110 protein-coding genes and 1 pseudogene (1 of these 111 running past the window's edge) are annotated in these 115,343 nt (G+C 43.4%); 95 read left to right on the top strand and 16 right to left on the bottom strand.

Annotated elements, in window-relative coordinates; all coding sequences use genetic code 11:
• From QZU58_RS01300 to tldD, 14 genes are all read left to right on the top strand, one after another.
• On the top strand, window positions 1-1,077 hold the 3' portion of the coding sequence (locus tag QZU58_RS01300) for a GspE/PulE family protein (protein ID WP_294494060.1). The gene continues 687 nt to the left of window position 1, outside the view; 1,077 of the gene's 1,764 nt are visible here — the last part of the coding sequence; its start codon lies off the left edge, out of view; the stop codon is at window positions 1,075-1,077.
• Complete coding sequence (locus QZU58_RS01295) at window positions 1,077-2,309, top strand: type II secretion system F family protein (RefSeq protein WP_294461614.1); 1,233 nt, start codon at window positions 1,077-1,079, stop codon at window positions 2,307-2,309. The genes QZU58_RS01300 and QZU58_RS01295 overlap by 1 nt, the downstream gene beginning before the upstream one ends.
• Window positions 2,310-2,672: 363 nt before the next feature.
• On the top strand, window positions 2,673-3,383 hold the full coding sequence (locus QZU58_RS01290) for a prepilin-type N-terminal cleavage/methylation domain-containing protein (protein WP_294461613.1): 711 nt from the start codon (window positions 2,673-2,675) through the stop codon (window positions 3,381-3,383).
• Window positions 3,384-3,394: 11 nt separating this feature from the next.
• Window positions 3,395-3,835 carry a prepilin-type N-terminal cleavage/methylation domain-containing protein gene (locus QZU58_RS01285; RefSeq protein ID WP_294461611.1) on the top strand — a complete coding sequence of 147 codons (441 nt, stop codon included), beginning with the start codon at window positions 3,395-3,397 and terminating at the stop codon, window positions 3,833-3,835.
• A complete protein-coding gene (locus tag QZU58_RS01280; RefSeq protein ID WP_294461609.1) occupies window positions 3,826-4,548 on the top strand; it encodes a prepilin-type N-terminal cleavage/methylation domain-containing protein in 723 nt (240 codons plus the stop codon). The genes QZU58_RS01285 and QZU58_RS01280 overlap by 10 nt, the downstream gene beginning before the upstream one ends.
• Window positions 4,548-5,339: a type II secretion system protein gene (locus QZU58_RS01275; RefSeq protein ID WP_294461605.1), complete on the top strand. Its 792-nt coding sequence runs from the start codon at window positions 4,548-4,550 to the stop codon at window positions 5,337-5,339. Before QZU58_RS01280 ends, QZU58_RS01275 begins: the two co-directional genes overlap by 1 nt.
• Window positions 5,340-5,385: 46 nt before the next feature.
• On the top strand, window positions 5,386-5,928 hold the full coding sequence (locus QZU58_RS01270) for a hypothetical protein (RefSeq protein ID WP_294494057.1): 543 nt from the start codon (window positions 5,386-5,388) through the stop codon (window positions 5,926-5,928).
• 299 nt (window positions 5,929-6,227) lie between these two features.
• Complete coding sequence (locus QZU58_RS01265; protein ID WP_294461603.1) at window positions 6,228-7,289, top strand: rod shape-determining protein; 1,062 nt, start codon at window positions 6,228-6,230, stop codon at window positions 7,287-7,289.
• A gap of 22 nt (window positions 7,290-7,311) precedes the next feature.
• Window positions 7,312-8,301, top strand: a complete 990-nt coding sequence (mreC, locus tag QZU58_RS01260; protein ID WP_294461601.1) for a rod shape-determining protein MreC — start codon at window positions 7,312-7,314, stop codon at window positions 8,299-8,301.
• Window positions 8,291-8,791 (top strand): rod shape-determining protein MreD, encoded by a 501-nt coding sequence (gene mreD, locus QZU58_RS01255; RefSeq protein WP_294461598.1) that lies wholly within the window; start codon window positions 8,291-8,293, stop codon window positions 8,789-8,791. The genes mreC and mreD overlap by 11 nt, the downstream gene beginning before the upstream one ends.
• The gene (locus tag QZU58_RS01250; RefSeq protein ID WP_294494054.1) at window positions 8,784-9,350 is read left to right on the top strand and encodes a Maf family protein; all 567 of its coding nucleotides are present in this window, start codon (window positions 8,784-8,786) and stop codon (window positions 9,348-9,350) included. The genes mreD and QZU58_RS01250 overlap by 8 nt, the downstream gene beginning before the upstream one ends.
• Window positions 9,351-9,359: 9 nt before the next feature.
• A complete protein-coding gene (gene rng, locus QZU58_RS01245) occupies window positions 9,360-10,832 on the top strand; it encodes a ribonuclease G (protein WP_363174805.1) in 1,473 nt (490 codons plus the stop codon).
• Window positions 10,832-11,656 (top strand): nitrilase-related carbon-nitrogen hydrolase, encoded by an 825-nt coding sequence (locus QZU58_RS01240; RefSeq protein ID WP_294494048.1) that lies wholly within the window; start codon window positions 10,832-10,834, stop codon window positions 11,654-11,656. The genes rng and QZU58_RS01240 overlap by 1 nt, the downstream gene beginning before the upstream one ends.
• Window positions 11,653-13,167: a metalloprotease TldD gene (tldD, locus tag QZU58_RS01235; RefSeq protein ID WP_294462968.1), complete on the top strand. Its 1,515-nt coding sequence runs from the start codon at window positions 11,653-11,655 to the stop codon at window positions 13,165-13,167. The genes QZU58_RS01240 and tldD overlap by 4 nt, the downstream gene beginning before the upstream one ends.
• A gap of 86 nt (window positions 13,168-13,253) precedes the next feature.
• Here tldD and QZU58_RS01230 read toward each other — a convergent pair whose 3' ends face one another.
• Entirely contained in the window at window positions 13,254-13,592 is a 339-nt protein-coding gene (locus QZU58_RS01230; protein ID WP_294462965.1) for a rhodanese-like domain-containing protein, read from the bottom strand.
• Window positions 13,585-14,148, bottom strand: coding sequence for a ribosome biogenesis factor YjgA (gene yjgA, locus QZU58_RS01225; protein ID WP_294494045.1), 564 nt, complete (start codon window positions 14,146-14,148; stop codon window positions 13,585-13,587). Before yjgA ends, QZU58_RS01230 begins: the two co-directional genes overlap by 8 nt.
• Window positions 14,149-14,215: 67 nt before the next feature.
• Here yjgA and QZU58_RS01220 point away from each other — a divergent pair, with 67 nt between their 5' ends.
• Together QZU58_RS01220 and glpX are read left to right on the top strand one after the other, a co-directional pair.
• Window positions 14,216-15,562: a metallopeptidase TldD-related protein gene (locus tag QZU58_RS01220; RefSeq protein WP_294494042.1), complete on the top strand. Its 1,347-nt coding sequence runs from the start codon at window positions 14,216-14,218 to the stop codon at window positions 15,560-15,562.
• A 70-nt stretch (window positions 15,563-15,632) separates the two neighbouring features.
• Window positions 15,633-16,661, top strand: coding sequence for a class II fructose-bisphosphatase (gene glpX / locus QZU58_RS01215; protein WP_294494040.1), 1,029 nt, complete (start codon window positions 15,633-15,635; stop codon window positions 16,659-16,661).
• Window positions 16,662-16,750: 89 nt separating this feature from the next.
• Here the strand turns inward: glpX and QZU58_RS01210 are convergent, their stop codons facing one another.
• The 3 genes from QZU58_RS01210 to gpmM all read right to left on the bottom strand — a co-directional run bounded on the left by QZU58_RS01210 (window position 16,751) and on the right by gpmM (window position 19,969).
• Entirely contained in the window at window positions 16,751-17,137 is a 387-nt protein-coding gene (locus tag QZU58_RS01210) for an acetyl-CoA sensor PanZ family protein (protein ID WP_294461659.1), read from the bottom strand.
• Between the two features lie 12 nt (window positions 17,138-17,149).
• Complete coding sequence (locus tag QZU58_RS01205) at window positions 17,150-18,343, bottom strand: peptidoglycan DD-metalloendopeptidase family protein (protein WP_294494037.1); 1,194 nt, start codon at window positions 18,341-18,343, stop codon at window positions 17,150-17,152.
• 93 nt (window positions 18,344-18,436) lie between these two features.
• Window positions 18,437-19,969, bottom strand: a complete 1,533-nt coding sequence (gpmM, locus tag QZU58_RS01200; RefSeq protein WP_294494098.1) for a 2,3-bisphosphoglycerate-independent phosphoglycerate mutase — start codon at window positions 19,967-19,969, stop codon at window positions 18,437-18,439.
• A 355-nt stretch (window positions 19,970-20,324) separates the two neighbouring features.
• On the opposite strand from gpmM, the gene QZU58_RS01195 reads away from it, so the two are divergent.
• The 3 genes from QZU58_RS01195 to gpsA all read left to right on the top strand — a co-directional run bounded on the left by QZU58_RS01195 (window position 20,325) and on the right by gpsA (window position 22,391).
• Complete coding sequence (locus QZU58_RS01195) at window positions 20,325-20,774, top strand: rhodanese-like domain-containing protein (RefSeq protein ID WP_294461665.1); 450 nt, start codon at window positions 20,325-20,327, stop codon at window positions 20,772-20,774.
• 58 nt (window positions 20,775-20,832) lie between these two features.
• Complete coding sequence (secB, locus tag QZU58_RS01190; RefSeq protein WP_294461668.1) at window positions 20,833-21,318, top strand: protein-export chaperone SecB; 486 nt, start codon at window positions 20,833-20,835, stop codon at window positions 21,316-21,318.
• Between the two features lie 68 nt (window positions 21,319-21,386).
• The gene (gene gpsA, locus QZU58_RS01185; protein WP_294494096.1) at window positions 21,387-22,391 is read left to right on the top strand and encodes an NAD(P)H-dependent glycerol-3-phosphate dehydrogenase; all 1,005 of its coding nucleotides are present in this window, start codon (window positions 21,387-21,389) and stop codon (window positions 22,389-22,391) included.
• A gap of 102 nt (window positions 22,392-22,493) precedes the next feature.
• Here the strand turns inward: gpsA and QZU58_RS01180 are convergent, their stop codons facing one another.
• Window positions 22,494-23,078, bottom strand: a complete 585-nt coding sequence (locus QZU58_RS01180) for a NifU family protein (protein ID WP_294461671.1) — start codon at window positions 23,076-23,078, stop codon at window positions 22,494-22,496.
• 357 nt (window positions 23,079-23,435) lie between these two features.
• Between QZU58_RS01180 and pckA the strand changes: the two genes are divergently transcribed.
• Window positions 23,436-25,049 (top strand): phosphoenolpyruvate carboxykinase (ATP), encoded by a 1,614-nt coding sequence (pckA, locus tag QZU58_RS01175; protein WP_294461673.1) that lies wholly within the window; start codon window positions 23,436-23,438, stop codon window positions 25,047-25,049.
• An 80-nt stretch (window positions 25,050-25,129) separates the two neighbouring features.
• Window positions 25,130-25,741, top strand: a complete 612-nt coding sequence (gene greB, locus QZU58_RS01170; protein WP_363174804.1) for a transcription elongation factor GreB — start codon at window positions 25,130-25,132, stop codon at window positions 25,739-25,741.
• A 76-nt stretch (window positions 25,742-25,817) separates the two neighbouring features.
• Here greB and QZU58_RS01165 read toward each other — a convergent pair whose 3' ends face one another.
• Window positions 25,818-26,600, bottom strand: coding sequence for an alpha/beta fold hydrolase (locus tag QZU58_RS01165; protein ID WP_294461676.1), 783 nt, complete (start codon window positions 26,598-26,600; stop codon window positions 25,818-25,820).
• Between the two features lie 247 nt (window positions 26,601-26,847).
• Between QZU58_RS01165 and amt the strand changes: the two genes are divergently transcribed.
• Window positions 26,848-28,167, top strand: coding sequence for an ammonium transporter (gene amt / locus QZU58_RS01160; RefSeq protein WP_294461679.1), 1,320 nt, complete (start codon window positions 26,848-26,850; stop codon window positions 28,165-28,167).
• 124 nt (window positions 28,168-28,291) lie between these two features.
• Here amt and QZU58_RS01155 read toward each other — a convergent pair whose 3' ends face one another.
• Both QZU58_RS01155 and hslR read right to left on the bottom strand, forming a co-directional pair.
• Window positions 28,292-29,248 carry an Hsp33 family molecular chaperone HslO gene (locus QZU58_RS01155; RefSeq protein ID WP_294461683.1) on the bottom strand — a complete coding sequence of 319 codons (957 nt, stop codon included), beginning with the start codon at window positions 29,246-29,248 and terminating at the stop codon, window positions 28,292-28,294.
• 34 nt (window positions 29,249-29,282) lie between these two features.
• Window positions 29,283-29,684: a ribosome-associated heat shock protein Hsp15 gene (gene hslR, locus QZU58_RS01150; RefSeq protein ID WP_294494033.1), complete on the bottom strand. Its 402-nt coding sequence runs from the start codon at window positions 29,682-29,684 to the stop codon at window positions 29,283-29,285.
• Between the two features lie 119 nt (window positions 29,685-29,803).
• Here hslR and gspC point away from each other — a divergent pair, with 119 nt between their 5' ends.
• The 53 genes and pseudogenes from gspC to QZU58_RS00885 all read left to right on the top strand — a co-directional run bounded on the left by gspC (window position 29,804) and on the right by QZU58_RS00885 (window position 85,129).
• Window positions 29,804-30,751, top strand: a complete 948-nt coding sequence (gene gspC / locus QZU58_RS01145; RefSeq protein ID WP_294494030.1) for a type II secretion system protein GspC — start codon at window positions 29,804-29,806, stop codon at window positions 30,749-30,751.
• A gap of 7 nt (window positions 30,752-30,758) precedes the next feature.
• The gene (gene gspD / locus QZU58_RS01140; RefSeq protein ID WP_294494094.1) at window positions 30,759-32,702 is read left to right on the top strand and encodes a type II secretion system secretin GspD; all 1,944 of its coding nucleotides are present in this window, start codon (window positions 30,759-30,761) and stop codon (window positions 32,700-32,702) included.
• Window positions 32,703-32,722: 20 nt separating this feature from the next.
• On the top strand, window positions 32,723-34,312 hold the full coding sequence (gene gspE, locus QZU58_RS01135) for a type II secretion system ATPase GspE (protein WP_294494026.1): 1,590 nt from the start codon (window positions 32,723-32,725) through the stop codon (window positions 34,310-34,312).
• 4 nt (window positions 34,313-34,316) lie between these two features.
• A pseudogene (gene gspF / locus QZU58_RS01130) lies at window positions 34,317-35,510 on the top strand (type II secretion system inner membrane protein GspF); the annotation flags it as partial.
• On the top strand, window positions 35,505-35,960 hold the full coding sequence (gspG, locus tag QZU58_RS01125) for a type II secretion system major pseudopilin GspG (protein WP_294461696.1): 456 nt from the start codon (window positions 35,505-35,507) through the stop codon (window positions 35,958-35,960). The pseudogene gspF and the gene gspG, both read left to right, overlap by 6 nt.
• A gap of 52 nt (window positions 35,961-36,012) precedes the next feature.
• A complete protein-coding gene (gene gspH, locus QZU58_RS01120) occupies window positions 36,013-36,636 on the top strand; it encodes a type II secretion system minor pseudopilin GspH (protein WP_294494023.1) in 624 nt (207 codons plus the stop codon).
• Between the two features lies 1 nt (window position 36,637).
• Window positions 36,638-37,006, top strand: a complete 369-nt coding sequence (gspI, locus tag QZU58_RS01115; protein ID WP_294461700.1) for a type II secretion system minor pseudopilin GspI — start codon at window positions 36,638-36,640, stop codon at window positions 37,004-37,006.
• 1 nt (window position 37,007) lies between these two features.
• Window positions 37,008-37,610, top strand: a complete 603-nt coding sequence (gspJ, locus tag QZU58_RS01110) for a type II secretion system minor pseudopilin GspJ (protein ID WP_294494020.1) — start codon at window positions 37,008-37,010, stop codon at window positions 37,608-37,610.
• 11 nt (window positions 37,611-37,621) lie between these two features.
• Complete coding sequence (gene gspK / locus QZU58_RS01105) at window positions 37,622-38,656, top strand: type II secretion system minor pseudopilin GspK (RefSeq protein ID WP_294494017.1); 1,035 nt, start codon at window positions 37,622-37,624, stop codon at window positions 38,654-38,656.
• A complete protein-coding gene (gspL, locus tag QZU58_RS01100) occupies window positions 38,649-39,845 on the top strand; it encodes a type II secretion system protein GspL (RefSeq protein WP_294461705.1) in 1,197 nt (398 codons plus the stop codon). Before gspK ends, gspL begins: the two co-directional genes overlap by 8 nt.
• Window positions 39,845-40,405, top strand: a complete 561-nt coding sequence (gene gspM, locus QZU58_RS01095) for a type II secretion system protein GspM (protein ID WP_294461708.1) — start codon at window positions 39,845-39,847, stop codon at window positions 40,403-40,405. The genes gspL and gspM overlap by 1 nt, the downstream gene beginning before the upstream one ends.
• Window positions 40,398-41,168, top strand: a complete 771-nt coding sequence (gene gspN, locus QZU58_RS01090) for a type II secretion system protein N (RefSeq protein WP_294494014.1) — start codon at window positions 40,398-40,400, stop codon at window positions 41,166-41,168. Before gspM ends, gspN begins: the two co-directional genes overlap by 8 nt.
• 1 nt (window position 41,169) lies before the next feature.
• Complete coding sequence (gene nudE, locus QZU58_RS01085) at window positions 41,170-41,736, top strand: ADP compounds hydrolase NudE (protein ID WP_294494012.1); 567 nt, start codon at window positions 41,170-41,172, stop codon at window positions 41,734-41,736.
• A 358-nt stretch (window positions 41,737-42,094) separates the two neighbouring features.
• Window positions 42,095-46,483 (top strand): alpha-amylase family glycosyl hydrolase, encoded by a 4,389-nt coding sequence (locus QZU58_RS01080; RefSeq protein ID WP_294494009.1) that lies wholly within the window; start codon window positions 42,095-42,097, stop codon window positions 46,481-46,483.
• 54 nt (window positions 46,484-46,537) lie between these two features.
• Window positions 46,538-48,742 carry a PKD domain-containing protein gene (locus tag QZU58_RS01075; protein WP_294494007.1) on the top strand — a complete coding sequence of 735 codons (2,205 nt, stop codon included), beginning with the start codon at window positions 46,538-46,540 and terminating at the stop codon, window positions 48,740-48,742.
• A gap of 273 nt (window positions 48,743-49,015) precedes the next feature.
• A complete protein-coding gene (locus QZU58_RS01070) occupies window positions 49,016-54,244 on the top strand; it encodes a PKD domain-containing protein (RefSeq protein ID WP_294494003.1) in 5,229 nt (1,742 codons plus the stop codon).
• Between the two features lie 285 nt (window positions 54,245-54,529).
• Window positions 54,530-60,412: a PKD domain-containing protein gene (locus QZU58_RS01065; protein WP_294494001.1), complete on the top strand. Its 5,883-nt coding sequence runs from the start codon at window positions 54,530-54,532 to the stop codon at window positions 60,410-60,412.
• Window positions 60,413-60,576: 164 nt separating this feature from the next.
• The gene (gene argE, locus QZU58_RS01060) at window positions 60,577-61,716 is read left to right on the top strand and encodes an acetylornithine deacetylase (protein ID WP_294493998.1); all 1,140 of its coding nucleotides are present in this window, start codon (window positions 60,577-60,579) and stop codon (window positions 61,714-61,716) included.
• 265 nt (window positions 61,717-61,981) lie between these two features.
• Window positions 61,982-62,986: an N-acetyl-gamma-glutamyl-phosphate reductase gene (argC, locus tag QZU58_RS01055; protein WP_294493995.1), complete on the top strand. Its 1,005-nt coding sequence runs from the start codon at window positions 61,982-61,984 to the stop codon at window positions 62,984-62,986.
• 13 nt (window positions 62,987-62,999) lie between these two features.
• A complete protein-coding gene (argB, locus tag QZU58_RS01050) occupies window positions 63,000-63,782 on the top strand; it encodes an acetylglutamate kinase (RefSeq protein WP_294493992.1) in 783 nt (260 codons plus the stop codon).
• A gap of 15 nt (window positions 63,783-63,797) precedes the next feature.
• Complete coding sequence (locus tag QZU58_RS01045) at window positions 63,798-64,709, top strand: ornithine carbamoyltransferase (RefSeq protein WP_294493990.1); 912 nt, start codon at window positions 63,798-63,800, stop codon at window positions 64,707-64,709.
• 7 nt (window positions 64,710-64,716) lie between these two features.
• Entirely contained in the window at window positions 64,717-65,928 is a 1,212-nt protein-coding gene (locus tag QZU58_RS01040) for an argininosuccinate synthase (protein WP_294493987.1), read from the top strand.
• Between the two features lie 206 nt (window positions 65,929-66,134).
• Window positions 66,135-67,514, top strand: coding sequence for an argininosuccinate lyase (gene argH / locus QZU58_RS01035; protein ID WP_294493983.1), 1,380 nt, complete (start codon window positions 66,135-66,137; stop codon window positions 67,512-67,514).
• 279 nt (window positions 67,515-67,793) lie between these two features.
• Window positions 67,794-68,105 (top strand): 30S ribosomal protein S10, encoded by a 312-nt coding sequence (gene rpsJ / locus QZU58_RS01030; protein ID WP_031578249.1) that lies wholly within the window; start codon window positions 67,794-67,796, stop codon window positions 68,103-68,105.
• A 14-nt stretch (window positions 68,106-68,119) separates the two neighbouring features.
• Window positions 68,120-68,758, top strand: a complete 639-nt coding sequence (gene rplC, locus QZU58_RS01025) for a 50S ribosomal protein L3 (protein WP_294493979.1) — start codon at window positions 68,120-68,122, stop codon at window positions 68,756-68,758.
• A 14-nt stretch (window positions 68,759-68,772) separates the two neighbouring features.
• Window positions 68,773-69,381 carry a 50S ribosomal protein L4 gene (gene rplD / locus QZU58_RS01020; protein ID WP_294493976.1) on the top strand — a complete coding sequence of 203 codons (609 nt, stop codon included), beginning with the start codon at window positions 68,773-68,775 and terminating at the stop codon, window positions 69,379-69,381.
• Window positions 69,381-69,683 carry a 50S ribosomal protein L23 gene (rplW, locus tag QZU58_RS01015; protein WP_363174803.1) on the top strand — a complete coding sequence of 101 codons (303 nt, stop codon included), beginning with the start codon at window positions 69,381-69,383 and terminating at the stop codon, window positions 69,681-69,683. Before rplD ends, rplW begins: the two co-directional genes overlap by 1 nt.
• Window positions 69,684-69,695: 12 nt before the next feature.
• Entirely contained in the window at window positions 69,696-70,517 is an 822-nt protein-coding gene (gene rplB / locus QZU58_RS01010; RefSeq protein ID WP_294493973.1) for a 50S ribosomal protein L2, read from the top strand.
• Window positions 70,518-70,538: 21 nt separating this feature from the next.
• Window positions 70,539-70,811: a 30S ribosomal protein S19 gene (gene rpsS, locus QZU58_RS01005; RefSeq protein ID WP_294493969.1), complete on the top strand. Its 273-nt coding sequence runs from the start codon at window positions 70,539-70,541 to the stop codon at window positions 70,809-70,811.
• Between the two features lie 11 nt (window positions 70,812-70,822).
• Entirely contained in the window at window positions 70,823-71,158 is a 336-nt protein-coding gene (gene rplV / locus QZU58_RS01000) for a 50S ribosomal protein L22 (protein WP_031578255.1), read from the top strand.
• Window positions 71,159-71,168: 10 nt separating this feature from the next.
• Window positions 71,169-71,888, top strand: coding sequence for a 30S ribosomal protein S3 (rpsC, locus tag QZU58_RS00995; RefSeq protein WP_294493964.1), 720 nt, complete (start codon window positions 71,169-71,171; stop codon window positions 71,886-71,888).
• An 11-nt stretch (window positions 71,889-71,899) separates the two neighbouring features.
• On the top strand, window positions 71,900-72,313 hold the full coding sequence (gene rplP, locus QZU58_RS00990; RefSeq protein ID WP_031578257.1) for a 50S ribosomal protein L16: 414 nt from the start codon (window positions 71,900-71,902) through the stop codon (window positions 72,311-72,313).
• Entirely contained in the window at window positions 72,313-72,516 is a 204-nt protein-coding gene (gene rpmC / locus QZU58_RS00985) for a 50S ribosomal protein L29 (protein ID WP_294493961.1), read from the top strand. The genes rplP and rpmC overlap by 1 nt, the downstream gene beginning before the upstream one ends.
• Window positions 72,516-72,764, top strand: coding sequence for a 30S ribosomal protein S17 (gene rpsQ / locus QZU58_RS00980; RefSeq protein ID WP_031578259.1), 249 nt, complete (start codon window positions 72,516-72,518; stop codon window positions 72,762-72,764). Before rpmC ends, rpsQ begins: the two co-directional genes overlap by 1 nt.
• A 250-nt stretch (window positions 72,765-73,014) precedes the next feature.
• Window positions 73,015-73,383 (top strand): 50S ribosomal protein L14, encoded by a 369-nt coding sequence (rplN, locus tag QZU58_RS00975; protein ID WP_031578261.1) that lies wholly within the window; start codon window positions 73,015-73,017, stop codon window positions 73,381-73,383.
• A 14-nt stretch (window positions 73,384-73,397) separates the two neighbouring features.
• Complete coding sequence (gene rplX / locus QZU58_RS00970; RefSeq protein WP_294493956.1) at window positions 73,398-73,715, top strand: 50S ribosomal protein L24; 318 nt, start codon at window positions 73,398-73,400, stop codon at window positions 73,713-73,715.
• Between the two features lie 12 nt (window positions 73,716-73,727).
• Window positions 73,728-74,267: a 50S ribosomal protein L5 gene (rplE, locus tag QZU58_RS00965; protein ID WP_031578263.1), complete on the top strand. Its 540-nt coding sequence runs from the start codon at window positions 73,728-73,730 to the stop codon at window positions 74,265-74,267.
• A gap of 12 nt (window positions 74,268-74,279) precedes the next feature.
• Window positions 74,280-74,585, top strand: a complete 306-nt coding sequence (gene rpsN / locus QZU58_RS00960; protein ID WP_294493951.1) for a 30S ribosomal protein S14 — start codon at window positions 74,280-74,282, stop codon at window positions 74,583-74,585.
• Between the two features lie 17 nt (window positions 74,586-74,602).
• Window positions 74,603-74,995, top strand: coding sequence for a 30S ribosomal protein S8 (gene rpsH / locus QZU58_RS00955; protein ID WP_294493948.1), 393 nt, complete (start codon window positions 74,603-74,605; stop codon window positions 74,993-74,995).
• A gap of 10 nt (window positions 74,996-75,005) precedes the next feature.
• Window positions 75,006-75,539: a 50S ribosomal protein L6 gene (gene rplF / locus QZU58_RS00950; RefSeq protein ID WP_294493944.1), complete on the top strand. Its 534-nt coding sequence runs from the start codon at window positions 75,006-75,008 to the stop codon at window positions 75,537-75,539.
• A 9-nt stretch (window positions 75,540-75,548) separates the two neighbouring features.
• Window positions 75,549-75,899: a 50S ribosomal protein L18 gene (gene rplR, locus QZU58_RS00945; RefSeq protein WP_294493940.1), complete on the top strand. Its 351-nt coding sequence runs from the start codon at window positions 75,549-75,551 to the stop codon at window positions 75,897-75,899.
• Between the two features lie 11 nt (window positions 75,900-75,910).
• Entirely contained in the window at window positions 75,911-76,417 is a 507-nt protein-coding gene (gene rpsE / locus QZU58_RS00940) for a 30S ribosomal protein S5 (RefSeq protein WP_294493937.1), read from the top strand.
• Window positions 76,418-76,420: 3 nt separating this feature from the next.
• Window positions 76,421-76,603, top strand: a complete 183-nt coding sequence (rpmD, locus tag QZU58_RS00935) for a 50S ribosomal protein L30 (protein ID WP_031578269.1) — start codon at window positions 76,421-76,423, stop codon at window positions 76,601-76,603.
• A gap of 2 nt (window positions 76,604-76,605) precedes the next feature.
• Window positions 76,606-77,058, top strand: coding sequence for a 50S ribosomal protein L15 (gene rplO, locus QZU58_RS00930; RefSeq protein WP_294493934.1), 453 nt, complete (start codon window positions 76,606-76,608; stop codon window positions 77,056-77,058).
• Between the two features lie 10 nt (window positions 77,059-77,068).
• The gene (gene secY, locus QZU58_RS00925) at window positions 77,069-78,397 is read left to right on the top strand and encodes a preprotein translocase subunit SecY (RefSeq protein WP_294493931.1); all 1,329 of its coding nucleotides are present in this window, start codon (window positions 77,069-77,071) and stop codon (window positions 78,395-78,397) included.
• Window positions 78,398-78,415: 18 nt separating this feature from the next.
• Window positions 78,416-78,529 (top strand): 50S ribosomal protein L36, encoded by a 114-nt coding sequence (gene rpmJ, locus QZU58_RS00920; RefSeq protein ID WP_010457377.1) that lies wholly within the window; start codon window positions 78,416-78,418, stop codon window positions 78,527-78,529.
• 150 nt (window positions 78,530-78,679) lie between these two features.
• Window positions 78,680-79,036, top strand: a complete 357-nt coding sequence (rpsM, locus tag QZU58_RS00915) for a 30S ribosomal protein S13 (RefSeq protein WP_031578272.1) — start codon at window positions 78,680-78,682, stop codon at window positions 79,034-79,036.
• Between the two features lie 14 nt (window positions 79,037-79,050).
• Complete coding sequence (rpsK, locus tag QZU58_RS00910; RefSeq protein ID WP_031578273.1) at window positions 79,051-79,452, top strand: 30S ribosomal protein S11; 402 nt, start codon at window positions 79,051-79,053, stop codon at window positions 79,450-79,452.
• A 28-nt stretch (window positions 79,453-79,480) separates the two neighbouring features.
• Window positions 79,481-80,104 carry a 30S ribosomal protein S4 gene (gene rpsD, locus QZU58_RS00905; protein ID WP_294493919.1) on the top strand — a complete coding sequence of 208 codons (624 nt, stop codon included), beginning with the start codon at window positions 79,481-79,483 and terminating at the stop codon, window positions 80,102-80,104.
• A gap of 23 nt (window positions 80,105-80,127) precedes the next feature.
• Entirely contained in the window at window positions 80,128-81,132 is a 1,005-nt protein-coding gene (rpoA, locus tag QZU58_RS00900) for a DNA-directed RNA polymerase subunit alpha (protein WP_294494090.1), read from the top strand.
• A 27-nt stretch (window positions 81,133-81,159) separates the two neighbouring features.
• Window positions 81,160-81,549 (top strand): 50S ribosomal protein L17, encoded by a 390-nt coding sequence (gene rplQ, locus QZU58_RS00895; RefSeq protein ID WP_031578276.1) that lies wholly within the window; start codon window positions 81,160-81,162, stop codon window positions 81,547-81,549.
• 166 nt (window positions 81,550-81,715) lie between these two features.
• Window positions 81,716-82,780 carry a DNA-directed RNA polymerase subunit alpha gene (locus tag QZU58_RS00890; protein WP_294493912.1) on the top strand — a complete coding sequence of 355 codons (1,065 nt, stop codon included), beginning with the start codon at window positions 81,716-81,718 and terminating at the stop codon, window positions 82,778-82,780.
• A gap of 162 nt (window positions 82,781-82,942) precedes the next feature.
• Window positions 82,943-85,129 (top strand): alpha-amylase, encoded by a 2,187-nt coding sequence (locus QZU58_RS00885; RefSeq protein WP_294493909.1) that lies wholly within the window; start codon window positions 82,943-82,945, stop codon window positions 85,127-85,129.
• A gap of 176 nt (window positions 85,130-85,305) precedes the next feature.
• Here QZU58_RS00885 and ribA read toward each other — a convergent pair whose 3' ends face one another.
• Both ribA and QZU58_RS00875 read right to left on the bottom strand, forming a co-directional pair.
• On the bottom strand, window positions 85,306-85,944 hold the full coding sequence (gene ribA / locus QZU58_RS00880; RefSeq protein WP_294493906.1) for a GTP cyclohydrolase II: 639 nt from the start codon (window positions 85,942-85,944) through the stop codon (window positions 85,306-85,308).
• Window positions 85,945-85,955: 11 nt separating this feature from the next.
• Window positions 85,956-87,563 carry a hypothetical protein gene (locus tag QZU58_RS00875; RefSeq protein WP_294493903.1) on the bottom strand — a complete coding sequence of 536 codons (1,608 nt, stop codon included), beginning with the start codon at window positions 87,561-87,563 and terminating at the stop codon, window positions 85,956-85,958.
• Window positions 87,564-87,916: 353 nt separating this feature from the next.
• Here QZU58_RS00875 and QZU58_RS00870 point away from each other — a divergent pair, with 353 nt between their 5' ends.
• A complete protein-coding gene (locus QZU58_RS00870; protein ID WP_294493900.1) occupies window positions 87,917-88,324 on the top strand; it encodes a hypothetical protein in 408 nt (135 codons plus the stop codon).
• 127 nt (window positions 88,325-88,451) lie between these two features.
• On the opposite strand, the gene QZU58_RS00865 is transcribed toward QZU58_RS00870, so the two are convergent.
• Complete coding sequence (locus tag QZU58_RS00865) at window positions 88,452-89,096, bottom strand: L,D-transpeptidase family protein (protein WP_294493897.1); 645 nt, start codon at window positions 89,094-89,096, stop codon at window positions 88,452-88,454.
• Window positions 89,097-89,283: 187 nt separating this feature from the next.
• Here QZU58_RS00865 and parC point away from each other — a divergent pair, with 187 nt between their 5' ends.
• The 4 genes from parC to QZU58_RS00845 all read left to right on the top strand — a co-directional run bounded on the left by parC (window position 89,284) and on the right by QZU58_RS00845 (window position 93,297).
• Window positions 89,284-91,599, top strand: coding sequence for a DNA topoisomerase IV subunit A (gene parC / locus QZU58_RS00860; protein ID WP_294493894.1), 2,316 nt, complete (start codon window positions 89,284-89,286; stop codon window positions 91,597-91,599).
• A gap of 18 nt (window positions 91,600-91,617) precedes the next feature.
• Entirely contained in the window at window positions 91,618-92,379 is a 762-nt protein-coding gene (locus QZU58_RS00855; RefSeq protein WP_294461423.1) for a 1-acylglycerol-3-phosphate O-acyltransferase, read from the top strand.
• A 63-nt stretch (window positions 92,380-92,442) separates the two neighbouring features.
• A complete protein-coding gene (locus tag QZU58_RS00850) occupies window positions 92,443-92,997 on the top strand; it encodes a YggT family protein (protein WP_294461421.1) in 555 nt (184 codons plus the stop codon).
• A complete protein-coding gene (locus QZU58_RS00845; RefSeq protein ID WP_294493890.1) occupies window positions 92,998-93,297 on the top strand; it encodes a DUF167 family protein in 300 nt (99 codons plus the stop codon).
• Window positions 93,298-93,396: 99 nt separating this feature from the next.
• Here the strand turns inward: QZU58_RS00845 and proC are convergent, their stop codons facing one another.
• Complete coding sequence (gene proC / locus QZU58_RS00840) at window positions 93,397-94,221, bottom strand: pyrroline-5-carboxylate reductase (protein ID WP_294461415.1); 825 nt, start codon at window positions 94,219-94,221, stop codon at window positions 93,397-93,399.
• 149 nt (window positions 94,222-94,370) lie between these two features.
• On the bottom strand, window positions 94,371-95,111 hold the full coding sequence (locus QZU58_RS00835; RefSeq protein WP_294461413.1) for a YggS family pyridoxal phosphate-dependent enzyme: 741 nt from the start codon (window positions 95,109-95,111) through the stop codon (window positions 94,371-94,373).
• A 97-nt stretch (window positions 95,112-95,208) separates the two neighbouring features.
• On the opposite strand from QZU58_RS00835, the gene QZU58_RS00830 reads away from it, so the two are divergent.
• The 5 genes from QZU58_RS00830 to QZU58_RS00810 all read left to right on the top strand — a co-directional run bounded on the left by QZU58_RS00830 (window position 95,209) and on the right by QZU58_RS00810 (window position 99,667).
• Window positions 95,209-96,282, top strand: a complete 1,074-nt coding sequence (locus QZU58_RS00830) for a type IV pilus twitching motility protein PilT (protein ID WP_294461411.1) — start codon at window positions 95,209-95,211, stop codon at window positions 96,280-96,282.
• A gap of 14 nt (window positions 96,283-96,296) precedes the next feature.
• Window positions 96,297-97,421, top strand: a complete 1,125-nt coding sequence (locus QZU58_RS00825) for a PilT/PilU family type 4a pilus ATPase (protein ID WP_294461410.1) — start codon at window positions 96,297-96,299, stop codon at window positions 97,419-97,421.
• Window positions 97,422-97,624: 203 nt separating this feature from the next.
• Complete coding sequence (locus QZU58_RS00820; protein ID WP_294461409.1) at window positions 97,625-97,807, top strand: 4Fe-4S binding protein; 183 nt, start codon at window positions 97,625-97,627, stop codon at window positions 97,805-97,807.
• 114 nt (window positions 97,808-97,921) lie between these two features.
• The gene (locus tag QZU58_RS00815; RefSeq protein ID WP_294461406.1) at window positions 97,922-98,887 is read left to right on the top strand and encodes an iron ABC transporter permease; all 966 of its coding nucleotides are present in this window, start codon (window positions 97,922-97,924) and stop codon (window positions 98,885-98,887) included.
• Between the two features lie 6 nt (window positions 98,888-98,893).
• Window positions 98,894-99,667 (top strand): ABC transporter ATP-binding protein, encoded by a 774-nt coding sequence (locus QZU58_RS00810; protein WP_294493887.1) that lies wholly within the window; start codon window positions 98,894-98,896, stop codon window positions 99,665-99,667.
• Between the two features lie 105 nt (window positions 99,668-99,772).
• Here QZU58_RS00810 and nadB read toward each other — a convergent pair whose 3' ends face one another.
• Window positions 99,773-101,404, bottom strand: coding sequence for an L-aspartate oxidase (nadB, locus tag QZU58_RS00805; protein ID WP_294460078.1), 1,632 nt, complete (start codon window positions 101,402-101,404; stop codon window positions 99,773-99,775).
• Between the two features lie 496 nt (window positions 101,405-101,900).
• Here nadB and rpoE point away from each other — a divergent pair, with 496 nt between their 5' ends.
• The 9 genes from rpoE (at window position 101,901) to recO (ending at window position 110,129) form a co-directional block, all read left to right on the top strand.
• Window positions 101,901-102,485, top strand: a complete 585-nt coding sequence (gene rpoE / locus QZU58_RS00800; protein WP_294460081.1) for an RNA polymerase sigma factor RpoE — start codon at window positions 101,901-101,903, stop codon at window positions 102,483-102,485.
• 9 nt (window positions 102,486-102,494) lie between these two features.
• Window positions 102,495-103,178 carry an RseA family anti-sigma factor gene (locus tag QZU58_RS00795; RefSeq protein WP_294460083.1) on the top strand — a complete coding sequence of 228 codons (684 nt, stop codon included), beginning with the start codon at window positions 102,495-102,497 and terminating at the stop codon, window positions 103,176-103,178.
• A gap of 3 nt (window positions 103,179-103,181) precedes the next feature.
• Window positions 103,182-104,255: a MucB/RseB C-terminal domain-containing protein gene (locus tag QZU58_RS00790; protein WP_294493884.1), complete on the top strand. Its 1,074-nt coding sequence runs from the start codon at window positions 103,182-103,184 to the stop codon at window positions 104,253-104,255.
• The gene (locus tag QZU58_RS00785; protein ID WP_294493880.1) at window positions 104,255-104,746 is read left to right on the top strand and encodes a SoxR reducing system RseC family protein; all 492 of its coding nucleotides are present in this window, start codon (window positions 104,255-104,257) and stop codon (window positions 104,744-104,746) included. Before QZU58_RS00790 ends, QZU58_RS00785 begins: the two co-directional genes overlap by 1 nt.
• 198 nt (window positions 104,747-104,944) lie before the next feature.
• A complete protein-coding gene (gene lepA, locus QZU58_RS00780) occupies window positions 104,945-106,744 on the top strand; it encodes a translation elongation factor 4 (protein ID WP_294460089.1) in 1,800 nt (599 codons plus the stop codon).
• An 11-nt stretch (window positions 106,745-106,755) separates the two neighbouring features.
• Window positions 106,756-107,637, top strand: a complete 882-nt coding sequence (lepB, locus tag QZU58_RS00775; RefSeq protein ID WP_294493877.1) for a signal peptidase I — start codon at window positions 106,756-106,758, stop codon at window positions 107,635-107,637.
• A gap of 1 nt (window position 107,638) precedes the next feature.
• Window positions 107,639-108,355 carry a ribonuclease III gene (gene rnc, locus QZU58_RS00770; RefSeq protein WP_294493874.1) on the top strand — a complete coding sequence of 239 codons (717 nt, stop codon included), beginning with the start codon at window positions 107,639-107,641 and terminating at the stop codon, window positions 108,353-108,355.
• A 34-nt stretch (window positions 108,356-108,389) separates the two neighbouring features.
• On the top strand, window positions 108,390-109,295 hold the full coding sequence (gene era / locus QZU58_RS00765; protein ID WP_294494088.1) for a GTPase Era: 906 nt from the start codon (window positions 108,390-108,392) through the stop codon (window positions 109,293-109,295).
• Between the two features lie 60 nt (window positions 109,296-109,355).
• The gene (recO, locus tag QZU58_RS00760) at window positions 109,356-110,129 is read left to right on the top strand and encodes a DNA repair protein RecO (protein WP_294460097.1); all 774 of its coding nucleotides are present in this window, start codon (window positions 109,356-109,358) and stop codon (window positions 110,127-110,129) included.
• Window positions 110,130-110,258: 129 nt separating this feature from the next.
• On the opposite strand, the gene QZU58_RS00755 is transcribed toward recO, so the two are convergent.
• Window positions 110,259-113,747, bottom strand: a complete 3,489-nt coding sequence (locus tag QZU58_RS00755; protein ID WP_294493871.1) for an ATP-binding protein — start codon at window positions 113,745-113,747, stop codon at window positions 110,259-110,261.
• Window positions 113,748-114,012: 265 nt separating this feature from the next.
• Between QZU58_RS00755 and rlmD the strand changes: the two genes are divergently transcribed.
• On the top strand, window positions 114,013-115,343 hold a 1,331-nt coding region (gene rlmD / locus QZU58_RS00750), incomplete at its 3' end, for a 23S rRNA (uracil(1939)-C(5))-methyltransferase RlmD (RefSeq protein ID WP_294493869.1).

The following is a 115,343-nucleotide window of genomic DNA, read 5'->3' as shown; positions in this document are numbered from 1 at the left end:
ATTGACGGCAGTCTTACAGAACAGATACTTCCAAGTTCCGATATCGGAGCCGCCATAGCATTGAGAATTAAACTTATGGCCGGTCTTGATATTTCGGAGAAAAGACTGCCTCAGGATGGTAGATTCCACATTACAATTGCAGGTAACGGGGTTGACGTGCGTGTGTCAACGTTGCCTACGCAGTATGGCGAATCCATAGTAATGCGTATTCTGAATCAGGCTACCGGACTTGTTTCGCTGGATGCTACCGGTATGCCGGAAAATATTCTCGAGAGTATGAGAGTTCAGATTCACAGACCTCACGGGATGATTTTGGTAACCGGTCCGACAGGTTCCGGTAAAACCACAACACTGTACGGCGCACTTAACGAACTTAACACGCCAGATGTAAAGATTATTACCGTAGAGGATCCTGTGGAATTTCGTCTGCCTAGAATAACCCAGGTTCAGATTAATCAGAAAATAGGTTTGGATTTTGCCAACGTATTGAGAGCCTGTCTGCGTCAGGACCCGGACGTAATACTGGTCGGTGAAATGCGAGATAAGGAAACCAGTGAAATAGGTCTGCGAGGAGCCATGACAGGTCATCTGGTGCTGTCTACCCTACACACAAATGATGCTATTTCAAGTACCATGCGCTTATGTGACATGGGCGCACCTGGTTATCTTGTAGCCAGTTCACTTAAAGCAGTGCTGGCACAGAGACTGGTAAGAAGGGTATGTCCTAAGTGCGGTGATTACTGTGACGTGGAACCGTCTCAGGAAAGGTTTATTGAGGCGGCACTCGGAGTGCCGGTGGAGGAACAGAGACAGCACAAATTCAAGCTTGGTAACAAGGGAAAGGGGTGTCAGTACTGTAATTTCAGCGGGTACAAGGGGCGTATAGGCGTGTTTGAACTGCTCGTTCTAAACGATGCAATGATGGAAGCCTTAAGAAGGGATGATCTTGAAGGATTTGCTAAATGTGCGAAAGAGAGTCCGATATATAAACCTCTTGCAAAGGTTGCCTATGACCTCGCCGTCGACGGCATTACTTCCATAGAGGAGGTGATGAAACTCTGTGAGGTAAATGACTAATGCCTACATACAAATATAAAGCCAAGAATATTTCAGGCGGGTATGTACAGGGAACCATAGAAGCCAACAGCCTTTCTGATGTCATTGATGAGGTCACCAGAACGGGTATGATACCTGTTGACATTACGGAAACCAGACAGGCTGTTGCAGTCAAGATGCCTCCTGTTTTCTCCAAGTTTTTCAAGAAAAAAGTAAAAACCGAGCAGCTGGTAATGTTCTGTCGTCAGATGTATTCCCTGAGTAAGGCCGGTGTTCCAATGATTAGAGCCATTAATGGTCTCAGTGATTCAATGGAGCACCCTGCACTGAAGGAATCTCTTATGAAACTCAACAGGGATCTGATAGGCGGTAAATCATTGGCTTTATCCATGTCTGAACAGCCTGATATTTACAATTCGCTGTTTGTGGCAATGATAAATGTGGGTGAAAATACAGGTAAACTTGATGATGTTTTTGCCCAGCTTGCAACTTATTTTGAACTTGATATGCAGACTAAAAAAAGTATAACGGCTGCGATGCGTTATCCAATCATGGTTATGCTTTTTATAGTTGCTGCGGTAGTTATTCTCAATATTTTTGTTATTCCCGTCTTTACGGATATGTTTTCTAAATTCGGCGTTGATTTACCCATAACAACCAGAATACTGATTACTACCTCAAATATATTTGTTAATTACTGGCCGTACATGCTGGCAGTTGCGATAGCCGTGCCTCTTTTCATAAAAAATGCCATGAAGAAGGAATCTGTCAGAACAAAATGGGATCAGTACAAGCTGAAAATTCCCGTAATAGGAAATATTTTGAATATGTCGCTTCTGGGCAGATTCTGCAGAAGCTTTTCACTTATGCTGCAATCCGGTGTGCCGCTTAATACTGCTCTGAGGCTTGTTGCCGATGCACTTGATAATAAGTTTCTTGAAAAGAAAGTTCTTAATATGCAGAAACAGATAGAGCAGGGTGTATCGCTGTCTCAGACGGCCCTGCAGAGCCAGATGTTTTCACCGCTCGTGCTTCAGATGTTTGCTGTAGGTGATGAAACAGGTCGAGTAGATGAGCTTCTTATAGAAGGTGCTGACTATTACGAGCGTGAAGTTGACTACGGCGTAAAATCCTTAACGTCAAAAATTGAGCCTTTATTACTGGTGGTTGTTTCATTAATCGTAGGTCTGCTTGCTATGGGTATATTCTCTCCTATGTGGGATATGTACGGTGCAATGCAGGGTAAACAGTAATAGATGGATTGTTGAGTATTTATAGGATTACTTTATTTGTATATAAAAAATCGATTAAGTGTTTTGATATCAGAATAAGAGCATTTGTAATAAATAATGATACTGATTCTGTTTAGAATAATAGTACACAAATTTATTTGAATTGTTGATTATTTTATTTGAGGATACTAATTGAAAAATATTTAAATATAAGCTCCGTATTTAAAAATTAGAAGTGACCCAATAAACGACATCGTAGTAAGGGGGTTTTAAGTGATAAACGATGTTTTTTGGATATAATTAATTTATAACGTAATTTATTTATCAGAAATAGTGAACAGGATGTTTTCTCTGGTACGTAAGTAGTCTTTTTAGGAGTGAAAGATGAAAAAATCAAAGTCTTTAAAGAAAGGTAATCGCAGGCGCGGTTTTACTCTGATTGAACTTATAATTGTAATAGTGATTTTGGGTATTCTGGCCGCTACAGCTCTTCCTCGATTCATTGATGTTACCGAAGAAGCCAAAAAAGCAAGCGTGGAAGGTGTTGCAGGTAACTTTGCAACAGGTATTCTGTTGGTCAGAGCGCAGTGGGAAGCCAAGAGCCGACCAAAGGTTGATGGTGTCAACAGCGTTCTCTATGACGGAAGTCGTTTCTATCTGACTACTCCTTCAAGTTCAAAGATTGAGGACGGGACAATGAGCCCGGGATATCCTATTGCCGCCAGTGCAATAAATTCATCGTCATCACCTGTTACCGCTGAGTACGCTTCATACTATGATACCGGAATGACGTCTGAGAAATGTCTTCGTATTTGGGAAAGCATGCTTCAGAATCCTCCGAAGGCAACAACAAGCATCAGTGATGTGAACAGCAGTTCCGAAAACTATAAGTATTTTGTTTCATACAGCATCGGTCAGGTGAACGGCAGTGCCGTGGCTAATTACGGCATATGTCATTATTATCTGGTGGTTTCTTTGGATCGAAGTGAAAATGGTAATTATAAAGCTCCTAACAACAGTACGGATAAGTATATGAGCTTTACTTATGTGCCTGCTTTAGGGTTGATAACACCATATATTCACAGCAGTAATTAAGTGTTGTGGTCATGAACAGATGCTCAGCTGGTTTCTCGTTGATGGAGTTGGTGACGGTAATCGTTATTTTGGGAATATTGTCAGCAACCGTAGTTCCGAAACTGTCATCAGGTTCCGGTGAGCATCTTGCTGTTTGTCAGGATGTTTCCACACTTATTCTGCATACGCAGAGTATCAATATAAATCAGGGTGATTCCCCTGATGTCCTTTTTAAGTCCTTTACTACCGGAGATTACGGTGTCTGCATAAGAGGGCAGTGTTCCGATGTTGAAAACCTTCATATGCGAGGGGGAGATCCTCACGTTGTTATGCTGGGTTCAGATGATGTCGAGATTGTTTTCAACGGTATAGGGCAGTTACAGAGTCCGTCGGATGTTTCGTTAACGTATGATTATGACGGTGCCTCTTGTTCAGTTACCGTGAATACGGAGGGAGCCGTATCATGGAAGTGAGCAGTAAAGGGTTTTCTCTGGTTGAGCTTGTTGTGGGAATAGTTGTCATGGGTGTTGTACTCAGCGGCATTATTCCGATTATGGGGGCTCTTGAGACTAAGTCTGTGGAACCGGTGTTTCAGGTAAAGGCGGATCTGTTGGCCAATCGTATTTATAACCAGATGAAAATCAGAGCCTACGATGAAAAGTCTGATCATCAAGGTGGAGAATGCCGTTGCGGGGAAACCGTAAGCTACAGGGGTGTTGAAGTCTGTAATCTCGGAGCGTGTACCGGAACTTCTGAGTTCGGTCCTGACGGAGATGAGAAGGACAATCCGCGTCCGGAAAACTTTAATGACGTGGATGATTTTGATACGACAAGTCTGTGTGGTCTTGGTTCTCTTTCAGCATACTGTTACGGAAACAGTAACAGATGCGGTGAGGGGAATTCAAGCTGTAGCAAAATAAACACTGCGCTGTGCGGAAACAAGGAATGCCTGATCCCGGCGGTTTTCTTTGTTGATAATTCACACAATGATTCTTGCACTTTTTCCGGAGGAAGTACTGATATAGCCTGCAATAGCTTTGAGAATTTCTTTGTTAAGATTAAAGTAGCCAGTGAGAACGTGAATCAGGCCGGACTGGATAGCGTAACAGTCAAAAAAATAACGATAAGTGTGTTATCTCCACGGGATGATACCTTTGTGTATCAGTTTATTAGGAGTAACTACTGATGAGGAGAATTAAGGCTTTTACACTGATTGAACTTGTTGTCGTGATGGTCATTCTTGGGATTACGGCAACAGCTACCGTATCGTTCCTCTGGCAGGGGTCAAAAATGTTTGTAGGCATAGGTGACAGAGCCAGACTTTCAGCTGTTGCCCACAACCTTTTTTCAAGATTCAGAATCCAGCTTGAGAATGCGATTCCGTACAGCATATCGGTAACTGATAACATTTATTCAGACGGGGCCGGATCGATGCTTTCATTCACCCTTCCGATAGCAAGATATCGTATTGCGGACATAAGTGACGGTCAATATGTTTATCTGCCTCTTAGTGAGAATGATCATCTCTGTTCCGCCGATTTGAGTTCTCTGCAGTTAAGGTATGTCAAGCTCAGTCATTCCTATGGAACTTTGAATATCCAGGGAGTTACAAAACCGGACGGTTCAGCCGTTTCTTCCTCATGTGCCGCCGGCGTTTACAAGGTCAAGGTTTCCGGTTTCTCCGGAGATTCATATGTGGGCGGAGGGACTGTCCTGTATCTTACCGATGGTATTTCCGATAAGAAATACTACAGAAGCAGTGCAGGTTATCTGTACTATCAGGAGGGAAATTCGTTAAAGGCACTGAATAATCCCGTAACCGGTGAGCATGGAGCTGCGGTAGATATATTTAAACTTAATGATGGTACTTTTTCAAACGGTCAGAATGCTGTTACCGTTTCCGTTAAACTGTCTTCCGGAGATGATTTTGTAACCGTAAGTCAGCGGTTTGAACTTCATAACAGCATGGATCTTTAATTGGGTGGGCATCATGGTATCGATAATAAGAAAAGTCAAAGGATCTATGATGATGACTGCTGTGGCAGTCATAGTGATTTTTTCGCTGCTCATAGCTTTTTCTGCCCGAATGCTTACCAACAGTACCCAAAATACGGTTACGGTTTCGGTGGGGTCTCAGGCGGAATTGCTTGCTCATACCGGGACTGAATATGCCATGGCCCTGCTTTTCCCTCTGGGCAGTGAGAACGGTTCACTCTCGTCATCTCTTTGGGGCGGCGGGGAACCTGCTTCAAGGTCAATTCTTCCCGATAACTGCAATTCGGTTTCCCATGCGTCAGGCAATGTCCTCTGTAATGGTTTTCGTGACGGCTGTTTTCTTGATAAACTTTATATCGATGTGAAGAAAATTATCAGTGACGAAGTCTCCGGTTCGGATGTGCTGTATGAGTACAGAATAACATCATCAGCAGTATGTTCCGTTCCTTTTATTGACACCTACTGCGAACCGGGGAGTGATATCTGTTCGGGAAATACGGGCTATTATCAGGTCAGAAGATCTGAGATTACAAAAAGCTCGGACATAAGCTGGAACATCAGTGCGGAATAACCAGACCAGAAGTCTTTGAGCTGTATTTTAAATTCCCGTAAGCTCTATCTTTAAATAACTTTTTCTTAAAAGATCACCTATTTAGTGATATAATCTGCATGCTTTATTTTTAATTCAGTAGGTGAAGAAGGTAGAGTCTACTGTTTGTTCACGCGTGGAATAGTGTAAAGCTTTGAATATTCATGAATTCAAGGTATTTACTCAGAAAATTTAAGGCTGGGGTCCGTCCCTTATTTAATCATTTTTCAGTCTCAGTAACCAGGTGCTGGGATATAAGTGTTTGTATCCGGATTTAATAAATGTTTAATAAACTTAGATCTTTATATTCTACTGACCTTTCTATTGACCTTGGAACGGCTAATACTCTTATTTATGTTAAGTCCTCAGGTCTGGTTTTGAATGAACCAACAGTTGTGGCGGTAAAGGAAAAGGGTGGCTCAAGGGGAAGGTCTCTTGCCCCTATTGCCGTTGGGCGTGCCGCAAAAAGCATGCTGGGTAAGGCTCCTGAAGACATCAAGGTCGTAAGACCGATGAAAGACGGTGTAATTGCCGACTGCAAATATACTGAAAGAATGCTTGAAGAGTTCATGCGTTCAATACCTACCAAGTCACTGAAATTCCTAAGATTTATTTCAAGTGGCCCGCGTGTTCTTGTATGCGTACCTTACGGTTCAACTCCGGTTGAAAGAAATGCCATAAAGAACTCAATCAGATTATGCGGTGCCAGTGAAGTTCATACTCTTACTGAGCCAATGGCGGCTGCCGTGGGTGCTGGTCTTCCCGTGACTGAGCCTAGCGGTTCAATGGTCATTGATATTGGTGGCGGCACCACTGAAGTTGCCATTATTGCTCTCTGCGGTATTGTTTATGCTTCATCCGTAAGAACCGGCGGTGATAAGTTTGATCAGGCCATTGTTCATTATATCCGTGACAAGCATCGTCTGGAAATCGGTGAAGTTACCGCAGAAAAGATTAAGATTGAGATCGGATGTGCCTACGAAGGTGAGGATGACGAACCAAGGGAAATGGAAATCCGCGGTCAGAGTATAATTGAACAGGCTCCACGTTCACTTGTTATTACCTCAACAGAGATTATGGAGGCTCTCCAGGGTCCTCTCAGCAGTATCATTGATGCTGTAGCAATGGCCTTAAACAATGCGCCTCCAGAACTTTCAGCAGATATTTCCAACAGAGGCATGACCATTACCGGTGGCGGTGCGCTTCTGAGAAATATTGATAAGGTTCTTAATATGCGTACGAAGGTTCCGGTAACTATAGCTGATGAGCCGCTCACATGCGTGGCCAGAGGAGGCGGTGCCGCACTGGAAATGGCTGAAAAAGGCATTGTTTTGTTTGACTAATTTTCTCTAACGGACGAGCGTTATGCAGAACAGATCAGGTATGTCAGCCAATATACGTTTTGCTTTGGTTGGCATGCTTTCACTGGTGTTGATACTGTTAGACAGCCATTTCGAGCTTTTTAAAGATCTTAGATACCACATCGAAAGCTATCTTACACCGGTCTATTATATCGCTGATGCTCCCGTTTCATTAGCTAATGACGCAAATGAAAGATTTCGCTCATATCAGGAAATAGCAGACGAAAATCGTCTGCTTAAGTATCAGCTCTCCGAAATAAGGGTAGAGCTGCTTAGATACGACAGCGTCATCCACGATAACGAAGTTCTCAGAAGACTGAATAATTCTCCGATAAAGGAGTCGTTCAGGCGAATGGGAGCTGAAGTTATGAGAGTTGATACCAATCCTTTTTCCCTTACCGTAATGATAAACCGCGGTGCTAAGGACGGGGTCTATGAGGGACAACCTGTAATTAACGAACAGGGCATTGTCGGTCAGATTATAAGTGTTGCCAATTCAACCAGCAGGGTACTGCTCATTTCAGATCAGAATCACTCCATTCCTGTTGTCGTTATGCGTAACGGAATTAGAGCCATTGCTACAGGAACGGGCATTGTCAATGAACTGAGTATAGTTAACATGCCGAGAAACGTTGATATACAGGTGGGTGATCTGTTAATTAGTTCCGGTCTCGGAGGCATATTCCCTTCAGGTTATCCTGTTGCAAGGGTAACTAATTTTGACAGAAGAGAAGGTCTGCAGTTTGCTGAAATTAAGGCGCAGCCTCTTGCAACACTTGATCGTCTTAAATACATGCTTCTCCTGTGGCTCCCCGATTCGGATCAGGAAACCATTGAAGAAATAAGGGCTGTTTCCGAGAATTCGGCTGATGTACAGCAGAGTGTGAAGGAGAAGACGATTCAGAAGTCAATTCCGACTCAGAATGATAAATCTCTGGTAACCGGCGGTTCCGGGAATAATAAGGAATCCGTAGGAGACAATCATGACCATTAAGAGTACAGGTTCTTTTTTGCTTATATGGATGTCCATTTTTGTCGCACTGGTTCTATCGATCATGAAATTACCTGCGAGCATAGGTGATTATCTGCCAAATTATGCCTGTCTGGTGGTTCTTGTCTGGGTTGTTGCCATTCCTTCAAGAGTGAATGTGATGACGGGATGGATAACAGGTCTGTGTATGGATTTTCTGCTCGGAACCACTTTGGGAATTCATGCCCTGGCTTTTTCATTCATGGTATGGATGATCTGTACGCAGTTCGAATCCATCAAGTATTATTCTCTGCCCGAACTGTCCATTGTCGTTGGAACGGTTATCTTTGTCGGCCAGTTTGTGCTGTTCTGGGGTGAACATCTGTTTGGTGTGGTTACCGTGGACTATAACATATTCTGGTCTGCTCTCTCAGGGGCTGTATGCTGGCCGTTCATTTACGTTTTCCTGATGTCGCTTTATCATCTGATTAGTCCGAAAATAGAAGATGAGTAATCGTAAAATAATTCTGGCTTCCGCATCGCCAAGACGAAGTGAGTTACTGAAAAATATGGGGTATTCATTTTCCGTAATGCCTGCCGATATTGACGAATCCAGGCTGTCACTGGAAGAAACTCCTTCTGACTATGTTAAGAGACTTTCTTTATTAAAGGCAGAAAAAATTTTAACCGGTAATCCTGATTCTGTCGTGATTGGTGTTGACACAATCGTGGCACTTGGAAATGACATATTCGGAAAACCTTCGGATTATGAAGAATTCCGATTCTTTATGCTCCGATTGAGCGGAAATACCCATCAGGTTTATACGGGCCTCAGCGTGGTCGATAAGAACAGAAAGGTAAATGATTTTATCAGATCCGATGTTACGTTTGCCCCAATGTCAGAGCGTGATATTGAAGAATATTGGGCTACCGGTGAACCTTTAGATAAGGCGGGTGGATATGCAATTCAAGGGATTGGCGGCAGTTTTATCAAACGTGTTTCGGGTAGTGTAAGTTCAATAATTGGTTTGCCTCAGGCAGAACTCAGGGAAATTCTGAACAGTTTTTTATAGCAGGTGACATTGATGAATGAGTTATTGGTGAACGTTACTCCTTCTGAGACCCGCGTGGCCTTGGTTGTTTCCGGTATCCTATCTGAGATTTATATTGAACGTTCTTCAAATTCAAGCATGGTAGGTAATGTTTACCGCGGGAAGGTAAGCCGTGTATTACCGGGAATGCAGGCGGCTTTTGTTGAGATAGGTCATGAAAAGGCTGCGTTTCTGCATGCCTCAGACATTGTTCCTCATACAGAATGCGTTAATCCGCATGAAAAGGAGCATTTTAAGGCCTGTGACATATCAACACTGGTTAGACAGGGACAAGATATTCTTGTTCAGGTGGTGAAGGATCCCATAAGTACAAAAGGGGCTAGACTTACCACGGATATTACACTGCCTTCGAGATATCTGGTGTTCATGCCTGACAGTGCTCATGTCGGAGTATCTCAGAAGATTGAAAGCGACGATGAGAGAAATCGCCTTAAGTCCATCGTGTCAAAATTTGTGGATAAGGATGTTGGCGGCTTTATTGTACGTACTGCCGCAGAAGGTATTTCTGAGAAGGAAATTGAACAGGATGCCCAGCTTCTTAAGAGAATGTGGCTCAACATTAAGAAGAGCTATAAAGAAGCCAAGGCAGGAACAATTCTGCATGAGGATTTATCAATAGCCTTCAGACTTTTGCGTGATTTTGTCGGGAATGATATTGATAAAATCAGGGTTGATTCCAGACTGGCCTTTAAGGAACTGGTTAAGTACAGTAATGAATTTGTTCCCGAAATGGTGGGTAAGATAGAACATTATTCCGGTGATACTCCTCTGTTCGATTTATATGATGTTGAAAATGAGATTCAGCGTGCACTTGACAGAAGGGTTCAGTTAAAGAGCGGCGGGTCACTGGTAATTGATCAGACCGAAGCCATGACAACAATTGACGTAAACACCGGAGCCTTTGTCGGTCACAGAAATCTTGAAGACACCATTTTCAATACAAATGTGGAAGCTGCGGCAGCAATTGCAAGACAATTGAGACTGAGGAATCTCGGCGGCATAATTATCATTGATTTTATAGACATGGCGGATGCAACCCACCGTGAGCGTGTTATGCAGGCGCTTCTTACCGAACTTGCCAAGGATCGTGCTAAAACTACAGTGTCCGATTTTTCTGAACTTGGGCTTGTTGAAATGACCAGAAAGCGTACAAGAGAAAGTTTGGGACATCTGCTCTGTTGTGAATGTCCGGAGTGTCGTGGCAGAGGAGCAGTGAAGAGTGTCTCATCTGTGTGTTATGAGATATTAAGAGACATACTCAGGGTAAATCATGCATATAAGGCAGAAAAGTTTATTGTCTATGCATCTACCGATGTAGCTGAAGCCCTGCAGCTTGATGAACAGCATGCTCTTGCCGAACTTGAGGTATTTATGGGCAAAACCGTTGAAGTCAGGGCTGAGCACATGTATCGTCGTGAAAAGTATGACGTGGTTATGGCGTAATGAACGATTATAGAATTGCCGTTGTTGAGTTACCTGCATCCAAAAGAAATCTGGACGATGCGGTTATTCAGGTGGACAGATGTCTTGGAAGTCTGACTTCATTTTCCGGAGCTACTCTGGCTGTTCTTCCGGAAAACTTCGTATGCTGCAGTAGGAATGATGCTGATTATGAAGTTCTTGCCGGTCAGTGGCAGAAGGCAGTTAATGCGCTTGCCTGTCTGGCACGCAGGCATGGGGTATATCTTGTTGCCGGGACTTTGCCGGAACCTGATGACGGTAAACGCTATATAACTACCACGGTATTTGATCCTACGGGGAATTTGATTGCCAAATACCGTAAAATACATCTTTTCAGAGCAGTTGTTAACGGCTGTTCCTACGATGAAGGGCAGTTTTACAGTCATGGACTTGAAACCGCCGTATTCAATATGGAGGGGGTCAGAGTTGGACTCGCCATCTGTTTTGATCTTCGTTTTCCGAATGTCTTTTCCGAACTAAGAGCTAAGGGAGCCGATGTTATTGTTGTTCCAGCAGCATTCACTGAGAAGACCGGTCAAAAGCACTGGCATGTACTGTTGAGAGCCAGGGCTGTTGAAAATCAGGTTTACGTCGTCGGTGCAGGGCTTAACGGCAGTTCACCTGACGGTTATGAGTGCTATGGTCATTCTCTTATTGTCGATCCTGACGGAAAAGTAGTGACGGAAACATTAGAAAAAAATGATTTTCAGGTGATTGAACATAAAATTGATTTAGAATTGAAAGAAAAGATTAGAAGTGGTATGCCGTTGACAGCGAAAAACGAAGAATATGTGGAGTTAAAATGAATACAGCCAGCGATTTAGTAAAGATTACTACGGAAAAACTGCTGTCAGAAAACGGCATGAGCGTAGATTACGTTGAAAGTATGGTTAACAAGCTTAATTCATCCGGAGTTGATTTCGGTGACATATTCTTTATGAGTTCCGTTTCTGAGAGCTGGAGATTAAGCGAGCAGAAAATTAAATCAGGTTCTTTCGGCATAGATCAGGGCTTTGGGGTTAGAGGTGTTTTAGGTGAAAAAACAGCACTGGCCCATTCAGATGAAATTAATAATCACAGCCTTCATCAGGCGATAAGGGCTGCAAGAACTCTTTCAAATAAAGGCGGAAATTCAGATATCAGACTTAATCTGAGCCCTTCATACAGGATTTACAATACCGGTGACTATGATCCGATAAACAGCATCGGAAGGGAACAGAAGGTTCAGATGCTGAGTGATATGGACAGATTTGCAAGATCTCTTGATCCCAGAGTAAGAGAAGTTAAGGTTGGGCTCAGTTCTTCCAATGAAAGCAGTATTCTGTTCACCACTGAAGGTGTTACGGCAGCTGAAATTACGCCGCAGGTAAGTCTGAACTGCTCAGTGATTGTTGAGGAAAACGGAGTATCGGAAAGCGGCCACAGTGCTTCCGGAAAGATTTATGATTTGTCCTTTTTCTTTCAGGAAGTACCAGTTCTGCCTGCGGATTACGTCAGAGGAGTATCTTCGGTATCTTCAGTTGACATGGAGCCAAGATATCTTGCCATTGCGAGAGATGCAGTAAGACAGGCTCTGCTGAACCTCAAGGCAGTACCGATTAAGGCGGGTACTATGCCTGTAGTGCTGGCCTCCGGCTGGCCTGCAGTACTGATTCATGAAGCCATTGGTCATGGTTTGGAAGCTGATTCGTGCCGAAAGGGGCAGTCTATTTTCCACGATAAGATGGGCGATGAGGTGGCCTCTAAACTGTGCACAATTGTTGATGACGGAACTGTTCATGACGGAACCGGAACCTTCAATGTGGACAGTGAAGGTGTTCCAAGTAAGAGAAATGTATTGATCGAGAACGGCGTTCTGAAAAGTTTCATGTACGATAAGCTTAATGCCAGACTTATGGGAAAGGAATCTACCGGTAACGGTCGTCGTGCCGACTATTACTGTAAACCTATACCAAGAATGACTAATACGTATCTTCTGCCGGGAGATGATTCTCCTGAAGATATTATCAGAAGTCTTGACGACGGCATATATGCCATCGATTTCAGCGGCGGTCAGGTGGATACGGTGGCCGGTAAATTTACGTTTACTTCAACGGAAGCCTATCGCGTAAAAAACGGTGAAATCAAATATCCTGTAAAGGATGCCACCCTTATTGGTAATGCCATTGGAGTTATGAAGAATATTTCCATGATCGGTAATAACCTGGAGTTTGATAAGGGAACAGGTTCATGCGGTAAACAGGGACAATCCATCAGAGTGGGACTTGGCCAGCCGACATTAAGAATAGACAGCGTAACCGTCGGAGGTACCAGATAGTTTTATTTCCGAAACCTCCGGTCATAAGTAAAAAGACCACCATACTGTTATGGTGGTCTTTTTGGTTTTAAGAGACAGCTACATAACTACTTGAGAGGATTGTTCTTGAAGTAGACCATGGCATCTTCGTAACCGCCAAGGTTAATTACGTTGGTGTATCCTGCGTTGTTAAGAGAATTCTTAGCTTTTCCTGCTCTCTTACCTGAAAGACAGTAAACGTAAATTGTGTCATCTTTTTTGATGTCGTTGGCGGAAACACCTTCAACAACCTCATTAAAAGGAATGTTAAGGCTGTTTTCAACATGGCCTGATGCGTACTCATCCTGAGTTCTTACATCTATGACGAAGTCGTCCGCAAGTGCGGTTGCGGAAAAATATAAGAGAGACGCGGCACAGGCGGATAAAAAGGCTGTGATTTTATTCATCTGATTTCTCCTGTGAAATATTTGCTTTAAGAAACTGAAAAAGTTCTTTGTAGTAGCGGCGATCATTGTTTTCCTTTTCGGCTTCTTTCTGCGCCCTGGAAACCAGTGATCTGAGTTTCTGTCTGTCAATGGACGGATTTTCCGCTGTCAGACTGTTAATTCTTTCCATGCCTGAGGCTATAAGTTCGTCTCTGAGATTTTCAAGACGGTGAAATTGTGCATTTTCGGAAACCTTTGCACCTTTAATGGCTTTAAGCATGTTTTCAAAAAGTTGGACGTCTTCTTCTGAAGCCACGCGCATGAGTGATTCCACGTGCAGAATCTGTCTGCGCAGCTCTTCCGATCTTGGTTTCAGTTTTCTGGCGACGAGCATTGCTTCCCTGAGAGAGTCATTAATACCGAAAGGAATGCGGTCAAATTCAGAGTCTGCAAGCTCCAGAATGGCAATGCCGATTTCTCTCAAATGCCGGGCATGACGCTTCTCTGAACTTTTTGATACCCAACCGTCATCGTCCGGTATATCATTTTTATGAAAAAAATCAGTATACTTAGGCATAATTTAGAGATCCTCAAATAAATTTAGTGTATTCTAGCATCATTAGTGACTATTTGGAATTATTGATATGGATGACGATATTGAACTTGAACTGAATAAAATGGAAGATTTGGTTCAGTATACGGTGGAAAAGGCTCAGGAATTGGGGGCTAATGAGGCTCGTGCAAAAATAAATAAGGCCACAGGACTTTCCGTCTCCTCCCGTAATACGGAAATGGAAAATATTTCATTTACAAACGGCCGTTCACTCGCAATAACCGTATATAAGGATGATCGTAAAGGGACTGTCGGCACCAGTGATTTATCAAGAAAGGCAATAGACGAAAGTATCAGAGCCGCATTGAGCATTGCAAAGCACACAGACCCTGATCCTGACGCCAGGTTGCCTGAGAAACAGTATCTTGCCTTTGAAAAAATGGACTTTGATACATTTCATCCTCTCGATATTGAACCAAATGACATGTTTGAGAGATGTAAGAATCTCGAACTGAAGACAATGGCCGCTGATGAAAGGGTAATATCCGTGGTAAGTGCCAAGGAAAACAGCAGTCTGTACATCAGCGCCATGGCAACTACTCAGGGATTGGTCGTCAGCAGTGCGGATACCTCGTATTCACGTAACCTGGTTTTGATGTGCGGTAAGGATGATGACCGTCAGTATGGCGGTTCATATACATATGATTCCCGTCACGACAAACTCTGGAATGATGAACTGCTGGTCAAGGAAGCTATTGATGAAGGCGTTTCGCAGCTTTGTCCGCAAAAGATTAAGACCGGTGACTATCCGGTTATTTTTGACGTGAACAAATCCTCTCTTCTACTGAATGTGCTTTTTTCTGCACTTGACGGTCATACGCAGTACTATAAGACTGGCTTTTTAACAGACAGTCTCAATAAAAAGGTTCTTCCTGAGTGGATTTCCATTGACGAAAATCCTCATATCGTCGGAAAGATGAGTTCATGCTATATGGACGGCGACGGAGTCAGAACCAGTCCGATGCCAATCATTAAACACGGCTGTGTTCAGAACTATTTCCTGAATAACTACTTCGCCAACAAGCTTAAGATGGCAAATAATGCCCATAACCGAGGAGTAAGTAATACCTTTGTTGTGGATGAGAGAGGGACTCTCTGTTCAAAGAACGATCTTATAAGACAGATGGATCGCGGCATTATTGTTCATGATACCATGGGTAGCGGTATTAAACTCATAAACGGCGAGCTTTCCATCGGTGCCAGTGGTTTTTATGTGGAGAATGGTGTAATTCAGTATCCTATAGCTGAATTTACAATTGCCGGTAATTTTAAGGATCTGTTCAACGGAATCGTGGCTATTGCAGATGATGGGGACTCCAGAAATGTGGCTGATTTGGGCTCGGTTCTGATTGAAAACATCAAAGTGGCAGGCGTATAAAAAATTATTGTTATTGAGGCAATAAGTGGTAAAATTTGCCTAACATTTTATCAACGAGTCAGGATTTATTATGAAACGTGAATTATCCCTTGAATTTTGTCGTGTTACTGAAGCTGCCGCATTAGCCGGTTATCATTGGTTGGGTCGCGGAGATAAGGCCTCTGCAGACGATGCAGCCGTAAAGGCAATGCGTTACATGTTAAATGATCTTGATATCGATGGCGAAATCGTCATTGGTGAGGGGGAAATTGATGAAGCTCCAATGCTTTATATCGGTGAACATGTAGGTAACGGTTCCACGGAAGTTGATATAGCAGTGGATCCTATTGACGGAACCAGAATGACCGCAATGGGACAGAATAACGCCGTAGCTGTTCTTGCTGCTGCAGACAAAGGCGGATTCCTCAAGGCTCCTGACATGTATATGGAGAAGCTGATAGTAGGTTCTGATGCCAAAGGGGTAATTGATTTAAATGTTTCTCTTGAAGAGAATATTTACAGAATTGCACGTGCCGTTGGTAAAAAATACAGTGATTTAACCTGCGTTACTCTTGCTAAGCCAAGACACGAAAAGGCAATAAAGACTATGCATGAGTTAGGTCTGAGAGTTTATGCAATTCCTGATGGTGACGTTGCTGCATCAGTATTAACATGCATGCCTGACAGTGACATTGATTTTCTGTACTGTATCGGTGGCGCTCCCGAAGGCGTAATCAGTGCGGCAGTAGCACGTTCTCTTGAGGGCGACATGCAGGGAAGGCTTATTCCTCGTCATATTGCTAAGGGTGATACTCCTGAAAACAGAGCTTACGGTGAGAATGAGATTGCAAGATGCAAGACCATGGGTATAGAACCGTTAACAGTTCTTAAGCTTGAAGACATGGTAAGAACTGACAGCATTATTGTTTCAATTACCGGTATTACCAAGGGTGATTTGCTTGACGGGGTTACCCTTGACGGTAATATTGCCAAGACTGAAAGTATCATGATTCGCGGCAAGTCAAAGACAGTTCGTCGTATTAAGGCTCTGCATACCCTGCCAAAGAAGTCACAGACTATTTATGACCTCGTTTTCGGCAATGGTGGCAGCAACAAATAAAACAGTTTTCTGTGGAAAAAAGAAACCTCCAAATGGAGGTTTCTTTTTTTATGCGTGTGGTATACAAACAGCTGATATGTCAGCAGGAATCAGTCGCGGAAAATGAAAATCTTGTCGTTTGCAGCAGACTTAACATACCCCTGAGTTTCAAGAAAGTATGTCAGACCGTCCTGCTCCTCCTGAGGGAAGATACATGTGTCGATGGAAACATTATCGTATTCGTTAAGAACAAATCTGTTGGTTTCCTCAAGAAGATATCTGCCAACTCCTCTTCTTCTTGTAATATCCCTAACTTTGAGGTAAACAATGCGGTTTTCGTTTGTAACGGAAATTCCTACAACGCCATCGTTGAATACAGCCAGATGAACGCGTCCTAATTTTTGGATTTCACTGAATTCCATTGGTTCTAACAATTTATTAAGACTCTTTACCCATAGAGGTTCCGGTTCATAATCATGAAAAACTGTTAAACGCATATTGATGACCTGCTATTTTAAAAAATTACGTGGATTTAGTGGAACACTGTTTTTCCTTATTTCAAAGTATAAACTATTGGTTTCCAAACCACCACTGTTTCCAGCCGTGGCTATTACATCTCCGCGCTGAACACGCTGTCCGCTCCTGACAAGATTGGCTTTGTTGTTTGCGTATATGGAGAGGTAATCGGCTCCATGGTCTATTACGATGATATTTCCCCAGCCGTTCATCCAGCCAGAGTACAGCACGTCCCCGGCAGATATGGATGATACGCTGTTGCCTTCATTACAGGCAATCAGGAGTCCTGTCCATTTTGTGGAAGTAAACCTGACCTGTCCGAATTTCTTTATGACACTGCCTTTAACAGGCCAAGGTAAATTTTTCCCTAGACCGTTAAGATTGTTTCTTTTGGCAAAACTTTCTTTTTCTTCTCTTGCGGCTTTTTCTGTGTCACGACCTTCCTTTTTGGCCTTGGCTTTGGCGTCTGCAATGGCCTTAAGTTCAGCCTGTTTTCTCTTTTTGGCTAGTTCAAGCTTTTTGGTTTCGATGGCTTTTTCAAGTTCTTTCAGCGCATCTTCCTGCTTCTTGAGCTGCTGTTTTTCATTGTTGATATTTGACTGCAGGGCATCTTCCATGAACTTGCGCTGGGTCCTTTCTTTGTTTAAGGATCCCAGATTCCTGTCATATTCCGTTCTGAGTTCTGATAGTTCCGTTTTCTTTCTTTCCAGATACTGTTTACTGTTTCTCAGTTCTGTCTGATTCTTGGCGATATTGCTGATTATTTCCTTTCTCTGTTCCGCCAGAATCTGATAATAGGTCATATATCTGTCATATTCACTGACGTTATCATTGCCGAGAATGATTTTGATTCCGGGATTTTCACCGAACATATAAAGCTGCCTTACCATGTTTTTCAGCATTTGTATGTTTGAATCGTTTAGGGTTTCCAAATCTGATATTTGGTTTTCAAGCTCGATAATCTGACTGGATACCAGCTTGATTTTATTTTCTGTGATGGACAGTTTCATGTCCAGAAGCTTTATTGACTGATCGTAGTTCTGTCTTTCTCTTTTAAGGTACATCAGATCATTTTCGTGATTTTTGATGATCTCGGTGCGTCGTTCGATGTCTTTCTTGAGTGTGGCTATGGATTTTTCATCATTTCCTGATGATGCTGATAATGCCGGAGACGGCATTATCAGCATTAAGAGAACAGCGCAAAGCGATACCAACAGAATCAGACTGTTTTTTACAAAATGATGTTTCGAGTATCGCTTATCTGCTGTCATATAAGGCAATTATTTAACCTTGAATAATACCTTACCGGTCATTTCTGACGGAGTTTCCATACCAATCAGGCTGAGGATGGTTGGAGCAAGGTCAGACAGCTTACCGCCTGAAACTGCTTCTGCGTCACGGCCTACATAGATTAATGGTACAGGCAGGTTTGTGTGAGCAGTATATGCAACACCGGTTTCAAGATCCTTCATTCTTTCGGCATTACCGTGGTCTGCAGTAATGAGGCATTCACCGCCAACCTTCTTGAGGGATTCAACAACACGACCGATACAGGTGTCAACTGCTTCACAAGCCTTGACAGCTGCTTCATATACGCCGGTATGGCCAACCATGTCGCCGTTAGGGTAATTACAGATGATTACGTCATACTTGCAACTTTCAATTGCGGCACAGAGCTTGTCGGTAAGTTCGGTAGAGCTCATTTCAGGCTGAAGGTCATAGGTAGCAACCTTAGGACTCTGAATAAGTTCTCTTTCTTCACCTTCAAACACGGTTTCTACACCGCCGTTGAAGAAGAAGGTTACGTGTGCATACTTTTCTGTTTCTGAAATTCTGAGCTGGGTCTTGCCGTGCTTTGAGAGCCATTCACCAAGGGTGTTAACAAGATCAGAAGGAGGGAATGCACATGCTGCCTTGATATCGGTAGCGTATTCGGTAAGCATTACGAAGTTGATAGCTGGACGTGATTTTCTTTCAAAACCGCTGAAATCATCATTAGCGAATGCTCTTGAAATCTGACGTGCTCTGTCTGCTCTGTAGTTCATGAAAATCAGAGTGTCGCCGTCTTCCATTTTAACTGGTTCGCCGATTACTGAAGCTTTTACGAATTCATCATTTTCATCACGTGCATAGGCTGCATTCAGTGCGTCGGTTGCGGAAGCAAATGGGGCAAACTGTGATTCACCTAAAGTGATGAGGTTATAAGCCTGTTCAACACGATCCCATCTGTTGTCACGATCCATTGCGAAGTAACGGCCTACCATGCTTGCAAATCTGCCAACACCAAGTTCCTGGAACTTCTTTTCAAAGGTGTCAATTGAACTCTGGGCACTGCGAGGAGGAACGTCACGGCCATCGGTGAAAGCATGGAAGTAAGCCTTTTTAACGCCTTTCTTTGCCAGAAGATCAAAGAGAGCCAGAATGTGCTTTTCATGACTGTGAACACCGCCAGGTGACATAAGGCCCATTACGTGAACGGCCTTACCTGCGGCAACAGATGAATCGATGGCCTTATTGAAAACTTCATTGGTGAAGAAATCGCCATCCTTGATTGACTTGGTGATGCGGGTTAAGTCCTGATAAACAATGCGGCCTGCACCGATGTTGGTGTGGCCAACTTCAGAGTTGCCCATTTGACCGTCAGGTAAACCTACGTCTTCTCCTGAAGCGGAGATTAAGGTATTAGCATAATCCTGTGAAAGTTTGTCAAGAACAGGGGTCTTAGCATTTGCAACAGCATTAAATTCCTTAACGGTGTTGTATCCCCAGCCATCCATAATGATGAGCGCAAAAGGTTTCTTTGCCATTTTAATTCCTAATGTGATTGTTGATTCAGAAAAAAACTTACAAATAACAAAAATAAATTCAATTATTCTTTGGTGCACATTTTACACTAATTTTGCGTACTTGATCTTTATGAGGAATGAAAATCTTTTCCTTTCATGAGCATGATTCTGTTCATATTGCGTCCAATTTGTCTGAAAAAGGCGATCCCTGTTTTATTATTTATTACCTTTTTTAGGAAAGAAATGATAAATGGAACGTATTATTTTAAAATTTTTTCGCATATGATAATATACCCCTCGGATCAATGTGCTTGTCCATTGCATGGTACGCATACATTGGCTAAATGGTTTACTTAATCAGCTATCTGGGCGTGTATATTTTATGGAATCTTTGGATTTTTGGAACGAATTGGTGTCATTTGTAGGCAGACATCCGATAATCAGTCTGCTGTGGGCGATAACTTTGGGTTATACGGTCTATTATCAGATTGTTATCTGGAGAGACGGATTAAAATTACTCAATTCTAAGAATGCCATCGAAATGTACAATCATGATAAGGCAGTATTGGTTGATGTCAGGGATATCGGAGAATATTCCAACGGTCATCTTGCCGGATCTGTCTCTGTTTCATCCAAAGACCTGCTCGAACTGAAGTTTTCTCAGGTCGAAAGATTTAAAGATAAAACCGTCGTTGTTGTCGGTAAAGGTTATGATGACCTGGTCGCTTACAAGTGTGCGAAATGCCTGAAGAAAGGCGGTTACAAGAGCGTGATACTTAATGGTGGCATGCAGGAATGGACTATGAATAATTACCCGGTCGTTAAAGGGTAGGCAGAGTCCGGAAATATTTGATTAACACAGTATAATTAAAATTATAAGGAATATGAAAATGGCTGATGAACAGTTAAATCCTATCTTTGAAATCATCCGTATTTACAACAAGGATATTTCTCTCGAAACTCCTAATTCACCTCGTGTGTTTCGTGAAGAATGGAAGCCTGAAAGCAAAATCGATCTTGATGTGAAGAATGAAGAAGTTGATACTGAACACCATGTTTACGACATCACTTTGAGAATTACAGTTACCACAAAGACTGCTGACGACAAGGTGGCATTCCTTTGCGAAGTTAATCAGTCAGCTCTTGTTCACATCGAAAACTTCAGCGAGCAGCAGCTTGCTCATGCACTGAATGCAACAGTACCTGGAATTCTGTTCCCATACGTGAGAGAGAATATCAGCAGCCTTGTTACTAAGGCCGGTTTCCCTCCGTTTGTTCTTCAGCCTCTTAATTTTGATGCAATTTATATGCAGAGACAGCAGGCTCAGGCCGCACAGAGTGCTGCACCGGAAGCTTCAGGTGAAGAAAGTAAGTAATTCGTGATTCTGTGAACACAGGGCCTTAGCGGGCTCTGTGTTTTTTTATTTTAAACAAGTCCCGGAGTATACAAGTGAGCTATTCTATTTCTGTTATAGGTTCCGGTTCCTATGGAACGGCACTGGCGATTTCTCTGGCCAGAAACGGTAACCGTGTTCTTTTGTTCGGACGTAATCGGAATAAGATTGACAGGATGCTTCAGACTAGATCCAATGAAGATTTTCTACCGGGCATTACGTTTCCGGAAACACTGGATCTCACCAGTGATCTTGAATTTGCGGTTGCAAACACCAATATCCTGCTTGTGGTTATACCAAGCAGCAGTTTCAGAAGTGTTTTGAAGCAGATAAAACCTTATTTGACAACAGACCATCGTCTGGCTTGGGCGACAAAAGGAATAGAGGCTCAGACAGGAAAGCTTCTCAGCGACGTTGTAAAAGAGGAATTTGGAAATGATATTCCTTTTGCCGTAATAAGCGGGCCGACTTTCGCAAAGGAACTTGCTGCAGGCATGCCGACGGCTATATCGGTATCAGGTTCATCAGATGAATTTATTGATGAGTTTTCAAGACTGATTCATTCAAGCAAAAATTTCCGAGTATACAAGAATCCTGATTATATCGGTATTCAGATTGGCGGCTGTGTTAAGAACGTAATAGCGATAGGAGCAGGTCTTTCCGACGGTCTCGGATTCGGAGCGAATGCCAGAACTGCACTCATTACCAGAGGCCTTGTTGAAATTCAGAGATTAGGTAAGGCAATGGGAGCTCAGTCCAAAACATTTATGGGGATGGCGGGACTCGGTGACCTGGTTTTGACATGTACCGATAATCAGTCACGCAACAGACGTTTCGGTTTGGCGCTGGGGGCAGGAAAAACGGTCGATGAGGCAATGAAGGAAATCGGTCAGGTTGTAGAGGGGTATGACAATACGTCTGAGGTTTATCAACTCGCAAGAAAATACGATGTCGAAATGCCTATATGCGAGGAGATATATAAGGTCCTTTATGAGGGAAAATCCCCAAAGGATGCGACGGCCACTCTTCTTTCCAGAACTCAAAAATCAGAATAGTACGATGTTCATAATGAAGTCGAAATTGTAAAACGTTAAAATTTAAGAGAGGGTATCACTGTGTGGTACCCTCTCTTAAATTTTGTTTAACGTACTGACTTATTACTTTGCATAGGTTGAATCAGTTACTTTATGGTCCGTTACGTCGATAACCTCTTTAATCATACCCGGAAAAGCCTGCTTAAGATTTGCCTCAATTCCTTCTGACAGAGTGATGTTTACCATGCTGCATCCTCTGCATCCGCCCTCAAAACTAACTTTGACAATTCCGTCTTCCGTTGCACTTACGAGCTTGGCGACCCCGCCGTGGGCGGCAAGACTTGGATTAACCGTGGTTCTGAAGAATACTTCGAGTTTTTCAAAAAGAGATGCGTTCTCGTCAACCAGTGATTTTTTCAGATTCGGAGCCTTAAATGTCAGTGTGCTTTTGTTTTCCTTGTTTGTTCTGAAATCAATAACGGCACCTTCCAGAAAAGGTTGGCTTGATACGTCGATAACTACATCAAATCCATTGTAATTAAAGATGTCGTCGGCATTGGTTACGGAAGATTTCGGGCAGTATAGAATTCCGCATTCCACTCCTGGAGTTCCTGGATTTGAAACAAAAACCCTGATTTTAGTATCCGGGGCCTGGGTTTTAAGCAGCTGAACAAAGTATTCCTCAGCCTTTGGGGTAATCTTAATCATCTATAAATCACCTGTTTTGAATTTGAGAAGGATTGTTTTGAAAAATCCCTAGTTATCTGAAAGATACTCAATCATGCCATACATGTCAAGCTTAAGGAAAAGAGCCACATAAAAAGAAATCCTACATATATATAAATCAAGTATATATGGCGTGGCAGGGTATAAGAATATCCGAAATAGGTTCGCATGTTTAAGCCTGAGTCCGAATGACAGGAATCATGTGGGAAAAACAATCAGTCCGGAAGGTCAAAATTTTCTGTTTTTTGATTTATTTTTATAGATTAATTTGTTTAAATCTCTTAAAATCATTCCGATGTTTATTTAAATATTCTTTAATATATTGGAGAGACCATAAAAATGGCAAAGTTTGATAAGTCAGTATTAGAAAAGTACGGTATTACCGGTACTACTGAAGTTCTGTACAACCCTTCATATGAAGTATTATTCAATGAAGAAACCAAGGAATCATTAGAAGGTTTCGACAAGGGTCAGGAAACTGAACTTGGTGCTGTTAACGTAATGACCGGTGTATACACTGGCCGTTCACCAAAGGATAAGTTCATCGTTGACGATGAAAACTCTCACGATACCGTATGGTGGACCTCTGATGAATACAAGAACGACAACCACAGAGCTTCAAAGGAAGCTTGGGTTGCTGTTAAGGATTTAGCTAAGAAGGAACTTTCTAACAAGAAGTTATACGTTGTTGATGGTTTCTGCGGTGCTAACAAGGATACCCGCATGAAGGTTCGCTTCATCGTTGAAGTAGCTTGGCAGGCTCATTTCGTAACCAACATGTTCCTCCGTCCACAGACTGAAGCTGATTTCGAACAGGAACCAGATTTCATCGTTTACAACGCTTCTAAGGCTAAGGTTGAAAACTACAAGGAATTAGGTCTTAACTCTGAAACTGCAGTTGTATTCAACGTAACCACCAAAGAACAGGTTATTTTAAACACCTGGTACGGTGGCGAAATGAAGAAGGGTATGTTCTCAATGATGAACTACTACCTCCCATTAAAGGGCATCGCTGCAATGCACTGTTCTGCTAACACCGATATGAACGGTGAAAACACCGCTATCTTCTTCGGTCTGTCAGGTACCGGTAAGACCACTCTTTCTACCGATCCAAAGCGTAAGCTCATCGGTGACGACGAACACGGTTGGGATGACAACGGCGTATTCAACTTCGAAGGTGGTTGCTATGCTAAGGTTATCAACTTAGACGCTGAATCAGAACCAGACATCTACAATGCTATCCGTCGTGACGCTCTTCTCGAAAACGTAACTGTAGATGCTAACGGTAAGATTGACTTCACCGATAAGTCTGTAACTGAAAATACCCGTGTTTCTTACCCAATCTACCACATCAAGAACATTCAGCGCCCAATTTCTGCTGGTCCAGCTGCTAAGCAGGTTATCTTCTTATCTGCAGACGCATTCGGTGTTCTTCCTCCAGTATCTATCCTCGATAAGGATCAGACTCAGTACTACTTCTTATCAGGCTTCACTGCTAAGTTAGCAGGTACTGAACGTGGTATTACTGAACCTACCCCAACCTTCTCTGCATGTTTCGGTCAGGCATTCCTTGAATTACACCCAACCAAGTATGCTGAAGAACTCGTTAAGCACATGGAAAAGAGCGGTGCTAAGGCATACCTCGTAAACACTGGTTGGAATGGTACCGGTAAGCGTATTTCTATCCGTGATACCCGTGGTATCATCGACGCTATCCTCGATCACTCAATCGATCAGGCTGAAACCAAGACTATCCCATTATTCAACTTCGTAGTTCCTACCAAGTTAAACGGTGTTGACACCAACATCCTTGACCCACGTAACACCTACGCTAATGCTTCTGAATGGGAAGTTAAGGCTAAGGACCTTGCTCAGCGTTTCATCAACAACTTCAAGAAGTATGAAACCAATGAAGCTGGTAAGGCTCTTGTTAAGGCTGGTCCACAGCTCTAATGAGTTGTCAGAGACGGTAATTTACTGTTAATTATAAAAACCATGCTGGCAGCAGCATGGTTTTTTTATTGGAGGGTATTATGGCTTTTAAGTTTGTAACTCCGGAAGGCTATCAGCTTATTAAAAAAGAGTTTGATGAAATTTGGGAGAATATTCGTCCAAATGTCGTGGAAAAATTAGCCTGGGCTGCATCTCTCGGTGACAGAAGTGAGAATGCTGACTATCAGTATAATAAACAGCTACTGCGTCAGATCGACAGAAGAGTTAAGTTCCTGACAGATACCTTAAAGAATACGGAAATCCTTGACCGCAGTGCTGACGGCATCAGGGATAACAAGGTTTATTTTGGTGCATATGTGGAAATTGAAAACGATGATGGTGACATTCTGCATGTGCATATTGTTAATACAGCAGAAGTTTACGGCAGAAAAGGATTTATTTCGTACGAAAGTCCGATTGCCCGCGGTATTTTAAATAAGACAATAGATGATGATGCTGAAGTCATTACTCCAAAGGGAAAAGTAACCTGGTATATCAATAAAATTTCATATACCCCCGAGGAGTGGTTTGGTCCCATTGATGAGCCTCAGTTTAACTTCTCCGGTGATCACGAGTATGCTCCGGTTGAAATCTTAAGCGATGAGGAACTTAAGAAAATTAAGGACGAATATCTGAAAACACTTGTTAAGTAGAGCGAATTCAGTTGTACGGCATTAAGTAACGGAAGGGCTGTCAGTGACAGCCCTATTATTTATGTACACCAAACTGTTAATGATAGTATTTATCAAGAAACAGGAGCAACTGCTCATTAAATTCCTTTGTCTGAGTTATGAAAGGAGCATGTGAACTCTGTTCAAAAACTATGGTATGACTGTTATCTTTCTTGGCCCAGATGCTTTTGGTTGATGCAGGGCACAGCCTGTCTTTAAGCCCGAATATGTGCAGTGACGGGCACTGGATTCTGGAAATATTATTTCTCAGATCCTCATCCATCAGGGTTTTTAATCCTGCCTGAAGTTCGTAATACGAAGGAGACGGAGCCTCGGCCAGCAGACCTTTAATTGTCTTTATGTCTTCTCTCATACGCTCGGACCCCATGGCCTGCAGACTTAGGAATTTATCAAGTACGGCCTGACAGTTATTCTGGGATATGAGTGTTGAAAATTTCTTTAAGAGTTTTGCATCAGTACCGGGCCATCCTTCCTGAGGATTGGATGTAAAACGCGGTGAGCATGACACGGTTATCAGTGCCCGTATATGTTTGGAATTCGTTATGGCAAATTTCTGCGCCAGAATACCGCCCAGCGACCAACCAAGAAGAGCGCAGTTCTCCGGTATTGTTTCTTCAAGCGAACTGACTATTCCGTCGCATCTGTTTGCTGGTATGGCATTATTAATTCCGTATCCAGGCATATCAATAAGAACTATTCTGTACCTGTCCTTAAGAGAATCCACGACGGGGTAAAAAACCTTGCTGCAAAGTCCCCAGCCGTGAAGCATGGCGATGGTCTTATGCTTATCTGAACCTAATATTTCAGTTTTCAGTTTCATGAATACCCCCCAAAATGCTTCCATATTAATTATTGTATGGCAATTATGTCTTAAGGTGGGGCACTATTTACAGATATTGCGGGCACTGTTCATGTAATTTATTCCATTTTTGCGTGTTAACGGAACAAATATCACCATGTTTAGGTTTAAATTTTTGTAAATTTCGGGGTTGACTGCCCTTTTTTGCATGTTGGCAAAGAAGTTGCATTAACTATCTCATGAGTTACTTGGTAATTTGGAGATCAGTATGAAGAATATATTAAGAACAGGATTGTTTTCCACATCAGTGCTGGGATCAGCGTGTGCTTTTGCCGATGATGCCGCCTCTTCCGTATCTACTGCCGACAACGGCTTCGTAATGATTTGTGCGGCTCTGGTTATTTTGATGTCGCTTCCCGGCATCGGTTTGTTCTACGGAGGACTGGTCAGAGCCAAAAATATGTTATCGGTTCTGGTTCAGTCACTTGTAATATTCGCACTCATTTTTGTATTGTGGACAATATACGGTTATACACTGTCATTTGGTACAAACGGCAGTGATTTCATAAACGGTTTTATGGGTAATTTTGACAAGTTTATGATGTTCGGAGTAACACCTGATACCGAAAACGGAACTCTGTCAGATCTTACTTTCTTTGCTTTCCAAGGGGCTTTTGCCGCCATCAGTTCCTGCTTAATCATCGGAGCTTTGGCTGAAAGAATTAAGTTTAGTGCACTTATCTTTGTAATAGCCTTCTGGTTTACTTTCTCCTACATTCCTTTATGCCATATGGTCTGGGGTGGCGGATATATTGATTCAGCATGGCATGCATATGATTTTGCCGGCGGTACTGTTGTTCATATCAATGCCGCTGTCTGTGCGCTAGTTGGAGCATTCTTCCTGGGTAAGCGCATCGGTTTTGGCCGTGAAAACATGACTCCTCACAGTCTGGTAATGACCATGATAGGTGCTTCTCTTCTGTGGATCGGTTGGTTCGGTTTTAATGCCGGTTCTGAACTGGTGGCTGATGGAACTTCAGCACTTGCTTTTGCAAACACCGTTGTCGCTCCTTCCGCAGCAACTCTGGCGTGGCTCGTGGCTGAATGGGTATATCTCGGAAAGCCTTCATTACTCGGTGCATGCTCCGGTGCAATAGCAGGCCTTGTAGCCATAACTCCGGCCTGTGCCTTCGTCGGTGTTGGCGGTGCCATGTTAATTGGTGCGGTTGCAGGTGTTGTATGCTTATGGTCTGTTCATGTGTTAAAGAGAATGCTCAAGGTTGATGATGCTCTCGATGTATTCGGCGTTCATGGTGTCGGCGGTATTATCGGTGCTCTCCTGTCCGGTGTCTTCTGTGCTCCTGCTCTTGGCGGTGTCGGCTACAAGGAAGGATGGGAATCAATTATGGGGCAGTTTACCGGTCAGTTCGCATCAGTTGTAATTTCAGTAGTTTGGTGCGGTGTCGTTTCAGTGCTCGCATTCTACATTGCCGGCAAGCTCTTTAGCGGCATTAGAGTTCCGATGGATGAAGAACGTGAAGGTCTTGACTTAACAAGCCATGGTGAACGTGCTTACAATCTGCTGTAATTTATTTGGAAATGTCATGGACGGAACATGACGTGATAATAAAACAAAAAAGGTGGAAGTTATCCACCTTTTTTTTATGCGGTGTCATTTTAGGGCACCGCATGTAATTTCTGCTCTTTAAGTATTAGCCGTTCTGATGCTTTTTAGCGTCCTTTATTATTTCTATTACGTCATCATGCTCGAATCTGTATGTCTTTCGGCAGTAGTGACATTCGGTAGTGATGTGACCGTCCTGCTGGAGAATGGACGCAAGTTCATCAGGATTGAGATGCGTCAGCATTTCCCTGTAGTGCTCTCTGGAGCAGTTACACTTGAATTTAACATCGGCCTCTTTATCCGGATACAGGGTTACCGATTCCTGATTATACAGTCTGTAAAGAATGTCCTTGTTCGGCAGTGAGAGAATTTCAGCCATGGTTGTCGTATCCGTCAGTACTGATACATGTTCAAAATCCTCTTTCTGTTTTTCAGGATTCTTGGTTGGTAAAGCCTGAATTAGAATTCCGGCAGCTTTCTGTGAATTTGGTGCGTCACTGTAGATCCAGATTTTGGTAGGAACCTGAACTGACTGAGTGAAGTATGTCTCCAGACATTCTGACAGCGTACTGCCGCTGAGGTCTATGATTCCCTTGTACGGATTTCCTTCCTTTGGCATGATGTCGATGGTCATGATTGAGTCCTTTGTCAGTAATTCATTGAAAGAACTGTTCGGATCAATCTTGCTGTCGTAGGCTGCCAGTCCGCGGGTTTCGTTCTTTTCATTGCTGTTAAGAACTGCGTATTTGAAATGACTGCTCCCACCGCGTACCTGCAGCATTATTTCACCTTCAAATTTTAACTTTGAGGTCATAAGGCATACGGCTATCTGCATTTCTGCCAGCAGGTTTTGAATGCATTTAGGATAAGAATGTCCCTCCAGAAGTCCCTTAACGGATTCGTGGGTCTGAACAATGTCCCCGTGCAGGTCATAGTCATTAAATTCAAAAGACAGAATTTTATCAAAGCTTTCAGGTTTATTATTTTGACTGACTTCCATTATAGATCTGCTGTATTCGTCGATTTTATCCTGAGATGTAGTCATGCTCGGCTCCTATATGACACAGGGTCATGTGTTTTTATAAATCTGAATTGTGTTTCAAGCTTAACAGTTCCCTTCGCTGCTTCTTGTCAGGTTTATTATCTGGATGAGGAGCGAAAAGAACCTGCATGCGGTGCTCTTCTGCCTGTTTTTCCCTTCTGACAATGCTTTCCGGCGTTTCTTCATAAAGTGTTCTGGCAATGGTGGCGCTCTGTCTCTGTTCCGAGATTCCGGTAACAACAACTTCAATTTTGTTGAATCCCTGCCAAAGCTCTATGTGGGCTCCTATTTCTACTATTCGCCCTGGTTTGGTGCGGTAATTGTTGTAGTGAACTTTCCCGCCTTCAATCATGTCTTTTGCAAGTGATCTGGTTTTGTAAAAACGGGCTGCCCAAAGCCACTTGTCCAGCCTGACATTAGGGTTTGCAGTGCTTGTCATAATTCTCTTATTTAGTGACTTATATACAAAAATATTAAAAAAAATTGTGAAACATTTTACAAATTTAAATCTATTTCGTACGATTATAAGTTGTAGGTTTAATTAGGGGTGGAGTTGTCATGATTTCTTTAGAAGCGCTAAAAAAACGTTTTCTGGAAAGAAGACAGAATAAAAAAACATCTGCTGAAACTGTTACATCACCGGGAATTTTATCTACTTCGCACCCTGTAAAACATGACAGATATTATACTAAAATTTCTGCTTATTTGTTTTATCTTTTGAGTTTCGTCGTGTGCTATGAAGCAGCTGTTCTGTTCTGGCACAAAATGCCCTACAAAAACCAGGTTCTTGCAGGTCTTACGGCTCAGGAACTGAAGCAGATTCAGAATCCCGGAAATACAGTCAGATTAAGCAATTACAATCTTTTCGGAGTTGAAGCGAAAAATCAGCCGGAACAGAAGAGTTCCGGAGCGGTTGTCCGTTCCAGACTGGATGTCAAAATTACCGGTATATCATACAGTTCGGATCCGTCTCGCGGCGCCGTCGTTTTCCTAATGAAGGGGAGTGAGGACGTTTATTCCGTAGGAGATAAGATAAACGGTACAAACGCCGTAATATCTCAGATTAAACCGACGGAAATAGTTATAAACAATGCCGGCGTGGAGGAAGTAATAAAGCTTCCTGAAGATGTTTTTGTTTCCGGTGTCGCAGATCGTAAAACTGAGAAAAATGAAAAAACCGAATCTGCAACGGTCAAGGAAGATTTAAAGACTGTCCGTACAGAACTTCTCAGTAATCCCAGCAATCTATTTAACTATATCAACATAGCTCCCGCACAGGAAGACGGAAAAATCATAGGATATGAGCTTAATCCGGGAGCAGAAAGCAAGCTGTTCATTGACGCCGGTCTGAAAGCCGGCGACATAGCCGTTGAAATTAACGGCAAAGATCTTACGGACAGTCAGCAGGCTATGGCGGTCATGGGCGAATTACAGAATATGACTCAGATTAACATTGTGGTTAATCGCAACGGCTCCAGAGAAACAATCGTTTTAGACATTCAGTAAACGGTAAATAATAATGAAAATTAACGCTTTCAAAAAATCTTGTTGCGCTGCGGCTCTTTCACTGGCTTTACTAGGCTGGGGAACAATGGCCGACGCTGCCGAATTCTCTGCAAGTTTTAAAGGTACTGACATTAACGAATTCATCAGTACGGTCGGAAAAAATCTTAACAAGAATTTTATTGTTGATCCTGCCGTCCGCGGCAAAATAAATGTCCGCAGTTATGACCTGCTTAATGAAGAGGAATACTATCAGTTCTTTTTAAGCGTACTGGAAGTTTATGGTTATGCCGTTGTGGAAACGGATCACAATGTATATAAGGTTGTCCGTTCCGCTGTCGCAAAAACAGCAGGTGTTCCCGTACTTGAAAACGGCGGGATAGGTGATGAGATGATTACCCGCGTCGTTCCCGTAAAAAACGTGAGTGTACGTGAGCTGGCCCCGTTGCTCAGAGGTCTTATTGATAATCAGGGCGCCGGTAATGTGGTTCATTATGAACCGTCAAACGTGCTGCTGATAACCGGCAGGGCTCAGGTTGTCAACAGACTGGCCGATATTGTCAGCAGGGTTGATAAGGCAGGTAATCAGGAAGTTGAAATCGTTAAGCTTGAACATGCTTCTGCTACTGAAGTGGTTCGTGTGGTGAATTCAATTATCAAGGAGGATTCATCAAAGTCTGCAACATCAGCTCTTCTGACTCCGAAAATGGTCGCTGATGAACGAACAAATTCCGTTGTTGTTTCGGGTGAGCCGCGTGCGCGTGAAAGAGTAATTAAGATTATTAACAAGCTCGATATGGATCAGGCCGCATCAGGAAATACCAAGGTGTTCTATTTAAGATATGCCAAGGCGGCCGATGTCATTGAAACGCTTAACGGAGTCAGTAAGTCCATTACCGGTGCTGACGGTGCATCCAACGGTGCTTCAGCCTCTTCCAAAATTAACATCTACAGCAATGAGGCGACCAATTCAATTATTGTTAATGCCGAACCGAATTATATCAAGGAAGTTGAGAACATCATAAGAAAGCTTGATATAAAGAGGGCTCAGGTGCTGGTTGAAGCAATCATTGTTGAAGTCAGCGACAGTACCAGTGCGTCTCTCGGCATTCAGTGGGGTAACACCTCCGGTGGTATTGTTCAGTTCACGGGAAGTCAGGTTCCGGTTTCCAGTCTTGTTACGACTTCCGGAATTTCTTCTTTGGCAAATCTTAATGGCGGCGGTATCGGTTTTTATAACGGAAACTGGTTTGGCCTGCTGTCCATGGTACAGGCAGATTCTCGTAATGATGTTCTGTCCACACCTAGCATCATAACCATGGATAATGAAGAAGCTGAATTTAACGTCGGTCAGGAAGTTCCTGTTAAGACCGGTACACAGACAAGTACGTCTGAAGCATCGGTCAGATACGATACCATTGAACGTAAGACAGTTGGTACCAAGCTGAAGTTTGTACCTCAGATCAACGAAGGAGACAGCGTAATGCTGACTCTGGAACAGGAAGTTTCAAGTGTTAACAGCAACAGTGCCAACGATGAAAACGGGGCTACATTTGATGTTAGAACCATTAAGAATTCAGTACTTGTAAAGAGCGGTGATACTGTTGTTCTTGGCGGATTGATGAATAATCAGACTGTTGAGAGTGTAACAAAGGTTCCGTTTTTAGGAGATATCCCTCTTCTGGGGGAACTGTTTAAGTATACCTCCAGCTCGTATGAAAAAAGAAATCTGATGGTATTTCTGCGTCCTATCATTTTACGTGAAGACGGTGATTATGCCGAACTCTCAGCGGCAAAGTACTCCATGTTCAGAAACGAACAGCTGCAGCGTAATAAACGGGGTCTGAGACTTCTGCCTATAACTTTATCAACACCTGTCATGCCTGAGCTGGATTCAACAATAGTTATAGCTCCTGACGTAATTCAGGTGGTTAACAGCAAAGAGCAGAACTGATTCGGGGCGGAGCAATAGTAATGTCAGATCTTAATGATATTGATACAGCGGAAATTGAAAATGCCGTTTCCGCACTGCCACAGACAGAGGTTCAGGAAGAGGATCCTTTAAAAGCAGTTATTTCGGAAATTGAACCTGAAGACGTGACAGAGGATAAAATTAAATTGCCTTTCCTTTTTGCAAGGGATAAGGGGGTTATCCTGTCTTCATCCGATGAAGGACTGAAGCTCTGTTATAAGGATCAGCCGTCCATTGACGTGATACTGGAAGCAAGACGATTTTCCGGCAGAAATTTCGATCTTCTTGAACTGTCAGCCGAGGATTATGACAATCTGCTCACGGATATGTATCAGAACGATGATTCCGAGGCTCAGAGAATAGCAAGCAACATGGGAGACGACGTTGAAGATTTGAGTCTTTCAGATGATCTCAACAAGGCTGACCTTCTGGATAACAGCGAAAACTCCCCAATGGTGCGATTCATCAATGCGATGCTTGCTCAGGCCGTAAAGGAAGAGGCTTCGGACATTCACATTGAGCCGTATGAAAATAAGCTGGTGATAAGATTTCGCGTGGACGGCGTGCTTCATGAGAACATAACTCTGGAAAGAAAGTTTACTCCGTATCTTATTTCCCGTATCAAGGTTATGGCGAAGCTTGATATTTCTGAAAAAAGAATTCCGCAGGACGGCCGTATTTCATTGGTGGTCGGCGGTAAAACCGTTGACGTGCGCGTGTCAACAATTCCTACCAGCTACAGTGAACGTATTGTAATGCGACTGCTGGACAAAAACAGTGTGCGTCTTGAGCTTAGTCAGCTTGGAATGACTCCGGCCATTGCGGAAAAGTTCAGTAAGCTTATAAGAATGCCGCACGGTATCATTCTGGTTACCGGACCTACCGGTTCCGGTAAGAGTACTACTCTCTATGCAGGTATCTCTGAGATTAATACCAAAGACAGAAACATTCTTACCGTTGAGGATCCTGTGGAATATGATCTGGAGGGGATTGGTCAGACTCCGGTTAATCCTAAAGTGGATATGACCTTCGCCCGTGCACTGAGGGCAATTCTGCGTCAGGACCCGGATGTTGTGATGATCGGGGAAATCCGAGACCATGAAACTGCGGAAATTGCGGTACAGGCATCTCTTACCGGCCATCTGGTGTTATCAACCCTTCATACAAATACCGCTGTCGGTGCCATCACCCGTCTTAAGGACATGGGGATAGAACCATTCCTTCTGTCTACCTCTCTGCTGGCCGTTCTGGCACAACGTCTTGTAAGAACCCTGTGCCCACACTGTAAGCAGGCCGTACTGACTTCTGAAAATGATATGCGAATTCTTGGAATTGACAAACCTGTAACCATATACAAGCCGGTGGGATGCAGCGAGTGTAATAATACCGGGTATAAGGGGCGTTGCGGAATCCATGAGCTGGTTGAAGTCAACGACGAGGTTCAGGTAGCAATTCACAGCCCTGACGGTGAAGTTGCCATTGAGAAGGTTGTAAGACCATATACTCCTACCATAAGGGATGACGGTTTTTCCAAAGTTCTTGAAGGAAAAACATCTCTGGAAGAAGTTATGCGCGTAACGAGCGGAGAATAAGATAATGGCAACCTATCAGTATACGGCTGTAGACAGATCCGGTAAGTCCAAAAAGGGAACGGTTGAGGCTGATTCCCCTAAGGGGGCTCGCGCTAAGATTAAGGAACTCGGGCTCATACCGTCAGAAATACGAGAAGGAGTTCTGAAGAATACTGCCGGAACGTCCGGGAGTGCATCCTTTTCTTTATCATCTCTGTTTGAGCCGAGGATGTCAAATGCCAATCTCTGTCTTATTACCAGACAGATTGCCACGCTGGTATCGGCATCAATGCCTCTTGAAGAAACCCTTAGGGCGGTTGCTCAACAGAATGAGAATCCAAAGCATGCCGCCATTATCAATTCCGTGCGTGAAAAGGTCTGTGAAGGTCTGACTCTGGCTGATTCCATGCGTAAATTTCCCAAGGTTTTTGATGATCTTTATGTATCAATGGTTGCTGCCGGAGAAAAGTCTGGGCATCTTGATGACGTGCTGGAACGTCTTGCAGACTACACTGAAAATAAGCAGGAACTGAAGGCAAAAGTCACGCAGGCACTCATATATCCGATTGTTCTGACAATAGTGGCGGTTTCCGTCATTGGCATCCTGCTTTCAACCGTTGTACCAAAAGTTGTGGAGCAGTTCATGAACATGAAGGCTTCACTGCCGAGATCCACCGTCATAATGATAGCTATTTCCGATTTTGTAAGAAATTACGGTATTCTGCTGCTTTTGATTCTTGGGGTTGGATTCTGTCTGTTTGTGACTGCCATGAGAAATCCTGACTTTAAAAAGAAGGTTCATGGGGTGATTCTAAAACTTCCGGTAATCGGTAAGGTAAGCCGGTCACTAAATACGGCAAGATATGCACAGACCCTGTGCATACTGCACTCGAGTGCGGTACCGCTGATCGAGGGAATGAGAGTTGCAAGTGACACTCTTACAAACCTCGTGGCTAAGGACAGACTCGCGGAAGCATCGGAAAAGGTTAGGGAAGGTAAGGGGCTCAGCCGTTCACTCAGTGAAACAAAGCTGTTTACCCCCATGATGCTTCATATGATTGCATCAGGTGAAAAAAGCGGTGAGCTTGATAATATGCTCGGAAGGGCTGCAACCAATCAGAGTAACGAATTCAAGCGTAATGTGGCTATGGCACTGGCCGTGTTTGAGCCGTTGCTCATAGTCGGCATGGCTGTTGTTGTTCTTGGAGTAAAAATGTCTAGAAATAAAGGTTTTACGCTTTTGGAAATAATGGTGGTAATTGTAATTCTCGGACTTCTGGCAGCCATGGTTGCCCCAAACGTAATGGGAAGTCTTGATGAAGCAAATATCAGCAAGGTGAAGACGGATATTCAGGGTCTGGAAACTGCGTTAAAAATGTATAACATGGACGTGAAGAGATACCCTACAACAGATCAGGGGCTTGACGCTCTTGTTAATAAGCCGACTTCAGCACCGATTCCTAAAAAGTATCGCAGCGGCGGTTATGTTGAAAAGCTGACCAATGATCCATGGGACAGTCCTTATTACTACAAGATGCCAGGCGATCATGGTAAATATGACGTGTTCAGTGCCGGTCCTGATGGTGAAGCCGGTACTTGTGATGATATCGGTAACTGGAATGTCGACACCGTGACCACCGAATCTCTTGATAACTGTTCTGCGGGTTAATTGCTGCAGGGCCGGTTATGGTTGGCCTGTCACGTATGATGCGGGAGTTTTCATGAAGAAGGGTTTTACTTTAATTGAAATCTTAATGGTAATTCTTATTATGGGAATTTCCGCATCCGTCATATCCATGACACTTCCGTCAGACGGAAGTCTGGCAGGTACCGCATCTGAGCAGGCCGACAGGCTGATTCTGATTATGGAGGAAATCTCTGACAGGGCCTCAATGGAGGGGCGAATCATAGGACTCCATGTTGAAGCCGGAGGATACAGGTTCCTTTATCAGACTCCTAATCCCCAGAAGAAGTTCGACGGCATGTCAGTTGAACAGCTGATGTTTCTGACCCGTTGGGAACAGCTCGGATGGACTCCGTATCAGGTAGACGGCGTTGCTACGGAGATGACCTTCGACGAAGGGATAAAGGCTGAACTCAGGGTTGGAGGCATGAAGGTTGAGACCAAGGATGAGACTCTTGACATAGTGGATTTTGACAAACAGGCAAGAGATGCGGAAAGAAAAGACTGGCCGCAGGTTCTGTTTTATCCTACAGGGGAAGTGACTCCGTTCAGACTCAGACTTATTCCCGAAGAGGGAGATGACAAAAACAATCCCATAATGATTATTGCTACCGAAACAGGCAGGTTCCGTCTGTTTGATCCGGAAAAGGACAGGCTCTGATATGAAAAAGTCCGTAGGTATGACATTACTCGAAGTGATGATAGCTCTGGTTATATTTGCCCTTACGTCAACGGCCGTAATGAACGTTATATATAATACCATGCATGGTCTTTCAGGTATGGAAGAGTCTTACTTTGGACAGATGGTGGCTGACAATGTACTGAGTCAGCTGAAGCTGGCCAAAATATGGCCCAGCAACAGTTGGGTGACTGATAAACAGGAACTAGCCGGAAAAACATGGTATTACAGGTACAGGGGACAGAATACACAGGATGCAAATTTCAGATCTCTGGAGGTCGAGGTCTTCATTACCTCCAAAGTTAATACGGATACTCCCGTGGCATATCTGAGAACTTATGTGAGTAGGTAGCATGCGTTTTTCCAAGGCTTTTACCCTGATTGAGGTTCTGTTGTCCATCGTCATAATGGCGATATTGGCACAGGCTACCTATCAGATTATTTCGGGTGTTATAACGGCAGACAGTGCCATTGAGGAGAACTCTTCCAGATTTGTGGAAATGCAGAAGGCTTTTTCCGTAATGGACAGGGACTTCAGTCAGGCCGTTCCGCGCCAGTTCCGCTATTCAGGTACTTCGGCTAAGGCTGTTATTGAGTATGGGGAAAACAAGTACCAGTCCGAGGGAGCCGGTATCTCCTTTGTTGCCGGAGGAAGTCTTAATCCCGGGGCTCTTCTTCCAAGAGGCGAGACTGTGAGGATTTGGTACAGACTTAAAGACAAAGAGTTGCAGAGAGCAACGTATCCCTTCCCGGATACTGTGGTCGGTTACGAGCCGGAATTTGAAAGTATTTTTAATGATGTTACATCATTTAGGATAAGCTTTTATAAATCAGGCGGCTGGGTACGTGACTGGCAGAATAAACAGATACTTCCCGGAGGGATTAAAATCGAGATTGAAACTGAAGACTACGGGAAAATTGAAAAGACAATCTATGTGATTGCCGGTGAGCACTGATGAGAATACCGATGAAAAAGAACAAGGGGACTGCACTGATAATGGTTTTACTGGCCATTGCAGTAATGATTATCGCCGCAAGCACCATAGCGGTGAGGTTTAATCGTGTCTTTTTCATAACAAACAATGCCGATCAGGTACAGATTTCACGATGGTATGTTGACGGTATTGAGGGAATTATCAAGAAGTACATGATTGATGATTTTAAGAAGACCAAATCAAAAGTCTATCTCGGAATGAATTGGGCTCAGCCGAATCAGGTTATTCCTCTCGACGATTCCGTCATCAGCGGTACCGTCCATGATGAAATGGCATGTTTTAACATAAATTCATTGGCCAATAACCTGTCATTTGACATCAGCAGCACTGACGCAATGCAGAATACTGATTACAGACTTCTTGACAGGCCTTATCCGGCATTGGTTTTCAAACACCTGATCATACTGACCGGAGCTGATGAAAACACTGCTGACACAATAGTTGATTCATCCATCGATTGGATTGATAACGATTCTGACATGAAATCATCAGTCGGGGCCGAGGATCAGTATTATTCTTCCATTCCAAGTCCTCATCTGACAGCTCAGGGGTATTTCTATGATAAAAGTGAAATAAGAGCCGTCAGAGGGATGACTGCTGAGATATACAGACGTCTGGAACCTCTGATCTGTGCTTTGCCGACCTCGGATCTGAATATCAGCGTGAACATGCTGACTTTTAAAAAAGCCCCGTTGCTGTCAGCTGTCTTTCTTGAGACAATGGACCTGAATACTGCCCTGAACGTGATAAACAAGGAACGTCCTGAATACGGCTGGGATACGGTTGACGGTTTTATGAATAATTCAGTTATCAGTAAATATTCGGAATCCGTGCAGGGCCTGGATAAGAGACTTCAGAAGGTCATAGTTACCAATTCAAATTATTTTGTGGCAAACATTAAGGTTTCATTCGGAGAGCATGAATTTGCATTCCGAAGCAGATTTTTCAGAGATGCTGATACCAGTCTGGTTGTATATCAGCGGCTAAGGGGGGAACTCAATGAGTGAGTATCTTTTTATTCGTCCTAATTTATCTATGCCGAGAGACTACTGCTGGTTTGCTTATGATGATGTTTCAAAGAACATCATATCAAGCGGTCACAGTGATACTGTCGAGGGCTTGGCGCAGACAAAAACGGGGGCTCCCGAACGTTCCGTGGTGCTTCTCTATCCAGCATCAGCATGTATTTACAGAAATATATCCTTTCCCGGTAAGCTTAAAAAGAGTGCATACAATTCGCTGCTTTACGTAATTGAAGATGATCTGGCCGAAGATGTTGAAAGTTTTTCCGTAAGAGTTTTGGAAAAACAGGGTAATGACTACAGCGTTCTGATATACAGACACAGTCAGCTGAGGAATCTGGAAAAGGCACTGGAGCTTCTTGGATTAAGTGTGGACATCATCGTTCCTGATGTCCTGACCATGCCTCTTCCTGATAAGAATCAGACGGAATATACCGGATATGTCATGAAATTTAATGACGTATGGCTTGTCAGAAACGGTAAAAATGCTGGAATGGAGGTTCAGGAGGAATGGTTGCCGTTCCTTGCCGGTAGCGGCGATTCTGAAAAGAAGTATATTTCGCTGAGTGAACTTCCTGCAGACATGAAGGATAAGTGGCAGGAATCGCTGGCTGAATCTGTTGAGACGGTAATTGCCGAAGGGGCAATTAAGAACAGGCTGAATCTGTCGTCCAAACAGAGAAAAAAGAATTATCAGATTAAATTCGTCAGATCATGGGCCAAGGTTGCAGTGCTGGTTATATTGATGTTTGCCCTGTGGTTCGTGAATATGTCATACAGAACCAAATCAATAATGCAGGAGACCATGGACTATCGTAACCAGCAGCGAAATCTTTTCAAGCAGATAAGTAACAGCAGCGGAAACGTTAACGATCCTGTGGGCGAGATGAGGAAGCTTATTGAGAATTCTTCTCCAATAGGTACGGATGAAGGTTTTGTGGACTTGTCCAAGATTCTGGTTCCATATGTGTCATCAAAGAGAAATATCGAAATGGTAAGCCTCAAATTTGACAGATCTAGAAAGACATTTACTCTGCAGTTCCTTGCGGACGGCAGCTTTGACAAGGATGCCTTTCTCAATGACTTAAATCCTGATTTTTCCGGGAATTTTACCGATTCGAAACCGAGTCGGGACAGGATGCTTAATACTGTTCAGCTGAGGAGATTAAAGTAATGAAAGAAAAGATTAAGTCTTTGATGCGGGAACTGAGCGGCAGACTGTTAGGCGGCTTCCGGGGTTCAGGAAAAAAATTCAGCAGTAAAAGTTCGAGAGAGAAGGTTGTCTTTGCCGTAGGTGTTTTTCTTGCACTGATAATGCTGGTGTTTGTTGTAGGAATCAGACCTAATCTTAACAGAATGAAAAATGCTCAGATGAGTCTCGAAAGAGCTAAGAGCGGGTACAACTATATTCTGCAGAATGCTTCGAAAGTAACGCCTCAGAACAGGGTTCAGCCTGATCTCGGCCGCAGAATAGAGGAATGCGTCATTATTTCTGCAAGAAACAATAAACTGGAGGGACTCAATGTTACTCCGGTAGCAAAGGAAAAAAACAGGGTTAAGGTTCAGTCGGACAATGCGGTAAGCTATGTTTCCGTAATCAATTTCATAACTGAACTGGAAAACAGATTCGGTGTTACGGTTGATCAGATAACTTTGGATAAGCAGGGTGACGGTATCGTATATATTTCCAACATGATTCTCATCAGACTGGAAAAGGGGGAAAACGATGGTTAAGAAATTAGTTGTCAGATCGCTGTTTATAATATGCGTTTTTGTTTTTTTCGTTCTTTATCTGGCCCCGGCAAATAAACTCGTATCCATGGTTGATCTCCCTAAGAATGTCAAACTGTATGATGTGAAAGGGGACCTGTGGAACGGGCATGTGGAAACAGTAGATATTGATAACGTACGGTTAAGCAAGGTTGATTGGAAACTCAATCTGTTTACACTGCTTTTTTCAAAAGGGATGACGGTTACTATTTCTGATCCTGAAATGTTAATGGGGTCATTTGAAGTTAACGTGATGAACCTTAACAAGGAAGTCAGAGTTAAAAACGTTAAATTTACCAGTTATCTGGAAAAGGTAACTCCGCTTCTGAAATTTCCGATGATGCTGAAAACGGAAGGTGGTATCAGCGGAAGTTTTGACACTGTAATTTTGGATGGAAGGGGAAATTTCAGCAGCGCCGACGGTACAATTAATTTTGAGGATGTACTGGTACAGCATCCGTTTGATTCAGAGCTGTTTATTGATGTCGGCAGAATAACAGTAAGCGTTAAAGGTGACAGTCGCAGTCTGAAATTCCATATTGACCAGAATTCAGATGTTTTTTCCTTTAACGGTGACGTAACCGTTAACAATCTGTCAGAATATGTACTGTCAGGAGGAATCAGACCTAAAGGGTCAATGCCTGATAAGGTTGCATCACTGATATCCATGCTGGGCAAACCTGGATCTGACGGTCAGATTAGAATTAAGTATAAAGGTCGCATTTAGAATGAAATATAATCATCCTTTACCCGAGATTCTCGGGGTCAGTGAAGTTGTCAGAAGCAGACTGTTTAAGGTTGAAGGGGTGGATTTAAAGTTTTCCAACGGTGTGCGGACAACGTATGAACGTCTTGCCGGAGGAAACGGTGCCGTAATGGTTGTTCCTTATGATTCCGAAAGGAAGTCATTTGTCTTTACCAGAGAGTATTGTGTAGGTACTGAAAAATACGAACTGGGTTTTGTTAAGGGGAAGATCGATGACGGGGAGAATCCGCTGCAGGCTGCAGAAAGAGAACTTGCAGAGGAGATTGGGCTAGGAGCTGATAGCTTTGAGTTATTAAGGTCATTGAATTTCGCTCCGGGATTCATGGGGCTTAAACTTCATCTTGTACTGGCGACTGGAATAAGAGAGCGCAAGCTTGACAGTGGAGATGAGCCGGAACCGATAGAGCGAGAGTATGTTGCGCTGGAAAATATGGAAACTCTTCTTTATTCCGATGATTCTGAATTATGTGAGGCAAGGTGCATTACAGGAATTATTCTGGCTCTCAGAAAATTAAACATAAGTATCTGAATTAACAATCCGCAGAATTGGCTGACAGATGGGAAGAATACCCGTAAACACGGTGTTCTTCCTTTTTTTGCGCCTCATAAAATGAGATGCATGTAATAAGAAAATGTTACATAAATCATGTATATTAGGTGTAAATTATTACTTTTATATCACAATAAAATGGTTTAAATAATAAATTTTTTGTAAAAATTATGTTAAACTAAAAAAGAAGTATGACGTAGTTCAGAATTTTTGAAAACGTTTTATGTTATCCTTTGTATATTGAGAGAAGGGTGTGAACGGTCGTTTTTTTTATCTGAAAAGACCGTTTATTTTTAAGAAGAATTCATTGATCAGTTGTGATAGACGGAGTTTTTAGATGATCTTAAATAACTTTAAAGTAAAGCTGCTCAGCTTTGCCGTGTCTTCTGCTGTACTGGCCATGGCCCCAAATCTGGCGATGGCTAAGAATTATGAAAGTGAAATGGTAATAGTACATCCGTTTCAGTGGTCATATGACAGTATAGCAAAGGAATGTACCGAGTATCTTGGTCCTGCAGGGTTTGATGCCGTTCAGATTTCTCAGCCGGCCGAACATATAAACAACACCCAGAGCTGGTGGGCCGTTTATCAGCCGATTAGTTTTAAGAGCTTCCTTACCATGGACGGTAACGAAGAGAGCCTCAAAAACATGATTAAGACCTGTAATGAAGCAGGTGTTAAGGTGTTTGCCGACGCGGTATTCAACCAGAGACCGAACGGCGGTACCGGAATGAGCGGTGCCGGCTTTGGCGGTTTTAACTATCCTGACGGTTTTACCGGTTCTGATTTCCATCAGTACAACTGTTCCATCAGTTCATACAAGGACGCATGGCAGGTAAGAAACTGTGCTCTTCTCGGTATGGCGGACATTGCAACTGATAATGATGCCACTCAGGATAAAATAGCCTCATATCTTAAGAGTCTCCTGGATATGGGGGTTTACGGTTTCCGTATTGATGCGGCAAAGCATATGGGCTATCACGACATCAATGCCATTATCGGCAAGACTGAAGTCAAGGCCGGTAAGCGTCCGCCTGTATACATGGAAGTTATCGGTAATCCTGATGAAGCTGAGGATATTCAGCCGAACAAGTATACCTTCATTGATAATTCCGTTGTAACTGACTTTACCTATGTGGACAGAATTAAGGAAACCTTCGGCAGTCGGAACTACGGGGGAGCCCTGTCTTTCGGCTTAACCCTCAGCAGTGATGATGCTGAAGTTTTTGTTAATAACCATGATGATGAGTATTTACGCTGTTCTGCAGGCACTTGTTCAATGCCAACTCAGAATAATGCGGATTACAATCTTGCTCAGTCATGGTTAGCCGTATGGCCGAAGGGAAAGGTTCGTCAGATTTATTCAGGATACAGTTTTAGCCAGCACGATCCTGCAGGTCCTATAGGTGCGGCCCGCTGCGAAGGCGGCTGGCTCTGTCAGCATCGTGTGCCGTTTGTGTTAAATGCTCCTAGATTTGCCAGAGCAACACGAGGAACAGACGTTTCCACCAAGGGCTTTGAAGATAATGTTCTCTGGTTTAACAGGGGCAGTAAAGGCTTTTATGCCATGAACACAAGTAACAGTGCCGTCACAAAGACATTCACTGTGCAAATGGCTGACGGTACGTACTGTGATATTCTGGGTACTTCCAATCCGAAGGATAATCCATGCGGTCAGGACGTAAGCGTAAGCGGCGGTTATGTCACACTCACCATTCCTGCCAAGAGTGCCATGGCAATCTGTACTGATGAGACCTGGTGCGGAAAGGGAGTGGATCCTTGTGAGACTGATTCTTCAGGAGCTGCCTGTGTGTGCAAATCCAGCGGTACCAACGCAGACGGAGTATGTGAAGCATACTGCAGGGTAAACGAATCAGCAGAAGGCTGCTACTGTCTCCTCAATCCTAATGACAGCGAGTGTACCGTAATTCCACAGACTAAGAATAATCTTTGTTATGCAGGTACTTCAAACACCTGGAAATTTGATCAGATGGTATACAACAAGCATACCGGTTACTGGACTGTTGACGTTGTTCTTACAGGAGCTGCAAAGCAGGGCTTTAAGATTGCCGACGGCTGCGATTGGACCGGTACAGTATACGGTTCTTCAGGAACTCCTGGTAAACTTGCGGTCAACACTGCAACTGACGGTAATGAATATACCTCACTTTCCGGAAACTATACTCTGTATGTCAAAGATTCAGACATGACCTATGAATTCAAGCAGGTTACAGGTACTAACCATGCTCCTGTGGCCGGATTTGACTACGAGGTGAACGGATTAAGTGTATCATTTACTGATAAGTCAACTGATGCGGACGGGGATACTTTAAGTTATTCATGGGATTTCGGTAATAAAACTTTTTCTCAGTCTAAGAATCATACCGTTGCCTATGCGAGCGCAGGTACCTACAGCGTAACCCTTAAGGTATCAGACAATAATGGTGGGGAAGACACCATTGTTCGTGATGTAACCGTTTCCGGCAGTGATTCAAGAGTCTATGCAAAGACTGCCGTCAGAGCCAAGATTGATAATTATGCAACTCATGAACTGACCAGAAAATCTGCAGGCAGTTCAGTATGGACCGGTGAGATTTCATTCAGTGAGGCTACTCAGCTCAAGATTGAAGCGCTTCCGATTACAGAAGATCAGTGTATTATTCTTGGCGGTACTGCAGGTCAGGCCCTGACTGCCTCAGGACGTTTTGTTCAGGTTGAAGCAGGTGATTACACCGTAGAGTTTGATGAAAACACCAAGGTTCTTACGCTTAAGAAGAAAGAAATTATTCCTGATGATACCAAGGCGAACTGTGATGTTGATGCCACCACCAACAACTGTGAGTCAGCTGATTATGCTTATAACTTCCTCGGAGCAGTTTACTCAAAGGAATCAACCACTTTCAGACTGTGGTCTCCTGATTCATCAAATGTATCAGTAACCGTAGACGGTAAAACATACACAATGAGTAAGACAAATATTAACGGTTATTCTGATGTGTATGCCGTAACCGTAAACGGAGATCTTGACGGAAAGGAATATCAGTTCAAGGTTAACGGTAAGGATGTTCGTGATCCATACGGCAAGATGGTTAAGCATATAACTTATTCAACTTCCGGTGCCTCAAACAACACCAATATTGTTATGGACATGCGTTCTACCGACCTGAAGAATGGCTGGGCTAAGCGTCCTGAATTTAAGGAACGTGAAGATGCCATTATTTATGAGGTTCATGTAAGAGACTTCACAATTGACAGCAGTTCAGGTGTATCAGCTGATAAGCGTGGACGTTACCTCGGTATGGTTGAAACCGGAACCACTAACTCAAAGGGTTTAAAGACCGGTATCGATCATCTGAAGGATTTGGGTATTACTCACGTTCAGCTGCTTCCGGTCTATGATTACGGTACATGTTCAGATGTTGATTCTCAGAACACCGGCTGTTACAACTGGGGTTATGATCCTGTAAACTTCAATGTTCCTGAAGATCGCTACACTTCCGTATTCGGCACCGATAAATACAAGCAGAAGGTTGCTGAATTTAAGGAAATGGTTGATGAATTCCATAAGAACGGAATTCGTGTAATCATGGACGTTGTGTATAACCATACATACTCCAAGGAAGTTTTTGAGAACATTACCTCAAAGTACTATACCGCCATTGATTTATCCGGCTGCAGCAATTCAGTGGATGCCAAGAATGAAATGGTAAGCCGTTTCATTCGTGACTCACTTGAGTACTGGGCTACCGAATATAATATTGACGGTTTCCGCTTTGACCTGGTAGGTATCTTTGATACTAATAATTTCAAGGAATGGGGTGAATACTTAAATAACAAGTATCCGGGCAGAAACTTCCTGATGTACGGTGAACCATGGAACGGCTATGCAGACGACCCTTCTGAGGCGACCCGTGTAAGACTGGGTAACATCAGAAATGCAGCCTCAGGACACGTCGGGGTATTTAACGGAAAATACCGCGAATGTTTAAAGGGCGGAAGTGATAATGCAGTAGGCGGTTTCCTGTTTAACAAAACTTATTCAGACGTTGGTGATGTTGATGGTAATTTCGGCTGTGTAATGGCAGGTATAAGGGGCGGTATAGGTGACAGCACCAAAACCTGGACTCCGCTGTTTGCAGCAGATCCTGAACAGGCAGTGCAGTATATTACCGCACACGATAATCTCAACTGGACTGATAAGATTGCCAAGATGAGTATTACCGGAGATTATGCAAAGAGACTTCAGTCTTATGGTCACGGAGTTCTTTTTGTCAGCCAGGGTATTCCGTTCATTCATGCCGGTGAAGAATTCGGCAGAAGTAAGAATATGAATCCTAATTCATATAATTCAGCTGACGGATCAAATGACATCAATTGGAATGTAAAGACTTCTTATCAGGATACTTTTGCATACTTCAAGAACATGATTGCAATGCGTAAGGCTCATAAGGCATTCCGAATGAATACCAGAAGCCAGATTGAAAACAACATTTCCGCTGAGCAGATTAATGGCGCAGTAGTTGTCACCATTAACGGTGCTGCGGTTAATGATGATTGGAAGACAATCAAGATGGTTATTAACAGCGGTAACAATCTGAGTATTGACGGAGTTTCCGGCTGGTACAAGAAGGTTCATGCCGTAACGGTAAATGCTGATGATGTCTTTGGAGGTGATGATCACAACCAGGCTCAGGGTACAGCAGTAACAATTTGGTATAAAAAGTAACAGTCACTGAATCCGGGGGGAAACCCCCGGAATCAAAAAAGTAGGTTTAGAGAAATGAAGTTTAAATATACAAGATTATTATCAGCCATGATGTTAGGTCTGGGTGTAACCGCGTGTGGCGGCGGCGGTGGCGGAGACAACCCAGCTCCGGAAAAAGTTACATACAGCATAACTTCCGTTGTTCAGAATATTGATGCTGAAGGATTAAGCAGCGTAACCGTGTGTCTTGACATCAACGGCGATGCACAGTGTACTGATGAAGACGTTGAAATTAAAACCACTGACAGCAATGGTGTTACGATTCTTACTCTTTCCGAAGAGAATATGAAATCATTAAATAATATGATTGCCGTTTTAAGAGATGGAACCGTTTATACCGATATTTTGACCGGCGGAATCAAGGATGGAGTAAAACTGGGAACCATTTACCTTAATCCTATAAGCAGTCAGCTGACAAAGTATGCAAAGGCAAACGGCATGTCACGTGCAACTGCAGCCAGCAGACTGGCTAATATAATAGGTGTTAATGCAAACAGCTTTAACGCATCTCCTGTAAAGAACAGTCCGCTTGACGTGATCGTCAGGAGTCTGGATGCCAATAATGACAGCCTGGGAAATCCTTCGGTTGTCAGCGTGGTAACAGGTGCGGCAAGCAAGGTCTCTGACGCCATGAACGCCGGTATGTCATCTGATGCAATTGTGGCTTCATACAAAGAATACGTGGATTTCGATCATCTTATTGTCAATCCTTCCAACAATGCTCCAGTGATCACCAAGGCGGATAAGGTTCTGGTTTCATGCAGAAATTACCTGTTTACTGCTGCAGCCACCGATGCTGACGGAGATAAGCTTACATATTCATGGAAATTTGACAATAATGAGTCAGTAGCTGGTTCAAGTGTGAGTTTTGCCTTTGCCTCAAACGGAACCCATAAGGCTGTTCTTACAGTTACAGACGGCAAGGATCCTGTTACAAAGGAGCTCTCCGTAGATGTTAATTCCGAAATGTGCGGTGAGGATCTGAAGGCTCTCTTTACCTTTACCTCAGAAGCTGATTCACTTGTTGTGACTTTCAGTAATGTTTCAACAGGTAACATTGTTAAGTATCAGTGGGATTTCGGTGACGGCAGTACATCTACCGCTCAGAATCCTGTTCATCAGTATGCAGAGGCAGGAACTTACAATGTAAGTCTTACCGTAACTGATTCTGATGGTAATGTTTCTGAGACTTATACTTACCCTGTTGAGGTTACAAAGAGTCAAATTATAGATCCGGCTATAACCCCTACCGTAAACGGTCTTTCAGTAACCTTTAGTGTTTCAAACGTTGATAATCCTGTTTGGGTATTCCATGATGGTACAAGTCTCGAGGGAAATAACGTAACCAAGACTTATGAAGCCGGCGGTAAGTATCAGGTAACGCTTGTGTACGGCAACAGTTCAAAGACTTTTGAAGTAGAAGTTAAAGCCCCTAATCAGCCTGTTATAAAATTGGGCGAACCTGCCGTTAACGGTTACAACGTTTCAATGAGTGCCAGTGTAGAAAATGCTCCGTCAGCCTCAACAATAAAATGGGATATGGGAGACGGCACTGTTCTTACCGGTGCTAACGTAACCCATAAATATGCGGCGAACGGTTCATACACCATAACCGTACAGCTTCTGGATAAGGATAGCAAGGTTGTTGCAACCGGGACAAAGGATATTCAGATTCAGGTGAATACACCTCCTGTTGCAGAGTTTACCTATGCTGTTAACGGAGTAATAGTGGATTTCACTAATACTTCCAGTGATGCTGATAATGATGTCATGACTTATACTTGGGATTTTGGTGACGGAAGTGCCGCTTCCACCGAGCCATCTCCACGTCACACCTATCCTAATAAGACCGCAAGTTACACCGTTAAATTAATGGCAAACGACGTCAAGGATTCTCATACAGTGTCTCACACCGTTGATGTGGTTTACAATCCTCCTGTAAATCACAAACCGGTAGCGGTGCCGGCTGCTTCAGTCGTGGGAATGGTACTTACTTTTGATGCAAGTCAGTCAAGTGATGAGGACGGTGACACTTTGTCATACTCTTGGGATTTTGGTGACAATTCATCATCAAAAAAGGTAAGCGGTACCCATACTTATGCGACTGCAGGAGAATATACCGTTACACTGACTGTTTCTGACGGTGAGCTTTCAAGTACACCTGTCACAGTTAAGGTAAATGCAGATGACGAGGATGTTTTAGACTGTACCTTAAAGTAGTTCAGTCTGTTAGGATGCGGTCGAATTAATGAAATTATGAGATCGCATCTCATAACAGATAAAGATCTGTTCAGTAATCGTCTTCAATTTCACAACCGTGATTGAAGACGATTTTTTTTATTCTTATATTTGCATAATTTGGGAGTGTGTCAAAAATTAGAGTAGGTACATTGTTAATACAGTGTTAATTTTGTGATATAAAAATTATTTTTTGGTCATTTTTAATGCTAAAATTTCATGAAAACTTTTTCATGATAAATAAGGTGTTTAAAAATGAACTGCAAATACAGTAGATTGGCTACAGCCATTATGCTTTCCGTAGGTGTATCTGCCTGTGGTGGCGGTGGCGGTGGATCCGATAGTTCTCCTGCTCCTAAAACTGATGTTAATGTTAAACTTATTGTTCAGGATGAATATGGCGCTCCCGTCCCAAACATAACCGTCTGTCTTGACAGTAATGGGGATGAACTATGTACCGTTTCAATTGATGAACAGCTGAAATCAACTGACAGCAGCGGTGCTGCAGTTCAGTCACTGACTAAAGAACAGATTAGTTCAGGAACAAATCTTCTGGCTGTTGTTAACAATAAGAAATCCTTTACCAACGTTACCAGTGAGAATCTTCTCACTTCCGTAAAGGATGGATCTTCAGGCAGCAGTGTTTCCGTTTTTGTTAATCCGCTGACTCAGCAGCTCTACAGATATTCCAGAAATCAGTCCCTGGATATTGAAACTGCAAAGTCAGTTCTTGCCGGTCATCTCGGAACGAACGCTTCCGTTTTTGATTCATCAATTAAGGCTGACAGTGCAGTCTCTGCTTTTGTTGTATCTCTTTCTAACATGAATCACAGCCTGAACAGTTCTTCTGTGATTGATAACGTGCGCAACGCTGTTGCAGACATTCAGGCCGCCATGAATAAGGGTGTGTCAGTGGAAGGGGGTGCAGGCTCTTACGCAAAATACGGTGACTTTAAACACCTTCTTGAGAATGTCGATGACAATCATTCTCCGATAATTACAAATGCCAGGGCACAGGAAGTCTCATGCAGAACAGTCATGTTTACCGCCTCTGCGACAGATGAAGACAATGATACGCTGTCGTACAAGTGGGAATTTGATGACGGTGCAGTAGAGAAACAGAAGAATGTAGAGCATGTGTTTAACAGCATCGGTGATCATTCGGCGAAGGTCTCAGTTTCGGATAATGTCACCACGGTATCCGAAACAGTTCATTTTAAGACAACATCAGCCATGTGCGGTGAAGAGCTTAAAGCTAACTTCAGTATCACCGAAGTAAATTATCTTAAGGTATCTTTTGCAAATACTTCCACCGGCGGTGCAGTTTCCTATCTGTGGAACTTCGGTGACAATGTTACTTCCACGGAACAGAATCCGACTCATACATATGCCGAAGCAGGTGAGTATAGTGTCTCCCTGATAATTACCGACAGTGACGGAAATCAGTCTGAACCATATGTCCAGACCGTCAAGGTATCAGCTGAACCGGTTGTTCTCCCTAACTATAGTTTCTCAGTGCAGGGTTTGACCGTGACATTTGAAACCGACGGTAAGAATCCTGTATGGGATATTACGGATGGTGAAGTAAATCAGAAGATTGAAGGTTCAAGCATCAGCTGGACCTATACTAAGTCAGGAACCTATCCTGTAATTCTGTACTGTAACGACGGCAAGCACACTACCACGCAGTCATTTGACGTGAAGGTTGAGGCTCCGATTCCTGTGACAGTCAGCATTGCTGAACAGGAAACAAATGGTCTTACCTTGTCAATGAAGGCATCTTCATCAGGTGTTTCCGGTAAATATTCATATAGTTGGAACATGGGTGACGGAAAGACTGAAACCGGGGCTGAAATAGTTCATACCTATGATAATGAAGGTAAGTATGCCGTTGTTCTCAGTCTGCTCGATGAACATGGAAAGGTTCTTGCGACTGATACCAAGGATGTTGACATTGGTGTGGATAATCACGCACCGGAATCAAAATTCGATTATGTCGTTGCTGATGACGGAGTAACCGTATCATTCAGAAATGAGTCAAGCGATAAAGACGGTGACAATCTTACCTATGAGTGGGATTTTGGTGACGGTATCTCTGATACGTCAGAAAATCCTGTACATACTTATCCTTCTGAAACCAAACAGTATGAGGTAGTGCTTGTTGTCAGCGACGGAAAAGATACGGGTAAGTCAAACAAAATCGTTCCGATAACCGTTTCTCCAAATAATCCTCCTGTAGCAGTTATTTCTTCATCAATATCAGGGTTAACCCTTACTTATAAGTCAGAATCCACAGACCCTGACGGTGATGCCATAACCTCATATGCCTGGGATTTTGGTGACGGTACAAAATCAAATACCGCAAGCGGAACCCACACATATGCAGAAGCGGGGGAATATACCGTAACTCTTGTCGTTTCTGATGGAAAAGAAAACAGCACGGCAGCAACAAAGCTTGTGAAAGCGGTTGTTAATCATGCTCCGGTTGCAAAGATCACATCCGGTCTGCAGGGCAAAACCTTAACTTATTCTTCAGAAGGATCAACTGATGAAGACGGTGATACCCTAACATTTGCATGGGACTTCGGTGACGGGACATCATCTGATAAGGCCGGCGGTACCCATGTTTACTCAAATGACGGAAGTTATACCGTTAAGCTTGTTGCTTCAGATGGGAAGGAACAGAGTATTCCGGCTACCAAGACCGTAGTTGTAGGCGACAGCGGAGATTTTGAAGTAGATTTCACATACAGCTTCAACGGGCTAACCGGTTCATTGAGCGCCTTCTCCACCCTGAAGACCTCCGTTCAGGCTACCTATGCATGGGATTTTGGCGATGGTATGACTTCTACCAGCAAGAATCCGACAGTAACCTATAAAACCGGGGGAGAAAAGACCGTAACACTTACCGTGACAAGTGAAGGCAAGAGTGTTCAGAAGTCATATACCTTTGAACTGGTGCAGGGCACAAGCGTTGCTCCTGAGAAGAGGGGTATTTACTATAAGGGTGATGCTGACGGGATTTATATTTGGAACGGCAGTACGCCTCTGGCCGGTGAATGGCCGGGGTCTTCAATGTCCGTTGCCTCAGAGGATCCTAACTGGTCGTTCTTTGATACATCGGCCATTAATGCCACAACAGTTAATGTTATTTTCCTGAAAGGCGGTAACAAACTGACCGGTGATCTTAACGGAGCTCCGGTTGCAGGATGCTATGACGGTAAATGGACCGTTATTGACAGCTGTGTTCTGTCCGGAGCTTCATTAGTCGTCAGCGGAGGCGGAGAAGTTTATCCTCCGGTTGAGCCTGATCCTGACGTTCTCAGTAACAATATCCCTTGGAACGTTACCAGCGGGGCGGCCTTAAGGTCATCAGCTGACGGCATTTCAAATGTTGATGCGGCTCCGTATGTTGTACCAAGTCTTAACCCTGGAAGCTATCATACTGATCAGACTTTAACACTTGGCACTGAAGATGCTGACGGAAACAGTACCGAGGCTACCATTTACTATACTCTTGATAATACTGAACCGACCACTGCATCAACCAAGTATACTGGTGCAATTGAACTTAAGGATACGTCTGAAGATAAACTTGGGACAGCCTACAGACTCCGTGCTCTTGTTGTAGGGGCTAACGGTATGAAGCAGGAACAGCATTTCTTCTGGTTTATCAAGTCAAAGGATCCTACACCGGCACCTGCAACGGATTTCCGTGATGAAACCATATACTTTGTGGTGACAGCACGTTACTATGACGGTGACGAAAGCAATAACTACTATTGCCGCGATCGTTTTGATATCGATGATCCGTGTTGGAGAGGTGATTTCAAGGGACTGATTGAAAAGCTTGATTATATTAAGTCCATGGGTTTTACGGCCATCTGGATTACTCCTCCTGTGGAAAACCGTTCAGGACTTGACTATCACGGTTATCATGCCTATGACTGGTTCCAGCCTGATTTAAGACTTGAAAGTCCGGGAGCTACATATTTTGATTTTATAAAGGCGGCTCATGCCAAGGGAATCAAGGTTGTTCAGGACGTTGTACTGAATCATTCAAGTAACTACGGTATACGCGGTCAGACCTATATCGACAAGATCCCTACCAAGTATTTTGTTGATGCAAAGTATGGCAAGGACGGCGTAAATATTGGCGGTGTCTATACCAAGAATATCGGCGATTATAAGTCATATAACCGTTGCGATAATGACAACCCTGTAGCTCCGGCATGGCATCGCAGGGTATGTGCCGGAGATGCCGAGGCTCAGACAAAGTTTACCGTTCACTTTACTAAGCACGGTAAAACAGTAGACATGGCTGTCGATGGAACATCATTCAGTCAGAATGACGGTACAAAGAACGGATACTACTGGAGCCCGGCAACGGATCAGGAGCTTCCTTCAAAGTGGTATCATGAAGCCTATACCAATAACTGGGAGTCAGTTGAAGAGGTTCAGCAGCGCAGCATGGCCGGTGACTGTGTGGATCTGACAACGGAATCAGACAATGTTAAGAATTACATGAATGCCATGATGAGACTCTATCTCGATATGGGTATTGACGCCGTACGTATTGATACTCTGAAGCACATGCCTAGAGAAGACGTGGTTGCAATGACTTCAAAGTGGCAGAAGTATAAGCCGGGACTGTTTGTATATGGTGAGGCTCTGATTAAGGGATTTGGTGATAACACTCCTTATCAGCTGCTTCCTTGGTACTATACCAGAACATCTACCGATGAATCTGATAAGTCCGGTGATTCAGGCGTTTCAGTACTTGACTTCTCGCTGATGAGTACATTCAGAGATAACGTGACCAAGGGTAGTGTCGGTGGTCTGGCAGATGTCTTTAACAGATTTGACAGCTGGTACGCTGACCCTACCAAACTTGTTACATTCTTCCAGAATCATGACCTTACACCTGACAATACCTGGTCAGGAAGCGGAGCTCAGCACTGCTGTTCAGACAGAAGTAATTCTGCGCTCGCCTATAATGTGCTGTGGACCGTACGCGGTATTCCAGTTATGTACGCAGGTGATGAAACAGGTGCCCGAGTTGGTCTGCCACCTGATCTGACCAGTTCTAACGATCTTGTCAAGGATACCGGTCGACTTTATCTCGGTGACAGTCTGGATAACGGTGATGCAATAATTCCGCATATTACAGATCTCAATGCAATGAGAAAGGCATCCATAGCCTTAAGAAGAGGTAAGCTTAAGGTTCTAAACGGTGAACCTCTGGTGTTTGAAAGAATATACGGAAATGATGTTGCGATTGTGGCCATCCCGGGAACCGGCGGGGCGAATGTAACGGTAAGCGGTGCAACGGACGGTGTTTATCAGGATCTGGTAACCGGCGTTAGTTACACGGTATCCGGGGGTTCCGTAAATCTTGGAAATATACCGGGAGCTTCTATGAGAGTTCTTGTTAAGGGATACACTGGAGGCAAGGTGGTTAAGAACAGTCAGTTTCTTAAATAACAAATAACGTGAGACTGTTTTATAAATAAAAAAAGGTTCGTACATATGTACGAACCTTTTTTATTTATAAGTAACAATATTTTTTAGAGAAAATTAAATAATTGTGATCTGTATTTGAAAAAAAATATAAATGTTGAATAACGTCATAATTGGTTTGAAATCGTTTTTATGATGTATTAAAATCTGAAATTACAATAAATTTGAAATGTTAATCTTTTGTTAAACATAGTTTAAATTTATTTATATTTATCACACTAAATTAGTAATTAATTAGGATTGAAGACAATGAAACTAACAAGTTTATCTTTGGCTATTGCTTCTGCATTGTCAGTTACTGCCTGTGGCGGCGGTGGCGGTAGCAATAACGGTGACACTGGGGATGTTACTCTGTATAAGTATGTGAATTACAGCAGCTATTCCTCTGCATCAGCAGCACTCGCTGACGGAGTAGCCGATGCTTCCGATGTCATTACCCAGATTTGTTTCGATATGAACAGAAACGATTCATGTGATGCGGAAGAATCTCCTGTGAGCGTAAAAGGTGTTAGCGGTTCTGCCAAGTTAAAGTACAAGGAATCTGATAATTTATCCGGCATAAACATTGTTGCTGTTAATTCATTGTCAAAGATGAGAATTCCGGCTGATGTTTTGGATAGTAACGTTCAGGCATCTTCAGCATCAGACAGAATTAACCTCAATCCTTTAACCAATCTTGCATATTCAAAGAGCTCAAATTCAGGCTACGTGGCCGGTTCATCTGATCTCGCTTCCATTATCGGGACCGGAGCCGTCACATCAGATTATGGTTATGATACAGCCTTTAACAGTCTGGATCCTGATACAAAGACCCTTTCAGACGTTCTGTTAATCGTAGGCTATGGTAAGCTTGCGGAAGATCTTGTTTCTCAGCAGTATGGAACAGTATCCAATCAGCTGAACGGCATTCTCCAGAAAATCAAGAACAAGCTCGCCGAAAACGGTAATGACAGAACAGCCCTGCTTCAGGCGGTTTCCCTGCTCGGTCTTCCTGCACTGGAACAATCACCGATTCCTCCTGCCCCTGATTTTAATCCTGAATTAAATGTAAATTCATCTGCTGACGGTACGGTTAGATTCTCTCTGACCGGTGTTTCCGATGAAGCCATTGTAAAGTGGCTCTTCGGTGACGGTGGAAAATCAGATGAAATTAATCCTGTTCATACCTACACGAAGTCAGGTACGTATAAGGTAGTTGTAAACATCGCCGACAACGGCAACATCACTCAGCTGACTCAGAATGTTACGGTATCAATTGTAAAGAATGATCCTCCGGTTGCACTGTTCCTCTCTGAAATCAAGAGTGACAGAACCGTGATATTTACCAATAAGTCTGAGGATCCCGACGGAGACAGTCTGACTTACAGCTGGGATTTTGGTGACAATACCCCTGTTTCAACAGAAACTTCACCGTCACACCAGTATGCTGCTGACGGTAAGTACACTGTTAACCTTACCGTTTCAGACGACCATAACCATACCGTAAGTTATTCCCGTGAATTAGATGTACATTCCATTGTTACCAATCATAAGCCGGTTGCTGATTTTAACGTAAATGCTAATTATAACGTTGTATCATTTGCCAATAAATCAACTGACGCAGATAGTGATTCACTTACCTACGTTTGGGATTTCGGCGACGGCAGTGCTCCTTCAACTGAGGTTAATCCGAAGCATACCTATGCCGCAAAAGGTTCATATAACGTAACCTTAATTGCAAATGACGGTAAGGATAATTCCGAACCAAAAATTATAACAGTTAACGTTACAATGCCAAATACCCTTCCTGTAGCATCGTTTAACGCTTCTGCAGAAAAGAATGTGGTAACTTTCACCGACAAATCAAGTGATGCGGATAATGACACTCTGACCTACAAGTGGAATTTCGGTGACGGCACAACCTCAACTGAAAAAAATCCTGTTCACACTTACCCGGAAGCAAACGGTGATTATAATGTAACCCTCATCGTTAACGACGGTCACGGTGACTCTCAGCCGTTTACTTCAACCGTGAAGGTAGATATGGGTAATCACGAACCGGTTGCAAAGTTTGCGGTAAGCGTATCAAAGTATCAGGCTAAATTTGCCAATAGTTCAACTGATGAAGACAATGATCCTCTTTCATATTCATGGAATTTCGGTGACGGTAGCACTTCAACAGAAAAGAATCCTGTTCACACTTATGCATCCAACGGAACATATACAGTTGTTTTAACTGTATCTGACGGTAAGGCTTCTTCACCATCATCAACTTCAGGACTGGTGTTAATTGATGTCCACGATGAACAGTGTACGGATTCCGATCCGTACTGTAAGGGTGATGCAGATACTTCATGCGAGGAAGTGTGCACCACCAAGACCGAAACAGTATGTACCGGTGGCGGTGGTACTACTGAAGGAGCTGTTTCAGATGCGTATCATGCAACAAATCCTAACGGTAACGTAGGTGCCAATAAGACTATCTCAGGAGCGTCAGACTGGGGGGATGACACTTTAATAGCTGTAAGTGCCGCAAACGATGACCCTCGCGCTTATCGTGGCTACCATGAATATCCAACTGATGTTTACAGTCTTCACGCAGCATGGGATGACACAAATCTTTATCTGATGGTGGAATTCCCAAATCTTCAGAATGCTGAAACAGGAAGTGATTTCGATGCCTCTTCTTACCAGTTCCTTCCTAACGGTATTGCAATTAATACCGGCAAGAGAAAGGCTGGTGTAGGTCTGATGGATGAAGGCGGTAATCCTTGGAATAATAAGTTAACATTCTGGAATATTAAAGATGGTCTGGACACTTTACTTATGTTCCACCCTCGTCTTCCTACCGTTAACAAGCCGGGGCTTTTCCTTACTAATTCAGAAGGCCTGTTCTCTTATGACGAAGAAGGTGGCTATTTAATCGGTTTTGATGCCGCTGGTATTGAACGTGTTGTTTATCAACAGCCTGTATCAAAGAATTACTGGGGTATTGCCAATAATTACGGCGGTGCCGCTGACCAGTACAAGGATGCCTCCCTTTATACTGACCTGATGCCAACTTCAAACGAGAATGCTGCAGGTCGTATGTATCAGGTTACGATTCCTCTGGCAAGCATAGGCGTTGATTCAGCATGGATGACCAGCCATGGTGTCAAGGTAATGTGGTTCACCACAATGGGCCAGTCTCCAATGGATTGTCTGCCTTGGGATCCGGTAATGGTTGATGCAGCATCTGAACCATATTCTGTTGAAGATTCCACTTCTCATGAAAAGGAAGATCTGGATATTATAACCGTTCCTCTGGCATCCGTAGGTAAGCTTCAGTCAACCGGTACCGGTCAAGAAACATGTACTGATGTTGAAAAGGAGGTTTGTGAACCTGATCCGCAGTGTCAGATTGATACCTCTGCCATTGAAGTTAGTCTCAACGGTTCAACCAAGGATAACGGCAAGTCTGTAACCGTAACTGCAACTGTTGCAACCGGCTATAAAGGTGTCAAGTATACCTGGGAACCATCTGTAGGTTCAAAGGTTACCTCTGAATACAACGATACTACCAAGTCATTTACCGTAAACAAGAGTGCCAAGGAACAGACCTTTACACTTAAGGTTACTGCGGACAGTGCCAAGGGATATCGTACAGGTTCAGAAACTTATACTGTGACCATTCCTGCATGTCAGGGGGATGAATGCCCTAATCCGTCAGAATGGAGTACTTCAACAGGTGAATTTGCAGATGTTAGTGTATACACTGAATCAAACTGCAAGGCTCCGGCTAATTCCATCATCCTTAAGTATGACGGCTTTACATCTCCTTACGTCTGGCTGTACAAGGATTCAGAAACCAACTACTCTGGTGGTTCGTGGCCTGGTGCTGCAATGACCAAGATTGACGGCTGTACTGAAAGCTTCTATTCATACACTCCGTCAGAAAATGTGTCAACAGCTTCTGCCATCTTCTCAAATAACGGTTCTAACCAGTATCCTGGTCAGAATCAGCCTGGCGTAACCTATACACAGGATAAGCCTTGCTTTGATTTCTCAGCCAAGAAGTTTAAGACTGCTGATGAATGCGGTATGACCCCGGCTGAGGTTAAGACAGAAACTTACGTAACTGTTGATAATAAGAAACAGGCAGACGGTTCAATCATTAAGATCGTTGAAAAAGACGGTGAAGCTTCATCAGCATACAAAGATGTTGCCTTAATGATTTATGGTAAGGGAGTCGGTAAGGAAACCAAGGGTACTTACACTATTGACGGTTCTGAACAGGAATTTACCAATGGTGAAATAATCCGTGTGGGAGCCAACGTAACTGCTCCTGATACTGAAGCTGGTGAAGATCCAAAGAAGGCTACTCTGACTGTAACTTACGGTGATGCTTCTTCAACCTACACCATTCAAAAGAGTAAGTGGGTAACCCCATCTCCAGTAACAGGTGTTGATTTTACATGGAATAATGCTCTGATTTACTTCGTTGTTACTGACCGTTTTGCGAACGGTAACACTTCAAACGATAACTCATATGGAAGAAAAAATCCAGATGCTTCAGGTCATCCTACAGCAACATTCCATGGCGGTGATATCAAGGGGCTGACTAAAAATCTTGATTACATCAAGTCTCTGGGTATGAATGCTATTTGGCTTACTGCTGCATATGAACAGTCTCACGGCTGGACCGGCGGTGGCAAGAATGGTAATTTCCAGCACTATGCATATCACGGTTACTATGCCTTAGACTTTACCTCCTTGGATGCTAACATGGGTACTGTTGATGAATTCAGAGAATTTGTAACAGAAGCTCACAAGCGTGGTATCCGTGTAGTTATGGACGTGGTAATGAATCACTCCGGTTACGCCACACTGAAGGATATGTGTGACTTCGGCTTTGGTGTTCGTTCAGATGGCAAGAACGCCTGTGAAGAATGGACTCCAGGTAGTGGTGAGTCTTACCATAATAAGCCAATCAGTGAAGCTGCTGACAGCAGGTGGGACAGCTGGTGGGGTGCAAACTGGTTAAGATTCGGTGCATACGGCGGTTGCGGTTCAGACGATTTAACCACCTGTACATCATACCTGCCAGATTTCAAGAACGAACCAAACGGTTCTTCCGTAAATCTGCCAACTTTCCTGGTTAACAAGTGGCAAACTGCAGATGCTGCCCACGACATTCCTGCTGCTAAGGCTTATCGTGCAGGCAATATGTCTGTAGCTGATTTTGAAGCTCACTGGTTAGCATCATGGGTTGAAGAATTCGGTATTGACGGTTTCCGTTGTGATACTGCAAAGCACGTTGAAAAGGCAACATGGGGTAAACTCAAGAAGTACTCTAATGAAGCTTTGGCTAAGTGGAGAGCAAATCACGCAAACGGTGATGATCCAGCCGCATCATGGACTGACGATTTCTGGATGACTGGTGAACACTGGAACTTCGGTACTGATCCTTCTGACGGCTCAGGTTATGGCAGTACAGGCGGATTTAACTCCATGATTAACTTCAGCTTAGGATGTTCAACACCAGATGCAAGTACCTGGTCATCATATGCCGGCAAGTTTAATAACGGAACCAGTGCTCCAGCTCTGAACGCTCTGTCATACGTATCATCACATGATACCCAGCTTTGCCGTCCGGGTGACATGAAGGCTCTTGGTACAGGTCTTGTACTCTTACCAGGCGGTGTTCAGGTTTACTACGGTGACGAAACTGCCCGTCCAAATGATAACGGCGGTTCAGGCAACGATAAAGAACATGGTACCCGTTCTGATATGAACTTCCCTTCAGACATCAGTAACCAGGCTGAATGGGCTGCCAACGTTGATTCAATCAGCACCAGTTTCTCATCAAATGAAACTCTTGCTCACTGGCAGAAGGTTGGTCAGTTCAGATTCCGTAACCCAGCTGTAGGTGCCGGTAAGCAGACTGAAACTGGCGATGGTTCACTCTGTCGTAAGTATGACAACTCATCTGAAAACATCAGCAATGCTGTTGTAATTCATGTTGGTTCAGCGTCATCTGTTAACGTGGGTGACTGCTTCGAAGATGGAACTGAAGTTATGGATGGCTACAGTGGAGCTACAGGTACTGTCAGTGGCGGTTCTGTATCTCTCTCTGGAACCGGCAGCTTAATTCTTCTTGAAGTTAAGCGCTAATTCAATAATAATTAGCTAATACCTTTTTAAAGGACTCACGAAAGTGGGTCCTTTTTTTGTTGTATTATTTGAAAAAAAAACATATATTTGAACGTGTCATAATCTGACATCGGATAATTTAAAATCCTTCTCATATTCAGACTCAACCAGGTACGGGAATAATTATGGCTGCTGATTTCATTGACTTTTACAGAAAACTGATTTCCATTAATTCCATCAGCTCCGAGATACCGGAGCAGGATATTTCCAATGAAGAGGTGATAGATTTTCTGAATGATTATCTTACTGATAAGGGGTTTGTGACCAAAAAGCTTCCTGTAAAGAATTCCAGAAACAAATATAACCTGATAGCGAAAATCGGGAGCGGAGCCGGTGGACTTGCTCTGTGCGGTCATACAGACACTGTTCCATGTGATGAGGGAAAATGGCTCAGTAATCCTTTTGAGCTGACAGAGAGAGATAACAGGCTCTATGGGTTGGGAGTTATTGATATGAAGGGCTTTTTTGCATTTGTTTACAATGTAATAGAAAACATTGAATTATCAGCTCTTAAAAAAACTCTTTACGTTATTGCGACCGGTGATGAGGAAACAAATATGGGGGGGGCTATTTCTCTTCAGGAACAGTTCTCTGATAAACCTGATCTAATGATCATAGGTGAACCTACTTCCATGGTACCAGTTATTATGCATAAAGGTCATGTGGTGCAGGGGGTTAGAGTAAAGGGAAAAGGAGGACACAGTTCAAATCCTGATGCCGGCACCAATGCTATAAAGATAATGCATGAAGTAGTTGGCGGTCTTCTGAATCTTGAAAAAGAACTTAAAGAGAGATACCACGAAGAGCTGTTTCAGATTCCTTATCCGACAAGTAATATAGGAAAAATTTCAGGTGGCGATGCCCCAAACAGAATTTGTGAGAACTGTGAATTACTGTTTGACATCAGACCTATTCCGGGACATGGAGTTGAGGAAATGATGAAACTTACCCGTGAGGTACTTCAGCCTGTCCTGAACAAATACCCCCAGAATATTGAACTTTTTGTTCCATATGAACCTACTGAACCTTTTGGAGGAAAAATATCTGATGAGACGGTTAAATATCTGGAAGAGGTTACCGGAAAGAATGCTGTGGCTGTAAATTATGCTACTGAAGCAACTTACTACCAGAATATCAGCGAAACAGTGGTTCTGGGGCCCGGCAGTATAGACATGGCTCATCAGCCGAACGAATATCTCGATATGGATGAGATAGCTCCTGCTCAGGATATACTTCTCAGCATAGTTAAACGTTACTGTATGTAAAACAGTTTCGATTTTTCTATATTATTTTTTAAAAGTTTATTTTAAAAAGTGTAGACTTGGTAAAAATTCTAAGATTTTTTAAATATTTATGCACAAAAACTGCATAAATATGTAATAATATGAAAGCTGTATTGTTTCTGCTTAAAATTGCGACAGTACATAATTCGAGCAGGCGGTCTTTGTATGGTGCCTCTCTTTTACAATAAATTATTTTGTTACCATATAAGGTAAAAATTTTTTATACAGAATTAAGGAATATAACAGAATGCTTAATGTAGCTATCATTGGTGCCAGCGGTTATGCCGGTGCTGACTTATCTTTAATTGTTGCTAAACATCCAAATCTTCAGATTGGCGGTTTATATGTATCTGAAGGCAGTGCTGACGCCGGTAAGCTCTTAAGCAGTTTGTATCCTCGCCTCCACTCATATGTTGATTTACCGCTTCAGCCTTTGACCGCAGAAGCTTTAAACGATGTAAAGAAGTGTGACATAGTATGTCTGGCTACAGCCCACGTAGTAAGTATGAGACTTGCTCCTGAGCTTGTTGACGCCGGTTGTAAGGTTTTTGATCTCTCCGGAGCCTATCGTGTGAACGATCCTGCTTTCTATCCTGAATACTACGGTTTTGAACATGAGAACCTTAAGTACCTTGAACAGGCTGTTTATGGTCTTGCCGAATGGAATGCAGAAGAAATTAAGAAGACCAATCTTGTTGCAGTTGCCGGATGCTATCCTACAGCTTCCCTGTCAGCTCTGAAGCCTCTTGCCGCCAATGGTCTTATTGCTGAAGGTACCATGCCTATCATCAATGCCGTATCAGGTGTTACCGGTTCAGGCAGAAAGGCTTCATTAACAAACAGCTTCTGTGAAGTAAGTTTAAATGCATACGGCGTATTCAAGCACAGACACCGCCCAGAAATCAGTCATCATCTTGGCCAGAAAGTTTTGTTCCAGCCTCATCTCGGTAATTTCAAGAGAGGTATTCTGGCTACCATTTACGTTCAGCTTAAAGACGGCGTTACCGATGAAATGATTGAAAAGGCATATAAGGAAAAGTATGCCGGTCAGAACATTGTACGTATAGTTGACCACTGGCCTGCCGTTAAAGATGTGGAATTTACTCCATTCTGTGATATCCACTATCAGAGAGAGGGCAACACTCTTGTTGTATGTTCAGCAATTGACAACTTACAGAAAGGTGCCGCAGCTCATACAATGCAGTGCATAAATATCCGTTTTGGTTTTGAACCTACTGCTGGTTTATTATAATTCGGGGGTGACTATGCTGGATAATGTTTTAATTATCAAACTCGGCGGTGCGTTGATTGAGAATGATGAGGCTTTAACAGCTTTATATGAAGGTCTGACCTCATATTTAAAGGATCACAGGAGACCAATCGTTCTTGTACACGGCGGTGGCTGTCTTGTTGATGATTTACTAAAGGGACTTGGCATGAAGTCAGAAAAGAAGAATGGTCTTCGCGTGACTCCATTTGACCAGATTCCATATATTACAGGTGCTTTGGCAGGTACTGCGAACAAGCTGATGCTTGCCAAAGCTAAGTCTATGGGTGTTGATGCCGTAGGTCTTTGTTTAACAGACGGTTCAATCACCAAGGTAACTCAGCTTAATGATGAATTAGGTGCTGTCGGCAGCGCTACCGTAGGTTCACCTAAGCTTCTGGAAGTTCTGCTGGAAGCAGGGTATATGCCTACAATCAGTTCCATAGGCATTACCGATGACGGTAAGCTTATGAATGTCAACGCTGATCAGGCGGCTGTAGCCCTGGCAATCTCATTAAAGGCTGATTTGGCACTTCTGTCCGATGTGGACGGTATTCTTGACAAGAACGGTAATCTGATTACCACCATGACTGAAAAGCATGCGGCTGACCTGATTGCTGACGGTACGATTACCGGCGGCATGGAAGTAAAGGTTAAGGCCGCTCTTAAGGCCGCTAAGGCGTTAAACAAGCCTTTAAGCGTTGCAAGCTGGCGTTATCCTGATAAGATTAACGCATTGTTAAGCGGTGAAGCCATCGGTACCAGAGTGCTCCCGGAATAACATTTAGGAGATATTATGCGTCATTTATTAACTGGATTCGAGTTCAGTTCTGATGAATACCTTCAGATTCTTGAATTGGCAAAGGATATGAAGGAAAATCCTGCCAAGTATTCATCAAATCTTGCAGGCAAGACTGTGGTTACACTGTTTGAAAAACCATCCCTCCGTACCAGGGTTACTTTTGAAGCCGGTATGTACAGATTGGGCGGTCACAGTATTTATCTTGATCAGAAGAACGGCGAATTCGGCCACAGGGAATCTGTAAAGGATTACGCCTGTAACATGTCCCGTTGGGTTAACGGTATTGTTGCCCGTGTTTTCCTGCACAGTACTCTTCAGGAACTTGTGAAGTATGGCAGCGTTCCAGTTGTCAACGCTCTCTGTGATTTATACCATCCGTGTCAGGCTTTTGCGGATTTCCAAACAATAAGAGAACATTACAGTGATCTTTCCAAGGTTAAACTTGCATACCTCGGCGACGGTAACAATGTTACCAATTCACTGCTTATTGCCGGTGCCAAGCTTGGTACTGATGTTACCTGTGTATGTCCTAAGGGCAGTGGGCCTGACGTTCAGGTTTACGAAGCAGCCTGTGAGGTGGCAAAACATACCGGTGCAAAGCTGAAGGTTACTGACAGTGTTGAAGATATTGTCGGTTTTGATGTAGCATATACCGATACTTGGGTTTCAATGGGAGATGATACTCCTCTGGATAAGGTAAAGGCCAGATTCATGCCTTACCAGATTAATCAGCAGCTGCTGGATAAGACCGGTATTAAACATGTTTTACATTGCCAGCCTGCCCACAGAGAATATGAAATTACATCCGAAGTTATGGATGGCCCAAGCTCGCTTATTTATGATGAGGGTGAAAATCGTATGCACGCTCATATGGCAGTTTTAAGTACTTTATTAAATCAGGAGTAGAAATAAAATGGCTGTTAAAAAAGTAGTTTTAGCCTATTCAGGTGGTCTTGACACCTCTGCTATCGTACCTTGGTTAAAGGAAAACTACGATAATTGTGAAGTTATTTGCTTTGTTGCCGACGTTGGCCAGGGTGCCGACGATCTTGAAGGTGTTGAAGACAAGGCTAAGGCTTCAGGCGCATCAAAGTGCATTGTTAAGGACTTAAAGGAAGAATTCGTAAAAGATTACGTATATCCAACCTTAAAGACCGGTGCCGTTTATGAAGGTACCTACCTTTTAGGTACTTCAATGGCTCGTCCTGTAATTGCAAAGGCTCTTGTTGAAGTAGCTCTTGCTGAAGGCGCTGATGCTATTGCTCACGGTTGTACCGGTAAGGGTAATGACCAGGTTCGCTTTGAAAGTGCCGTTGCAGCTCTCGCTCCTCAGCTCAAGGTTATTGCTCCATGGCGTATCTGGAAGATGCGTTCACGTGAAGAACTCTTAAACTACTTAAGCGTTCGCAACATCCCTTGCAAGGCTACCTTAAAGAAGATTTACAGCCGTGATGCAAACGCATGGCACATTTCTACCGAAGGTGGTGAACTGGAAGATACCTGGAACAAGGCTACCGATGCTGTATGGACCTGGACTACCAAGCCTGAAGATGCTCCTAATACTCCTGAAGAAGTATCAGTTAAGATTGAAAAGGGCGAAATCGTTGCTGTTAACGGTAAGGAAATGTCAGCATATAACTGCCTCGCAACCCTTAATGATATCGCTGCCCGTCACGGTGTAGGTCGTGTTGACATTACCGAAAACAGACTGGTTGGCATGAAGTCACGCGGTTGCTATGAAACCCCAGGCGGAACAGTTATGCTCGCAGCTCTGCGTGCTATCGATGAACTCGTTCTCGACAAGACCTTAAGATCATTCAAGAACAAGCTCAGCGAAGATTTTGCACAGCTCGTATACGATGGCCGTTGGTTTACTCCGCTCTGTGATGCTATTCTTGCTTCAGCTAACAACATCGCCGAAGTTTGCAGCGGTGAAGTAGTTCTTAAGCTTTATAAGGGTTCTGTAACTGCAATCCAGAAGAAATCAGATCACAGTCTCTTCAACGTTGATTTCTGTACCTTCGGTGAAGACGAAGTGTATAACCAGGCTGATGCAGAAGGCTTTATTAAGCTCTATTCATTACCTGCCCGCATTCGTGCAATCAATGCAGCTAACAAGAAGTAATTAAGCTGTCATCTGTTTGAAAAACAGCTGATTACCGGCAAATAGATTAAAGAGGTGTATCCTTAACGGATGCACCTCTTTTGCGTTTAATACGGATTTCAGGTAAAGACGATAATTCGCAGGACCGTGTAAATATGCTGTTTTATTTTGTGAAATGACGCTTAAATAATATATAATGGCTGAAAAATTAAGTGAGGTAGATAATTATGGCTCTTTGGGGTGGTCGCTTTACACAGGAAGCGGATGCTAGATTTAAATCTTTTAATGATTCTTTAATCTTCGATTACCGTATGGCAAAGGAAGATATTGAAGGTTCTATCGGTTGGGCTAAAGCCATTGCTTCAGTTGGAATTATTTCATCTGAAGAACTGGAGAGACTGCTTAAGGCGTTGAACGAACTGCTGGCAGATGTTGAAAAGGATCCTCATTCCATTGCCCATGCAGGGTATGAAGACATTCACTCATATGTTGAAGCACGTCTGATTGAAAAGGTTGGTGACCTTGGTAAGAAACTGCATACCGGTCGCAGCAGAAATGACCAGGTGGCTACCGATCTTAAGTTGTGGTGCAGAGCTCAGGTAGCGATACTTCTGAACTCTATTACCGGACTTGAAAAAACACTTGTTGATTTTGCGGACAAGAATGTTGACACCGTTATTCCGGGGTACACGCATCTTCAGAGAGCTCAGCCTGTAACATTTGGCCACTGGGCAATGGCTTATGTTGAAATGTTCGACAGAGACTACAGAAGACTTAAAAACTGTCTCGAACTTCTGAATACCTGCCCACTTGGGAGTGCAGCTCTTGCCGGTACCGCTTACCCGATAGATCGTGAAGCTCTTGCAAAAGATCTTGGATTTACCAGAGCCACCCGTAACAGCCTTGACAGCGTATCAGACAGAGACCATGTACTTGAGCTTCTTAGCTGTTCATCCATCTCCATGGTTCATCTGGCAAGAATGGCTGAGGATATCATTTTCTACAACAGCGGAGAGTCTGGTTTCCTTGAACTGTCCGACAGAGTGACAAGCGGTTCATCCCTCATGCCTCAGAAAAAGAACCCTGACGCATGCGAACTTATCAGAGGCAAGAGTGGTCGCGTAATCGGTTCACTGATGGGAATGCTGACAACCCTTAAAGGACTTCCACTGGCATACAACAAGGATATGCAGGAAGATAAGGAAGGTCTCTTTGATGCTCTCGACACATGGCATGACTGTCTCGACATGGCATGTCTGGTATTTGAGGATATTAAGGTTAATAAGGAAAGAACCCTTGCTGCTGCAAAGGGCGGATATTCTAATGCAACTGAGTTGGCGGACTATCTTGTATCCAAGGGAATTCCGTTCCGCGAAGCTCACCATATCGTAGGTGAGGCTGTTGTCTATGCAATCAAGCAGGGAAAGCCTCTGGAAGATCTTTCAGTTGCTGAATTCCAGCAGTTTAATGAAAGAATCTCCGACGACGTTTATCCTATTCTTACCATTGAATCAATTCTTAAGAAGCGCTGTGCAAAGGGCGGTGTTTCACTTGATCAGATTAGATCCGCAGTTGATTACATGAAGGGTGAACTTGCCGGAAGATAAAGGCAGACAGGAAGTTTCTTACATAAATTCATAAACCCCGGATGGTTTCATTCGGGGTTTATTTTACGAAAAGCAAAAAAGATCACATTTTTCTTGCATTTATGTATAAATTAACTATAATTACATAGCTCTTTTACGAGCAATGCTCTTAAGCATTTACACCCTAAGATTTTTAGGGATTTATTTAGTTTGGACTATCTCCTCTTGCCTGTGATAAAAAACGTGGCGAGACGGCGGATTTGTCTTTTTTGTTCTTTTTCCATTTGGAGCTCTGGTAATATGCCAAACCAAAGAATTCGTATTCGCTTAAAGGCTTTCGATCATAGATTAATCGACAAGTCAACTGCGGAAATTGTTGAAACTGCAAAGCGTTCTGGTGCACAGGTGCGTGGTCCAATTCCACTTCCTACTCGTAAGGAACGTTTTACTGTACTGATTTCTCCACACGTAAACAAAGATGCGCGTGATCAGTACGAAATTCGCACCCACAAGCGTCTTGTGGATATCGTTGAACACACTGACAAGACTGTTGATGCTTTAATGCGTCTTGACTTGGCTGCAGGTGTTGATGTTCAGATTAGCTTGGGTTAATGAGGGGATAAATAATGTCAATTGGCGTAATTGGTCGCAAGGTTGGTATGACCCGCATCTTCGAACAAGATGGTAAGTCAATTCCTGTGACTGTTATTGAAGTTGAAGCAAATCGCGTAACTCAGATCAAAACCAAGGATACCGATGGCTATACTGCTATTCAGGTAACCACCGGTTCTAAGAAGGCTAGCCGTCTGACTAAGCCTGAAGCCGGTCATTTTGCCAAGGCTGGTGTTGAAGCCGGTCGCGGTTTATGGGAATTCCGTATCGACGACGCTGATATTGCTAACTATTCTGTAGGTTCAGAAGTTAAGGTTGAATTATTCAACGAAGTTAAGAAGGTTGACGTAACCGGTACCTCTAAGGGTAAAGGTTTCGCAGGTTCAGTTAAGCGCTGGAATTTCCGTACTCAGGATATGACTCACGGTAATTCACGTTCTCACCGTGTTCCTGGTTCAACCGGTCAGAATCAGACTCCTGGTCGTGTATTCAAGGGCAAGCGTATGTGCGGTCACTTAGGTAATGTTAAGGTTACCGTTCAGGCTCTTGAGGTTGTACGTGTTGATGCTGAACGTAATGCTCTTTTAGTTAAGGGTGCTGTTCCAGGTGCTATCAACGGTACTGTTGTTGTTAAGCCAAGTGTTAAAGCGTAAGCGAGGGGATAATCATGGAATTAAAGATGGTAGGCTCAAGCCCACTTCAGGTTTCTGAAACAACCTTCGGTCGTGAATACAACGAAGCGCTTGTTCATCAGGTTGTAGTAGCTTACATGAACTTTGCTCGTCAGGGTTCAAAGGCTCAGTTAACCCGCTCAGAAGTATCAGGCGGCGGTAAGAAGCCATTCCGTCAGAAGGGTACTGGTAGAGCACGTGCTGGTTCAATCCGTTCTCCATTATGGAGAGGCGGTGCTAAGGTTTTTGCAGCACAGCCACAGAACTGGGAACAGAAGGTAAATCGCAAGATGTACCGTGTTGCTATTCGCAGCATCCTCAGTGAATTAGTTCGTCAGGATCGTTTAGTTGTAGTTGAAGATTTCGCTGTTGAAGAAATCAAGACCAAGGCTCTCGTTAGCAAGCTTAACGAATTATCTCTCAAGGATGTATTAATCGTAACTCCAGATTTTGAAGAAAAGTTAGCTCTGTCTGCTCGTAACCTCTACAAGGTAGACGTTTGCAGCGTACAGGGTGCTGGTTTCAACCCAGTAAGCCTTATCTCTCACGACAAGGTATTAGTAACTTCTGCTGCAGTTAAGAAGATTGAGGAGTTATTAGCATAATGATTAGTTCTCGTCTTTATAATATCATTAAGAGCCCATTGGTAACTGAAAAGACCAATACTATTGCACAGAACAACAATGTTGTAACTGTTGCTGTTGTAAGTGATGCCACTAAGCCAGAAATCAAACAGGCTTTTGAAAAAGTTCTGGGTGTGAAGGTTAAGGCTGTTAACACTATTAACTACCAGGGTAAGGTAAAGCGCACTGGTCAGCGTTTAGGTCGTCGTCAGGACTGGAAGAAGGCTTATGTAACCTTAATGCCTGGTCAGACTGTCGATTTTTTAGGTAGTCAGGCTGAATAGGAGTAAGATAAAATGGCAATTGTAAATTGCAAACCAACATCTCCAGGTCGCCGTCACGTTGTTAAGATTGTGACTCCTGACCTTTACAAGGGCGCTCCATTTGCTGGTTTAGTTGAAGAAAAGCGTAAGACCGGCGGTCGTAACAACTACGGTCGTATTACTACCCGTCATATCGGTGGTGGTCATAAGCAGCGTTATCGTATTATCGATTTCAAGCGCGTTAAGGATGGTATCCCTGCTAAGGTTGAACGTATTGAATACGATCCAAACCGCAGTTCACACATTGCACTCATCTGCTATGCAGACGGTGTTCGCAGCTACATTTTAGCTCCTAAGGGCTTAAAGGCTGGTGATGTTGTTGAATCAGGTGTTCATGCATCTATCAAGGTTGGTAATACTCTTCCATTACGCAACATTCCAGTTGGTACTAACGTTCACTCAGTTGAATTTTATCCTGGTAAGGGTGCTCAGTTTGCACGTTCAGCCGGTGCTTTCTGCCAGATCCTCGCTCGTGAAGGTGACTATGTAACCTTACGTATGCGTTCTGGTGAAATGCGTCGCGTATTAGCAGACGGTCGTGCTACCATCGGTGAAGTAGGTAATTCAGAACACATGCTTCGTCAGTTAGGTAAGGCCGGTGCTAAGCGTTGGTTAGGCGTTCGTCCTACTGTTCGCGGTATGTCTATGAACCCAATCGACCATCCACATGGTGGTGGTGAAGGCCGTAACAAGGGTATTCAGCCAAGATCTCCTTGGGGTACCTTATGTAAGGGCTATAAGACCCGCAAGAATAAGCGTACTGATAAGTACATCGTTCGTCGTCGTGATAAGTAATTTTAGATAAGAGGTATTACCATGCCACGTTCGCTCAAGAAAGGTCCTTTTATTGACCAACACTTGCTGCAGAAGGTAGAGAAAGCGGTGGAAAGCAATGATAAGAAGCCAATCAAGACTTGGTCTCGTCGTTCAATAATTATCCCTTCAATGATTGGGATGACCATCGCTGTCCATAATGGTCGTCAGCATGTACCTGTATATGTTTCTGACGAAATGGTTGGTCACAAGTTGGGTGAATTTGCCCCAACTCGTACTTTCAAAGGTCACGCTGCTGATAAAGCAGGTAAGTAAGGAGTTATTAAATGGAAGCTATCGCTATACATAAGAATGCCCGTACTTCAGCTCAGAAAGCACGTTTAGTAGCTAACCAAGTACGCGGTTTACCTGCGGCTCAGGCTGTTTATACTTTACAGTTTAGCCCAAGAAAGTCCGCAGCTATCATTTTAAAGGTTTTGAAATCAGCTATTGCTAACGCTGAACACAACGTTGGTTTAGATGTTGATTCATTGTATGTTTCACAGATTATGGTTGACGAAGGTCCTTCACTCAAGCGTATCCGCGCTCGTGCTAAAGGTCGTGCTGACCGTATCACCAAGCGTACCTCCCACATCACCGTTGTTGTGGCAGCTAAGGCGTAAGGAGTAAGGAATGGGCCAGAAAGTTAATCCAAATGGTATTCGTTTAGGTATTACTAAGCAGTTCAATTCTACTTGGTATGCAAGCACTGCTGATTTCGCAGATAATCTCTTCTGTGATTATCAGGTTCGTGATTACATTTCTAAGGAATTAAAGAACGCTTCTGTATCACGTATCGTTATCGACAGACCGGCAAAGAGCATCGCTGTAACCATCTACACCAGTAAGCCAAAGGCTGTATATGGTGAAAAGGGTGCAAATCTTGAAAAGATCCGCGCTCAGGTTAGCAAGATTGCAGGTGTTGGCGCTTCTGTTAAGGTAATGGAAGTAAGAACCCCTGAATTAGACGCTAAGCTTGTTGCTGATAATATCGCTTCACAGCTCGAACATCGTGTTATGTTCCGTAAGGCTATGAAGAAGGCTATCCAGCTTGCTATGAAGGCTGGTGCCAAGGGTATCAAGATTGAAACCAGCGGTCGTTTAGGCGGCGCAGAAATCGCTCGTTCTGAATGGTTACGTGAAGGTCGTGTACCATTACACACTCTTCGTGCTGATATTGATTATTCTGTATCTGAAGCTAATACCACCTACGGTGTTATCGGTGTTAAGGTATGGATTTTCAAGGGTGAAATTTTAGGCGGTTTACCGCTTGAAGCTGAAGCTCAGCCAGAAAAGAAGCCTTCAAAGAATTTCAACAAGCGTCCTAACGCTAGAAATCAGGCTGCTAAGTAAGGAGATCGATTATGTTACAACCAAAGCGTACTAAATACCGTAAGACTCAGAAGAGTCGTAACCGCGGTCTTGCCTATGCAGGTGGTACCGTTGCATTCGGCGATTTTGGTCTTAAGGCCGTAACCCGTGGTCAGATTACTGCACGTGAAATCGAAGCTGCTCGTAGAGCATTCACTCGTGCTATTCAGCGTAAGGGTCAGATCTTTATCCGTGTATTCCCTGATAAGCCAATTACTGAAAAGGCTCTCGGTGTTCGTATGGGTAAAGGTAAGGGTAGTGTAGAATACTGGGTATGTCCAATTCAGCCAGGTAAGATTTTATTCGAACTCGGTGGAATTCCTGAAGATTTAGCCCGTCATGCATTCGAACTTGCTGCTGCTAAGCTCTCTGTTCAGACCACTTTTGTAACTAAGGCGGTATTATAATGTTTGTAAGTGAACTTAATAATAAGAGTGTTGAAGAACTCAATACTGAGTTAGCCAACTTATTGCGTCAGCAGTTTAACCAGAAGCTTATGTTAAAGACCGGTTCTCTTAAGGACGTTTCAGTTTTAAAGAAGACTCGTCGTGACATCGCTCGTGTTAAGTTTGTGTTAGCACAGTTATCTTCAAAGAAGGATGGTGAGTAATGAGCGAAATTTCTCGTTTAAAGCAGGGTCGTGTTGTTAGCGACAAGATGGATAAAGCCATTGTAGTTGCTATTGAACGTAAAGTTAAGCACCCTATTTATGGTAAGATCGTTAAGCGTACTACCAAGCTTCATGTTCAGGATGAAAACAATGTAGCTAAAGAAGGCGATATCGTTGAAATCAAGGAATGTCGTCCTATTTCCAAGACCATCTCTTGGACTTTAGTTCGCGTTGTTGAAAACAACTAATATTAACTTTTAGTTATGTCAAAAGGGAAGCTTGCTTCCCTTTTTTTATGTCCTCTTCAGATATCTCCGGACTGACTGATCGGCCTGTATCTCCGAAATATTGCTTCATTAAATTCAATTTAAGAAATAATTGAATTTAGATCAAAAAAATCCTTAATCTTTTTTAATTTTTATGTTACTATAACGCACCATTTCATTGTATTGAGATGTAATTTTGTTTTTATTTTTATTATTATAACGGAGCATAATCATGATCCAGATGCAGAGTATGCTAGATGTCGCTGATAACTCAGGCGCTCGTAGTGTAATGTGTATTAAGGTTCTTGGTGGTTCACATCGTCGTTACGCCAGTGTTGGTGACGTTATCAAGGTTTCTGTTAAGGAAGCTATTCCTCGCGGAAAGGTAAAGAAGGGTGACGTAGTTAACGCAGTTGTTGTTCGCACTAAGAAAGGCGTTCGCCGTCAGGATGGTTCTGTCATTCGTTTTGACCGCAATGCGGCTGTTCTCCTTAACGGTCAGTATCAGCCGATTGGAACTCGTATTTTTGGACCAGTAACTCGTGAATTACGTACTGAACGTTTCATGAAGATCGTTTCACTGGCACCTGAAGTTCTTTAATAGAGGGTCGAAATATGGCAAGCAAAATCCGTCTGAATGACGAAGTAATTGTTATCGCTGGTAAGGACAAGAAGAAGACCGGTAAGGTAGTTAAGGTATTAACTGCTGAACATAAGGTTGTTGTTGAAGGTGTTAACCTCGTTAAGAGACACATCAAGCCTAACCCAGCTTATGGTATCGAAGGTGGTATTGTTACTAAAGAAGCACCTATCGATGTATCTAATGTTGCGATTTATAATCCTTCTACTCAGAAGGCAGATCGCGTTGGTTTCAGATTTGAGGATTCTAAGAAAGTTAGATTCTTTAAGTCTAATAATGAACTTGTTAAATAATTGGAGTTTACAATGGCGAAACTGCATGATATTTATAGACAAGAAGTGATCAAGACTTTAACTGAACAGTTTGGTTACAAGACTGTCATGCAAGTCCCTAGGATTGAAAAGATAACCCTCAACATGGGTGTCGGTGAAGCCGTGGACGATAAGAAGGTTTTAGAAAATGCTGTTAAGGATTTAACCGCTATTTCTGGTCAGAAGCCTTTAATCACCAAGGTTCGCAAATCTGTAGCGGGCTTTAAGATTCGTGAAGGCTATCCGATCGGTTGTAAGGTTACTTTACGTGGCGAACGTATGTGGGAATTCCTTGAAAGATTAATTTCCATCGCTATGCCTCGTATCCGTGACTTCCGTGGTGTTAATGCCAAGTCTTTCGACGGTCGTGGTAATTACTCAATGGGTGTTCGTGAACAGATCATTTTCCCTGAAATTGATTTCGATAAGGTTGACGCAATTCGTGGTATGGATATCACCATCACTACTTCTGCTAAGACTGATGACGAAGCAAGAGCACTCTTAACTGCTTTTAATTTCCCATTCCGTAAGTAAGGATTATTAGTTATGGCTAAAACATCAATGTTAATGCGCGAAAAGAAGCGCGAACTCCTTGCTAAGAAGTATTTTCAAAAGCGTCAGGAACTTAAGGCTATTATCTCTAGCGTTACCGCAAGCGATGAAGAAAAGTGGGCTGCTGTTTTAAAGCTTCAGTCACTTCCACGTGATTCCAGTGTTATCCGTCAGCGTAACCGTTGCAGCATCACTGGTCGTCCACATGGCTATTTACGTAAGTTTGGTATGTCCCGTATCATGGTTCGTGAACACATGATGAAGGGTGAAATTCCTGGTCTTAAAAAGGCCAGCTGGTAATTCTAGGAGATTGACTTATGAGTATGCAGGATCCAATTTCGGATTTATTGACTCGTATTCGTAACGGCCAGGCTTCCGGTAAGGTTACGATTAGTTTACCTTCTTCAAAGCAGAAAGTTGCAATTGTTGATCTGCTTAAGAAAGAAGGCTATATTGCAGATTTTTCTGTTTCTGGCGATGAAAAGAAAGTTCTTGAAATCAGCCTTAAATATTTCCAAGGCAAGCCTGTAGTTGAAATGATCAAGCGTGTTTCACGTCCTGGTCTTCGTATCTACAAGAGCTGTTCAGATCTTCCAAAGATTCAGAATGGTTTAGGTATTGCTGTAATTTCTACCTCTAAAGGGCTTATGACTGACCGTGCTGCTCGTAAACTGGGCATCGGTGGTGAAGTTATTTGCTACGTAGCTTAAGGAGTAAACAATGTCTCGTGTTGCTAAATCTCCTGTAGTTATCCCTGCAGGTATTGAAGTATCTCTTAACGGTAACGACATCACCGTTAAAGGTAAGTCTGCTTCATTAAGTACTAAGATTAATTCTTTAGTAAAAGTAGCAGTTAATGATGGTGCTATCACTTTTGCTCCTGTTGATGATTCTCTCGAAGCAAATGCACAGTCAGGTACCGCTCGTGCTAATGTTGCAAACATGGTAAAGGGTGTTGAGAAGGGCTTTGAACGTAAACTCACCTTAATCGGTGTAGGTTATCGTGCTCAGGCCAAGGGCAAAGTTTTAAACCTTGAATTAGGTTATTCTCACCCAATCAACTATGAAGTACCAGAAGGAATCACCATTGAAACTCCTTCTCAGACTGAAATTGTTGTTAAGGGCGTTGACAAGGCTCTTGTTGGCCAGGTTGCTGCAAACCTTCGTGCTTATCGTAAGCCAGAACCTTATAAGGGTAAGGGCGTACGTTACGCAGACGAAGTTGTACATATTAAAGAAGTTAAGAAGAAGTAGGAATAAGCAATGGATAAGAATTTATCTCGTCTTCGCAGAGCTAAGAAAGCTCGTGCTAAGATGCATGAATTGGGTGCTACACGCCTAGTTGTTTATCGTACTCCGCGTCATATTTACGCTCAGGTAATTGACAACAACGGTAACGTAGTTGTATGTGCTTCAACTCTTGAAAAAGAGCTTGCTAAGCAGGTTAAGTACACTGGTAATGTTGAAGCTGCGAAGTTAATCGGCAAAGTTGTTGGTGAACGTGCAGTTGCTAAGGATGTTACCACTGTTTCTTTCGATCGTTCAGGTTTCCAGTATCATGGTCGTGTAGCAGCTCTTGCTGACGGCGCTCGTGAAGCTGGTCTTAAGTTCTAAGGTGAATGAGAATGGCTAGAAATGAATCTCAGACTAACGAACTGCAGGAAAAATTAGTTGCAGTTAATCGTGTAGCAAAGGTTGTTAAGGGTGGTCGAATTTTCTCATTCACTGCTTTAACTGTTGTTGGCGATGGCAATGGTCGTGTTGGTTACGGTTACGGCAAGGCATCTGAAGTTCCAGCTGCTATTGCTAAGGCTATGGACCAGGCTAAGGCTAATATCGCTGAAAACAAGGTTGAACTCAACAACGGTACTTTATTCCACGAAGTTAAGGGTACCCATGCCGGTTCTACCGTATTTATGAAGCCTGCTTCAGAAGGTACTGGTATTATCGCTGGTGGTGCTATGCGTGCTGTACTGGAAGTTGCCGGTGTTAAGAACGTGCTTGCAAAGGCATACGGTTCAACTAACCCTGGTAACGTTGTAAGAGCAACTGTAGCAGCTTTAAACTCAATGAAGTCACCAGCTGCTGTATGTGCTAAGCGTGGTTTAACACTTGAAGATATTTTGGAGTAAAAAATGGCTGAGAAGACTATTAAAGTTACCCAAACTAAGAGTGCTATTGGTCGTAAGCCTAATCACGTAGCTACTTTACGTGCTCTTAAGCTTCGTCATATTGGTCACACTGTAACTCTTCCAGATAATCCACAGATTCGTGGTATGGTTGCTACTGTGTATTACATGGTGAAGGTGGAAGAATAATTATGGAAAAGAAATTAACATTAGATTCTTTAAAGCCTGGTGAAGGTTCTAAGAAGCCTAAGGTAAGAGTTGGCCGTGGTATGGGTTCTGGTGTTGGTAAGACCTGTCGTCGTGGTATTAAGGGTGCTGGCGCTCGTAAGAGTGGCGGTACTAGACCAGGATTTGAAGGCGGTCAGATGCCAATTAAGATCCGTTTACCTAAGTTCGGTTTCTTCTCAAGACTGGCTCAGGTTACTACTGAAGTTCCTCTCAACGAATTAAACAAGGTTGAAGGTGATGTAGTTGATCTTTTATCCTTAAAGAAAGCTGACATTATCGGTCACAAGTTCGAAAATGTTAAGATTATTCTTTCTAAGGAAGCTAAGTTAAGCAAGGCTGTAGTAGTTAAGGGTCTTAAGGTAACTCAGGGCGCTAAGGCTGCTATCGAAGCTGCCGGTGGTAAGGTAGAAGAATAAGGATTAAAAAATGGTAGCAAAACCAGGTCAAGTTCAGAAGGAAACCAGTGAACTTAAGCAGAGAATTTGGTTCGTTATTATCGGATTGTTAGTTTTCCGTTTTGGTTCATACGTTCCTGTTCCTGGTGTTAATGCTGATGTACTCCGTGAAATGTTTAATTCCCAGAGCGGTAATGTTATGGGAATGTTTAACATGTTTTCCGGCGGTGCATTAGAGCGTGCGTCCATTTTAGCCTTAGGCATTATGCCTTATATTTCAGCTTCAATCATAATTCAGCTGATGTCGGTCATGGTACCTCAATTGGCTGAATTAAAGAAAGAAGGTGAATCCGGAAGACGAACATTGACAAAGTATACCCGTTGGGGAACTTTGCTATTGGGATTGGTTCAAGCATCAGGTATCGCTTACGGTTTACCAAGAATGATGCCTGGTCTTGTTGATAATCCTAGCTTTCAATTCTATGTTGTTGCGACATTGAGCCTGACTACAGGAACCCTGTTCCTTATGTGGTTAGGTGAACAAATCACTGAGCGTGGTATTGGTAATGGTATTTCATTACTGATTTTTGCCGGTATTGTTGCCGGTCTTCCTCGCGCTGTTGGTGTTACGTTTGAGCAGCAACGCCAAGGTGATTTACAGTTAATCAGCATCATTATCATTGCTGCTGTTGTAGTTGCTGTAACAACCTTTGTAGTGTTTGTCGAACTTGGTCAGCGTAGAATACCTATTAACTATGCGAAAAGACAGAGTGGTAACCGTATTTATGAACCGCCTGCAAGTCATTTACCGTTAAAGCTTAACATGTCAGGTGTTATACCTGCAATTTTCGCATCAAGCATCATTATGTTCCCTGCGACTATTGCTTCATGGTTAGGTTCTGGTGATTCAGAGCAGGGAGTCTTGGTAAATACATTCCAGGAAATATCTATGCTTCTTTCTCCTGGTCAGCCGCTGTATGAAATTCTTTATGCAGTTGCGATCATGTTCTTCTGCTTCTTCTATACTGCGATGGTGTTTAATCCTCGTGAGATTGCAGATAATCTGAGAAAGGGCGGTGCTCTTATTTCCGGTATCAGACCTGGTGAGCAGACAGCTAAACACATTGATAAGGTAATGACAAGATTAACTCTTGCCGGTGCCCTTTATATGTGCTTTGTTTGTCTTGTTCCTCAGATGTTGATGAGCTGGTTTAACGTTCAGTTTTATTTCGGTGGTACTTCATTGCTGATCATTGTTGTGGTAACAATGGATTTAATCGCACAATACCAGAGTCATAAGGCAAAGGTTCTTTATGGCGACGTGCTAAAGAAAGCGAATTTGTTAAATTATGGACGTTAGTCCAAACAGGAGTATGTCATGAAAGTTGGTGCTTCAGTTAAAAAGATTTGCCGTCACTGCAAGATCATCAAGCGTGGTGGTGTTGTTAGAGTAATTTGTACCGATCCTAAGCATAAGCAGCGTCAGGGTTAATATTTTTTACTCAATTATTTGTTTGCAAAAAAACTGCATGTCATGTATAATCTGTGACTGCAGTTTTTTATTGTGCACTAGTCGGCCCCCGCGTATCCTAACGGGCTTTGCGGAGGCTATTTTTTATAACTTACATATTAGGAGTTTATAGTGGCCCGTATAGCTGGTATTAACGTTCCTGATCAGAAGCATGCTGTTATTGCACTTCAGTACATCTACGGTATCGGTGCTACCACCGCTAAGAAGATTTGTGCTGATGCTCAGATCAGAGAAGACGTTAAAATTAAAGATTTAGATGAATCTGTATTAGATAAAGTTCGTGAACAGGTTGCTAAGTACACTGTTGAAGGTGACCTTCGTCGTGAAATTACTTTAAACATTAAGCGTCTTATGGATCTTGGTTGTTACCGTGGTCTTCGTCATCGTAAGGGCTTACCAGTAAATGGTCAGCGTACTAAGACTAATGCTCGTACTCGTAAGGGTCCGCGCAAGGCAATTAAGAAGTAAGCGAGGTTAATATAATGGTTAAAGCATCTCACAGCACTAATGCTCGTGCTCGTAAGCGCGTAAAGAAGCAGGTAGCAGATGGCGTAGCTCATATTCACGCTTCTTTTAACAATACAATTATTACTATTACTGACCGTCAGGGTAATGCTCTTTCATGGGCTACTTCTGGTGGTTCTGGTTTCCGTGGTTCCCGTAAGTCCACTCCATATGCTGCTCAGGTAGCAGCTGAACGTGCTGGTGAAGCAGCCAAGGAATACGGCGTTAAGAATCTTGAAGTAAACGTAAAGGGCCCAGGTCCTGGTCGCGAATCTTCAATTCGTGCTCTCAATGCTATTGGTTATAAGATTACCAATATCACTGACGTAACCCCAATTCCACACAACGGCTGTCGTCCACCGAAGAAGCGTCGTGTGTAGTACCTTCTTTGCATAATGGAGTATTAAAATGGCAAGATATATTGGACCATCTATTAAATTAAGCCGTAGAGAAGGTACCGACCTTTTCCTCAAGTCAGGTGTTAAGGCTTTTGCTTCTCGTGGCGAAAGATCAAGAAAGCTTCCTGGTCAGCATTGGGAAAACAGACCTCGTACTTCTGAATACGGTCTTCAGTTACGTGAAAAGCAGAAAGTTCGTCGTATTTACGGTGTTTTAGAACGTCAGTTCAGAAACTACTACAAGAAGGCTTCTCGCTTAAACGGTAACACCGGTGAAAACCTTCTTAAGCTTCTTGAATCCCGTCTTGATAACGTAGTTTACAGAATGGGTTTTGGTTCTACCAGAGCTGAAGCAAGACAGCTTGTTAGCCACAAGGCTATCATGGTTGACGGTAAGGTTGTAAACATCCCTTCATTCCAGGTTTCTGCAGGTTCAGAAATTGTTATCCGTGAAAAGGCTAAGAATCAGGAACGTATCAAGGTTGCTCTTGATTTAGCTAAGGCCAGCGAACCAATCAGCTGGGTAGAAGTAGACGCTGATAACATGAAGGGTAAGTATGTACGCGTTCCAGAACGTTCAGATTTACCTGCTGATATTCAGGAACAGCTTATCATCGAACTTTACTCTAAGTAATTTAGTCTCTAAACGAGGGAATAATTTTGGGCTCTGTAAAAGACTTTTTAAAACCAAGACAGGTTGCAATAGAACCAATTGCTCCAAACCATGCGAACGTAGTTCTCGAACCTCTGGAACGTGGTTTTGGCAATACATTGGGTCAGGCTTTGCGTCGTTGTCTATTAATGTCTGTTCCTGGTTGTGCAATTACCGATGTAATCATCGATGGTGTTGCGCATGAATATAGTGCAAAGTCAGATATTCAGGAAGATGTTCTTGAACTGTTATTGAACGTTAAGGGCATAGCAGTAAATATATTAGATGATGCAGAAAATGAAGTCGATATAGAATTGTCCAAGTCTGGAGCCGGTCCCGTCTGCGCAGGCGATATCCTCAGTGATAAGGTAACCATCTTTAATAAGGATCACGTACTTTGTCACCTTAAGGATGCTAAATCTAACATTCAGATGAAGATGAAGGTTGTGCGCAACGTAGGTTTTTTACCTGCTAATATGCAGGGCAGAAAGCCAGGCTTTGATGAAGACAACAACATTATGTTAGACGCAAGTTTCAGTCCCGTTAAATATTTATCTTATGAAGTTGATTCAGCACGTGTTGAACAGAGAACTGAATTGGATAAATTGGTGCTTGATATTGTAACTAACGGTGTGTTAGATCCAGAACAGGCTATTCATTTAGGTGCAAGTATCCTTCGTGAACAACTATATTCTTTTGTGGATTTAGATGCTGTTAAGACAGTAAGCCCTGTAGAGCAGACTCATGTTCCTGCTCCGGATCCGGTACTTCTTAAGTCCGTTGATGATCTCGAGTTAACAGTTCGTTCTGCTAACTGCTTAAAGGCTGAAAGTATACAGTATATTGGTGACTTGGTTCAGCGTACTGAAGTTGAGCTCTTAAAGACTCCGAACCTCGGTAGAAAATCTCTTACCGAAATTAAGGATGTTCTTGCTCAGCGCGGCTTGTCCTTAGGTATGCGTCTTGATAACTGGCCTCCTGCTGAGTTGTCTCAAGGTTCTAAGTCATAACAACATTTATTTTATAAGGAAGATATCATGCGTCATCGTATGAGCGGTCGTCAGTTGAACCGCAATAGCAGCAGCCGTGCTGCATTATTCCGTGCTTTAGCTGTAGCCTTATTCAGAGAAGAAACTATTAAGACTACTTTACCTAAGGCAAAGGAATTACGTCGTGTTGCTGAACGTCTTATCACTATTGCTAAGGTAGACAGTGTTGCTAATCGTCGTTTAGTGTTTGCACGTACCCGCGATAGAGATATCGTTACCAAGCTTTTCAACGACATTGGTAAGCGTTGTCTCGAACGTAATGGTGGTTACACCCGCATTTTAAAGTGTGGTTTACGTCCAGGTGACATGACTCAGATGGCTTACATCAGCTTAGTTGATCAGAAGCCTGCTGAAGTTGCTGAAACTGCAGAAGCTTAAATTATTATTTAAGTAATAAAATAGACCTCGTGAAAGCGGGGTCTTTTTATCTTTTTTTAGCTTGACTTTTATTATGCACTGTATATAATAAAACGATCATTTTTTGCTTTTTGGCAATTGTTAAATTTTATACAGATTGTATATTCTGTCAAATGAGGAATCAAACTTGAACTTCTCAACTGATACTTTTAGACCGCAGCAGGCTAATATTGAAAAAATCTCTCAGACTCAATCAATTATTAGACTTGAACCGTTTGAACAAAATTTCGGTCTTACTTTAGGTAACGCCTTAAGAAGAATATTATTATCATCTATGCCTGGTTGTGCTATCAATGCCGTTAAAATCAAGGGTGTTGATCATGAATATACTACCAAGGAAGGCTTACAGGAAGACATTCTGGTGTTACTTCTCAATCTTAAGAAGATTGCGGTAGAGATCGAAAATACCACTATGAATGAAGCAGTGCTTTCTTTACATGTGAATGACCCTGAAATTTCTTCTGAAGATACTCATTCTTTTAAGAGTGATTATGTTGGTCCAATCACTGCCGGTGACATCTATTGTCCAACTGGTGTCAGAATTTTGAACCCTGAACTTGAGATCTGTCACATTACACATCGTTCAGTACCATTCATCATGGAAATTTATGTAGACAGAGGCAGAGGTTTTGACAGAGCAGATTTACGTTCAGCTAATCACACCGAGGATCACAGAGATCACGGTGAAGGAAGATTACTTGTTGATGCTACATACAGCCCTGTTAAGAATGTGGCATATAAGGTTGAACCATACGAAAATAATGAAGGCAGACCGCTTGAAAGTCTCGTAATAAGCCTTGAAACCGACGGTACCATTACCCCTGAAGATTCTCTTAAGCATGCTGCAACAATTTTCCATGAACAGCTTGATGCTTTCATCAACATCAGCTCATTCAGTGAACCTGTTGTTGAAGAAGATAATGAGCCTAAGATTAATCCTCAGCTTCTTAAGCCTGTTGAAGAGCTTGAACTTACCGTTCGTTCTGCAAACTGTCTCAAGGCTGAAGGTATTAAGCTCATCGGTGACCTTGTACAGCGCACTGAAGTTGAATTGTTGAGAACTCCAAATCTTGGTAAGAAGTCTCTTTCTGAAATCAAGGATGTTCTTTCACGTGAAGGACTTTCACTCGGTATGCGCATCGAGAACTGGCCAGAGGCTGAAATTGAGCCTGAAGTTAAGTACAGACTCTAATTAAATCTTTTTCTTTAAAAAACCACCTTCGGGTGGTTTTTTGTTATTAATCACTGTTTATATTTAATAAAACAGACTAATACTATATAATCATTTACAATCTTTTCTATCTAATTATTAACTGTCTTTTTCTATACTGACTGGTGTATCTAAGGATTATTTATGAACAAATTTTTGTTATCAACTCTGGCTCTGGCAGTTTCTGTCGGAGTTTACGGCTGTAACAGCGACAATTCTGTAGGTCAGGGCCCTGTTGCAAAACAGGTAAAGGAGCAGGCGACTTTAACCGGTAAGCTTGATAATAAGCCCGTATATATCTATGTTGACGGTGTAAATGCTGGTTCTTCAAGTGAATTTAAACTTCATGAGAAGAATAATGTTTACAAGGCATCTGTTGCACTTGAGAAAGGTACCTATAAGATTAAGCTGGGTGATGCAGGTTTAACCTGTGGTACCACCTTCGGCCCAGATGCTGATGCAAAGATTACCTTTGGTACTGCAACACAAATGTCAAACTGTGCCAAGGGCGAATTCGAACTTAAGGTTCTGCTTCCAAGTACCTACGATTTTACTCTCAATTATACCAAGGACACACCTACATTAAGTATCTTAAGAGGTACAAGAAAGGTTGAGGTTAAGCGTCAGCCTCCTGCTGTCGATTGTGATAAGTGGGATGGTGGCCCTGTAACTGCTAATGTTTCTAAGGCATGGAAGAACGGCACTAAGGTTAGGGATGCATATTCAGGCCAGACTGCAGTTGTTAAGAACGGAAAGGTTACAATGACTCCTGCGGCTTCAAGTGAAGGTATTCTTCTTCTCGAAGAAGCTAAAGATATACCGGTACCTGAATTCAGCTGGGATAATGCCAATGTTTACTTTATGTTAACCGACCGTTTTAATAACGGAGATAAGTCTAATGACCATTCATACGGTAGAAAATTTGATGGTGAGGATGAAATCGGTACATGGCATGGCGGTGATTTCAAGGGTATAACTCAAAAGCTTGATTATCTTAAGAAGCTTGGTATTAATGCCATCTGGGTTACTCCTATTGTAGAACAGTCTCACGGTTTCATTGGCGGTGGTGTTGAACAGTCATTCCCGTTCTACGCTTATCACGGTTACTGGGCAATGGACTTTACCAAGATTGACAAGAACCTTGGTTCTGAAGCCGATTTCCAGGAATTTATCGATGAAGCTCATAAGAGAGGAATAAGAGTACTTGTTGACGTGGTAATGAATCATGGCGGCCATCCAACTCTTAAGGACCTTCAGGATTTGAATCTTCCTGAACTTGTTAATAAGAAGGATCAGCTCCCTGACGATTACTCAGACTTTAAGCCTGTAGGTATGTTCGGTACCTGGAGCAGTGTAAACGCCTTCATAAATACCAAGTCTAAGGATTGGAACAAGTGGTGGGGACCTGATTGGGTAAGAGCCGGTTTACCTGGATATCCTGAACCTGGTGTCGGTGATGCCGACATGGCTGTAGGCGGTCTTCCTGACTTCCTTACTGAAAGCACCAAGACCGTATCACTTCCGTATTTCTTAAAGCACAAGAAGGATACCAATGCAGTAGATTTACCTAATGCAACGATTGTGGATTATCTTGTGAGCTGGCATACTTACTATGTCAGAAAATTCGGTGTTGACGGTTTCAGAGGTGATACCGTAAAGCATGTGGACCCAATTGCATGGAAGAAGCTGAATGAATCTGCTGTTAAGGCATTAAAGGAATGGAAGGCTGAAAATCCTACCAAGAAGCTTGATGACTTACCATTCTTTATGGTTGGTGAAGTATGGGATCACGGTGTGGCCAGAGATTTATGGTATGACAACGGATTCTCAAGTATTATCAATTTCGATTATCAGAAAGAATCAATGACTTACACTCAGTGTATGAAGACTGCTGATGATACTTACTCCAAGTATGCCAGAATGATTAGCGGTGATCCTGGGTTTAATGCTCTGTCTTATATTTCATCTCACGATACAAAACTCTTCTTTGGTGATTATAAGGACTTTGCACTTCAGAAGCGTGCTGCTAACAGCTTTATGATGCTTCCTGGTCAGGTTCAGATTTATTACGGTGATGAGTCAGGTCGTGATCTGATGAAGGATGGCGGTTATATCGACCAGTCTGTACGTTCAGACATGAACTGGGGTGATCTGAGTAAGCCTGAGTATAAGGATCTTGTTGAGCACTGGTCAATTCTTGGTAACTTCCGCCTGAAGCATCCTTCAGTAGCTGCCGGTAAGCACACCACCATCTCCATGTCTCCGTATACATTCATGCGTAACAACGGTAAAGATAAGGTTGTTATTGTATCTGCGGGCAGAAGAGGTTAGTTGGATCCCGTAGCCCATCCTGTGGATAGGCCATAAATTAAAAGCTCTCCAATCGGAGAGCTTTTTTCATTGCTGTTACTTGAGATTTTCACGGAAACATTGACGAAGCCCATTTGCGCTTACGTACGGATGAATTCACAATTCGGTATGACTGATATAAAGTTCCATTTTCTTTATCAGTGGTTACCGTGGGTAAGCAGGTGTCCCATTCTGTCTTCCTTGGTGTCCAGATAGTTTTCGTTATACTTGTTACGTCCAACTTCAATAGCCACACGTTCCACCACGTTGATGTTGTATTTTTTCATTTCTGCAACCTTAAGTGGATTGTTAGTCATGAGTTTAATTGATTTAACTTTCAGATAGTTGAACATCTCAGCACATATTTCATAGTGTCTTGCGTCAGCCGGAAAACCCAGATGCAGATTCGCATCAACGGTATCCAGGCCTTTATCCTGAAGGTGATATGCCTTGATCTTATTAAACAGTCCTATGCCTCTGCCTTCCTGTCTTACGTACAGGAGAACTCCTCTTTTTTCCTTTGCAATCTGCTTCATTGCAGCTTCAAGCTGGAAGCCGCAGTCGCATTTAAGGCTGAACATTGTATCTCCGGTCAGACATTCTGAGTGAATTCTGGCCAGTACCGGTTCATCAGAGGAGATGTCACCCATGTAAACTGCGGCATGTTCCTTATTCTGCTCGTCCTTAAAGGCGATAATATTAAATACTCCAAATGGGGTGGGCAGGTTTGCACTTTCCGTAACATCAGTGATGTGGTATCCGGTCTGTTCCTTGATTGATTCGTTGTTTTCAGTCATGGTCTCTTCTTTTATTTGGCTTCAAGAAATTGCTGTATTTTTTCGTGAACGGCACTCTGATTTGACAAATCATTACGCTGCTCTTCCGGCAGATTCGGATTTGTGGAATAAAGTTTTTCCAGCTTTGACAATATACCATAAAGTTTCGGATTTATACTGAACTGTTCCTTGTCTCTGAGATTGTCAATACTTTCCGGAATAAGTGCCAGAATGTGTGAATCATGTATTGTTTTGGTTGTTTTAATCGTTGTAAGCTCGTCATATTCAATTTGTCCTACAAGCGGGTTAAAGTATGCGGGGGTTCTGTATGGGGTAGTAGATTCCTTGTCATTGATTTCTTGCTTAATCAGCGGTAATGAGGCTATTCCTGTAGCAGAGAAAATTATTGTCAGTAAAGGAATAATCCACGCAAGCTGTCCAACGAGGAAGTTTGATTTTGTCTGATAGAAGACTGTTCTGTCTTCGTAGTCAACGTCATAACACCAGCAGTATGAAACAAGTAACAGAACCATTAGGTAGGATTCTTCAAATATATCGGTGTATAAGGCGAAGATCAGTAACGGCATGATGACACAGAAGGAACTTACGGTGTGAGTGTTTCTAGGAGAGAATTTAAAATAGTTCCTGTAGATCCACAACAGAGCCGTGAATATGGCAAGAAATCCGACTGCTCCGGCTCCTATAATAACTTTTGATACGGTACTTATGCCGGTTTTGAAAGGGAGGAAAAGATCGTTGTTGACCAGATAATGCAGTATGGTGCTGTTTGCGGTATCATATCCGGTTCCGATAACCAGATGCGGACTGATTATCTGGGCATAGGTATCCATTGAATATTCAGTAAAGTTATGTGTGGTACTGCTTATGCATGATGAGCATGTTATAACCACTGACAGTATGGATATTACTAAAAGGCTGAACCCGAAAACAGTTTTCTGTCCCTGTTTTAAGATGGCTATCCCCGAAATGAGGGTTGTCAGACATACTGTTGAAATTGTCAGAACTGAGGAACACGTTGATAATTCCAAAACCAGCATTACAGCTATAGCAGCTGATACAACATTGCTGATTTTTCTTATTTTTCCTGATTCACAATCTGACGAGGCCACAAAGATAAGAGCTGTGAGTCCCCACACGATCCCTGTTACGTGATTTGCGGAAATGGAGAGATGTTCGCTGAAATCTGAATTTAAATGTATGAGCAGAAGCTCCAATGCCGCTCCGGCAGGAATTAGCAGAATGAGCAGTTTTTTCAGATTAACGACTCTGTACAGCTGGTAGTAGGCAAAAAATGTTAATCCGAAAAAGAGAGCTCCTATTGCAGGTGTGAGGGAAGGATTGTCGTGAACTGCATAATGATATATTGCCGGCACTGTAAATAAAACTGCAGTCAGGGACAGCATTTTGAAAGATGAATTTAGAGTTATTTCCTTGCGTGCCGCAACACTCCAGAATCCTAAAGCAATTATGCATGAAGCAACTGCAAGGGTGAACAGATTGTTTGAACTGCCGAGCCCTAATGCTGAAGTTGAACCATCCAGCAGACTGATGTGTGAAAAGAACAGAAAAAATGTCGTTATCAGAGTAATGAACAGGAAATTAATGAGAGTCTTCTGCATTTTGTTTATCCGTGTCGCTTCATCGGTAGTTATATTGATACATCCGGACCGATTAGGCTTTCAGGTCCTTGCGCTTACTGGTTTGTCGTAATCTATGGTTGTATTTATTTATCATATGGTTAATAATCTATAACCATGCCGTAGATAACCTTTTATTTTATCACAATGAGAGTATTATTTCGACTTTTGCGTTAAATATCATTCAGAACGACAGTTGGTTGCCTGAATATGTGATTGAGGAAGGTGGCTCGGATGTAAGTATTACGACAGACTGTTATTTTCTGTTGAAGTGAATGTGAAAGGATAAGGCTCTGAGTTTTTCGTTTAAATTTGAGCCGTGAATAAGGTTTTGTATGGAAAACAATGAAGTATATGAACTGGATGACGCTGTCGTATCCAGAATGGTTTCAGATGCGTTCAACGTCATTCAGGAGTCAATAAGTGTTGATCTTGAGAACGGCAACATAACGGAAGATGATATAGCCTGTTTTAATAAAGCCGTTGAGGAAGATTCTCTTTACCAGGGAGTGGTAAGACCTCCGATGTACAACTGGGGAGAAATGGATGAAACTCTTGAGGACCTGCTGAGTGATGAACTTGAGGCTTATAACTTTGCCGAAATATACATGGCCAAGCCGGACGATGATGGCAATGAACATGTATTTGCAGTGGTACTTCTCAAGGTGAATCAGCCTGATGATGAACCGGGATTTGCATGCCTTAAGTGGAATCCGGAAGGCTATGCGGAGATGCTTGGCTGAGATTTTGTTCCGAATCAGGCCGTTTTTGCTGAATCCGGTGCAGGACACTGGCTGAATCCTGATAATGTCCGTGATTCAGCTCCGTAGTCCGTTCTATGCTGATGATTTAAGCTCTTCTTATCTCCGCTTACGGCTTGATTTCAATAACGGTTCCCGGAGATACCAGTTCTATGAATTCGTCCATATCATCATTGAGAAGTGCTATGCAGCCGTTTGTCCAGTTTGAAGACTGCAGACCCGGAGTCGGATTATCTTTAACATAGGGCTGTCCGTGAACCATAATCATTCCACCAGGTTTCTTCCCCATGGATTTTGCATATTCTATGTCCGTCTTATTTGGGTATGATATGTGGAATGACTTGTGGAATCTTGAATTCGGATTAATGTAGTCGAGAATATATGTCCCTTCAGGAGTTTTCTTGTCTCCTTCAAAATGCTTGTGTCCCTTCGGATTCTCGCCAAGAGCTATGTAGTATGATTTTACGAGTTTTCCCTTGCGGTACAGAAAAAGTCTGTATGTTGATTTCTGAACCACTACCTTATCCACGGAATCGTTTTTAAAAATGTACTGGGAGAAAGGTATCTTTGTCGTGTTGAGTTTTGTGTAATCCGCACGTTCATCGTATTCCGGAGTTTCCAGCAGTGCTTCGATAAAAATCGCAAAAGGAAGGCTTGTTCCGGCAGTTTGGGCATTTTCTGCATGAGCGTTGCCGGTAACAAGGAAAAGAATAAAAGAAATAATAGCCAAAGCAGTATATTTTAGTGATTTCATCGTAATCATTGCGGTATCAGTAACATAGTCCTGTGGAGAGGTGCTTAATTATATTCTTTTTTTGGATTTTTTTTAGGTTATTTTAATACTTTCCGCACGGCTATTTCATGTCCTCTGCCGTCAGTTTGTGGAGAATAATGGTTATTCTTAGAGTATAATATTACAGTTTACGGAGAGTTTTTCTGATATGGATGAGAAAAAAATGAGCTATGAGGGAGTTGAACAGCTCCCGTTGGAAAATTTTACGGAGTCCGCATATCTTAACTATGCCATGGCCGTTATCAGGGATCGAGCACTGCCACACATAAGTGATGGACTAAAGCCCGTGCAGAGACGTATTATTTACGCCATGGATCGTCTCGGACTCAGTGCCACATCCAAGTTTATGAAGTCCGCAAGAACCGTGGGTGATGTTTTGGGTAAGTATCATCCGCACGGCGATTCCTCCTGTTATGGAGCCATGGTTCTCATGGCTCAGGATTTTTCATACCGCTATCCGCTTGTGGACGGTCAGGGTAACTGGGGACATCCTGACGAGCCTAATTCTTTCGCAGCCATGCGTTACACCGAATCCAGACTGTCAAAATTTTCAGAGGTGCTCCTTTCCGAACTGGGTCTGGGGTGTACTGAATACGTGTCAAACTTTGACGGTTCCATGCAGGAACCGAAGTATCTTCCGGCCAGACTTCCGCATATTCTCCTGAACGGTACTTCTGGTATTGCAGTAGGTATGGCAACCAATATTCCTCCGCATAACGTTAATGAAGTCACTGCCGCCTGTATTCACATGCTGGAGAATCCGAAGGCTACTGTAGATGCTCTCATGCAGTTTATTAAAGGCCCGGATTATCCGACTGAAGCTGAAATTATTTCCTCTCCTTCCGAAATTAAAAAGATTTATGAGACAGGTCGCGGCACGGTCAGAATGAGAGCCGTTTACAGGGTGGAAAAAGGGGAGATTATCATAACTGCACTCCCGTATCAGACCCGAGGGGCTGATATAGTTCAGAAAATTGCAGAGCTTATGAATGCCAAAAAGCTTCCTATGCTCAGCAATATCCGTGATGAAACGTCAGACAAGTGCAGAATAGTTCTGGTGCCTAAGTCAAACAGGGTTGACGTTGATAAGATGATGTCTCATCTGTTTGCCCTGCCTAAACTGGATCTTGAAAAAACCTATTCGATAAACATCAATATTCTTGGCCTGAACGGCAATCCTGCAGTTAAGACGCTGCCGGAAATTCTGAGTGAATGGCTTGAATTCAGATGTGACACCGTAAGACGCCGCATAACTACCAGACTTGATAAGATAAATGCCAGACTGCATCTTATTGACGGCCTGCTTATTGCCTTCCTGAACATTGATGAGGTTATACGCATTATCAGGGAAGAGGACAAGCCGAAACAGATTCTGATGGACAGGTTTAATCTGTCCGATACGCAGGCGGAATATATACTCGAAACCAAACTTCGTCAGCTGGCCAGAATTTCCGAAATGGCACTGACTGCGGAAAAGGAAGATTTGGAAAAGCAGAAGAACGAGCTCAGTGCTCTTCTGTCATCTCCTACCAAGTTTAAGAATCTTATCAAGAAGGAATTGAAAGCAACTGCCGCAGAGTATGGTGATGAGCGCAGAAGTCCTATTGTTCAGAGAGAGGTTGCACAGGTTATTTCGGAAAGGGATCTGACGCCTGCCGAGCCGGTCACCGTTGTTCTTTCAAAAATGGGGTGGGTAAGGGCCGCCAAGGGATATCTGGATAATCCTGAATCTCTGTCATACAAACAGGGGGATGAGTATCTTGATTCCGTCTTCTGCAAGTCAAACATGCCGGCCGTATTTCTTTCGAGCAAGGGAAAGGCCTACACCCTTGACGTAAGCGCCATGCCGTCTGCCCGCGGTCAGGGTGAGCCGCTTACCAGCAAGCTTGGACTTGAGGCCGGTGAAACCGTTGAAACCGTAATAAGCTCATCAGAAAGCGATTTTTATCTTATCGGTACTGATGCGGGATACGGCTTCGTATGCACATTTGCCGACATGCTGAGTTACACCATGAACGGTAAAAGTTTTATAAATCTTACCGAAAATGCCAAAGTTCTGAAACCTGTTCGCATAGATAATCTGGACAATTCACTGTGTCTCATTGTTTCAAATATCGGTAAGATGCTGGTGTTTAAGGTTAGTGAGCTTCCACGTCTTTCAAAAGGCAAGGGAAACAGAATGATTAACATTCCTACCGAAAGAGCCCAGTCAAGAGATGAGTATGTGGTGGCATATACCGTTCTTACTCCTGATGATTCCGCAGTGATTCATGCCGGAAAACGTCACTTGACCGTTACTCCGTCAGAGATAGACACATACCAGAACACCAGGGGGCGCAGGGGGATTACTCTTCCGAGAGGTCTGCAGAAGGTGAGCTTCATTGAGAAAATTCAGTCAAAGAATCTGACAGAGACTGAACCGCAGAAATCTCCTGATGATATCGTAAAAGATTCAAATATTTAATAACTACAGGAAAATAAGATGATTTTAGTATTTCGTGTTGTTTTGTTGATCATACTGGCAATTTTATGGCTGATTTTCGGCCTGACCGTATGTATTTTCAGACCGTTTCATAAAGGTAACATATATTGCCTGACCCAGATGTTAAGATGCGGAAGATGGGCTATCGGCGTTAAGGTTGACAGCAGGATTGACGTTAAGGCCATACGTGAGCAGATGCCTGCAGTAATGGTCGGCAACCATCAGTTTAACTGGGACATTATAGTCATGGCAGACGTTCCTCAGCCCGGAACGGCGTGTATCGGTAAAAAAAGTCTCATGTTTGCGCCAATTTTCGGTCTGCTGTTTTTCCTTACCGGAAACATCTTTATTGAAAGAGATAAGTCTTCAAAAGCCGGAAATGAGATTCTGAAGATTGTTGACGTTATTAAAAAGAAAAAGAAATCAATTTGGATTTTCCCTGAAGGTCACCGTTCAAAGGGACAGGGGCTGCAGTCATTTAAAAACGGTGCCGTGAATATTGCAAGTCAGGCAGATGTTAAGATTCTGCCGTTTGCCATTTCCTCATACAAAATTGATCTGAACAGATGGGATAACGGCAGGGTAATTGTCAGATCACTGCCTCCGGTATCCGTTGCCGGACTTGACAGAAAGGGACTGAAGGAGACCACTCGTCAGCTTCATGACTCAATCAGTGCCTGTATAGATGAGATGGATCGTGAAACCGGATTTAAAAGGGAAGAGACCGTAAACGGTACTCCGTCTGACGGAAAGGTAGAATAAAACTATTTTTCGTTCCCTGCTTTATTTTCATGCAGTACGGATCGATTATTTATAAGGAACAATATGCTTACACTTTTGTTTTCGCTGCCCGTGGTCTTTCTGATTTACATTCCCGGAATGATATTTTTTCTGCGATTTCTGATGGAATATGCGGGAGTGGATTTTTATCATCCGTTCAGTCAGCTGATTTTTAAGATTACCGCTCCGTTCTTAAAGGTTTTCAACAACCTGCGCATAGGAAACATTAATGTTGCTGCACTGCTGAATATGATCCTGATTTCCTATGTGCTGTTATGCGTGTTTTTTATGGAAGGATTCAGCCCGAAGCTTATGGCTGTGATGTTTGCGGATAATCTGTTCTTCGTGATATGGATGATTATGGAGATCCTCATTATACTGCTTCTTATAACTGCGGTTCTCAGCTGGATTCCTTCGGCATACAGAACAGGTGTGTACTTTATGACGTTGCTTAAACCGCTGACAGGAGTGTTTGACAGGTTTATTCCGAGAATCGGTTATATTTCCCTGTCTTTTCTGGTAGTCTTTCTGTTAATGCAGTTTATTGACGGGACGGTAATGCCAAGACTTTTGTTCATGATGATACAGAAGGGGTTGTAAGTGAGTCCTCTGCAGGTAAAAGATGGGAAAATGGTAATTAATGTCACCGTTGTTCCAAAGTCAAGCAGGGATGCCATAGTCGGTATTCTGGGGGATTCCGTCAAGGTTGCCGTTACGGCACCTCCGGTTGACGGAAAGGCTAATGCTTATGTATGCAAATTCCTGGCCGGTGAGTTCAAAACCGCAAAGAGCAATGTTTCCATCATAAAAGGGGAAACCAGCAAGCATAAAACAATAGAAATCAGGGAATACAGAAATATTCCTCCGATACTGAGAGAGTTTGTGACAGATTCCGAATAGTGTCGGGCCCGCAGTTTTATCACGGCTTTTCAGTAAAAAAGGAGAGCGGCATTGCCGCTCTCCTTAATTAATTTTGGTCCGATTATTCAGTGGGAGAGCTTAGAACTGCTTGGACATTTCCTCTGCTCTCTTCTTGCAGGCATCAAGAGCTCGAGAAACAAGATCATTCAGATTTCCGTCGTTGAATACCTTTAATGCTTCATATGTGGTACCACCCTTGGATGTTACGGCTTCTCTTAACTGGGCAATGGATTTGTCCTGATTGTTGATAACCATTTGAGCAGATCCCAGAATAACCTGTTCAAGCATGGATCTTGCGTCCTTTTCTGAAAAACCGTATTCGGCAGCCTTATTGGCCATGCATTCAAGGAAAAGGAAGAAGTATGCCGGAGCGCTGCCTGAAAGGGAGGTAATATTGTCGATCCCTTCTTCTGAGTCAACCCATACGGTTTTACCGCAGCAGCCGAGAAGATCTTCTGCGAACTTTCTGTCATCGTCGGTGGCATTTGCCGCAGGATAGAGTCCTGCCATTCCCAAGCCGATGAGGGCAGGTGTGTTTGGCATGACGCGGACAATGCGGCTGAGTCCCGGAACAAGCTCCGCAATTCTGGATGTGGTGACACCGGCCATTATGGATATTAACAGCTTTTTGCCGAAATCAATGCCTGATGCGGCGAACTGGTTTAATACGTCACGCATCATCTGAGGCTTAACTGCCATTACCACAATATCCGCATTTCTGACGGCTTCAACATTGTCGGTAAGACCATTAATGCCGAAGGTGGCCTTTAGAGTCTCGATTTCTTCAGCGAAGGGTGTGGATACGGTTACCATTTCCTTTGGGTAGCCTGCATTAAGAATGCCTTTAATAAGGCTCTTGCCCATGTTTCCGCCACCAATGAATGTAATATTGCGGTGCTGCATTATTTATTCCTTAGATGGACAAGTCCATCATTAAGATTAAGTTAAACATAAAAGATGCTCTGCCGTAGTTAATACATCCCATGCAACAGAGCCGTACAAAAGTATTCGTTTTCCCGGGCCGTTACTGACGGCCCTTGCAGGAGCAGAATTTAACCTGCATAGGTTGTGTCCACTGCCGGAATTTTGGTCTTGTCCGGATATTCCCTGGCCCCGAATATGGCTGTTCCTATGCGGATTTCGGTACTGCCGCAGGCAATGGCTTCAGCCATGTCACCGGTCATTCCCAGTGAGAGTTCTGAAATATTCTCGTCATTTGACTTCATGCTTTCAAATTTCTGCTGGAGGCGTGCGAACTGAGCGGTGATTTCGGAACTTTCAGTGGTGTTTTCCGCTACCCCCATAAGTCCGATGAGGCGCAGGTTTGCCGCTGACCGGACATATGATGCAATTTCATCTATTTCATCGAAGGTACAGCCGGATTTCTGAGGTTCTGAACTTATGTTCACCTGAATGAGAATGTCCAAAGGCGGCAGATTTGCGGGGCGCTGTTCGTTCAGCCTCTTGGCTATTTTGATTCGGTCAAGGCTTTCAACAATATCAAAACATTCTGCGATGATTTTTGTCTTGTTTGACTGTATCGGACCGATGAAGTGCCATGTTATGTCCTTATATCCCATGGACCGGATTTCTTTGATTTTTAATTCGGCTTCCTTTGCGTATGATTCCCCGAATCTTCTCTGACCCGCCGCATATGCCTCAATGATTTTTTCCACCGGTTTTGTCTTACTTACTGCAAGCAGTTTTATATCTTTTACCTTTCGGTGAGACTGATTCGCAAATTTGAGAATTAAGTCTTGCACATTGAGAAGGTTTTCTTGTATTGTACTCATATTGGTTTTATACTCAGTAATTAACGTTGTATTAATAGTTTTGATTATTAGTAATAAATTTTTGCATAGCACAAAGTCTTCATAAGAGAGATTTCACATGGATATTTTAGATTTATTGCATTATGGTGTAAAGAATAATGCATCAGATTTACACCTTTCAGCAGGCGTGCCGCCAATGATTCGTGTCGATGGTGACATGCGTAAACTTAAGGTTACCGACAGCGCTACCCTCGAAGTTACTGACATGCCTCCTTTGGACGTATCAACCATTCATAATCTGGTATACGATATCATGAATGACTTCCAGCGTAAGGAATTTGAAGAAACGCTGGAATGTGACTTCTCCTTCGAAGTAAAGGGACTGGCCCGTTTCCGTGTGAACGTGTTTAATCAGAATCGCGGTATGGCGGTTGTATTCCGTACAATTCCTTCAAAGGTTCTTACTTTGGAAGAACTGCATTGTCCTGACGTGTTCAAAAAGATTGCAAGTTATCCGAGAGGTCTGGTTCTGGTAACAGGTCCTACAGGTTCAGGTAAGTCCACTACTCTGGCAGCAATGGTTGACTATGTTAATGAAACACAGCACAGCCATATTCTTACAATTGAGGACCCTATCGAATTCGTGCATCAGAACAAGAACTGTCTGGTAAATCAGCGTGAAGTTCATCGTGATACCCAGTCATTCAGTAATGCTCTGCGTTCTGCACTCCGTGAAGACCCTGATATCATTCTGGTGGGCGAATTGCGAGACCTTGAAACCATCCGTCTGGCACTGACTGCCGCAGAAACCGGTCACCTTGTGTTCGGTACACTGCATACCAACTCTGCCGCAAAGACCATCGACCGTATCATTGACGTATTCCCGGGTGCGGAAAAAGACATGGTGCGTTCAATGCTTTCAGAATCCCTGAGAGCGGTTATTTCTCAGACTCTGATGAAGAAGAACGGTGGCGGCCGAGTAGCAGCTCATGAAATCATGATCGGTATCCCTTCAATCAGAAACCTGATTCGTGAAGATAAGATTGCACAGATGTACTCCATGATTCAGACCGGTGCACAGCACGGTATGAAGACATTGGATGCTGACCTCAAGTCATTGGTATCAAGAGGCATTATCAGTGTTGCCGAAGCAAGATCTAAGGCAAAGGATCCTAACGCTATCGTTGGTTAATTGAGGGAATAGCAATGTCACATAATCAACCTTTAAAAATAGACAGATATTTACAGTTCATGAACGAAAACAAGGCTTCCGACCTTTTCTTAACGGTTGACCTTGAACCTGCCGTAAAGCTTGACGGTCACCTGACTCCAATTGAACCGGGTAAGCTTACATATGATCAGGTTTTGGAATTCGTTCAGGAAACTCTTATTGAACGTCCTGATCTTCAGGAACAGTACGTAAATGAAAGGGAAGCAAATTTCGCAATTTACCGTCCTGAACTCGGCCGTTACCGTGTAAGCTGTTTCTGGCAGCTGAACAACCCCGGTGTAGTATTCCGTCGAATTGTTGAAAGAATTCCTACCACTGAAGAACTTCATCTTCCGCCTTCATTCACCAAATGGGTAATGGAAGACCGTGGTTTGCTGCTGTTCGTAGGTGCTACCGGTGCCGGTAAGTCAACCACTCAGGCTGCAATGATCGGTCACCGTAACATGAATTCCGATGGTCATATTCTTACAATTGAAGACCCTATCGAATACGTTCATCATCATCAGCGCTCACTGATTACCCAGCGTGAAGTCGGTACTGATACCGTAAGCTTTGATGCGGCTTTGAAATCAGCCCTCCGTCAGGCTCCGGACGTTATACTGATCGGTGAAATTCGTTCCAAGGAAACCATGGAATTCGCACTCAGCTTTGCGGAAACCGGTCACCTTGTATTGGCAACCCTCCATGCTAACAACGCTAACCAGGCGATTGACCGTATTCTTCACCTGGTTCCGGAAAGCAATCAGCGTCAGATGCTCTTCGACCTTTCCGTAAACCTGAAGGCAATTATCGCTCAGCAGCTGATTGAAACCACCACCGGCGGCAGGCGTGCAGCGTTCGATATTCTGGTAAATACTCCTACAGTTTCCGACTGTCTGCAGAAGAACGAACTGTACAAACTCAAGGATATCATGCTTAAGTCTCCGGATGAAGGCATGACTACCTTCGATAAGAGTCTGTTCGAACTCTACCAGCAGGGTGTTATCAGTTACCATAATGCTCTCCACTTCGCGGATTCTGAAAACGAAGTACGTCTGATGATTAAGCTTGCGGAAGGTGTAAAGGGATCAGACGAAATGTCAAACATTGTGTTTGAATAATAAAGGAAATCCTTTTAAAGAGCTCGTTTATACATCGGGAAGGCATGTGTTAAAGCAACGTATGCCTTCCCTGTTTTTTTATCCCGGGCTTGTATTTACCGATCCTGTTTCATATTTGCTTGATTTTTTGCTCATAAATAAATATATTGAAGTTCATTACGGAGCAGAAAAATACAAAAACAAACAATTACTGGAGTTAAATAATGTTCAAGATTGATTCTGAAAAGTGTACTGACTGTCAGAGTTGCCTCGAAGTGTGTCCATGCGGCGCCATTCATGAAGATGAGAATGCGGAAGTCTGTGTTATTGACGTTGAGCTTTGCGCTGAATGCGGTGCATGTCAGGCTGAATGTCCTTTTGAGGCCATTGAAGAAACAGATGAGTAATCAACAGATTTAATGACTCATTTATTAAATGTCGCATACAGAAGTATGCGACATTTTTTTTAATTTAATTATGTAATACTATAGTACTGAATGGCTATTATTATTGGTTTATCTATGTATAAATATGTATTTCTGACAGTCATATTCGTTTTGCTGTTTTTTCTGTCAATCAATTATGGCGGCAGCGACCTGTCCCTTGCTGAAGCTCTCAGTAATGAGGAATATGCCGAAGTATTCTGGGACATCAGACTTCCGCGTGTTCTCAATGCCATACTCGTAGGATGCCTTCTTGCCGTGTCCGGCGTGGCCTTTCAGGCTGTATTTCAGAATCCGCTGGTGTCACCGGATCTGCTTGGAGCATCAAGCGGGGCCGCACTGGGAACTCTGTTGCTTCTGATGTGCGGTATTTCCGGATTATGGCTTCCTCTCGGAGCTTTGGCAGTGGGCGGATGCGTTACATTAATCTGTGTCACCGTGGCCTGGCTTATAAACAGAAGAGGCAGGTTTAATCAGCTTATTCTGATTCTCACCGGTATTCTGATATCTTCCCTAATCGTTTCGTTTATAAATATTCTTCACTATTTCATGCCGGATGAAGGAACGCTTCTGGGAGCTACCGGTTTTTTGATGGGAACTCTTAACGGTCTTGGGTATCGTGATTTAATGATTCAGGGAGTTTTCGGCGGCCCTGCTTTGGTGCTGATGTATATCTTTGCAAGAAAGCTCAATCTGCTGGTTCTTCCATCTGAAGTCCTTGAAGTACAGGGCATAAATACCAGAGCTCTTTTTATTTTTATTCTTATTCTTGCTTCGGTTGCATCCTGCAGCACCGTGGCAGTCGCCGGAATTATCGGTTGGGTTTCACTTATTATCCCGAATTTTGCCAGAATGTGGGCGGGCGGAGATCACCGAACACTGCTGCCTCTGAGTGCAATTATGGGAAGTAATTTTGTATTGGCTGCCGATCTGCTTTCCAGAACAGTGACCGACGTGGAAATACCAATCGGCATTCTGATTGGCATAATAGGGGCTCCGATGTTTCTGGTGATTATGGCCAGAAACATAAGGTGGGAGGCATAGTACGTCATGATTGTGAATGTTTCCGGGGTTTGTACCCTTAACAACGTCAGAGCTGATTTTTCCCTGTCGTCGGGTAAGATACATGTGATTATCGGAAGCAACGGCAGTGGAAAAACCACCCTGTTGAAGTCGGTTGTCGGCCTGTTGCCCCTCAGAGAGGGAAAAATAACGATAAATGAACATGATTTCGGTCAGCTTGGAAGAAGAGAGCTAAGCCGCTGTTTCGCATTTGTTCCTCAGTTTTTTAATGTATCTCTGCCTCTGCCCGTATCGGAAGTGGTCTCAATGGGGGAGGTTAATTCAGTCAATCCGTTTTCCTTTACCCGTGATAATGAGGAAAAGACAAAAAGAATTCTGGAGGAATGCGGGATCAGTCATCTTGCCGACAGAATGATTAATCAGTTGAGTGGCGGAGAGCTGGCTCTGGTAAGTCTTGCCAGGGCTCTGATGCAGGATTCGGATTTTATAATGCTGGATGAGGTTGATGCCGGACTCGATTTAAAGAGAAAGGATGATTATTACGGACTGATTCTTAAGACTGTTTCCCAAAAGGGAAAAGGTGTGGCCGTCATTACGCATTCTCCTGATTTTATTTTTATGCTGAGGGATGATGATGTGGTACTGGCCGTTACGCCTGAAGGTACCGTTGAACGTAAATACGTCAAGGATGTGACTGAGGCTTTTCTCAGTTATGTGTATGGTGTTCCGCTAAGTTTCATAAAAAGTGAGGCCGGAACGGCTCTGGCCGTGAACAGACAGAGGCGGGACTGCTGCTGTTAACTGAAACTGCCGCTGTGGAATCTGAGACATAACAGTCTGAAAAAAGAAGGCTGTGGAGCGGGGCCCCACAGCCTTCTTGTCTGCATTTATGTCCGAGTGAATACGTTACTGTTGCGGATTTTCAAAAGGAGAAAGAATTGTAGGCTTATAAACGGCCGGTTTGTTAGGATGATCCACATTGTAATGCAGACCTACCGAATCCTTTCTCTTCATGGCACAGCGGACAATAAGTTCAGCAACCTGAAGCAGATTGCGCAACTCAAGAAGATTACTTGAAACACGGAAGTTTGAATAGAATTCATTAACTTCATCCTTGAGCAGCTTAATGCGGTGCATTGCTCTTTCAAGACGCTTGTCCGTTCTGACTATACCGACGTAATCCCACATGGTAAGGCGCAGTTCATGCCAGTTGTGCTGAATGATTACTTCTTCATCGGCATCGGTAACCTGACTTTCATCCCATGCCGGAATAGCAGGAGGATCAATGGCTAACGGCAGTCTTCCCAGAATATCCTTCGCGGCGGCCTGTCCGTAAACAACGCATTCCAGAAGTGAGTTGGATGCGAGTCTGTTGGCACCGTGGAGGCCTGTGTATGAGACTTCACCTACCGCATAAAGACATTCAATGTCCGTTCTGCCTCGACAGTCGACCATTACACCTCCGCAGGTGAAGTGCGCGGCAGGAACGATAGGAATAGGTTCCTTAATGATGTCGATGCCGGATTTCAGACATCTTTCGTAGATTGTAGGGAAGTGCTTGCGAATGAAATCAGGAGTTTTGTGGCTGATGTCGAGATACATGCACTCAACGCCGAGTTTCTTCATTTCGTGGTCGATGGCTCTTGCTACGATGTCGCGCGGAGCCAGTTCTCCTCTCTCATCATAGTCCGGCATGAATCTTGTGCCGTTAGGTCTTTTGAGAAGAGCTCCCTCGCCTCTTAATGCTTCGGTGAGCAGGAAGTTTCTGTCCTTCTGATTGTAAAGGGTTGTCGGATGGAACTGATTGAATTCCATGTTTGCAACGCGACAGCCTGCACGCCATGCTATGGCAATACCGTCGCCTGAACTTACTTCAGGATTGCAGGTATACTGGTATACCTTTGAGGCACCGCCGGTACACAGGGCAACGAATTTGGCCTTTACCGTTTCAACCTTGTTGGTTTCAGTGTTGAAGACGTAAGCTCCGACAACACGGTTTCCGGCGAGATCCAGCTTTCTGGTCGTAATGAGGTCAATCGCATTATGGTGATCCAGAAGAGTGATGTTCGGATTCTCCAGAACTCTGGTGTTCAGTGTTTCCTGGATGGTATGCCCGGTATGATCCGCTGCATGGAAAATTCTTCTGTGTGAGTGACCGCCCTCGCGGTGAAGGTGGTAAGGAGACTGGTCTTCGGAAACGGCTTCTTCCTTCTGATCAAAAGGAACTCCCTGCTGTATCAGCCATTCAATGCTGTCATGCGCATTGCGAAGGGTGAATTCAACCGCATCGGGATCGCAGAGCCCGCCGCCTGCAATTTTGGTATCTTCAATGTGTTCTTCAACCGAGTCGTTATCGTCAGCCGTGTTGAATACGCCGGCGATACCACCCTGGGCATAATTGGTAGACCCGGCACTCAGACCGGATTTGGACAATACGATTACCTTTGCCTTTGATGCCAGACAGAGAGCTAAGGATAGACCGGCTGCACCACTGCCTATAACCAGGACGTCACAATTATGTTCTATGTTACTGTTCATGTTTGAATCTTCTCTCATCCCGGATTTTCCTGACTTTTACAACAGAAAACGAATGTGTGAAAAAGTTAAGAATCCAAAGTATGTATGTTTTGTATAGTTAACAGACGGTTCTCATTTTATCACACATTGACAGGGATGGTTATGGCGGATTTTGGCATTTCATCCTGTCTGACGCCGTGTGCCGGTGTGTATCTGCCGTTAAGAGTCAGGGATGGTGGAGGGGTTGTCCACATGCAGTCTGGATTCAGAATACCACCGTGTTTAGGATATTGTTTATGAAAATCATGATTACTCTCCTTATTGAGCAGATTGCCTGAATTCGGAATTTAGTATGAATATGAGGTAAAAGATTAGATTTTGTATGATAAAATGAGAAGTCGAACGCAGGAACGGACATCGGATGAAACATATATCCGAACATGTCTGAACTTTTATGGAAAACCTCTGTCTTACATTATGTGCATGATAGGGATTAGTTACAGGAATAACTGTCTAAATGAGTGATTTGGAAACCGATCTGCAACTTGTCAGATTGGTACAGCAGGGAAAGAAGCAGGCATTTGACATGCTTGTGAAAAAATACCAGTACAAAGTCATAGGTATAGCCCAGAGATATGTATCAAATCCTGATGATGCACAGGATATCGCCCAGGAGGCTTTTATAAAGACCTACAGGGCTTTGGCTGATTTTCGCGGTGACAGTGCTTTCTATACGTGGCTTTACAGAATTACGGTCAATACTGCCATGAATTTTGTGACGAGCAATGCCAACAAGATGAAATCAGTTGATGTTGATACTCCTGAAATAGAATCGTATGACGGTTCTGAAAAACTTCATGACATTGCCAATCCGGAAAACATCATGGAAGGTGAGGACGCAAGGAAGCTTATTAAAAAGGCTCTCGGTTCCCTGTCGGAGGACCTCAGGCAGGCCATCTGTCTCAGGGAAATTGAGGAAATGTCCTATGAGGATATTGCTGTTGTCATGAATTGTCCGGTGGGTACTGTGAGATCCAGAATATTCAGAGCCAGGGAAATAATAGATAAGTATCTTTCTGAAAAAGCTGAAGTTAACGGCTGAGGTATTCTTATGAGCGTTAAGGAAAACAAATTCGAATTACTTTCCGCATATCTTGATGGCGAGACTTTATCGGATGATCAGCTTCTGGAGCTGATGTCCGACGAGGAATGCATGTCCAGATGGGAGGTTTATACCCGTCAGCGTGCCACCGTGAGAAATGAAATTCCTGACGGTGTTGACATGGATTCGTTCAGCGAGTCTTTGTCAGCAAAGCTTGATGCGGAAGCCGTTTATATAAACATCGGAACCGGGAACGATTCGGCTCCGGCAGGAAAGGCCGTAAATGATGAATTGCCTGAAGTGAAACCTGCGGCTAGAAATGATTTCTGGGGTTCGCTGGGGAGAATAGCCGTTGCCGCCGCAGTAGCCTGCGTGTGCGTATTCGGTGCGCAGCGTATGCCTTTCGTTCAAAAATCCGATTTTAATGATGATTCCGTGTTCAGTGGCGGAATGGCGATAGAGCCGGTAAGCAATACCGTTGTTTCAGGGGATAATAATCTGTCTCTTGACATAGGCGGAGCCAATGGTGTTACCGATGCCCGGAGAGCGAACAGTGCTCTGGTTAAGGCGGACGGCGTTGACGGTTCTCAGATGGAAGAATACAACCGCAGAAAGCTGGCTGAAATGAATACCATTGAGGCGCTGTTCAATGATCATGACTTCACCAGAAGAAATATTGTTCAGGAAAGATAACAGGTGAAATTGAATAAATTCAAATTGTCCATGGCAGTACTGCTTACCGCAGTATTGCCTTTTTCCAATTTATGGGCGGAAGACAAAACCAGTCAGAACCTGGGTGCCGAACATCGTTTCAGTGAAATGCAGAATGCCTACAGAAGTTCAAATTTTGAGCTGTATTTCGTGAAGCAGAGTATGGCAACGGCAGAACCGATATCATTTTCCCACGGTGTTGTGGATAATCGTCAGTACAGCCACTGGCTGTATCTTAACGGGGTGCCGATGGGGTATTTCTCCGCAGAGAATATTATTGCTTATTTCAGGGCCGGTAGTCAGCCGGAACTGGTAGAACGCGGTGTACCTCCTTTTCTTATAGGGCGTTTTAACACGGTATCCCTTGACAAGGTGTACAGCAATTACGTTCCGGTCAGCATTGGCAGAAACAGAATCGCAGGCAGAAACGTGTTTATGGTTCGTCTGTCACCGAAGAAGAATGACCGTTACGGATATGTTCTCTACATTGATGAAATAACAAAGATTCTGCTGCAGGTTGACGTGGTCAATCCTACGGACGGTCAGATGGTGGAATCTTATATGGCCACGCATTTTGTTAATACATCCGAACCGAATAAAATAATTCAGAAGATTAACGAGGCTTATCTAAATGATCCGGTGATTGTCGAAATGACATCAAAGAATCGTGAAGCGTCAGAATCAGTCGAAGGTGAGGCTGCGGATAATGATTCAGCGGCATCTGACATCAGTAAGAAAAAGCGTGCTGAAGATATCAGGAAGCTGGGGTGGGGGCTTTCATATGTTCCGAGCGGTTACGAGCTTGTGAAGATAGAAAAGAATTCAATTCCGGATCAAAATTCCGAGGCGGAGCATCTGCTTTATACCGACGGCCTTTCTGATCTGTCCGTATACCGCATAAAGGCTCTCGAAGGAAGTGAGTTCCCAGTGGTCAAACAGGGAACAACCAATCTTTTTCGTTACAGGGCTGATCCATACGAAATAGTTGTTGTAGGCGATATTCCTGTGGAAACGGAAAAGAAAATTGCCGAATCGTACAGCGTACCCGGAAATAATTAATGAACTCAAACAATGCATATCTTGAGCGTCTTGCTCTTGTTGTCAGTGTAAACGAAGAATGCAGAACGGCTGTCTGTGAATATGGCGTTAACGGCCTGTGCGGCTCGTGCACGGAAAAATCAGACAACTGTGTTCCGGATATCTTTGCTTCCGGGCCTAAAACAATGTCCTTTACACTGAAAAACACCTGTGATGCCAAGGTTAATCAGGTGGTGAGAGTCGGTGTTCCGGCAAAATCACTTTTGCTGAGCTCTTTTATTTCCTATGTAATTCCCCTTGTTTTCATGATATCCGGTGCCGGTCTTGCATTCTGGCTCATGTCCGGACATGAAAATGCCGACATATATGCGTCAGTCGGAGCATTCATCGGTCTTGTTTCCGGATTTGTTACGGCCGCAATTACAGCCAAAATCATGCAGAACACCATATGGAATCCCAGAATGCTCGGGGGCCTGCCTTTCACTCCAAAATGCAATACACAACAAAAGTAGAAAATTAGAGTATAATGCTGTTTTGATTTAACTATAAAATTTTAATTTCAGCTCCGTTATGCGTAATAAAAGCGTTTCCGTCGTCCTGTCGGATTTATTATCCTGGAGAAATCATATGCCGGATTATGATTGTGTTTAACGGCCGGAGCTGACAGAGACAGATTAATTTGGAAGAGATTACAGGCTCCCTTACGAAGAATGATAAAGAATAATATTAGAAACTTTTCAATTATTGCCCATATTGACCATGGTAAATCCACGCTGTCCGATCGTCTGATTCAGTTGTGCGGCGGTCTGACTGAGAGAGAAATGCAGGAACAGGTTCTGGATTCCATGGATATAGAGCGTGAACGTGGAATTACCATCAAGGCCCGTTCCGTAACCTTAAACTATAAGGCCAGAAATGGTGAGGTTTATGAGCTTAATTTCATTGATACTCCGGGACATGTGGACTTTTCTTATGAGGTGTCCAGGTCGCTGGCTGCCTGTGAAGGTGCGCTTCTTGTAGTTGATGCAGGGCAGGGTGTGGAAGCTCAGACCCTGGCCAACTGTTATCAGGCAATTGATTTAAACCTTGAAGTACTGCCTGTACTGAACAAGATTGACCTGCCGGCTGCCGATCCTGATCGCGTGGCGGCTGAAATAGAGGATATTGTCGGAATTGATTCATCTGAAGCCGTAAGATGTTCCGCAAAAACCGGTGTCGGCGTAGATGAGATTCTTGAGCAGATTGTTGAAAAGATTCCTGCACCTGAAGGAGATCCGGAAGGAAAACTGGAGGCTCTGATCATCGATTCCTGGTTTGATGATTATCTTGGTGTTGTTTCTCTCGTCCGTATTAAGAACGGTCATCTTAGAAAGGGAGACAAGATTAAGGTAATGAGTACCGGCGTCTGCTGGGGTGTGGACAGACTCGGCGTGTTTACTCCGAAACTCGAGGATCGTCGCGAACTTTGCTGCGGCGAGGTTGGTTGGGTTGTCTGCGGTATTAAGACCATTCACGGAGCTCCGGTAGGTGATACCTTAACAAATGCGAAGGACGGAACACTTGAACCGCTTCCGGGCTTCAAGAAGGTTAAGCCTCAGGTTTATGCTGGTATGTTCCCTATTTCCACGGATGATTATGATGCGTTCAGGGAAGCCCTTGACAAGCTGTCTCTTAACGACGCTTCACTCTTCTTCGAACCCGAAAACTCAACGGCTCTCGGCTTCGGATTCCGTTGCGGCTTCCTCGGCATGCTGCATATGGAAATCATTCAGGAAAGACTGGAAAGAGAATACAATCTTGATCTGATAACCACTGCACCGACCGTGGTGTATGAAATTGAGCTTACCAACGGAGAAGTCATAAAGATTGATTCTCCGGCAGCACTTCCTCCGGTAAGCAATATTGCTGAAATCAGGGAGCCTATAGCAGAGTGTAATATTCTTACACCAAATGAATACATCGGTAATGTGATGCAGCTGTGTCAGGAAAAGCGCGGTATTCAGACAAACATGGTTTATCACGGTAATCAGGTGGCGCTGACTTATGAGATTCCTATGGCTGAAGTCGTGCTGGACTTCTTTGACAGACTGAAGTCAACGTCCCGCGGTTACGCATCACTTGATTACAGCTTTAAACGTTTCCAGCCGGCCAAGATGGTAAGACTGGATATCCTGATAAGTCAGGAAAGGGTTGATGCTCTGGCAATAATTACCCATAAGGATAATGCGGTAAGTAAAGGCAGACTTCTAGTGGAAAAGATGAAAGAGCTTATTCCTAGACAGATGTTTGATATTGCCATTCAGGCTGCAATAGGCAGTCAGATTGTTGCGAGAAGCACGGTAAAGGCTTTGCGTAAGGACGTTCTTGCCAAGTGTTACGGCGGTGACATCACCAGAAAGCGTAAACTTCTGGAAAAGCAGAAGGAAGGTAAGAAGCGCATGAAAGCCTTAGGTAAGGTTCAGGTTCCGCAGGAAGCCTTCCTGGCCGTTTTACAGGTGGGAAGTGAATAAGAGGTACCGTAGTGAATAACATTACTCTTATCTTATATGTGGCGACAGGTTTGTCGGCACTGTTCTGGTTTGCAGATCTTCTTTATTTCAAACCAGGCCGCAAGCAGGCATTAAAGAATGCGGAAATTTCACACAGAATACCGCTGACGCGTAAGGAAAAGGAAGCCATAATGAATTCCAACGGCTTTATCAGTTCCATCGCCAGCTGTTTTCCCGTACTCTTTGTTGTTCTGATTGTGCGTTCATTCTGTTATGAACCGTTCAGGATTCCTTCCGCATCCATGATGCCGACTTTACTCAGAGGAGACTTCGTGATTGTGGAAAAGTTTAGGTATGGTCTGCGTAACCCTCTGAATAACGAGACATGGATTAAAACATCATCTCCGCAAAGAGGGGAGATTGTCGTATTCAAGTATCCTGAAGATACAAAAATCGATTATATTAAGCGCATAATCGGTCTTCCCGGTGATACCGTTGTTTTTAACAAGGGCGAGCTGTTCATAAAGCCTGCCGGTGAATCGAACTATACGAGAATTTCAGCTGTTGAGGATCCTGCTTCTCAGCAGATGTGGACGGCCGTTAATCTGAGTTATACGAGTGAACACGGGCTGACGGGAACAGAGGATCTTCTGGGCTATAAGCATAAAATAATGCACGACAGTTCCGCAAATATAGTGGAAAAGTTCTATGTTCAGGGAGACAGACATTACGGTGAATGGGTAGTTCCCGAAGGCAGTTATTTTGTAATGGGTGACAACCGTGAACATTCACGTGACAGTCGTTTTTGGGGATTTGTACCGGATAAGTATCTGGTAGGAAGGGCTGTAGGCATCTGGTTCAGCGGAACATTTGATTCCGGTATAAGGATCGATAGATTGGGAGGCCTGGAATAAATTGGCTAATGCAAAGGATCTGAAGGAAAGATATTTTAGACTGGAAAAATCCTTGGGATATGAATACAGGGATCTTGGTTTTTTGGAAAATGCACTTACCCACAGAAGTGCCAGCACAGTGCATAATGAAAGAGTTGAGTTTCTCGGCGACTCAATTTTAGGTTTTGTAATAGCCGACAGATTATTTGAACAGTTTCCGGCAGTTCAGGAAGGCGATCTTACAAGAATGCGTTCAACACTTGTTAAGGAAGTCACGCTTGCGGAAATTGCACGTGAGTTTAAGCTCAGTGATTATTTAATTATGGGGCCGGGTGAGCTTAAGAGCGGCGGTTATCGTCGTGACTCGGTATTAGCCGATGCCGTTGAATCAATAATTGCTTCAATTTATCTGGACAGCGGTCGAAGCATAGAGGTAATCAGAGAACTGATCCTTACATGGTTTGAAGGCAGGTTGAAGGTTATTCATCCGGGGAATGATCAGAAAGATTCCAAAACTCAGCTTCAGGAATTTCTGCAGGGGAGACATCAGCCTCTGCCTATATACACCGTAACTGAGATTACCGGAGAGGATCATGATCAGAGTTTCACGGTAAGATTAACCTTTGAGAACAATCCGAATGAAGCTTACATCGGATACGGCACCAGTCGCCGTAAAGCTGAGCAGAATGCCGCTGCCAAGGCTTTACAGGTAATTTGTTTAAAAAATACTAAGAGGTAATACCTTGAATTCTGACTTTGATTTAGATGAAGTTGTGTCATCAGACACTCATTGCGGTTTTGTGGCCATAGTGGGCAGGCCAAACGTGGGTAAGTCCACTTTGCTTAATAAGATTTTAGGTCAGAAGGTAAGTATAACCTCAAGAAAACCTCAGACCACGAGACATCGTATTGTGGGTATTGATACCGAAGGTCTCTATCAGACCATTTATGTTGATACTCCGGGTCTGCACAAAGAAGAAAAGAGAGCCATCAATCGTCTGATGAACCGTGCCGCTGAAAGTTCAATAGGTGACGTGGAACTGATATTTTTCGTGGTGGACTGTGCACGCTGGAATCAGGATGACGAAATGGTTCTGCAAAAGATTAAACAGGTAAACATTCCGACTGTTCTGGTTATCAATAAAATTGATTCGGTTCAGAACAAGAAGGAACTTCTGCCTGTTATGGAGAAGCTTTCAGGAAGACTTAATTTTAAGGATGTGATTCCTGTATCTGCCAAGCAGGGTACCAATGTTGAGACCCTTAAAGAACTTGCCAGGGAATCGCTTCCTGCCTGTGAATTCTGCTTCCCTGATGATTATATTACGGACAGATCAAGCCGTTTCATGGCTGCAGAGATTATTCGTGAAAAGTTAATGCGCTATACCGGGGACGAGCTTCCTTACAGCGTAACCGTTGAAATTGAAGACTATAAGATTCAGCCTAACGGCACGGTTAAAATTAATGCCCTGATTCTGGTTGAGAGAGAAGGTCAGAAAAAAATGATTATCGGCGCCGGCGGTGAAAAGCTGAAGACGATAGGTACCGAAGCCAGAAAAGACCTTGAAAACATGCTGGAATCAAAGGTGTTCCTGCAGATGTGGGTAAAGGTGAAATCCGGATGGGCTGATGATGAAAGAGCTCTGAGATCCTTAGGTTACATGGATTTTATGGAATAGTCCGGACATAAAGACTGAATTCTGTTTGTTGTTCCCGGCAATGGTATTACGGATAAGAAATTGTATACAGGTAATCGTGGTCGTGAGACCGTATGCTTTGTGATAAGAGCCGTTCCTTACAAGGAAAGCTCCCTGATTATCGATGCCTTAAGCATGGATATGGGACGTATTTCCTTTGTGGCCAAGGGGGCAAGAAACGTTAAGAGCAGTCTTAAATCCATGCTTCAGCTGTTTACGCCTCTTAAGGTAACGCTGAAGGGACTTAATAACAGCCTTAAAACTCTGGTTGAATGCAGTCCTGCGGGAAAGCAGATTACCTATCTTCCGCCTACTCTTTTTTCCGCTCTTTATGTCAATGAACTGATTTATTTTCTCTATCGCATTGAGGATGACAGTACCGGAGTCTTTTCAGCATATGTCGAGGCTCTGGACAACATGCTTGATGAGCGCAGAGTTGAGCAGTCGCTCAGAAATTTTGAACTGACACTGCTTGAAGAGCTTGGTGTGGGTGTGGATTTTTATCATGAAGCCGGCAGTGATGAACTGATTAAGCCGCATACCTGGTATTTCTACCGAATGAACCATGGCTTTGTCCCGGTTGATCAGGAAATGATAAGTGCCAATATCAGTATAGAAGATGTCTACAGGGGAGGGGATTTGCTGGAAATCCTTGAAAGACACTTTACTCCATCCTCTCTCAGGGCGGCCAAGAGAATATGTCGCAAGAATATTCAGTATCTGCTTAACGGCCGGGAAATAATGAGCAGAAAGCTTTACATTGATTATCTCGAATCATCTGAAAAGTCTGATGAATCGGGTAACCGCAACAGATAACCGTATTATTCTGCGTTTTCTGTCTGTTCCTCAACGGCAGTTAACATATTAAAAAGCCTTTGGACTGCATCCAAAGGCTTTTATCGTTAAACATTCCGATATTTATCCGAAAACCAAGGCTTCAGCCCGTTACTTTTTCGGAGGAACGGAGGTGCTCTTCAGCTGTTTTAGCCAGCCCTGACCGTTCTTTTTGATGTTCTCAATGAAGTCTTCAAGCTCAAGAAGCTCCGGCTCCAGGTCATCCACGGTGCTGCCCTGCTTGATGGCAAGCTCTATGGTATTGCACAGTTCTTTGACCTTAGGCATGCCGCAGTAAACTGCTCCGCCTGCAAATTTATGAATCACAGGAGCCAGTTCCTTTTCGTTGCCTTTTTTGAGCTTTTGATAGTCATTTTCGAACTTCGGAATACTGTCAAGGAAACCCTGTAACATGTCCACGGCCAGATCTTTCTTGTTTGCAGCCCTGGTAAGGGCTTCGGTAACCGTCCACAGAGCATTGCCTGCGGCAGTAGCCGTCTGGACCTTTGGTTGGGTCCCGGCCACATTGTTAACGGAATTTGCCGTCACGGTAGCCTTAGCGGTTGCTGACGGCTGAGCCTGCTGCTCCTTAATTCCCTCCTGTGGGGATTTCTTTTTCGCAAGTGTGGTCAGCGGTTTTCCGGAGACATTGCTGTTTGTATTTTCCTGCGGTTTAGGATCTGCCTGGGTAACAGACGTTCTAATCGGTAATTTTGCCGCATTAGGATTCTTTATGCCGACGGAAGGAGTTTTCTGGGCACTCTTTCCTGCTACGCGCGGTATCCTTGAAAGGTTCACGGCTGATGCGGCAGGTGTTTTTGCATCCGTTGCCGTTGCAGATCTGTCAGCAGGTTTGGTATCCGGCTGTGTTCCTGATACGGTGTCGGTAACAGTAACAGCAGGAACAGAGTGGGCTTTATCTTCGGTAAGGACTGCTTCCTCTTTTTTAACTACCTTGATTTTTTTACTCTTGTGCTGAGAATGTTCCTCTGCTGTTTTTGTCTGCTCGTCATTCTTTTTCTCACCGGTTATGGCGGCAGGGGCTACTTTGCAGTATTTGAGAACCATCTTTTTAAGGAGCTCCTCATCCAGAGGTTTTGACATGTAGTCAGCCATGCCTTCCCTGATGAATCGTTCCTGTTCCTCTTTCACAACCAGTGCAGTAACCGCAACTATAGGAGTTTCCCTGTTGTTCACTCCTTTCTTGATATTTTTCATGGTAGTCACGCCATCCATGATAGGCATCTGGATATCCATGAATATCAGGTCAAATTCAGTGTGGAGACACTGTTCAATAGCATCATGTCCGTCTGATGCCGTATATACGTCGGTAACAAGATCCTTAAGGAGAGCCTTTATCAGCGACAGATTTATTGGGTTGTCGTCAACGGCGAGAATTGACGCAGGAATAAGATTTGTATTGGTGCTGCTGATTTCTTCTGTTTTGTTTTCAGAAGTACTGCTTGCAGTATCTTCTGTTTTTTCTTCAGAGGCATCAGGAGCCGTATTCTGAATCTTAGGTGTCTCGCTGCTTTCATGGTGTGGCAGGCTTTCTGCGCCCTGTGACAGCAGGGCCTGCAGAATCTTTTCGGAAGTTACCGGCTTGACCAGTACCGAAACCTTGTCAGACAAGTCCAAAAGCTCTTTGTGTACCTTTTCATCCATAGTATTGACGGCAACAATGACTTTCTTGACCTTTGACAGATCGAGGGCATTGAAAGTCGTGAGGAGTCGGTTGAATTCAAAGTTGCTCGGCTGTCCGATGACTATGTAATCAGGGCTGTCTGCGGTCGCCAGGGCATTAATCGCACCGGTTGTTGAAACGGCAAATACGTCCATCTCGATTTCCTGGAGAATGCTCTTGATGGAATCTCTTACCCATGTGTTGTTTTCAATGACAACCACACGGTTGTGGGCAAGAGCTCTCTGTTCAGGAGTTTTGATGTTGAGAACAGGTGAAATTCCCTTATTCAGAATAATGTTGAAATTGAATGTCGTTCCCTGTCCTGGTTCAGATGTCAGTGATATTTTACCGCCCATCTGTTCAATCAGGTGACTGGTAATGATAAGCCCCAGACCTGTACCACCGTAGCGGCGGGATATTGATGAATCAGCCTGTGTAAAAGGTTTGAACAAGGTGGTCTGTTTTTCCGGATCTATACCGATACCGGTATCCCTTACTGATACGGCGAGATTTATCTTGGTGATAGGAATCCCGTTGGATTCCATCTTGGAGATTTTAAGTGCCACGTTTCCGTTCTTTGTGAACTTTATGGCATTGCCGAGAAGGTTTGTCAGAATCTGCCCTACACGAATAGGGTCGCCGATGACGTAATCATGTACGTCAGGATCGATGTTTACTGTTAATTCGATACCTTTCTGATAAACGGTTGGAGTAAGAAGGTTGACGGTTTCGTAGCAGGCCTTTCTCAGTGAGAATGGAATTTCCTCAAAACTCAGCTTTCCGGCTTCAAGTTTTGAGAAGTCAAGAATGTTGTTTACGATGGACAGCAGATTCTTGGCGCTGCGTTCGATTGTCTGAAGATATTCTGACTGATTGTTTCGTAATGGAGTTTTATAGAGCTGCTGTGCAAAACCTATGATGCCGTTAAGAGGGGTTCTCAGCTCGTGTGACATGTTGGCAAGGAATTCTGATTTGATCTTGGATGCTTCGTTTGCCTGGTTAAGGGCGGAATCGAGCTTGTTGTTCTGATCATCAAGAAGGTCAAGGGTCTGTCTGAGGTCGTTTGTGGCTTCGTCCACGCTGTACTGCATCTGGTTGTGGTACTCGGTCATGCTGTCAGCCATGGAATTGATATAGTTGCGCAGACGTTCGAGCTCACCGTACATGATACCATTAACCTTTGTGTTTACATTTCCTTCACGGATTTCGTAAATTGTGGTGGTAAGACGGTTTATCGGATCCACGATAATTCGGTTCAGATTGATTCCGAACAGCAGACTGAAAAGAATTCCCAAACCAAGGACCACAAGAGCCATGGTTACGCTTGAGTACATGTCAATAACAGTCTGTTGAGTGATAAGGTATATGCATACATATCCTGCAACGGGACGCGGGTAATTAATCTTGCTGTTGGTGAAGCTGAGCTGTTCCTCCTCGCCTTCATATGGGGATTTTGTTTTATCAACGTACAGCTTCAGCATGTCTGCTTCATTGTAAGTGTAAATCGGCATGCGCATGATTATGCCGCCGTTTTCCGAATAATCAACGCTTGCGGATTCGTAGATGTACTGATTTTTCAGAGGATCCAGACGGAACTGGTTGATTTCGGGAGCCGAACTCGATGTTACCAGCATGTTGTTGTCGTGATCAAATACGGAAATTGCCAGAACATCTCTTGAGTTCTGTCTGTGAAATTCGTTAATGAGTCCCTGTGCCAGTATTTCGTCGCTTTGTGACATGGCATAGCTGAGGCTGGTTGCCAGCGGGCTCAGTATCTCCCTGCCGTGCTCAATAAGTTTGTTATTAAGTCTGGTGTAGTTACTGAACAGAAAGTATGTCATTGTGGCCAATCCCACAATAAGCAGGGGGAGAATTGAATATATCAGTATTCTCGTGCGCAGACCGTGCCGATTCATTTGAGCCTCTTACTCGTTAATGATAAAAGAATCGAAAAAGTATATAATATTTACCAGTTTCCTATTTTAGCAACTTTAAGTATTCTTAACTAGAAGATGGACGATCTTTTAGACTCAAATATGTCTTATGTTAGAATTTTAAGATTTTATAAAATGAATTCCCGGCAGCTGTGAAAAGCATATGACTGGTCTTATGCCGTATGTGCTGATGATATGATAACAGTTACGGTTACCGTTCGCAGATAAATAAAATATAGAGTTAGGTATGGTTAAGTTTTTTAAGCCGCAGAAAAAAGAAGTTTCACCCAAGCATTTTGCTTTAAGTATCATTGACGCCGATATAAGCGGGCGCGGCGTCGCCAGGGACGGTAACGGAATTACCTGGTTTGTTCCCGGAGCTCTTCCCGGTGAAGAAGTTGTTGTAAGAGCAGTTTCCGTCAAAAAGAATAACATCGGTGAGGCGGAACTCATCAGCGTCAAGAAACGCAGTGAACAGAGAATTTCTCCTAAGTGTCCAAATACCGGGTGCGGTGGCTGTTCACTCCAGCATATTTCCGTTGAGCTTGAGAAACGTTTCAAGGCTGACGGTATTGTACGTCTCATGAAAAAGAATCTGGGCATTGATCCAGGAACTCCTGATGATATAGTTTCCGGTGAGGAATTCGGATACAGGCGTACGGCAAGACTGTCAGTAACCGGGGATCGTCGGGAAATTCATTTGGGTTTTCGTGAGGAAAAGGGCAAGAATCTCGTGGAAATAGATTCGTGCTGTGTGCTTCATCCTGATCTTTCAGATTTAATTCCGGTAATCAGAGAGGTTCTCAACGAAATCTCCAATTTCAAGCTGATAGGTCATGTTGAACTGGTTAGGGCAGACAACATTACGGCTGTGATGTTCAGATGCATAAACAGTCTCGAGCCTTCAGACTTAAAAACCCTGTTTAATTTTGGTAATAAGAACGGAGTTGCTGTATATGTACAGACGCGTCATGAAAAGGGTAAGGAAGATCTTGAAGACTGGGAAGAACTTGACCTTCTGAACGAAGACATTTTGAACGGAGAAAAAGGTCTTTACTACACCATTGACGACAAGAGAATATATTTTGTTCCCGGGGATTTCATTCAGGTCAATGATGAGATTAACAGACTCATGGTCAGCAGGGTTATGAACTATCTTGAACTTACCGCTGATGACAGACTTCTTGATTTATTCTGCGGGTTAGGTAACTTTACCTTGCCGATAGCTTCAAGATGCGAACACGTGTACGGCATTGAAGGCGTCTGGAATATGGTTAAGGAAGCGCAGGTTAATGCTGAGCGTAACGGTATTGCCAATGCGGAGTTCTTTGTTCATGATCTTACGGATGATTTTGAGAAGACGCTTTGGGCCAAAAGCAAATTCAATAAGGTAATGCTGGATCCTGGACGGGCAGGAGCGGAAAAGGTTATCGGATATCTTATGAAGAAGAAGCCTGAGACGATAGTATATGTTTCATGCAACCCGCTGACCATGATTCGTGACATTAGGGAAGCTCTATCCAAGGGCTATAAGCTGAGCCGGTGGAGTGTTTTTGACATGTTTCCGAAGACGGAACA

It is taken from the genome of uncultured Ruminobacter sp. (assembly GCA_902764345.1).
Taxonomy (GTDB): domain Bacteria; phylum Pseudomonadota; class Gammaproteobacteria; order Enterobacterales; family Succinivibrionaceae; genus Ruminobacter.
This window is presented reverse-complemented; position numbering and strand designations above follow the sequence as displayed.

Coding starts and splice junctions, on each gene's coding strand:
- mreC (WP_294461601.1), top strand. CDS start 7,312: ATGCAGAACAGATCAGGTATGTCAGCCAATATACGTTTTGCTTTGGTT.
- QZU58_RS01265 (WP_294461603.1), top strand. CDS start 6,228: ATGTTTAATAAACTTAGATCTTTATATTCTACTGACCTTTCTATTGAC.
- QZU58_RS01290 (WP_294461613.1), top strand. CDS start 2,673: ATGAAAAAATCAAAGTCTTTAAAGAAAGGTAATCGCAGGCGCGGTTTT.
- gspC (WP_294494030.1), top strand. CDS start 29,804: ATGATTTCTTTAGAAGCGCTAAAAAAACGTTTTCTGGAAAGAAGACAG.
- rpsK (WP_031578273.1), top strand. CDS start 79,051: ATGGTTAAAGCATCTCACAGCACTAATGCTCGTGCTCGTAAGCGCGTA.
- QZU58_RS01195 (WP_294461665.1), top strand. CDS start 20,325: ATGGAATCTTTGGATTTTTGGAACGAATTGGTGTCATTTGTAGGCAGA.
- QZU58_RS00855 (WP_294461423.1), top strand. CDS start 91,618: ATGATTTTAGTATTTCGTGTTGTTTTGTTGATCATACTGGCAATTTTA.
- QZU58_RS01250 (WP_294494054.1), top strand. CDS start 8,784: ATGAGTAATCGTAAAATAATTCTGGCTTCCGCATCGCCAAGACGAAGT.
- QZU58_RS00830 (WP_294461411.1), top strand. CDS start 95,209: ATGGATATTTTAGATTTATTGCATTATGGTGTAAAGAATAATGCATCA.
- rpmD (WP_031578269.1), top strand. CDS start 76,421: ATGGCTGAGAAGACTATTAAAGTTACCCAAACTAAGAGTGCTATTGGT.
- tldD (WP_294462968.1), top strand. CDS start 11,653: ATGAATACAGCCAGCGATTTAGTAAAGATTACTACGGAAAAACTGCTG.
- rpsQ (WP_031578259.1), top strand. CDS start 72,516: ATGAGCGAAATTTCTCGTTTAAAGCAGGGTCGTGTTGTTAGCGACAAG.
- secB (WP_294461668.1), top strand. CDS start 20,833: ATGGCTGATGAACAGTTAAATCCTATCTTTGAAATCATCCGTATTTAC.
- rplE (WP_031578263.1), top strand. CDS start 73,728: ATGGCGAAACTGCATGATATTTATAGACAAGAAGTGATCAAGACTTTA.
- QZU58_RS01280 (WP_294461609.1), top strand. CDS start 3,826: ATGGAAGTGAGCAGTAAAGGGTTTTCTCTGGTTGAGCTTGTTGTGGGA.
- QZU58_RS01080 (WP_294494009.1), top strand. CDS start 42,095: ATGATCTTAAATAACTTTAAAGTAAAGCTGCTCAGCTTTGCCGTGTCT.
- QZU58_RS00825 (WP_294461410.1), top strand. CDS start 96,297: ATGTCACATAATCAACCTTTAAAAATAGACAGATATTTACAGTTCATG.
- rpmJ (WP_010457377.1), top strand. CDS start 78,416: ATGAAAGTTGGTGCTTCAGTTAAAAAGATTTGCCGTCACTGCAAGATC.
- QZU58_RS00755 (WP_294493871.1), bottom strand. CDS start 113,747: ATGAATCGGCACGGTCTGCGCACGAGAATACTGATATATTCAATTCTC.
- argB (WP_294493992.1), top strand. CDS start 63,000: ATGCTGGATAATGTTTTAATTATCAAACTCGGCGGTGCGTTGATTGAG.
- rplB (WP_294493973.1), top strand. CDS start 69,696: ATGGCAATTGTAAATTGCAAACCAACATCTCCAGGTCGCCGTCACGTT.
- gspG (WP_294461696.1), top strand. CDS start 35,505: ATGTCTAGAAATAAAGGTTTTACGCTTTTGGAAATAATGGTGGTAATT.
- gspJ (WP_294494020.1), top strand. CDS start 37,008: ATGCGTTTTTCCAAGGCTTTTACCCTGATTGAGGTTCTGTTGTCCATC.
- QZU58_RS00875 (WP_294493903.1), bottom strand. CDS start 87,563: ATGCAGAAGACTCTCATTAATTTCCTGTTCATTACTCTGATAACGACA.
- rplQ (WP_031578276.1), top strand. CDS start 81,160: ATGCGTCATCGTATGAGCGGTCGTCAGTTGAACCGCAATAGCAGCAGC.
- gspM (WP_294461708.1), top strand. CDS start 39,845: ATGAAAGAAAAGATTAAGTCTTTGATGCGGGAACTGAGCGGCAGACTG.
- QZU58_RS00810 (WP_294493887.1), top strand. CDS start 98,894: ATGATTGTGAATGTTTCCGGGGTTTGTACCCTTAACAACGTCAGAGCT.
- QZU58_RS01240 (WP_294494048.1), top strand. CDS start 10,832: ATGAACGATTATAGAATTGCCGTTGTTGAGTTACCTGCATCCAAAAGA.
- QZU58_RS01040 (WP_294493987.1), top strand. CDS start 64,717: ATGGCTGTTAAAAAAGTAGTTTTAGCCTATTCAGGTGGTCTTGACACC.
- QZU58_RS01180 (WP_294461671.1), bottom strand. CDS start 23,078: ATGATTAAGATTACCCCAAAGGCTGAGGAATACTTTGTTCAGCTGCTT.
- QZU58_RS01285 (WP_294461611.1), top strand. CDS start 3,395: ATGAACAGATGCTCAGCTGGTTTCTCGTTGATGGAGTTGGTGACGGTA.
- rpsD (WP_294493919.1), top strand. CDS start 79,481: ATGGCAAGATATATTGGACCATCTATTAAATTAAGCCGTAGAGAAGGT.
- rpsN (WP_294493951.1), top strand. CDS start 74,280: ATGGCTAAAACATCAATGTTAATGCGCGAAAAGAAGCGCGAACTCCTT.
- rplR (WP_294493940.1), top strand. CDS start 75,549: ATGGATAAGAATTTATCTCGTCTTCGCAGAGCTAAGAAAGCTCGTGCT.
- gspI (WP_294461700.1), top strand. CDS start 36,638: ATGAAAAAGTCCGTAGGTATGACATTACTCGAAGTGATGATAGCTCTG.
- rpoE (WP_294460081.1), top strand. CDS start 101,901: ATGAGTGATTTGGAAACCGATCTGCAACTTGTCAGATTGGTACAGCAG.
- QZU58_RS00820 (WP_294461409.1), top strand. CDS start 97,625: ATGTTCAAGATTGATTCTGAAAAGTGTACTGACTGTCAGAGTTGCCTC.
- argE (WP_294493998.1), top strand. CDS start 60,577: ATGGCTGCTGATTTCATTGACTTTTACAGAAAACTGATTTCCATTAAT.
- rplF (WP_294493944.1), top strand. CDS start 75,006: ATGTCTCGTGTTGCTAAATCTCCTGTAGTTATCCCTGCAGGTATTGAA.
- QZU58_RS01065 (WP_294494001.1), top strand. CDS start 54,530: ATGAAACTAACAAGTTTATCTTTGGCTATTGCTTCTGCATTGTCAGTT.
- QZU58_RS01220 (WP_294494042.1), top strand. CDS start 14,216: ATGGATGACGATATTGAACTTGAACTGAATAAAATGGAAGATTTGGTT.
- secY (WP_294493931.1), top strand. CDS start 77,069: ATGGTAGCAAAACCAGGTCAAGTTCAGAAGGAAACCAGTGAACTTAAG.
- argC (WP_294493995.1), top strand. CDS start 61,982: ATGCTTAATGTAGCTATCATTGGTGCCAGCGGTTATGCCGGTGCTGAC.
- rplP (WP_031578257.1), top strand. CDS start 71,900: ATGTTACAACCAAAGCGTACTAAATACCGTAAGACTCAGAAGAGTCGT.
- rpsH (WP_294493948.1), top strand. CDS start 74,603: ATGAGTATGCAGGATCCAATTTCGGATTTATTGACTCGTATTCGTAAC.
- rplV (WP_031578255.1), top strand. CDS start 70,823: ATGGAAGCTATCGCTATACATAAGAATGCCCGTACTTCAGCTCAGAAA.
- gspE (WP_294494026.1), top strand. CDS start 32,723: ATGTCAGATCTTAATGATATTGATACAGCGGAAATTGAAAATGCCGTT.
- gspK (WP_294494017.1), top strand. CDS start 37,622: ATGAAAAAGAACAAGGGGACTGCACTGATAATGGTTTTACTGGCCATT.
- gspH (WP_294494023.1), top strand. CDS start 36,013: ATGAAGAAGGGTTTTACTTTAATTGAAATCTTAATGGTAATTCTTATT.
- rplX (WP_294493956.1), top strand. CDS start 73,398: ATGGCAAGCAAAATCCGTCTGAATGACGAAGTAATTGTTATCGCTGGT.
- QZU58_RS01275 (WP_294461605.1), top strand. CDS start 4,548: ATGAGGAGAATTAAGGCTTTTACACTGATTGAACTTGTTGTCGTGATG.
- proC (WP_294461415.1), bottom strand. CDS start 94,221: ATGCAGCACCGCAATATTACATTCATTGGTGGCGGAAACATGGGCAAG.
- QZU58_RS00835 (WP_294461413.1), bottom strand. CDS start 95,111: ATGAGTACAATACAAGAAAACCTTCTCAATGTGCAAGACTTAATTCTC.
- mreD (WP_294461598.1), top strand. CDS start 8,291: ATGACCATTAAGAGTACAGGTTCTTTTTTGCTTATATGGATGTCCATT.
- QZU58_RS00815 (WP_294461406.1), top strand. CDS start 97,922: ATGTATAAATATGTATTTCTGACAGTCATATTCGTTTTGCTGTTTTTT.
- rplC (WP_294493979.1), top strand. CDS start 68,120: ATGTCAATTGGCGTAATTGGTCGCAAGGTTGGTATGACCCGCATCTTC.
- QZU58_RS00850 (WP_294461421.1), top strand. CDS start 92,443: ATGCTTACACTTTTGTTTTCGCTGCCCGTGGTCTTTCTGATTTACATT.
- QZU58_RS01070 (WP_294494003.1), top strand. CDS start 49,016: ATGAACTGCAAATACAGTAGATTGGCTACAGCCATTATGCTTTCCGTA.
- QZU58_RS00865 (WP_294493897.1), bottom strand. CDS start 89,096: ATGAAATCACTAAAATATACTGCTTTGGCTATTATTTCTTTTATTCTT.
- QZU58_RS01165 (WP_294461676.1), bottom strand. CDS start 26,600: ATGAAACTGAAAACTGAAATATTAGGTTCAGATAAGCATAAGACCATC.
- QZU58_RS01075 (WP_294494007.1), top strand. CDS start 46,538: ATGAAGTTTAAATATACAAGATTATTATCAGCCATGATGTTAGGTCTG.
- nudE (WP_294494012.1), top strand. CDS start 41,170: ATGAAATATAATCATCCTTTACCCGAGATTCTCGGGGTCAGTGAAGTT.
- pckA (WP_294461673.1), top strand. CDS start 23,436: ATGGCAAAGTTTGATAAGTCAGTATTAGAAAAGTACGGTATTACCGGT.
- rpmC (WP_294493961.1), top strand. CDS start 72,313: ATGTTTGTAAGTGAACTTAATAATAAGAGTGTTGAAGAACTCAATACT.
- rpsE (WP_294493937.1), top strand. CDS start 75,911: ATGGCTAGAAATGAATCTCAGACTAACGAACTGCAGGAAAAATTAGTT.
- ribA (WP_294493906.1), bottom strand. CDS start 85,944: ATGACTGAAAACAACGAATCAATCAAGGAACAGACCGGATACCACATC.
- parC (WP_294493894.1), top strand. CDS start 89,284: ATGGATGAGAAAAAAATGAGCTATGAGGGAGTTGAACAGCTCCCGTTG.
- QZU58_RS00795 (WP_294460083.1), top strand. CDS start 102,495: ATGAGCGTTAAGGAAAACAAATTCGAATTACTTTCCGCATATCTTGAT.
- amt (WP_294461679.1), top strand. CDS start 26,848: ATGAAGAATATATTAAGAACAGGATTGTTTTCCACATCAGTGCTGGGA.
- rpsS (WP_294493969.1), top strand. CDS start 70,539: ATGCCACGTTCGCTCAAGAAAGGTCCTTTTATTGACCAACACTTGCTG.
- rplD (WP_294493976.1), top strand. CDS start 68,773: ATGGAATTAAAGATGGTAGGCTCAAGCCCACTTCAGGTTTCTGAAACA.
- rplO (WP_294493934.1), top strand. CDS start 76,606: ATGGAAAAGAAATTAACATTAGATTCTTTAAAGCCTGGTGAAGGTTCT.
- hslR (WP_294494033.1), bottom strand. CDS start 29,684: ATGACAAGCACTGCAAACCCTAATGTCAGGCTGGACAAGTGGCTTTGG.
- QZU58_RS00870 (WP_294493900.1), top strand. CDS start 87,917: ATGGAAAACAATGAAGTATATGAACTGGATGACGCTGTCGTATCCAGA.
- greB (WP_363174804.1), top strand. CDS start 25,130: ATGGCTTTTAAGTTTGTAACTCCGGAAGGCTATCAGCTTATTAAAAAA.
- rplN (WP_031578261.1), top strand. CDS start 73,015: ATGATCCAGATGCAGAGTATGCTAGATGTCGCTGATAACTCAGGCGCT.
- QZU58_RS00885 (WP_294493909.1), top strand. CDS start 82,943: ATGAACAAATTTTTGTTATCAACTCTGGCTCTGGCAGTTTCTGTCGGA.
- nadB (WP_294460078.1), bottom strand. CDS start 101,404: ATGAACAGTAACATAGAACATAATTGTGACGTCCTGGTTATAGGCAGT.
- rplW (WP_363174803.1), top strand. CDS start 69,381: ATGATTAGTTCTCGTCTTTATAATATCATTAAGAGCCCATTGGTAACT.
- QZU58_RS01295 (WP_294461614.1), top strand. CDS start 1,077: ATGCCTACATACAAATATAAAGCCAAGAATATTTCAGGCGGGTATGTA.
- QZU58_RS01270 (WP_294494057.1), top strand. CDS start 5,386: ATGATGATGACTGCTGTGGCAGTCATAGTGATTTTTTCGCTGCTCATA.
- glpX (WP_294494040.1), top strand. CDS start 15,633: ATGAAACGTGAATTATCCCTTGAATTTTGTCGTGTTACTGAAGCTGCC.
- rpsJ (WP_031578249.1), top strand. CDS start 67,794: ATGCCAAACCAAAGAATTCGTATTCGCTTAAAGGCTTTCGATCATAGA.
- gspL (WP_294461705.1), top strand. CDS start 38,649: ATGAGTGAGTATCTTTTTATTCGTCCTAATTTATCTATGCCGAGAGAC.
- lepA (WP_294460089.1), top strand. CDS start 104,945: ATGATAAAGAATAATATTAGAAACTTTTCAATTATTGCCCATATTGAC.
- gspN (WP_294494014.1), top strand. CDS start 40,398: ATGGTTAAGAAATTAGTTGTCAGATCGCTGTTTATAATATGCGTTTTT.
- QZU58_RS01045 (WP_294493990.1), top strand. CDS start 63,798: ATGCGTCATTTATTAACTGGATTCGAGTTCAGTTCTGATGAATACCTT.
- QZU58_RS00785 (WP_294493880.1), top strand. CDS start 104,255: ATGAACTCAAACAATGCATATCTTGAGCGTCTTGCTCTTGTTGTCAGT.
- yjgA (WP_294494045.1), bottom strand. CDS start 14,148: ATGCCTAAGTATACTGATTTTTTTCATAAAAATGATATACCGGACGAT.
- QZU58_RS01210 (WP_294461659.1), bottom strand. CDS start 17,137: ATGCGTTTAACAGTTTTTCATGATTATGAACCGGAACCTCTATGGGTA.
- argH (WP_294493983.1), top strand. CDS start 66,135: ATGGCTCTTTGGGGTGGTCGCTTTACACAGGAAGCGGATGCTAGATTT.
- QZU58_RS01155 (WP_294461683.1), bottom strand. CDS start 29,248: ATGACTACATCTCAGGATAAAATCGACGAATACAGCAGATCTATAATG.
- QZU58_RS01205 (WP_294494037.1), bottom strand. CDS start 18,343: ATGCTGATAATGCCGTCTCCGGCATTATCAGCATCATCAGGAAATGAT.
- QZU58_RS01230 (WP_294462965.1), bottom strand. CDS start 13,592: ATGAATAAAATCACAGCCTTTTTATCCGCCTGTGCCGCGTCTCTCTTA.
- rpsC (WP_294493964.1), top strand. CDS start 71,169: ATGGGCCAGAAAGTTAATCCAAATGGTATTCGTTTAGGTATTACTAAG.